General features: G+C 58.8%; 94 protein-coding genes, 1 tRNA gene, 1 other RNA gene and 2 pseudogenes (2 of these 98 cut by a window edge). 54 read left to right on the top strand and 44 right to left on the bottom strand.

Annotated features, from left to right (window positions below; genetic code table 11):
- From waaA to rfaQ, 5 genes are all read right to left on the bottom strand, one after another.
- Positions 1-337 carry the start of a lipid IV(A) 3-deoxy-D-manno-octulosonic acid transferase gene (waaA, locus tag ACQUTI_RS20245; RefSeq protein WP_004205065.1) on the bottom strand. Its footprint begins 938 nt before the window's first position, so 337 of the gene's 1,275 nt are visible here — the first part of the coding sequence; it begins with the start codon at positions 335-337; its stop codon lies beyond the left edge, outside the window.
- A gap of 91 nt (positions 338-428) precedes the next feature.
- Positions 429-1,418, bottom strand: a complete 990-nt coding sequence (locus tag ACQUTI_RS20240) for a glycosyltransferase (RefSeq protein ID WP_004205064.1) — start codon at positions 1,416-1,418, stop codon at positions 429-431.
- Positions 1,419-1,447: 29 nt separating this feature from the next.
- Positions 1,448-2,542 carry a glycosyltransferase gene (locus ACQUTI_RS20235; protein ID WP_004205063.1) on the bottom strand — a complete coding sequence of 365 codons (1,095 nt, stop codon included), beginning with the start codon at positions 2,540-2,542 and terminating at the stop codon, positions 1,448-1,450.
- Positions 2,543-2,544: 2 nt separating this feature from the next.
- Complete coding sequence (locus ACQUTI_RS20230; protein ID WP_060656571.1) at positions 2,545-3,672, bottom strand: glycosyltransferase family 4 protein; 1,128 nt, start codon at positions 3,670-3,672, stop codon at positions 2,545-2,547.
- The gene (gene rfaQ / locus ACQUTI_RS20225) at positions 3,669-4,745 is read right to left on the bottom strand and encodes a putative lipopolysaccharide heptosyltransferase III (protein ID WP_017900048.1); all 1,077 of its coding nucleotides are present in this window, start codon (positions 4,743-4,745) and stop codon (positions 3,669-3,671) included. Before rfaQ ends, ACQUTI_RS20230 begins: the two co-directional genes overlap by 4 nt.
- A 111-nt stretch (positions 4,746-4,856) precedes the next feature.
- On the opposite strand from rfaQ, the gene ACQUTI_RS20220 reads away from it, so the two are divergent.
- A complete protein-coding gene (locus ACQUTI_RS20220; protein ID WP_012540311.1) occupies positions 4,857-5,819 on the top strand; it encodes a polysaccharide deacetylase family protein in 963 nt (320 codons plus the stop codon).
- Between the two features lie 18 nt (positions 5,820-5,837).
- Positions 5,838-6,917: a glycosyltransferase family 9 protein gene (locus tag ACQUTI_RS20215; protein ID WP_049092429.1), complete on the top strand. Its 1,080-nt coding sequence runs from the start codon at positions 5,838-5,840 to the stop codon at positions 6,915-6,917.
- 44 nt (positions 6,918-6,961) lie between these two features.
- On the opposite strand, the gene ACQUTI_RS20210 is transcribed toward ACQUTI_RS20215, so the two are convergent.
- Genes ACQUTI_RS20210 through rfaD form a run of 5 tightly spaced genes read right to left on the bottom strand, consistent with a single transcriptional unit; the run spans position 6,962 to position 11,991 of the window.
- Positions 6,962-8,131, bottom strand: coding sequence for an O-antigen ligase family protein (locus ACQUTI_RS20210; RefSeq protein WP_017900046.1), 1,170 nt, complete (start codon positions 8,129-8,131; stop codon positions 6,962-6,964).
- A complete protein-coding gene (locus ACQUTI_RS20205; protein WP_049003215.1) occupies positions 8,109-9,017 on the bottom strand; it encodes a sugar glycosyltransferase in 909 nt (302 codons plus the stop codon). Before ACQUTI_RS20205 ends, ACQUTI_RS20210 begins: the two co-directional genes overlap by 23 nt.
- Positions 9,017-9,988 (bottom strand): lipopolysaccharide heptosyltransferase RfaC, encoded by a 972-nt coding sequence (rfaC, locus tag ACQUTI_RS20200; protein WP_004205056.1) that lies wholly within the window; start codon positions 9,986-9,988, stop codon positions 9,017-9,019. The genes ACQUTI_RS20205 and rfaC overlap by 1 nt, the downstream gene beginning before the upstream one ends.
- A 3-nt stretch (positions 9,989-9,991) precedes the next feature.
- Positions 9,992-11,050 carry an ADP-heptose--LPS heptosyltransferase RfaF gene (gene rfaF, locus ACQUTI_RS20195; RefSeq protein WP_004205055.1) on the bottom strand — a complete coding sequence of 353 codons (1,059 nt, stop codon included), beginning with the start codon at positions 11,048-11,050 and terminating at the stop codon, positions 9,992-9,994.
- 8 nt (positions 11,051-11,058) lie between these two features.
- Positions 11,059-11,991 (bottom strand): ADP-glyceromanno-heptose 6-epimerase, encoded by a 933-nt coding sequence (rfaD, locus tag ACQUTI_RS20190; RefSeq protein WP_004205054.1) that lies wholly within the window; start codon positions 11,989-11,991, stop codon positions 11,059-11,061.
- A 213-nt stretch (positions 11,992-12,204) separates the two neighbouring features.
- Between rfaD and kbl the strand changes: the two genes are divergently transcribed.
- The 3 genes from kbl (at position 12,205) to ACQUTI_RS20175 (ending at position 15,394) form a co-directional block, all read left to right on the top strand.
- Positions 12,205-13,398 (top strand): glycine C-acetyltransferase, encoded by a 1,194-nt coding sequence (kbl, locus tag ACQUTI_RS20185; protein ID WP_017900044.1) that lies wholly within the window; start codon positions 12,205-12,207, stop codon positions 13,396-13,398.
- 12 nt (positions 13,399-13,410) lie between these two features.
- Positions 13,411-14,436 (top strand): L-threonine 3-dehydrogenase, encoded by a 1,026-nt coding sequence (gene tdh, locus ACQUTI_RS20180; protein ID WP_004205051.1) that lies wholly within the window; start codon positions 13,411-13,413, stop codon positions 14,434-14,436.
- Between the two features lie 169 nt (positions 14,437-14,605).
- On the top strand, positions 14,606-15,394 hold the full coding sequence (locus ACQUTI_RS20175) for a glycosyltransferase family 2 protein (RefSeq protein WP_017900043.1): 789 nt from the start codon (positions 14,606-14,608) through the stop codon (positions 15,392-15,394).
- A 5-nt stretch (positions 15,395-15,399) separates the two neighbouring features.
- Here the strand turns inward: ACQUTI_RS20175 and ACQUTI_RS20170 are convergent, their stop codons facing one another.
- From ACQUTI_RS20170 to gpmM, 3 genes are read right to left on the bottom strand one after another with little or no spacing between them, the layout of a single operon-like run.
- Positions 15,400-16,356 (bottom strand): divergent polysaccharide deacetylase family protein, encoded by a 957-nt coding sequence (locus ACQUTI_RS20170; RefSeq protein ID WP_004205049.1) that lies wholly within the window; start codon positions 16,354-16,356, stop codon positions 15,400-15,402.
- A gap of 3 nt (positions 16,357-16,359) precedes the next feature.
- Positions 16,360-17,631, bottom strand: coding sequence for a murein hydrolase activator EnvC (gene envC / locus ACQUTI_RS20165; RefSeq protein ID WP_049115167.1), 1,272 nt, complete (start codon positions 17,629-17,631; stop codon positions 16,360-16,362).
- A 9-nt stretch (positions 17,632-17,640) separates the two neighbouring features.
- Positions 17,641-19,185 (bottom strand): 2,3-bisphosphoglycerate-independent phosphoglycerate mutase, encoded by a 1,545-nt coding sequence (gene gpmM, locus ACQUTI_RS20160; RefSeq protein WP_023319322.1) that lies wholly within the window; start codon positions 19,183-19,185, stop codon positions 17,641-17,643.
- Positions 19,186-19,430: 245 nt separating this feature from the next.
- Here gpmM and ACQUTI_RS20155 point away from each other — a divergent pair, with 245 nt between their 5' ends.
- From ACQUTI_RS20155 to cysE, 5 genes are all read left to right on the top strand, one after another.
- Positions 19,431-19,862 (top strand): rhodanese-like domain-containing protein, encoded by a 432-nt coding sequence (locus ACQUTI_RS20155; protein WP_004205046.1) that lies wholly within the window; start codon positions 19,431-19,433, stop codon positions 19,860-19,862.
- 104 nt (positions 19,863-19,966) lie between these two features.
- Positions 19,967-20,218 (top strand): glutaredoxin 3, encoded by a 252-nt coding sequence (gene grxC / locus ACQUTI_RS20150; protein WP_002922429.1) that lies wholly within the window; start codon positions 19,967-19,969, stop codon positions 20,216-20,218.
- Positions 20,219-20,278: 60 nt separating this feature from the next.
- Positions 20,279-20,746: a protein-export chaperone SecB gene (secB, locus tag ACQUTI_RS20145; protein WP_002922428.1), complete on the top strand. Its 468-nt coding sequence runs from the start codon at positions 20,279-20,281 to the stop codon at positions 20,744-20,746.
- Positions 20,746-21,765 (top strand): NAD(P)H-dependent glycerol-3-phosphate dehydrogenase, encoded by a 1,020-nt coding sequence (gene gpsA, locus ACQUTI_RS20140; RefSeq protein WP_004205045.1) that lies wholly within the window; start codon positions 20,746-20,748, stop codon positions 21,763-21,765. The genes secB and gpsA overlap by 1 nt, the downstream gene beginning before the upstream one ends.
- 73 nt (positions 21,766-21,838) lie before the next feature.
- A complete protein-coding gene (gene cysE, locus ACQUTI_RS20135; RefSeq protein ID WP_002922426.1) occupies positions 21,839-22,660 on the top strand; it encodes a serine O-acetyltransferase in 822 nt (273 codons plus the stop codon).
- 102 nt (positions 22,661-22,762) lie between these two features.
- Here the strand turns inward: cysE and trmL are convergent, their stop codons facing one another.
- The 5 genes from trmL to ACQUTI_RS20110 all read right to left on the bottom strand — a co-directional run bounded on the left by trmL (position 22,763) and on the right by ACQUTI_RS20110 (position 27,598).
- Positions 22,763-23,236, bottom strand: a complete 474-nt coding sequence (gene trmL, locus ACQUTI_RS20130; RefSeq protein WP_032456727.1) for a tRNA (uridine(34)/cytosine(34)/5-carboxymethylaminomethyluridine(34)-2'-O)-methyltransferase TrmL — start codon at positions 23,234-23,236, stop codon at positions 22,763-22,765.
- Positions 23,237-23,342: 106 nt separating this feature from the next.
- Positions 23,343-24,527 (bottom strand): FMN-dependent L-lactate dehydrogenase LldD, encoded by a 1,185-nt coding sequence (gene lldD / locus ACQUTI_RS20125; RefSeq protein WP_122542186.1) that lies wholly within the window; start codon positions 24,525-24,527, stop codon positions 23,343-23,345.
- Positions 24,527-25,300, bottom strand: a complete 774-nt coding sequence (lldR, locus tag ACQUTI_RS20120) for a transcriptional regulator LldR (protein WP_004205041.1) — start codon at positions 25,298-25,300, stop codon at positions 24,527-24,529. Before lldR ends, lldD begins: the two co-directional genes overlap by 1 nt.
- The gene (gene lldP / locus ACQUTI_RS20115) at positions 25,297-26,952 is read right to left on the bottom strand and encodes an L-lactate permease (protein WP_094334449.1); all 1,656 of its coding nucleotides are present in this window, start codon (positions 26,950-26,952) and stop codon (positions 25,297-25,299) included. The genes lldR and lldP overlap by 4 nt, the downstream gene beginning before the upstream one ends.
- Positions 26,953-27,235: 283 nt before the next feature.
- The gene (locus tag ACQUTI_RS20110) at positions 27,236-27,598 is read right to left on the bottom strand and encodes a YibL family ribosome-associated protein (RefSeq protein ID WP_002922410.1); all 363 of its coding nucleotides are present in this window, start codon (positions 27,596-27,598) and stop codon (positions 27,236-27,238) included.
- 272 nt (positions 27,599-27,870) lie between these two features.
- Here ACQUTI_RS20110 and ACQUTI_RS20105 point away from each other — a divergent pair, with 272 nt between their 5' ends.
- Positions 27,871-28,095 (top strand): hypothetical protein, encoded by a 225-nt coding sequence (locus ACQUTI_RS20105; protein WP_002922402.1) that lies wholly within the window; start codon positions 27,871-27,873, stop codon positions 28,093-28,095.
- Here the strand turns inward: ACQUTI_RS20105 and mtlR are convergent.
- The 3 genes from mtlR to mtlA all read right to left on the bottom strand — a co-directional run bounded on the left by mtlR (position 28,084) and on the right by mtlA (position 31,838).
- A complete protein-coding gene (mtlR, locus tag ACQUTI_RS20100) occupies positions 28,084-28,680 on the bottom strand; it encodes a mannitol operon repressor MtlR (RefSeq protein ID WP_025999221.1) in 597 nt (198 codons plus the stop codon). The two genes, ACQUTI_RS20105 and mtlR, sit on opposite strands and share 12 nt — an antisense overlap.
- Positions 28,680-29,828, bottom strand: a complete 1,149-nt coding sequence (gene mtlD / locus ACQUTI_RS20095; protein WP_428923351.1) for a mannitol-1-phosphate 5-dehydrogenase — start codon at positions 29,826-29,828, stop codon at positions 28,680-28,682. The genes mtlR and mtlD overlap by 1 nt, the downstream gene beginning before the upstream one ends.
- 102 nt (positions 29,829-29,930) lie before the next feature.
- Positions 29,931-31,838 (bottom strand): PTS mannitol transporter subunit IICBA, encoded by a 1,908-nt coding sequence (mtlA, locus tag ACQUTI_RS20090; protein ID WP_017900038.1) that lies wholly within the window; start codon positions 31,836-31,838, stop codon positions 29,931-29,933.
- A gap of 538 nt (positions 31,839-32,376) precedes the next feature.
- Between mtlA and ACQUTI_RS20085 the strand changes: the two genes are divergently transcribed.
- The 5 genes from ACQUTI_RS20085 to selB all read left to right on the top strand — a co-directional run bounded on the left by ACQUTI_RS20085 (position 32,377) and on the right by selB (position 37,918).
- Positions 32,377-32,745, top strand: a complete 369-nt coding sequence (locus tag ACQUTI_RS20085; protein ID WP_004205035.1) for a DUF3302 domain-containing protein — start codon at positions 32,377-32,379, stop codon at positions 32,743-32,745.
- 3 nt (positions 32,746-32,748) lie between these two features.
- Positions 32,749-33,885, top strand: a complete 1,137-nt coding sequence (locus ACQUTI_RS20080; protein WP_428923350.1) for an HlyD family secretion protein — start codon at positions 32,749-32,751, stop codon at positions 33,883-33,885.
- Positions 33,886-33,977: 92 nt separating this feature from the next.
- A complete protein-coding gene (locus ACQUTI_RS20075) occupies positions 33,978-34,586 on the top strand; it encodes a glutathione S-transferase (protein ID WP_043522705.1) in 609 nt (202 codons plus the stop codon).
- A gap of 105 nt (positions 34,587-34,691) precedes the next feature.
- Positions 34,692-36,080, top strand: coding sequence for an L-seryl-tRNA(Sec) selenium transferase (gene selA / locus ACQUTI_RS20070; RefSeq protein WP_043522703.1), 1,389 nt, complete (start codon positions 34,692-34,694; stop codon positions 36,078-36,080).
- Positions 36,077-37,918 (top strand): selenocysteine-specific translation elongation factor, encoded by a 1,842-nt coding sequence (gene selB / locus ACQUTI_RS20065; RefSeq protein WP_049115157.1) that lies wholly within the window; start codon positions 36,077-36,079, stop codon positions 37,916-37,918. The genes selA and selB overlap by 4 nt, the downstream gene beginning before the upstream one ends.
- Before the next feature lie 74 nt (positions 37,919-37,992).
- On the opposite strand, the gene ACQUTI_RS20060 is transcribed toward selB, so the two are convergent.
- Together ACQUTI_RS20060 and ACQUTI_RS20055 are read right to left on the bottom strand one after the other, a co-directional pair.
- The gene (locus ACQUTI_RS20060) at positions 37,993-39,942 is read right to left on the bottom strand and encodes a glycoside hydrolase family 127 protein (protein ID WP_049115155.1); all 1,950 of its coding nucleotides are present in this window, start codon (positions 39,940-39,942) and stop codon (positions 37,993-37,995) included.
- 9 nt (positions 39,943-39,951) lie between these two features.
- Positions 39,952-41,352: an MFS transporter gene (locus ACQUTI_RS20055; protein WP_048293888.1), complete on the bottom strand. Its 1,401-nt coding sequence runs from the start codon at positions 41,350-41,352 to the stop codon at positions 39,952-39,954.
- 251 nt (positions 41,353-41,603) lie between these two features.
- On the opposite strand from ACQUTI_RS20055, the gene ACQUTI_RS20050 reads away from it, so the two are divergent.
- On the top strand, positions 41,604-42,419 hold the full coding sequence (locus ACQUTI_RS20050; RefSeq protein WP_004205028.1) for an AraC family transcriptional regulator: 816 nt from the start codon (positions 41,604-41,606) through the stop codon (positions 42,417-42,419).
- Positions 42,420-42,529: 110 nt separating this feature from the next.
- Positions 42,530-43,015 (top strand): 4Fe-4S dicluster domain-containing protein, encoded by a 486-nt coding sequence (locus ACQUTI_RS20045; RefSeq protein ID WP_004205027.1) that lies wholly within the window; start codon positions 42,530-42,532, stop codon positions 43,013-43,015.
- A 42-nt stretch (positions 43,016-43,057) separates the two neighbouring features.
- Here ACQUTI_RS20045 and avtA read toward each other — a convergent pair whose 3' ends face one another.
- Positions 43,058-44,314 carry a valine--pyruvate transaminase gene (gene avtA, locus ACQUTI_RS20040; protein WP_004205026.1) on the bottom strand — a complete coding sequence of 419 codons (1,257 nt, stop codon included), beginning with the start codon at positions 44,312-44,314 and terminating at the stop codon, positions 43,058-43,060.
- 167 nt (positions 44,315-44,481) lie between these two features.
- Entirely contained in the window at positions 44,482-46,515 is a 2,034-nt protein-coding gene (locus ACQUTI_RS20035) for an alpha-amylase (protein ID WP_043522692.1), read from the bottom strand.
- Positions 46,516-46,828: 313 nt separating this feature from the next.
- Here ACQUTI_RS20035 and ACQUTI_RS20030 point away from each other — a divergent pair, with 313 nt between their 5' ends.
- A complete protein-coding gene (locus tag ACQUTI_RS20030; RefSeq protein ID WP_017900030.1) occupies positions 46,829-47,647 on the top strand; it encodes a protein bax in 819 nt (272 codons plus the stop codon).
- A gap of 61 nt (positions 47,648-47,708) precedes the next feature.
- Here ACQUTI_RS20030 and xylR read toward each other — a convergent pair whose 3' ends face one another.
- From xylR to xylF, 4 genes are all read right to left on the bottom strand, one after another.
- Positions 47,709-48,887: a D-xylose utilization transcriptional activator XylR gene (gene xylR / locus ACQUTI_RS20025; RefSeq protein ID WP_004205023.1), complete on the bottom strand. Its 1,179-nt coding sequence runs from the start codon at positions 48,885-48,887 to the stop codon at positions 47,709-47,711.
- A gap of 233 nt (positions 48,888-49,120) precedes the next feature.
- Entirely contained in the window at positions 49,121-50,302 is a 1,182-nt protein-coding gene (gene xylH, locus ACQUTI_RS20020) for a xylose ABC transporter permease XylH (RefSeq protein ID WP_428923349.1), read from the bottom strand.
- Positions 50,280-51,821 carry a xylose ABC transporter ATP-binding protein gene (locus ACQUTI_RS20015; protein ID WP_017900028.1) on the bottom strand — a complete coding sequence of 514 codons (1,542 nt, stop codon included), beginning with the start codon at positions 51,819-51,821 and terminating at the stop codon, positions 50,280-50,282. The genes xylH and ACQUTI_RS20015 overlap by 23 nt, the downstream gene beginning before the upstream one ends.
- 63 nt (positions 51,822-51,884) lie before the next feature.
- Entirely contained in the window at positions 51,885-52,880 is a 996-nt protein-coding gene (xylF, locus tag ACQUTI_RS20010) for a D-xylose ABC transporter substrate-binding protein (protein ID WP_122542182.1), read from the bottom strand.
- Between the two features lie 495 nt (positions 52,881-53,375).
- Between xylF and xylA the strand changes: the two genes are divergently transcribed.
- The 3 genes from xylA (at position 53,376) to yiaB (ending at position 56,783) form a co-directional block, all read left to right on the top strand.
- Positions 53,376-54,698 (top strand): xylose isomerase, encoded by a 1,323-nt coding sequence (gene xylA, locus ACQUTI_RS20005; RefSeq protein ID WP_428923348.1) that lies wholly within the window; start codon positions 53,376-53,378, stop codon positions 54,696-54,698.
- 92 nt (positions 54,699-54,790) lie between these two features.
- Entirely contained in the window at positions 54,791-56,245 is a 1,455-nt protein-coding gene (gene xylB / locus ACQUTI_RS20000) for a xylulokinase (protein ID WP_122542178.1), read from the top strand.
- Between the two features lie 166 nt (positions 56,246-56,411).
- Positions 56,412-56,783 (top strand): inner membrane protein YiaB, encoded by a 372-nt coding sequence (yiaB, locus tag ACQUTI_RS19995; protein ID WP_049115149.1) that lies wholly within the window; start codon positions 56,412-56,414, stop codon positions 56,781-56,783.
- 28 nt (positions 56,784-56,811) lie between these two features.
- On the opposite strand, the gene ACQUTI_RS19990 is transcribed toward yiaB, so the two are convergent.
- Positions 56,812-57,807: an acyltransferase gene (locus ACQUTI_RS19990; RefSeq protein WP_106938595.1), complete on the bottom strand. Its 996-nt coding sequence runs from the start codon at positions 57,805-57,807 to the stop codon at positions 56,812-56,814.
- Positions 57,808-57,986: 179 nt separating this feature from the next.
- On the opposite strand from ACQUTI_RS19990, the gene ACQUTI_RS19985 reads away from it, so the two are divergent.
- The 5 genes from ACQUTI_RS19985 to ACQUTI_RS19965 all read left to right on the top strand — a co-directional run bounded on the left by ACQUTI_RS19985 (position 57,987) and on the right by ACQUTI_RS19965 (position 63,803).
- Positions 57,987-58,286 (top strand): YsaB family lipoprotein, encoded by a 300-nt coding sequence (locus ACQUTI_RS19985; protein ID WP_025999219.1) that lies wholly within the window; start codon positions 57,987-57,989, stop codon positions 58,284-58,286.
- 127 nt (positions 58,287-58,413) lie between these two features.
- Positions 58,414-59,325 carry a glycine--tRNA ligase subunit alpha gene (glyQ, locus tag ACQUTI_RS19980; RefSeq protein ID WP_004205014.1) on the top strand — a complete coding sequence of 304 codons (912 nt, stop codon included), beginning with the start codon at positions 58,414-58,416 and terminating at the stop codon, positions 59,323-59,325.
- A gap of 9 nt (positions 59,326-59,334) precedes the next feature.
- Positions 59,335-61,404: a glycine--tRNA ligase subunit beta gene (gene glyS / locus ACQUTI_RS19975; protein WP_004205013.1), complete on the top strand. Its 2,070-nt coding sequence runs from the start codon at positions 59,335-59,337 to the stop codon at positions 61,402-61,404.
- Positions 61,405-61,729: 325 nt separating this feature from the next.
- Positions 61,730-61,882, top strand: coding sequence for a type I toxin-antitoxin system toxin HokA (hokA, locus tag ACQUTI_RS19970; RefSeq protein WP_428923354.1), 153 nt, complete (start codon positions 61,730-61,732; stop codon positions 61,880-61,882).
- Between the two features lie 301 nt (positions 61,883-62,183).
- On the top strand, positions 62,184-63,803 hold the full coding sequence (locus ACQUTI_RS19965; protein ID WP_428923347.1) for an ATP-binding cassette domain-containing protein: 1,620 nt from the start codon (positions 62,184-62,186) through the stop codon (positions 63,801-63,803).
- Positions 63,804-63,901: 98 nt separating this feature from the next.
- Here ACQUTI_RS19965 and cspE read toward each other — a convergent pair whose 3' ends face one another.
- The 3 genes from cspE to ACQUTI_RS19950 form a co-directional block, all read right to left on the bottom strand.
- The gene (gene cspE, locus ACQUTI_RS19960; protein WP_000014594.1) at positions 63,902-64,114 is read right to left on the bottom strand and encodes a transcription antiterminator/RNA stability regulator CspE; all 213 of its coding nucleotides are present in this window, start codon (positions 64,112-64,114) and stop codon (positions 63,902-63,904) included.
- 251 nt (positions 64,115-64,365) lie between these two features.
- Positions 64,366-64,656, bottom strand: a complete 291-nt coding sequence (locus ACQUTI_RS19955; protein WP_004205010.1) for an HTH-type transcriptional regulator — start codon at positions 64,654-64,656, stop codon at positions 64,366-64,368.
- A 244-nt stretch (positions 64,657-64,900) separates the two neighbouring features.
- The gene (locus ACQUTI_RS19950) at positions 64,901-66,256 is read right to left on the bottom strand and encodes an MFS transporter (protein WP_049093596.1); all 1,356 of its coding nucleotides are present in this window, start codon (positions 66,254-66,256) and stop codon (positions 64,901-64,903) included.
- A gap of 440 nt (positions 66,257-66,696) precedes the next feature.
- Between ACQUTI_RS19950 and ACQUTI_RS19945 the strand changes: the two genes are divergently transcribed.
- On the top strand, positions 66,697-67,407 hold the full coding sequence (locus ACQUTI_RS19945; RefSeq protein ID WP_002921929.1) for a DUF3053 domain-containing protein: 711 nt from the start codon (positions 66,697-66,699) through the stop codon (positions 67,405-67,407).
- A 109-nt stretch (positions 67,408-67,516) separates the two neighbouring features.
- On the opposite strand, the gene ghrB is transcribed toward ACQUTI_RS19945, so the two are convergent.
- From ghrB to ACQUTI_RS19915, 6 genes are all read right to left on the bottom strand, one after another.
- The gene (ghrB, locus tag ACQUTI_RS19940; protein WP_117130408.1) at positions 67,517-68,488 is read right to left on the bottom strand and encodes a glyoxylate/hydroxypyruvate reductase GhrB; all 972 of its coding nucleotides are present in this window, start codon (positions 68,486-68,488) and stop codon (positions 67,517-67,519) included.
- A gap of 24 nt (positions 68,489-68,512) precedes the next feature.
- On the bottom strand, positions 68,513-69,793 hold the full coding sequence (locus tag ACQUTI_RS19935) for an MFS transporter (protein WP_004205006.1): 1,281 nt from the start codon (positions 69,791-69,793) through the stop codon (positions 68,513-68,515).
- Positions 69,794-69,897: 104 nt separating this feature from the next.
- Positions 69,898-70,833: a sugar kinase gene (locus ACQUTI_RS19930; protein ID WP_004205005.1), complete on the bottom strand. Its 936-nt coding sequence runs from the start codon at positions 70,831-70,833 to the stop codon at positions 69,898-69,900.
- 3 nt (positions 70,834-70,836) lie between these two features.
- Positions 70,837-71,586, bottom strand: coding sequence for a sugar phosphate isomerase/epimerase family protein (locus ACQUTI_RS19925; protein ID WP_017900019.1), 750 nt, complete (start codon positions 71,584-71,586; stop codon positions 70,837-70,839).
- 111 nt (positions 71,587-71,697) lie between these two features.
- Entirely contained in the window at positions 71,698-72,714 is a 1,017-nt protein-coding gene (locus tag ACQUTI_RS19920; protein WP_004205002.1) for a LacI family DNA-binding transcriptional regulator, read from the bottom strand.
- A gap of 103 nt (positions 72,715-72,817) precedes the next feature.
- A complete protein-coding gene (locus tag ACQUTI_RS19915; protein WP_254465588.1) occupies positions 72,818-73,480 on the bottom strand; it encodes an OmpA family lipoprotein in 663 nt (220 codons plus the stop codon).
- A 166-nt stretch (positions 73,481-73,646) separates the two neighbouring features.
- On the opposite strand from ACQUTI_RS19915, the gene ACQUTI_RS19910 reads away from it, so the two are divergent.
- A complete protein-coding gene (locus ACQUTI_RS19910; RefSeq protein ID WP_080838364.1) occupies positions 73,647-75,977 on the top strand; it encodes a molybdopterin guanine dinucleotide-containing S/N-oxide reductase in 2,331 nt (776 codons plus the stop codon).
- Here ACQUTI_RS19910 and ACQUTI_RS19905 read toward each other — a convergent pair.
- Complete coding sequence (locus tag ACQUTI_RS19905) at positions 75,946-76,386, bottom strand: N-acetyltransferase (RefSeq protein ID WP_064178630.1); 441 nt, start codon at positions 76,384-76,386, stop codon at positions 75,946-75,948. The two genes, ACQUTI_RS19910 and ACQUTI_RS19905, sit on opposite strands and share 32 nt — an antisense overlap.
- Positions 76,364-76,945 carry a DNA-3-methyladenine glycosylase I gene (gene tag / locus ACQUTI_RS19900; RefSeq protein ID WP_004204998.1) on the bottom strand — a complete coding sequence of 194 codons (582 nt, stop codon included), beginning with the start codon at positions 76,943-76,945 and terminating at the stop codon, positions 76,364-76,366. The genes ACQUTI_RS19905 and tag overlap by 23 nt, the downstream gene beginning before the upstream one ends.
- Positions 76,946-77,151: 206 nt before the next feature.
- Here tag and ACQUTI_RS19895 point away from each other — a divergent pair, with 206 nt between their 5' ends.
- From ACQUTI_RS19895 to ACQUTI_RS19805, 19 genes and pseudogenes are all read left to right on the top strand, one after another.
- Entirely contained in the window at positions 77,152-77,733 is a 582-nt protein-coding gene (locus ACQUTI_RS19895) for an autotransporter outer membrane beta-barrel domain-containing protein (RefSeq protein WP_072140522.1), read from the top strand.
- A 241-nt stretch (positions 77,734-77,974) separates the two neighbouring features.
- Positions 77,975-79,180, top strand: coding sequence for an L-lactate MFS transporter (locus ACQUTI_RS19890; RefSeq protein ID WP_004204995.1), 1,206 nt, complete (start codon positions 77,975-77,977; stop codon positions 79,178-79,180).
- Between the two features lie 242 nt (positions 79,181-79,422).
- Positions 79,423-81,096: a kdo(2)-lipid A phosphoethanolamine 7''-transferase gene (gene eptB, locus ACQUTI_RS19885; protein WP_048295705.1), complete on the top strand. Its 1,674-nt coding sequence runs from the start codon at positions 79,423-79,425 to the stop codon at positions 81,094-81,096.
- A gap of 192 nt (positions 81,097-81,288) precedes the next feature.
- On the top strand, positions 81,289-82,683 hold the full coding sequence (locus tag ACQUTI_RS19880; RefSeq protein ID WP_064178631.1) for an ankyrin repeat domain-containing protein: 1,395 nt from the start codon (positions 81,289-81,291) through the stop codon (positions 82,681-82,683).
- A gap of 119 nt (positions 82,684-82,802) precedes the next feature.
- Positions 82,803-82,879 (top strand) — tRNA-Pro (locus ACQUTI_RS19875).
- Between the two features lie 34 nt (positions 82,880-82,913).
- Positions 82,914-83,046, top strand: a non-coding RNA gene (locus ACQUTI_RS19870) — RtT sRNA.
- Between the two features lie 828 nt (positions 83,047-83,874).
- Positions 83,875-85,482, top strand: a complete 1,608-nt coding sequence (gene dppA / locus ACQUTI_RS19865) for a dipeptide ABC transporter periplasmic-binding protein DppA (protein ID WP_023319303.1) — start codon at positions 83,875-83,877, stop codon at positions 85,480-85,482.
- A gap of 134 nt (positions 85,483-85,616) precedes the next feature.
- Positions 85,617-86,636, top strand: a complete 1,020-nt coding sequence (gene dppB, locus ACQUTI_RS19860) for a dipeptide ABC transporter permease DppB (RefSeq protein WP_002921786.1) — start codon at positions 85,617-85,619, stop codon at positions 86,634-86,636.
- 9 nt (positions 86,637-86,645) lie between these two features.
- Positions 86,646-87,548, top strand: a complete 903-nt coding sequence (gene dppC, locus ACQUTI_RS19855; protein WP_004204988.1) for a dipeptide ABC transporter permease DppC — start codon at positions 86,646-86,648, stop codon at positions 87,546-87,548.
- 10 nt (positions 87,549-87,558) lie between these two features.
- Positions 87,559-88,542, top strand: a complete 984-nt coding sequence (gene dppD, locus ACQUTI_RS19850) for a dipeptide ABC transporter ATP-binding protein (protein ID WP_043522501.1) — start codon at positions 87,559-87,561, stop codon at positions 88,540-88,542.
- Positions 88,539-89,552 (top strand): dipeptide ABC transporter ATP-binding subunit DppF, encoded by a 1,014-nt coding sequence (dppF, locus tag ACQUTI_RS19845; RefSeq protein WP_004204985.1) that lies wholly within the window; start codon positions 88,539-88,541, stop codon positions 89,550-89,552. Before dppD ends, dppF begins: the two co-directional genes overlap by 4 nt.
- An 18-nt stretch (positions 89,553-89,570) precedes the next feature.
- Positions 89,571-89,750 (top strand): annotated as a pseudogene (locus tag ACQUTI_RS19840) (hypothetical protein).
- 316 nt (positions 89,751-90,066) lie between these two features.
- Positions 90,067-90,591, top strand: coding sequence for a cellulose biosynthesis protein BcsO (locus tag ACQUTI_RS19835; RefSeq protein ID WP_043522504.1), 525 nt, complete (start codon positions 90,067-90,069; stop codon positions 90,589-90,591).
- A gap of 1 nt (position 90,592) precedes the next feature.
- A pseudogene (locus ACQUTI_RS19830) lies at positions 90,593-91,385 on the top strand (cellulose synthase operon protein YhjQ/BcsQ).
- A gap of 19 nt (positions 91,386-91,404) precedes the next feature.
- A complete protein-coding gene (gene bcsA / locus ACQUTI_RS19825; RefSeq protein WP_004204982.1) occupies positions 91,405-93,516 on the top strand; it encodes a UDP-forming cellulose synthase catalytic subunit in 2,112 nt (703 codons plus the stop codon).
- Positions 93,513-95,948: a cellulose biosynthesis cyclic di-GMP-binding regulatory protein BcsB gene (gene bcsB / locus ACQUTI_RS19820; RefSeq protein WP_138100124.1), complete on the top strand. Its 2,436-nt coding sequence runs from the start codon at positions 93,513-93,515 to the stop codon at positions 95,946-95,948. Before bcsA (ACQUTI_RS19825) ends, bcsB (ACQUTI_RS19820) begins: the two co-directional genes overlap by 4 nt.
- Complete coding sequence (locus ACQUTI_RS19815) at positions 95,945-99,997, top strand: cellulose biosynthesis protein BcsC (RefSeq protein WP_064183532.1); 4,053 nt, start codon at positions 95,945-95,947, stop codon at positions 99,995-99,997. Before bcsB (ACQUTI_RS19820) ends, ACQUTI_RS19815 begins: the two co-directional genes overlap by 4 nt.
- A complete protein-coding gene (bcsD, locus tag ACQUTI_RS19810; protein ID WP_004204979.1) occupies positions 99,997-100,473 on the top strand; it encodes a cellulose biosynthesis protein BcsD in 477 nt (158 codons plus the stop codon). The genes ACQUTI_RS19815 and bcsD overlap by 1 nt, the downstream gene beginning before the upstream one ends.
- 11 nt (positions 100,474-100,484) lie before the next feature.
- Positions 100,485-101,486 carry a glycosyl hydrolase family 8 gene (locus ACQUTI_RS19805; RefSeq protein ID WP_004204978.1) on the top strand — a complete coding sequence of 334 codons (1,002 nt, stop codon included), beginning with the start codon at positions 100,485-100,487 and terminating at the stop codon, positions 101,484-101,486.
- A 106-nt stretch (positions 101,487-101,592) separates the two neighbouring features.
- Here the strand turns inward: ACQUTI_RS19805 and bcsG are convergent, their stop codons facing one another.
- The 3 genes from bcsG to bcsE are packed head-to-tail and all read right to left on the bottom strand — an operon-like array spanning position 101,593 to position 105,016.
- The gene (gene bcsG / locus ACQUTI_RS19800; protein ID WP_004204977.1) at positions 101,593-103,269 is read right to left on the bottom strand and encodes a cellulose biosynthesis protein BcsG; all 1,677 of its coding nucleotides are present in this window, start codon (positions 103,267-103,269) and stop codon (positions 101,593-101,595) included.
- Positions 103,266-103,463, bottom strand: coding sequence for a cellulose biosynthesis protein BcsF (bcsF, locus tag ACQUTI_RS19795; protein WP_004204976.1), 198 nt, complete (start codon positions 103,461-103,463; stop codon positions 103,266-103,268). The genes bcsG and bcsF overlap by 4 nt, the downstream gene beginning before the upstream one ends.
- Positions 103,463-105,016: a cellulose biosynthesis protein BcsE gene (bcsE, locus tag ACQUTI_RS19790; protein ID WP_122542125.1), complete on the bottom strand. Its 1,554-nt coding sequence runs from the start codon at positions 105,014-105,016 to the stop codon at positions 103,463-103,465. The genes bcsF and bcsE overlap by 1 nt, the downstream gene beginning before the upstream one ends.
- A gap of 169 nt (positions 105,017-105,185) precedes the next feature.
- On the opposite strand from bcsE, the gene bcsR reads away from it, so the two are divergent.
- The 6 genes in view from bcsR to bcsC are tightly spaced (at most 11 nt apart) and all read left to right on the top strand, a layout consistent with a single transcriptional unit that may run on beyond the window.
- Entirely contained in the window at positions 105,186-105,374 is a 189-nt protein-coding gene (gene bcsR, locus ACQUTI_RS19785; protein WP_002921513.1) for a cellulose biosynthesis protein BcsR, read from the top strand.
- An 11-nt stretch (positions 105,375-105,385) separates the two neighbouring features.
- On the top strand, positions 105,386-106,117 hold the full coding sequence (gene bcsQ, locus ACQUTI_RS19780) for a cellulose biosynthesis protein BcsQ (protein WP_004204974.1): 732 nt from the start codon (positions 105,386-105,388) through the stop codon (positions 106,115-106,117).
- A complete protein-coding gene (bcsA, locus tag ACQUTI_RS19775; RefSeq protein ID WP_004204973.1) occupies positions 106,114-108,732 on the top strand; it encodes a UDP-forming cellulose synthase catalytic subunit in 2,619 nt (872 codons plus the stop codon). Before bcsQ ends, bcsA (ACQUTI_RS19775) begins: the two co-directional genes overlap by 4 nt.
- 10 nt (positions 108,733-108,742) lie before the next feature.
- A complete protein-coding gene (gene bcsB / locus ACQUTI_RS19770) occupies positions 108,743-111,088 on the top strand; it encodes a cellulose biosynthesis cyclic di-GMP-binding regulatory protein BcsB (protein WP_032426090.1) in 2,346 nt (781 codons plus the stop codon).
- 3 nt (positions 111,089-111,091) lie between these two features.
- Complete coding sequence (gene bcsZ / locus ACQUTI_RS19765) at positions 111,092-112,201, top strand: cellulose synthase complex periplasmic endoglucanase BcsZ (RefSeq protein ID WP_138100122.1); 1,110 nt, start codon at positions 111,092-111,094, stop codon at positions 112,199-112,201.
- Positions 112,183-115,343: the 5' portion of a cellulose synthase complex outer membrane protein BcsC gene (gene bcsC, locus ACQUTI_RS19760; protein ID WP_254465591.1), read on the top strand. The gene runs 319 nt beyond the window's last position; 3,161 of the gene's 3,480 nt are visible here — the first part of the coding sequence; the start codon lies at positions 112,183-112,185; its stop codon lies off the right edge, out of view. The genes bcsZ and bcsC overlap by 19 nt, the downstream gene beginning before the upstream one ends.

Below are 115,343 nucleotides of genomic sequence, written 5' to 3'. Positions count from 1 at the left end.
TAGCGCCGGGCAGATCGTAGGGCAGATAGACGTGATGGACATCTTTGCCGAAGGCCGACATGGCGCGCTCGGAGCCGGTCGGCGTCATGGTGGTGACGGTAATCGGCAGAGAAGGGTAGCGGTGGCGCAGGGCGCGAACCAGCGGAATGGCGGCTAAGGTCTCGCCGACGGAAACGGAGTGCAGCAGAATGCCATCCGGCTCTACCTTGTTCTGACAGAAGCCATAGCGTTCCGCCCAGCGTTTACGGTAGGCAGGAGCCTTACGACTGCGCAGCAGCAGCCGCAGCCACACCAGCGGCTGAATAAGGTAAAGTAGGGTGGTATAAAGCAATTCCAAACTATTTATCCGTTCTCTGTTTTGGCGGGCAAATTCTAAGCATTTAGCCAGCGTAAAGCTATCTCTTTGGCGGAAACAGCGGGTTTTTGGTCTATCCCGCGTGGCGATAACGCTTAATACGCAGATAACGGCGTCCCAGGCGCCAGCGTAAACGGAAAGTACAGGCGTTTTTCCAGATTAACCGCCAGATACCGCGGTCGAAGAATTCTTTAATAATAACATGCTTTTTCGACTCATCTTTCATGCTGTCGAAGGTGTGGATGATCCCCAGGCCTTCTTTGGCGATCTGCCAGCGACAGGCGGCGATATGGCGCACTTTATCCGGGTAACGCTGGTTGATCGCCTCCAGCATCTCCAGAATTTTCATGTAATGGCGCGCCGAACGCATCAGCGTGTCGTCGTTGTCCGGCTTATGCGATACCGACTCAGAATGGATGTAGTAATCATAGAATTGCTGACTGGTGTACTGCACGCGCTCCGCGGCCAGCAGCGCCTCGGTGGTCCACGGGATATCCTGATGGCGCAGGCCGGGCTCGAAATGGAAGTGATGCTGGCGGATAAAATCGTGGCGATAGATATTGAGCCAGGTGACGTGCAGAAATTTCCGCGAGTCCAGGGCCTGCTTGAGCCAGACATGGCCCGGCAACACGCCGGTCGAGGGCAAGCGATCCAGCGGGAAGATCGGGTGGCTCTCGCGGCGCTTTTCGTACACGTAGGTGCCGTTGCAGGTGGCGACATCGAGATGTGCTTTCTCGGCCATTTCCAGCAGCGTGCGATACATGCCCGGATAGAGTTTATCGTCGATGTCCGGAAACGCGAGGTACTTGCCGCTGGCGGCGGCGAGGCCGGTATTACGCGCGACCGAGACGCCCTGGTTTTCCTGCTCCAGCACCTGGACGTTCTGCAGCCGATCCCGCCATTCGGCGATCACCGCCAGGCTGTTGTCCGTCGACCCATCGTTCACCAGGATCAGTTCATAGCTGTCCAGCTGCTGCTGTTCAATGCACTCAAAGAATTGCGCAAGAAATTTCTCACCGTTGTAGACGGCAGCCACGATGCTCAGTAAAGGCGTTTGACTCATAAATCTTCGATCCTGGTTAACTAACGGCGTCAGGTGCGCTGCAGCTGACGGTACTGCTGACAAATGGACACGACGCTGAATTTTTCCAGCGCGGCATCGTCGATGGCCGGCGGGTTATGGTAAATGCTTTGCATCGTCTGAGCCAGCGCCGGACTGGTGAGATCCGCCAGACCGCGGGCAAGTTCGCCGGTGAGGATCTCGGTGACGCCGCCGGGGCAGCGGGTGCTGGCGACCGGGGTATGTAACAGCAGCGCCTCCACTACCACATTGCCGAATCCTTCGCTATCCGAGCTCAAAACCAGCATCCGCGCGCCTTTGATCCACGGTAAGGGGTTTTTCTGAAAACCCTTGAACCACACCCGGTCTTCAATCTCAAGCGTTTTGGCCAGCTGGCGCAGGCGTTGCTCTTGCTCCGGTTTCCCCTGTCCTAACAGCACCAGCGGCGCGTCAATGCCGCTTTGCGCGTAGGCTTCGAGCAGGCGGTCGTGACGTTTACCGGGATGGAAGCGGCCGACGTGAATCAGGTAGTCGCCGTCCGGGCGCTCGCTGTCGGCTTCCGCTTCTGCGCGCAGGGCGGCGATATCGAAGGGGTTATAGATGGTTTTCAGCTGCGCCGGGCGTAGGGCGAAGGCTTCCACCAGATCGCGCCCCACGGCGTCGGAAACCGCCACCACGTTGCGCCCCTGGTAAATCCGCTTAATTTTCTGCTGCTTCATCCAGCGGTCAAAGCCGGTACGGTGACCGAGATAAGAGGCCGAGAAGACGCCGTGCAGGCAGAACCAGACGTTGCGCTCGCGCAGCGCCCGGCTGCGGGCGACGATGCGGTCGGTTTTATGCAGGTTGGAGAGTACAAGGTCAAATTGTCCCTGCTGCTCGGCCCGGATGATCGCGGCGTCCAGCTGGCGGGCGCGGCGGGACAGCTCGGTTAGCTTGCGCCAGGGTTTGCGGCAGCGATCGGCCACCACCTGGTAGTCGAGCCCCTCGGGCAAGGGGTACTCGCAGACGTCGCGTAGCGAAATGAGTGATACCCGATCGCCGTCGCGCAGGAACTGTGCCGCCAGGGTCAGGACCACTTTTTCCGCGCCGCCGCCGGGCAATCCATCAATCACAAATAAGATGCGCATCGTTATTTCACCAGATCCTGATAAAGGGAAAGCAGCTGGGTGGAGAGGCGCCCGCTGGTGCAGGCCATGATGCGCTCGCGGGCGCGGTCGCCTTCCACGGAGCCCAGCGCGCGGGCGGGCAGGGCCATCACCGCCTGCTGCAGCGCCGGGATATCCAGGGCGTCGCAGACGTAACCGTTGTGGCCGTTGACGATAAACTCCGCCCCGCCGCAGCCGGTGGTGGTGATCACCGGCAGACCGCAGGCCATTGCCTCGAGGATGACGTTGGGGAACGGATCGTAGAGGGTGGGCAGCAGCAGGCCATCGGCCATCTGATAGAACGGCAGCGTTTCCGACTGCATGCCGAAGAAGCGCACCCGCGCTTCGCAGTTCAGGCTCTTCGCCAGCGCCTGGTAACGTGGCTGATCCTTATCTTTGCCAACCACCAGCAGATAGCGATCGGTCGGGGCGATGGCGCGGATCGCCGCCGCCAGCCCTTTACGCTCAAAGCCGGAGCCGACGTAAATCAGGCAGGTTGCCTGCAGCGGCAACTGCCATTTGGCGCGTAAGGCGGCAAATGTGTCTTCGCCCGGCGGCAGGAAGCGCTGGTTATCAATGGCGTTATAGATAACGTGGATCTTGTCCGCCGGCAGGCCAAAGTCTTCGATGATCTCGCGCTTGATCATCTCGGCGTTGCAGATCACCCCGCGCAGATGCGGGTCTTCGTACATCTCGCGCTCCGCCTGCATGACGTAGCGGTGGTAACGGTCGGCAAACAACAGGCGGCTTTTCCAGGCCGGTAAAATGCGCGAGCGCTGTTGCAGCCAGCGGCGATGAACGCCGTCGCCGGCGCGGTAGAGATCGCAGCCGGGAATACGCTCATGGCTCTGCACCAGGTCGAAGGACTCGCGCTGCCAGAGCGCCCGCGCGGCGTTGGCAAACCCACGCTCGCGGCTGATGCGCCCCCATTTGCGCGGATTACAGATATGGATCTGCCAGTCGGGCTTCACCGGTCCCTGCCATTCGCGGGTGATGACGTTCAGCTGCAGATGACTGCTGTCGAGGGCTTCCAGCGCGCGGGAGACAAACCGTTCTGCGCCGCCGTCCGGGCGGTACTTCTGCCGCACCAGAGCCAGCCTGAATTTACTCATGCCAGTACCTTTTTCGCCGCCGCGATCACGGCGTCGGTAGGAATTAAATCGAGATAACGTTCGTCGGTGTTGGTGTTGATGGCGTCCGGGTCGGGCAGCGGTCCGAAGTCGCCGGCCCAGATCACCTCGCCTTTCGCCTGCCACGGACGCCAGAAGGTCAGCTTCGAGGGGCCGAACAGGGCGACCAGCGGGGTGCCGAGAGCCGCTGCCATATGCATCGGCACCGAGTCGACGCCGATAAACAGCCGGGCGTGATCGATCACCGCCGCCAGCTGGCGCAGCGTTAACTGACCGGCTAAAGAGTGCAGCCGCGCCTGCGGGCAGCCGGCGATGATGGTCTCCACCATCTGCTTCTCTCTGTCGTCGGGGCCGGAGGTGAGCACCACCGCGTACCCTTCGGCGGACAGCGCGTTGATCAGGGCGCTCATCCGATCTTCGCGCCAGCATTTAAAGAACCAACGCGACGTTGGCTGGATGACGATGTAGTTATCCCGGAAGTCCTCCGGCAGCAGGGCGCGGCTGGTGGCCCAGTCTGCTTCGCTGTAGCCCATCCGCGCCGGCGCGTCGTTCAACTGGATACCGAGCGGAGCGAGGATAGAGAGATTCTGCTGTACCGTATGCAGCTGATTATGCTGTTGGGTGGCGGCCAGCGCGGTGTGGCAATAGCGCCAGAACGGGTGGCGACGCTTCGGAAAATCAAAGCCGATCCGCGTCGCGGCGCCGGTCAGTTTGCTGATAATCGCGCTCGGCCACTGGTCGGCAAGGTTAAGCACCATATCGTATCGCTGCTGGCGCAGCGTCTGAATGAGCTGCCATTGCATCTTCAACTGATGCTTTTTCCCCTGCTTTTTCCAGCGGCGGTCGAGACCATAAATTTGGTGAATATCGGGGTTGGCGGCGAGCATATCCCGGGTCTCTTCATACAGCAGGACATCCACGCAGGCGGCGGGGTACTGCTGTTTCAGCGCGTGAATAAGCGGGGTGATCAGCAGCATGTCGCCATGATGGCGCAGCTTAATGACCAGGATCCGCGCCGGGTTCAAGGGGCTGCGGGAGAGGGTTTCAGGCGTCATACTCTGTTCTTCATCCAGGATAAGGGTTCCGATTCTAGGGGATCAGACAGATTGAGAGAAGCGTTGTATTGCTCTACCATGACCCGATACGTATGGCCTGAGGACGTTTTCGTGCACAATCCCGCATTTCTCATCACGATTGATACAGAGGGCGATAACCTCTGGCAAAAACATGACAGCATCACCACCGAGAATGCGCGTTATCTCCCGCGTTTTCAGCAACTTTGCGAAAAGTATGGCTTTAAACCGGTCTATTTGACCAACTATGAAATGGCCATCGACCCCTTTTATATCGAATTCGCCAGAGACGTGATTGCCCGCGGCACCGCGGAAGTCGGTATGCATTTGCATGCCTGGAACAGCCCGCCGACCGAGCCGCTGACCGCCGACGACTGGCGGCATAAGCCTTATCTCATTGAATACAGCGATGCCATGATGCGTGAAAAGGTCGACTATATGACGCATTTGCTGGAGGACACCTTCCAGACCAAAATGGTTAGCCATCGCGCCGGGCGCTGGGCCTTTGACGAGCGCTACGCGCGTCTGCTGGTGGAGCACGGTTATCAGGTGGATTGCTCGGTGACCCCGCGGGTGAACTGGAAGACCGCCAAGGGGGCGCCGCAGGGCGATGGCGGGACCGATTATCGCCGCTTCCCGCAGCATGCCTATTTCCTCGATGAAAATGACATCAGCCGCGAAGGCCACTCGCCGCTGCTGGAAGTGCCGATGAGCATTCAGTACAAGCACTCCGCGTGGATGAACAGCGTGAAGCAGGGCTACGACCGCCTGCGCGGCAAAGTGCGTTCCCCCTCCGTACACTGGCTGCGACCGATGGGCGGCAATGTGGAGACGATGAAAAAAGTCGTCGAACAAACGTTGACGCAGGGCAATGACTACGTGGAATATATGCTCCACTCTTCAGAGTATATGCCCGGCGGCAGCCCTACGTTCCAGAATGAACGGGATATTGAGCGTTTATACGCTGACCTTGAAGCCTTTTTTAGCTGGCTGGCGCCGCAGGTGAAGGGCATGACGTTGGCAGAATATTACCAGCGGAAAATCACACAGCGCTAACACAGCTCAAGGTACCGTATGCGTATCCTTAAACAACTGACGCGGAAAAAGAACGCTTTTTTCCGCGGCATTAAATTTAATTTAATTAACTATCGATACAGAAATAAGCCGGCGCGCAAACCCTTCGACCCGGCCCCTGTGCGCCGCGTGCTGCTATTGCGCCTGGACGATAAAGTCGGCGATATGGTGGTGACCACCGGCTGCGCCAGAATACTGGCCGAACGGGGATATCAGGTTTCGGTGTTAACCGGACCAATATGCTGCGAAATATTAGCCGGCTCAGAATTCATCGAGCAAGTATATTTATATCGACCACGCATGTCCTTAAATACGTTACGGGCGGCGGGTTTTGATGCGGTTATCGATTTTGATGACGTGACCAGCTATGAACGTTTTAAATTACTCGCCGATTTACGGGCGACCAGCGTGATTGGGTTTAATAAAGAGCCCTATAAACTTTACGATCATTCGATCGCTTTTTTTGACAGCAACAGCCATATTTCCCAGCGCTATAAACAGGTGGTGAAGCTTTTTGGCGTCGTTGACGACCAGCCATACGACTATCATCTCCCTGGCTGTCGCCATGAGCGGGAGAAGGTGGCGCGCTTGCTTTCCCAGGCCGGAGAGGTCGCACTGCGCATCGCCATTAACCCTTTTACCGCCTCCGAAGATAAAGACTTCTGTCGTCATCAGGTGGCGACCCTGGTCGAGCGGCTACATGCTCTGCCTTACCGGGTCTGTATCGTGATGGTGGGGCGCAGTGAGAAGATTCAGCAGCTGGGGCTGGATATGGCGCTGTACATCGCCGACAGCACCATCAACTCCGCCGTGGAGGTGATCCGCAGCTGTGATTTAGTCATTACGCCGGACACCTCGATCGTGCATATCGCCCGCGCCTTCGATAAACCGATGGTGGCGGTCTATAACAAACGTAAACTCAAGGATACCGGGCTGCCCGGCTATCATATTTGGGCGCCGGGCTATGACAAAGCGAGGCAGATCGTCTGTGAAGAAGCGAATGTCGCCGATGTGGCGATTGAGTCGGTGTGGCCGGTGATTAAAGAGCAGGCCGACCGGCTGGTCGCCGCCCGCAGTTAATATAAAAGTGACTATAAAAAAGGGCCGTCAGCGGCCCTTTTTTGTTAACGCTTTTCCGCTAGCCCTTTGCTGAGCGCTATGCCCAGCGGCAGCCAGAACAGCACCCAGGTCTCCCGGGGGTTGCTGATGATAAACATCCCCTGCGAGGCCATAAACACCAGGGCGTAAAACAGGATCGCCAGACTGTAGCGGCTGTCGGAGCGGCGCTTGCGCCACGCCTGCCAGAGTCCGCAGGCAATGACCGCAAGCAGCAGTAGTAAACCTACGATGCCGCCTTTCAGCAGGGCGCCCATATACACGCTGTGGGTGGTGGTGATGTGTTCGCCGCTGTAGTTGATGAAATCCAGTTCATAGCTGAAACCGCGTCCCAGCCAGGGCTGGCTGGCCATCTCCGACAGCGTATGGTGCCAGATACTCAGACGCAGCCCGCTTTGGGTGCCCAGCTCTTCGAAACGGGCGAGCAGCATGTCGCCCACCGGCGTCATGACCAAAAGCAGAGCCACCAGCACGGCCAGCGCCGCGGCGATCAGCAGGTTGCGGCGGGTGAAGACGTGCAGGTGCAGCGTACAGCCGACCGCCAGCACCAGGGCGATGATCGGCCCGCGGCTTTGGGTCAGCAGCATCATCACCAGCATGATGGCCACCGGCAGATAGAGCCAGTGGCTGGCTTTTTCTTTCAGTAGCATGCCGCAGATTAAGATGCCGATGCCGCAGTATCCGGCAAGGTCGATAACGTTTGTTGGCCCGGGGTTCTCGGGGGAGACCGCTCGTTCGGTGAGGACCAGCGTGTGGTCGAACATCAGCGTCCACAGCGAGAGCACGGTGATCCCGCCAACCACCGCCAGCATGGCCAGGCGGCGGGTTCGTTCGTCGCTAAGCAGCATCGCCATCAGCAACAGATAGCCCGTCAGATACACACCGTGGGTGATCGGCGAATCAATATGCTGCGGCGTATGGCCCCACAGGTTACTGAGGGCGTAATAGGTAAAGAAGGCCGCCAGCAGCGTCCAGGTCTGCCACTGCTCGCGTAACACGTCGGCCAGCGCCTGGCGGTTTTCCTGGCGTACCAGCGACAGCAACAGCAGCAGGATCGATAAATGCAGCAGATTATTGGTCCGGGTGGACATACAAAAAATCGCGCTAAAAAATAAAAACAAAGGAAAGACAATCGAGTAACCCTGTCGGGCGAAGTTACTCACTTTTAAAGTACTCATTAAACGCAACCTTTTCGAAAATAGTATCCGGTACAGCGCTTTCTGGGGAAAAATTAATCACCCGGATCTGGCGTTGCTGCAGTACCTGCGCGGCATGCGCAAAGGAGGGCATGACGAGGGTATCCACTTTTGTTGCCAGGTAAGAAGGCAATTTTTCTTGTTGTGTTTCGTAGAATCGCGGCTGGTTAAAATTGGTCATATCCAGGCCGCTCACCAGGATAGTATTGAAGCCCAGCCAGGCGAGAACTTGCAGCGCCCAGTAGACCACCGTACCGGCATCAAAGACGCCCTGGCGAATATCGGTGCTAAAGCAGATATCCGGGCGCTGGGGATGAAAGCACATCGCCGGATTCTGCTGGTAAGTGCGCTTTATCGCTTCGCTGGCGACTTTCGGCTGGTAAATCTTATAGCAACCGTCCTCAATCAACGCCAAACGGCAGCGCAGCGCGTCCGCATAGCGATCGACGATTTTGGCGATCCCATGCATGGTGGTGAACAGCAGAATGTCCGGTTGGCTGACGATAGCGCGGATAATGTCCGGCTTCTTATCGAAAAACTCCATGTCGACGATGGTATAGAGCGAAAAGTGCAGGCGGTCGGCAAGATGCCAGGCGCCATTGACGCCCATCACTGGGATCGTTTTCGACAACAGGGAAAAATCGATATTGCGGGTCGAAGGACCGGTGGCGGTCAGCAGGACTTCACCCTGCATGCTGTTTTTCAGCGCGCTCAGGCTGACCAGCGGCACCGTTTTCCCTCTATAGCGCAACGCGCTGATTTCGCCGCTCGGCGCGCGAGTGATGCGGGTAAAAGGCCACAGATTTTCATTGTGACGATAAGCGCGAGGGCGGGTGTAGCGATAGATCTGCTTAAACAGAGATCCCATCAGAGCAGCCCCTGATTGTGCAGAAGAAGATGAACCCGGCTGGCGGTAATATCGCCGGTGCTGGCGCTGTTTTCCGGCCGCACGATGTGCTGGTTTTTACCGTATCCGCCAATCAGCCCCGGATCGGTCGGGCCGTAAAGCGTGAAGTTCGGTTTATCCAGCGCGGCGGTCAGATGACTGAGGCCGGTATCGACCGAGACGACGGCCCGGGCGCTGGCCAGAACCTGCGCTACCTGCTCAAGGCTCATGCGCGGCAGCACTTCAACATACTCCCGGCCTTCCGCCAGCCGCTTCGCCCGCGCCTCTTCGTGCGGGGCGCCCCACGGCAGCTTAATGCGGACGCCACTGTCGGCCAGCAGATCGAGCAGCTCCTGCCAGCGGTTTTCCGGCCAGTGCTTATCGTCGCGGGTGGTGGCATGCAGGAACACCAGATAGGGGGCGGCAGCGCTAGCCTCGTGCTGCAGGAAATGGCGCGCAATGGCGTAATCCCCCTGGGTTTGGGGTTTCGCGTAGCCGAGACTTTTGGCGAACAGCTCGCGGGTACGCTCCACGGCGTGCTGCTGTTTCGCAATGTGGTGGCGGCGGTTGTAAAACAGGCTGGCCAGCGGCTCGCGGGCCGTTTGCCAGTCCATACCATGCTTGACGCCGTGCGCCAGGCGGGTGACTAGCGCAGCGCTTTTCACTAGCCCCTGGGCGTCGATGATGGCGTCATACTTTACCGCCTGGACGGCCTCGCGAAAGGCTTTACGCTCCGCTTTGATCGGCGCGGAGAACCAGGCTTTACGCCAGCGGCGGATCGCCACCGGGATCACCCGCTCGACGCTTTCATGCCAGGAGGGGATCTGCGCGAAGCCTTCTTCCACTACCCAGTCGAAGCGGATGCCGGGGATAGCCTGCGCGGCGTCGGTCAGCGCGGGCAGCGTGTGCAGCACGTCGCCCATCGATGAGGTTTTTACAATCAATACCCGCATCCGCTACGCTTCCTCGTGCCCGGTTTTATCCGTCAACAATTCATTCAGCTCTTGCAGGACGCGCTCTGGCGTAATGTCGATCAGGCTCTGATGATAGCCTTCGGCGGCATCGCCTTTGCGCACTTTGTGGTAGCCGCTAATCAGGCGGATCACGCGCGCTTTATGCGACAGCGGCGGGGTAAAGTCCGGACTGCTCGGGCCATACAGCGCCACCAGCGGGCGGTCCAGCGCCGCGGCGACGTGCATCAGCCCCGAATCGTTAGTCACCACCGCTTTACAGGCGGCAATCAGGATCACCGCCTGCTCCAGCTGGGTTTCACCCGCCAGATTCCGGCACCAGGCCTGCTGCTCGCTGCTGAGGGCGGCGATGATCTCTTTGCCGGCCTCGTTATCTTTTGCCGAGCCAAATAGCGCAATCTGATAACCATCGTCGATGAGCTTTTTCGCCAGCGCAGCATAGTGATAGTGCGGCCAGCGTTTTGCCGGGCCGAACTCCGCGCCGGGGCAGAAGCCGATGATCGGCCGATCGTTGGACAGGTTAAAGGCGCTGCAGGCCTGCGACTTTTCCCCTTCGTTGACCTGCAGCTGCGGCCACAGCAGCGGCTGCGGCAGATCTTTGGCGCAGCGCATCACGCCGTTGTCGTAGGCCAGCGCCACGTAGCGTTCCACCATCAGCGGCCAGGCGTCTTTGTCCAGCACCCGGGCGTCGTTGAGCAGGCCGTAGCGCATCTCGCCGCGCCAGCCGGTGCGCAGCGGGATGTTGGCAAAGAAGGGGACTAATGCCGATTTAAACGAGTTCGGCAGCACGTAAGCGCGATCGTAGCGACGCTCGCGCAGGCTGTGCCCGAGCTTGCGGCGTTCGCCGATAGCCAGCGCGCCGTGGCCCAGCGGCATCGGGATCGCTTCGTTCACTTCCGGCATGCGCGATAACAACGGACGGCACCAGGCAGGCGCCATCACGTCGATAATCGCCTGGGGATAGCGCGCCCTGAGCGTACGATAAAGACTTTGCGACATCATCATGTCGCCCACCCAAGACGGGCCTACCACCAGAATTTTCATGTTATCTCTTACGCGCCCCGATTCAGCCAGGCCATATACTCCGTTACGCCTTCGGCAACGGTTTTGAACGGTTTGTCATAGCCCGCTTTACGCAGGTTAGTCAGATCCGCCTGGGTGAACGCCTGGTAGCGGCCTTTCAGTTTGTCCGGGAACGGGATGTACTCGATGCTGCCTTTTTTGTGGTACGCCAGGGTCGCATCGGCGACGGCCTGGAAGGATTCCGCGCGGCCGGTGCCGAGGTTGAAGATGCCGGAAACGCCGTTTTCCCAGAACCACAGGTTGACGTCAGCCACGTCGCCGACGTAGACGAAGTCGCGCTTGAAGCCGTCGCTGCCTTCGAACAGTTTCGGACTTTCGCCATTATTCAGCTGGGTGTTGAGGTGGAAAGCGACGCTCGCCATGCTGCCTTTGTGGCCTTCGCGCGGCCCGTAGACGTTGAAGTAGCGGAAGCCGACGATCTGCGAATTGGCTTCAGGCAGGATCTGACGGACGTATTCATCGAACAGGAATTTGGAGTAGCCGTAGACGTTCAGCGGCTGCTCATACTCGCGGGACTCGATGAAATCGCTGGTGCGTCCACCGTAGGTGGCTGCCGAAGAGGCGTACAGGAACGGAATTTCGCGCTCCAGGCAGTAGTGCAGAAGCTCTTTGGAGTACTGATAGTTGTTGTCCATCATGTACTTGCCGTCCCACTCCGTGGTGGAAGAGCACGCGCCTTCGTGGAAGATAGCGTCAATGTCGCCGAACTCTTCGCCTGCCATAATCTGGATCAGAAAGTCTTCTTTATCCATGTAGTCAGCGATGTTCAGGTCAACCAGGTTCACAAACTTGGTGCCGTCTTTCAGATTGTCGACAACCAGAATGTCGGTGATGCCTTTGTCATTCAGCGCTTTAACGATGTTGCTGCCGATAAAGCCTGCGCCGCCGGTTACGATGATCATAACTGTACCTTTGAAGTTGAGAGCCCGGAGACAATCCGGACATGAATGCTCATATCATATCACCACATGAGCAAGCCTACAGCCATTCGCAGAATAAGGTGCTGGGCTGACGTGATTTATGCTGCAAATAATTCATTCAGGCATGCATCATCTCGTATCAGCGTATAGCTTTGGGTAATATGTGCCAAATTTTGCCGAATCTGGAGAGTTGCAATGCGTGGTGATTTCTACAAACAGTTAACTAGCAATCTGGAGACCGCTCGGGCCGAAGGCTTGTTTAAAGAAGAGCGCATCATCACCTCGGCGCAGCAGGCGGACATTACCGTCGGCGACAGCCACGTGATTAACTTCTGCGCCAATAACTATCTGGGTCTGGCCAACCACCCGGCGCTGATCGACGCGGCGAAATCCGGTATGGACAGCCACGGCTTCGGGATGGCCTCGGTACGCTTCATCTGCGGCACCCAGGATACGCACAAGCAGCTGGAGAAGAAGCTGGCGGATTTCCTAGGTATGGAAGACGCGATCCTCTACTCCTCTTGCTTCGACGCCAACGGCGGCCTGTTTGAAACGCTGCTCGGCCCGGAAGACGCCATTATCTCCGACGCCCTGAACCATGCCTCTATCATCGACGGCGTACGCCTGTGTAAAGCGAAACGCTTCCGCTATGCCAACAACGACATGCAGGAGCTGGAAGCGCGCCTGAAAGAAGCCCGCGACGCCGGGGCGCGTCACGTGTTAATCGCCACCGACGGCGTCTTCTCGATGGACGGCGTGATCGCCAACCTGAAAGGCGTATGCGATCTGGCGGATAAATACGATGCGCTGGTGATGGTCGATGACTCCCACGCCGTCGGCTTCGTCGGCGAAAACGGCCGCGGCTCCCACGAATACTGCGACGTGATGGGTCGCGTCGACATTATCACCGGCACGCTGGGTAAAGCGCTGGGCGGCGCCTCCGGCGGCTACACCGCCGCACGCAAAGAGGTGGTCGAGTGGCTGCGCCAGCGTTCCCGTCCGTATCTGTTCTCCAACTCTCTGGCGCCAGCCATCGTGGCCGCCTCCATCAAAGTGCTGGAGATGGTCGAAGAGGGTGCAGACCTGCGCGATCGCCTGTGGGCCAACGCGCGTCTGTTCCGTGAAAAAATGACCGCGGCAGGCTTCACTCTGGCGGGCGCCGACCACGCCATCATTCCGGTGATGCTGGGCGAAGCGGTGGTGGCGCAGAACTTTGCCCGCGAGCTGCAGAAAGAAGGGATCTATGTCACCGGCTTCTTCTATCCGGTGGTACCGAAAGGCCAGGCGCGTATTCGCACCCAGATGTCGGCGGCGCATACCCCTGAACAAATTGAGCGTGCGGTGGAAGCCTTTACCCGCATCGGTAAACAACTGGGCGTCATCGCCTAATAAGGGTGTGAGATGAAAGCGTTATCCAAACTGAAAGCGGAAGAAGGCATCTGGATGACCGACGTACCGGAACCGGAAGTCGGCCATAACGATCTGCTGATTAAAATCCGCAAGACCGCCATTTGCGGGACCGACGTGCACATCTACAACTGGGATGAGTGGTCGCAGAAGACTATTCCGGTACCGATGGTGGTCGGGCACGAATATGTCGGCGAAGTGGTGGGGATTGGCCAGGAAGTGCGCGGCTTTAAGATTGGCGACCGCGTCTCCGGCGAAGGGCATATCACCTGCGGCCACTGCCGTAACTGCCGCGCGGGCCGTACCCACCTGTGCCGCAACACCATCGGCGTGGGCGTCAACCGCCCGGGCTGCTTTGCCGAGTATCTGGTGATCCCGGCCTTTAACGCCTTTAAAATCCCCGACAATATCTCTGATGACCTGGCGTCTATCTTCGACCCGTTCGGCAACGCTGTGCACACTGCGCTCTCCTTCGATCTGGTGGGGGAAGACGTGCTGGTCTCCGGCGCCGGCCCGATCGGCGTGATGGCGGCGGCGGTGGCGAAACACGTCGGCGCGCGTAATGTGGTGATCACTGACGTTAACGAGTACCGTCTTGAGCTGGCGCGCAAAATGGGCGTCACTCGCGCGGTGAACGTGGCGAAAGAGAACCTCAATGACGTGATGGCCGAGCTGGGGATGACCGAAGGTTTCGACGTGGGCCTGGAGATGTCCGGCGCGCCGCCGGCGTTCCGCAGCATGCTGGATACCATGAACCACGGCGGTCGTATCGCGATGCTGGGTATTCCACCGTCAGATATGTCCATCGACTGGACCAAGGTCATCTTTAAGGGGCTGTTTATCAAAGGGATCTACGGCCGCGAGATGTTCGAAACCTGGTATAAGATGGCGGCGCTGATCCAGTCTGGTCTGGATCTTTCACCGATCATCACCCACCGCTTCGGCATTGACGACTTCCAGAAGGGTTTTGACGCCATGCGCTCCGGCCAGTCCGGTAAAGTGGTTCTGAGCTGGGAATAACGCCTCCGGTCTGTTGTAAAAACCAGCAAAAAAGGCGCCTGCGGGCGCCTTAATTTAGATTTGGATAACATTTTTAGCCTGCTTAATATCAAGCGCACAATTTCTACATCGATTTTACGGTTATTCGCTTATACAGTGTGTTTAGTCGCGGTTTAACTTTGTAACTATCATGCTTAAACTCTCCGTATGCTTACTGACCTGTAACTCTGCACGTCTGCTCATGGAGGTGCTGCCCCCGCTGCTGAGGGTGGCCGATGAGTGTATTGTCGTCGACTCCGGTAGCACCGACGAAACGGTCTCTATTTGTCAGCAGTTTGGTCTCACCGTCCATCACCACGCCTATAAAGCCCACGGCGCGCAGATGAACTATGCCATTGGGCTGGCCAGCCATGACTGGGTGCTGTGCATGGACAGCGATGAAATTCTTGATAACGACGTCGTGTCGGCCATTCAGGCGTTAAAAGCGGGGGAGGAGCCTGACCCGGCATGCGCCTGGCGTTTGCCGCGCTACTGGTTTGTCCTCGGCAAGCAGGTGCGGACGATCTACCCCATTTCCTCGCCGGATTACCCGGTGCGCCTCTTTAACCGCCAGCAGGCGCGATTTAACGACCGGCCGGTGGATGACCAGGTGGTTGGACACGCGCGATCCGTCAGGCTGCCGGGCTTTGTACGCCATGACACCTTTTATTCGCTGCATGAAGTGTTTAATAAGCTGAACAGCTATACCACCCGGCTGGTGAAGCACCAGCAGATCAAACCTTCGCTGGCGCGGGGGATCGTCAGCGCGATTGGCGCTTTCTTTAAATGGTATCTGTTCAGCGGGGCGTGGCGCTATGGCAAAGTCGGCGTGGTCACCGGCCTGTACGCCACGTTTTATAGCTTTCTCAAATATTTTAAGGCGTGGTACGCCCACGAAGATAACCAGGCGCCCGTCGCGCAAAAGCGAACGGACCCCTGAGTGGTCTAGTTGCCGGGATTGTCCCAGCCCTGCCATTTGAGGCGATAGTACTGGACCAGCGCGCTCTGGCTGATGCTGTCGCTGAGGATAGTGAAGAAGCGGCTGGCGTTCACGGGCTCCAGCGGGCGCTTCGGCTTGCAATACTTCACGCCGTGGAACGGATTACGCGGCTTCTGCTGCTGCGGCGCCGTTTGTTGCGCGGGCGGCTGAGCGTAGTTTGGCGTCGAATTGTCGACCTGCGGCTCGTTGAGCAGGCTGCTCGGGCGCACCAGCGTGATATCCGGCGGCAGATTATAGACCATCTGCTGCAGCACCCGCACCGTCGTCGGATGCGGATGGCCAATGGCTATCGCCGAACCGTTACGCCGCGCCAGGGCGATGGCGCGGTTGAACTGGGTGCGGATATCGGCTTCATTCTGCGTATCGTCAAGAAACACCTTGCGCTTAATCACCTTCACCCCGGTGCCCTGCGCGGCGCGCATGGCCTGGGTATTGCCGATGGTCACGCTGTCGAGAAAATAGAGATTGTAGCGCTCCAGGGCCTGCATCACCTTCTGCATGCCAAACAGGTTGGAGGTCATCGCGCTGCCCATATGGTTATTCAGCCCGACGGCGTAGGGGACTTTGCCGTAAGCTTCGCGAATGATGCGCTCGATCTCCTCGCTGCTCATTTCGGGACGCAGGGTGTCTTTTTCCAGCGGCTGTTTGCTGAGCGGCGCCATCGGCAGGTGGATGAGCACTTCATGGCCCAGATTATGCGCTTTCGTGGCCATTTCCCGGGCGTGCGGCGCGTTCGGCAGCACGGCGACGGAGATAGTGGAAGGCAGCGCCAGCACCTGATTTTCGGTCTGCGGGCGGTAGCCAAAATCGTCAATAACGATGGAGAGTTTGCCAGCGAACGCTGGCGCCGCCAGAGCCAGCGAACCGGCTACGGCAAGAGCAATTGCGCGAAATTGAAGCAAAACTTATCTTCCCAACCACGGCTGTGGATTGACCGCCTGACCCTGGCGGCGAATTTCGAAATAGAGCGACGGACGGCCCTGACCGCCGCTGCTGCCTACGAGCGCGATAGGCTGACCGGCACGCACCTGCGTACCGACGCTGACCAGCGCGCTTTGGTTATAGCCATACAGGCTCATGTCGCCTTTGCCATGCTCGACCACCACCACCAGACCATAGCCCTGCAGCCAGTCGGCCAGAATGACCCGACCATCGGCAATGGCTCTGACTTCGGTGCCTTCAGACGCGGCGATAACCATCCCTTTCCAACGTAGTTCACCTTGCAGCTGTTCGCCATATCGATGAAGGAGCGGACCGCGAACCGGCCAGAACGCCTGACCGCGCGGCGAGCCCAGCCCGCCGGTGCGTGACATCAGCGAACGCTCGCTTTCCGTTGGTTTATAGGTGGTGCCTTTGCGCGATGCTTCCTGCTGGCGGTCGCGCACCGCCTGCGCATCGCGTGCTTCCCGATCGGCTCGGGCTTTGGCGGCAGCCTCCGCCTGGGCGATACGACCGCGTAGGCGCGATTCGTTAGCCCGCAATTCACTTAACTGTTGCTGACCTTGCTGAATGGAGGATTCCAGTCCGGAAAGGGTCTTTTTCCGTTCGTTACGCGCCTGCTCCAGCTTCGCCTGCTGAGCTTTTTGCTCGTAGACCAGCGTCTGCTGCTGGCTCTGCTTCTCTTCGAGCATCGACTTTTGCACCGCCATCTCTTCGCGCGTTTTCTTCAGTTCCGCGATGGTTTCCTGACGGGCCTGGTTGAAATAGCTGAAGTAGACCTGCATCCGCTGATTGCGCTGGCCCTCTTCACCGCTCAGCACCATCTGGATGCCGGTATGCGGCCCCTGGCGGAACGCGGCGTCAAGCTGCGCGGCGAGGTTACGCTCCTGAGACGCGCGCTGGCGCTCCAGCTTGGCGAGAGAGGCGTTCATTTCGTCAATCTGCTTATTGAGCTGGTTCAGGTTGTCCTGGGTTTCGCGCAGTTTGCGGGCCGCGGCGGCGATCGCTTCTTCCTGCGCTTTGAGCTGGGCGAGCAGGCTTGCGCGCTGCTGCTGCTGTTGCTTAATCGCCCGCTGCCTGGCGGCGATGTCGGCCTGGATGGACTTAAGCTGATCGCGATCGTCGGCGTGCGCAAATGACGCGCACAGTAATACGCCAGCGCTGAGCGCGCTGGCGTAAAGGACGGATCGAACTGCCGTTGCGATCCATGTAGTTGAATACGTCGCCTTTCCCCTCATGGGGAAGGATTATTCCACGATGAACAGCGGCTTGCCAGTCATCTCTTGCGGGATTTCCATTCCCATCAGCGACAGCATGGTTGGGGCGATGTCGGAAAGTTTGCCGCCATTGACCGCTTTAACCGCTTTGTTACCGACGTAGATCAGCGGAACCGGCAGGTTGGTGTGGGCGGTATGCGCCTGACCGGTGGCCGGGTCGCGCATCTGCTCGGCGTTACCGTGGTCGGCGGTGATCAGCAGCTGACCGCCAACGGATTCCACCGCCTGCGCCACCTGATCGATGCAGTGATCCAGCGCTTCAACGGCTTTTACGGCGGCTTCCATCACCCCGGTATGGCCAACCATATCGCCGTTCGGGTAGTTACAGATGATAGTGTCGTACTGGCCGCCTTTGATGGCCGCGACCAGTTTCTCGGTCAGCTCGGCGGAGCTCATTTCCGGCTGCAGATCGTAGGTCGCTACTTTCGGCGAATTAATCAGAATCCGCTCTTCGCCTTTGAACGGCTCTTCTACGCCGCCGTTGAAGAAGAAGGTGACGTGGGCGTATTTTTCAGTTTCGGAGATGCGCAGCTGGGTTTTATCGTGCTTGGCCATCCACTCGCCGAAGGTATTGGCCAGCGAGGCGGGCGGGTAGGCGCAGGCGACTTTGATGTCGGCGGCATATTCGGTGAGCATCACGAAGTCGAGGTTAACCACTTTCTTACGCGCAAAGCCGTCGAAGTCGGCGTTGACGAAGGCGCGGGTGATTTCGCGCGCGCGGTCAGCACGGAAGTTCATGAAGATCAGCGCATCGCCATCTTCCATCGCCGCATCGGCCTGGCCGGCGGCGCGGATCACGGTCGCTTTCACGAACTCGTCGTTTTCGTCACGGGCGTAGGCAGCCTGCAGACCGGCGACGGCGGTATCGGCCTGGAATTCGCCTTTCGCCAGGGTCATCAGGTCATAGGCCTGCTCAACGCGATCCCAGCGGTTGTCGCGGTCCATGGCGTAGTAGCGGCCGATGAGCGACGCGATGCGGCCTTTGCCCAGCGCGGCAAATTTGGCTTCGAATGTCGCCAGCGTTTTTTCCGCGCTGCGCGGCGGCGTATCACGGCCGTCGAGGAAGGCGTGCAGGTAGATCTTTTCAGCGCCGCGCTCTGCCGCCAGCTCCACCATCGCCATGATGTGATCTTCGTGGCTGTGGACGCCGCCTGGCGACATCAGACCCATGATATGTACCGCTTTGCCGGCGGCAACCGCTTTATCGACCGCGGCGGTCAGTACCGGGTTGGCGAAGAAGGTGCGTTCTTTAATTTCCACATCGAGACGGGTCAGGTCCTGATAGACGATACGACCGGCGCCCAGGTTGACGTGACCCACTTCGGAGTTCCCCATCTGACGGTCCGGCAGGCCAACTTCCAGGCCGGATGCATCGATCAGGGTATGCGGACGTTTGGCCCACAGGGCGTCCATTACCGGCGTTTTAGCGCTGTAAATGGCGTTATCCTGTTGGTCTTCGCGATAGCCGTAGCCATCCAGAATCACCAGTACCATAGGTTTTTTAGTAACCGACATTGCGACAACCTCATGCTCAAAGACAGAAATTTTGCGTAATTTTACTACAGCTGAATCGTTTAAATCCCCGTGAAAGATCAAAGAAAGGGAGCGGCCAGTCCGCGGCGCGTCAGCGAGAACGGCTTTTTTTCGCCGCCGCCCGCAGAAAATACATTACATCGCGCTCACTGGCTGTAATTGCCGCAAGGCACAGGTATACTCCTTTCCTGGTTTTTTTCTCACTTAGTCGGGAGTTGTAACCCCCCATGCAAGAAATTATGCAATTCATCGGCCGTCACCCTGTTCTGAGCATCGCGTGGATCGCGCTGCTGGGGGCGGTGCTGTTCACCACCTTCAAGGGCCTGATGTCGAAAGTTAAAGTCATCACCCGTGGTGAAGCGACGCGTCTTATCAATAAAGAAGACGCGGTAGTGGTCGACCTGCGTCAGCGTGACGATTTCCGTAAAGGCCATATTGCCGGCGCCATCAACCTGCTGCCCAGCGATATCAAAGCGAATAACGTCGGCGAGTTGGAAAAACACAAATCGCAACCCATTATTGTGGTAGACGGTTCCGGCATGCAGGCGCAAGAGCCAGCCAACGCGCTGAACAAAGCCGGGTTTGAAAAAGTCTTTGTACTGAAAGAGGGCATTGCTGGCTGGAGCGGCGAAAACCTCCCTCTGGTACGCGGCAAATAACTTACCCCGCGTGGTGATGCCGCCGCGTTTTCCCCGTCGCGCCTGACGTGAGGGGAACACAGGCTGCGGCGTAAAACCCTCAGGGTAATAACAGGAGTGAAGTCATGGCCAATATTGAGATCTACACCAAAGCGACCTGCCCGTTCTGCATCCGCGCGAAAGCGCTGCTGAACAGCAAAGGCGTAACGTTCCATGAGTTGCCGATCGATGGCGATGCCGCGAAGCGTGAGGAGATGATCCAGCGCAGCGGACGGACGACGGTTCCGCAGATTTTTATTGATGCGCAGCACATTGGCGGCTGTGACGACTTGTATGCGCTTGATTCACGTGGTGGACTTGATCCCCTCTTGCGCTAATTTTTGCGCGCTTTCCCTGCCGGAAGCGCGTATTTAAGGACAACACGAAAGGGTTTTACTATGTCAGAACAAAACAGCACCGAAATGACCTTCCAGATCCAGCGTATCTATACCAAAGATATCTCTTTTGAAGCGCCGAACGCGCCGCAAGTTTTCCAGAAAGACTGGCAGCCGGAAGTTAAACTTGATCTGGATACCGCCTCCACCCAGCTGGCTGAAGGCGTTTATGAAGTGGTGCTGCGTGTAACCGTGACCGCCGCTCTGGGCGAAGAGACCGCGTTCCTCTGCGAAGTACAGCAGGGCGGTATTTTCTCCATCGACGGCATCGAAGGCACCCAGATGGCGCACTGCCTTGGCGCATACTGCCCGAACATTCTGTTCCCGTACGCGCGCGAGTGCATCACCAGCCTGGTTTCCCGCGGTACCTTCCCGCAACTTAACCTTGCGCCAGTGAACTTCGACGCGCTGTTTATGAACTATCTGCAGCAGCAGGCTGGCGAAGGTGCTGAACAACATCAGGATGCCTGATGAACGCACTTAATGCTGCAATGACTGTGATCGGTGCCGGCTCTTACGGCACCGCTCTTGCCATCACCCTGGCAAGAAATGGCCACCACGTTGTGCTCTGGGGCCATGACCCGAAACATATCGCGACGCTGCAACACGATCGCTGCAACGCCGCGTTCCTTCCCGATGTGCCTTTCCCGGATACGCTGCATCTTGAAAGCGACCTGGCCACCGCGCTGGCCGCCAGCCGCGATATTCTGGTGGTGGTGCCAAGCCATGTGTTTGGTCAGGTGTTACGCCAGATTAAACCGCTGATGCGTCCTGACGCGCGTCTGGTGTGGGCGACCAAAGGCCTTGAGGCCGAAACCGGTCGTCTGCTGCAGGACGTGGCGCGTGAAGCGCTGGGCGATGATATCCCGCTGGCGGTGATCTCCGGGCCAACCTTCGCCAAAGAGCTGGCCGCCGGCCTGCCGACGGCGATTTCGCTGGCGGCGACGGATCCGCAGTTTGCCGAGGATCTGCAGCACCTGCTGCACTGCGGCAAGAGCTTCCGCGTCTACATCAACCCGGACTTTATCGGCGTACAACTCGGCGGCGCGGTGAAAAACGTCATCGCCATCGGGGCGGGGATGTCGGACGGCATCGGCTTCGGCGCCAATGCGCGGACGGCGCTGATTACCCGTGGCCTGGTGGAAATGTCTCGCCTTGGCGCGGCGCTGGGTGCCGACCCGGAAACCTTTATGGGGATGGCCGGCCTTGGTGACCTGGTGCTCACCTGCACCGACAACCAGTCCCGTAACCGTCGCTTCGGCATGATGCTCGGCCAGGGGATGGACGTGCAAAGCGCCCAGGAAAAGATTGGCCAGGTGGTTGAAGGCTACCGCAATACCAAGGAAGTTCGCGTTCTGGCACAGCGTTTAGGTGTCGAAATGCCAATAACCGAGGAAATTTATCAGGTATTGTATTGCGGAAAAATTGCGCGCGAGGCAGCATTGACCTTATTGGGTCGCGCCCGCAAGGACGAGCGCAGCAGCAATTAGCTTTCCTTTGTCACCTGAATGACCCTGCCAGCGCAGAACTGGCAGGTCATTACCATATCGCCTGGAGTATGCAATGCCGTGTGAAGAACTGGATATCGTCTGGAATAATATTAAAGCCGAAGCCCGGGCTCTGGCTGACTGTGAGCCAATGCTCGCCAGTTTTTACCACGCAACGTTACTCAAGCATGAAAATCTGGGCAGCGCACTGAGCTATATGTTGGCCAACAAGCTGGCTTCCCCGATTATGCCGGCGATCGCCATTCGCGAAGTGGTGGAAGAAGCCTACGCCGCCGACCCGGAAATGATCGCCTCCGCCGCCTGCGATATTCAAGCGGTGCGCACGCGTGACCCGGCGGTGGATAAATACTCCACGCCGCTGCTCTATCTGAAGGGTTTCCATGCTCTGCAGGCCTATCGTATCGGCCACTGGCTGTGGACGCAGGGCCGGCGCGCGCTGGCGATTTTCCTGCAAAACCAGGTCTCCGTCTCTTTCCAGGTGGATATCCACCCGGCGGCGAAAATCGGCCGCGGGATCATGCTCGACCACGCCACCGGCATTGTGGTTGGTGAAACGGCGGTGATTGAGGATGACGTCTCTATTCTGCAGTCGGTCACCCTCGGCGGTACCGGTAAAACCAGCGGCGACCGTCACCCGAAAATTCGCGAAGGCGTGATGATTGGCGCCGGAGCGAAGATCCTCGGCAATATCGAAGTCGGGCGTGGGGCAAAAATCGGCGCAGGCTCAGTGGTGCTGCAGCCGGTGCCGCCGCATACCACCGCCGCAGGTGTTCCTGCGCGCATCGTCGGCAAGCCGGAGAGCGATAAGCCGGCGATGGATATGGATCAGCATTTCAACGGTATTCACCACACTTTCGAGTACGGCGACGGGATTTAACGTCTTGCCCGGTGGCGCTGCGCTTACCGGGCCTACGATCTCATCCCGCCAGCCTGTCGCCCGGATAAGGCTCCTTGCGCTGCAATCCGGGAATCGCTCAGGCTAGCTGCGCAGCACCGCGCCGGGATACCCCAGCTGCCGCCAGGCCTCATACACCACCACCGACACCGCATTCGACAGGTTCATGCTGCGGCTGTCCGGCATCATCGGAATCCGAATTTTCTGCTCCGGCGGCAGGGCATCCAGAATGCTCGCCGGCAGACCGCGGGTTTCCGGACCAAACATCAAGAAATCGCCATCCTGATAGCTGACCGCGCTGTGCGCCGGGGTTCCTTTGGTGGTCAGGGCGAACAGGCGCTGCGGCTGCGCGCTGGCGAGAAATGCCGTGTAATCGGCGTGGCGCTGCACGGCGGTGAACTCGTGATAGTCCAGTCCGGCGCGTCTCAGGCGCTTATCGTCCCAGGTGAAGCCCATGGGCTCAATGATATGCAGACTGAAGCCCGTGTTGGCGCACAGGCGGATAATATTCCCGGTGTTCGGCGGGATCTCTGGTTCGAATAACACGATGTTCAGCATACTGCCCCCTTAATTGCGGGGGGCAGAATAGCAGATATTTGGTCAACCCTCACCCCGGCCCTCTCCCTGAGGGAGAGGGTGAGGAGAGAGAGCACAACGGCGCAGCTTATGCCGCGTTATGCTGCTTCAGCGCATCGAAGGTCTGCAGCGCCTCCGCGTTCTGCACCAGCGAATCACGGCTAATGTCCTCGATGGTTTTCGCGCCGGTCAGGGTCATCGCCACCTTCATCTCTTTCTCGATTAGATTCAGCAGATTCGCCACCCCCTGCTTGCCATGGGTCGCCAGGGCGTACAGGTAAGCGCGGCCCAGCAGTACGCTGTCGGCGCCCAGGGCGATCATCCGCACAACGTCGAGACCGTTGCGGATGCCGCTGTCGGCGAGAATGGTAATATCGCCTTTCACGGCGTCGGCAATTGCCGGCAGGGCGCGAGCGGAGGAGAGCACGCCGTCAAGCTGGCGGCCGCCGTGGTTGGAGACCACAATGCCGTCGGCGCCAAAGCGCACCGCGTCGCGGGCGTCCTCCGGGTCGAGGATCCCTTTGATCACCATCGGACCGTCCCAGAAATCACGGATCCACTCGAGGTCTTTCCATGAAATCGATGGATCGAAGTTATTCGCCAGCCAGCCGATGTAATCCTCCAGGCCGGTCGGCTGGCCGAGATAGGCGGAGATATTCCCCAGATCGTGCGGACGGCCGTTGAGGCCAACGTCCCATGCCCACTGCGGATGGGTGACCGCCTGCCAGTAGCGGCGCAGGGCGGCGTTCGGGCCGCTCATGCCGGAATGGGCGTCGCGGTAGCGGGCGCCGGGGGTCGGCATATCGACGGTAAAGACCAGCGTTGAACAACCCGCCGCCTTAGCGCGCTCCAGCGCATTGCGCATAAAGCCGCGGTCGCGCAGAACGTACAGCTGGAACCACATCGGCCGCTTGATGGTCGGGGCGACCTCTTCAATTGGGCAGACGGAAACGGTGGAGAGGGTAAACGGAATACCTTTGTCATCCGCTGCGCCGGCGGCCTGCACTTCGCCGCGGCGGGCGTACATCCCACACAGCCCCACCGGCGCCAGCGCCGTCGGCATCGCCAGCTTCTCGTTGAAGAGGGTGGTCTCGAGGCTCAGGTCCGACATATTGCGCAGAATACGCTGGCGTAACGCCACGTCGGAGAGATCTTCCACGTTGCGGCGCAGGGTATGTTCGGCGTAAGCCCCGCCGTCGATATAGTGGAACAGGAAAGGCGGCAGGATATGCTGGGCGGCGGCGCGATAGTCGCTGGCGGCGGAAATAATCATCACGAATTCTCCCTGGAATTATCAATAGCATCGCCGGGCAGGCGGGTAATTCGCGCCTGGCGGGCCTGGTCTTCATCAAAACGTTTAATGGTGGCGTGGACAAAGCCTAAGTGGGCCATCATCGCCTGGCGCGCCGCCTCGGCGTCGCCGGCGACAATCGCCTCCATGACGGCCTGGTGCTGTTCGGTCAGGCGGGCAAATACCGGCGGCACCAGATACATACGCTGACGGCTCTGCTTGACGGAGGAGTGCAGCAGGTCGAAAAAGCCGCGCATGGTTTGCAGGAGCACCACGTTATGCGAGGCTTCGGCGATGGCCAGATGGAAGCGGACGTCCGCCTGCGAGGCGATATCCGGGTCTTCGCTCTGGGTCGCTTCAAAGCACAGGCGAATTTTTTCTTTATCAGCGTCGGTGGCCCGCATCGCCGCGTGCCACGCGGTGCTGGCTTCGATGGCGTGGCGGGCCTCGAGGATGTCGAAGCTGTAGTCAGGGTCATCGGCTAGTAGCGTCTTCAGCGGCTGGACGATGTTTTGCTCCGACCACGGTTCATGCTGAAAGCGGACGAAAGTGCCGCCGCCTCGACGGCTCAGCAGTACCCCTTCATTGACCAGCATCGCCAGCGCTTCGCGCAGGGAATTGCGCGAGACGCCGAGCTGAGCGGCGAGCTGACGCTCGGCGGGCAGTCGCATGCCCGCCTCCAGCTGTTGTTCTTCAATCAGCGCCCGGACGCGACGGGCTACATCGTCGGCCAGGCGTTTAGGCATCACTATCACGGGATCATCCAGGTTAAAACGTAGGCCTGCAGCGTGGTGATCAGGCCCACCATACAGGTGAAGATCAGGCTGTGTTTGACGGTAAAGCGGAACAGATCCGACTCTTTACCCACCAGGCCAACCGCGGCGCAGGCGATGGCGATCGACTGTGGGGAAATCATCTTGCCGGTGACGCCGCCGGTGGTATTGGCCGCGACCAGCAGGATATCGGAGACGCCAATCTGCTGCGCCGCCGTTGCCTGCAGCGCGGCGAACAGGGCGTTAGACGAGGTGTCCGAACCGGTCAGGAATACCCCCAGCCAGCCCAGGAACGGCGAGAAGAAGGTAAACGCGTGGCCGGTATGGGCCAGCGCCAGGGCCAGGGTTGACGACAGCCCGGAGTAGTTGGAGATAAAGGCGAACGCCAGCACCATGCCGATAGAGTAGATCGGCAGCGCCAGGTCCTTCAGCGTCCCGGCGAAGGTGGTCAGCGCGTCTTTCGGCTTCATACGCAGCCAGACGATGGACAGCAGGGCGGCGAACAGAATGGCGGTGCCGGTTGCCGACAGCCAGTCAAACTTATAGATGGCGGCGTAAGGCGTCGCGGCGCTGACCACCGGCGGCATGCGGGCGACCATTTTGTCGAGGAACGGCACCGAAAAATTGATGACGAAGTCATACATCGCGCCGCCCGGCGCGAACAGCGCTTTGAACGGCGGCACGCTCCACAGGGTTACGGTGGCGGTCAGGAACAGGAACGGCGACCAGGCGCGGATCACTTGTCCTGCGGTGTAGCGCGTGCGGGCCAGCGTCATATCCACCTGCGAGGCGCCGATGTCGCCAAAGCGGAAGATGCGCACCGGTTGCCAGCGTTTGAGGAACAGGGTCAGGCAGACCAGGGAGACCAGCGATGAGATGATGTCCGGCAGCTCCGGGCCAAGGAAGTTAGAGCTGAGGTACTGGGCGATAGCGAACGAGCCGCCTGCGACCATCACCGCCGGCCAGGTCTCTTTGATGCCCCGCCAGCCATCCATGATGGCCATGATCCAGAACAGCACGATAATGGTCAGGAACGGCAGCTGACGGCCCACCATCTGTCCGATGGCGAAGCTGTCGATACCGGTTACCTGGCCGGCCACCAGGATTGGGATGCCCATCGCGCCGAAGGCCACCGGCGCGGTGTTGACGATCAGGCACAGACCAGCCGCATACAGCGGGTTAAACCCGAGTCCGACCAGCAGCGCCGCGGTAATCGCCACCGGCGCGCCAAACCCCGCTGCCCCTTCGAGAAAGGCGCCGAACGAGAATCCGACGATCAGCATCTGCAGGCGTTGGTCAGGCGTAATCGACAGGATCGACGAGCGGATAATGTCGAACTGTCCGGTCTTCACCGAGATTTTATAGACAAAGACCGCGGCGATAATAATCCACGCGATGGGCCACAGTCCGTAGAAGAAGCCATACACTACCGAGGCCAGGGCACGGTCCACCGGCATTTTATAGAACAGCAATGCGACGGCCAGGGCGATCGTAACGGTCCAGGTAGCGGCGAGATAGCCTTTCAGTTTGAGCTTAATCAGCGCAAAAAAGAAAAACAGAATCGGTAGCGATGCGATAAGACTGGATAACCAGATATTACCGGCGGGATCGTAGTTTTGTTGCCAGAGATTCATGCAGGGTCTCCATCGGGCCGCCAGGACGAGTGGGCTGAGTCTGCGCTCATTGCCGAATCCGTCTTAGGTAAAATTGGCCCGGCCAATTAGGGATAGCAGGGTTGATGACAACGAATGGTTAACCAGATGTTACTCTCAGGCAACGGGTTTGTGATGCATTTTGATGGATTTGTGAACTGCTGGGGGGTAGATGAATTTATTGGTTGGACCAATCTGCCAGCAGGGGACGAAAAAGGGTGGCGGTAGGACAGAATAACCCTCTCCGGACGGAGAGGGCTGGGGATTAGAATTCGCTGCGGGCGAAACCGGTCATCTCTTTCAGACCCATTTCCCGGCCCAGGGCGGTCATCGGATGGACGACCACCAGGCCGCGGACGCTTTTCTTCAGCTTGCCCATATCGGCCTGCTCTTTTTTGGTAATCGCGCGACGGAACGGCAGGCTCATCAGCTTTTGCGCCTCTTTGCTCAGCTTCTGGCTCTGGACGGAACGCAGACGTTCAATCTCCGTTTCCAGAGTGGCTTTTTCTTTTTCCAGCTCAGCGTATTTATCGGCGGCTTCCACCAGCGACAGCTCGGCCTGCTGGTGGCGGATGGCGTCGAGACGATCGCTCAGACGTTTGATTTCATTCTTTTCGACTTCTTTCATGGTGATTTGATCTGTTAATAAAGGGGCTTCATTCGCCTATAGTATGTGCCGTGACCGCTATTGTTGATAGCTATTTATCAAAAATTCGCCGTTAATCGCCGTCAGAATACGATACCTGAACCTGCTAATAATTTGAATTTTATTAATATTCTTTCTGATACCCGCTCTAATTTCATTTCTGTGAAGCCGGTCGGCAGATAAGCACGTTTTCCTTAACCCACGCCGGTGAATTGGCTAATGCTTAATCAGATTATTCCCAAAAGGAGGACGTGATGGCAAAGATCGGCGACGGCGTACCACGTTTAATCGACAAAGCGGTTGATTTTATGGCTTCCAGTCAGGCGTTTATGGAGTATTTGAAAAAGTCTCCGCGGCTGCAGCATGTACCGCGAGATATCCCGCAGGATAAGGAAGCGTTGTTTCTGCAGCGTCTGGAATATTATCGTCAGCTTTACCGGCCGACCTGCGACCAGACGGAGCCGGAATCAGAGCGTTGATTTCTGGAAGGCTTTTTTTAAGCTGATTCGTGAAATCAGCTCAGTCAGGGACAACACCATCGTTGAACGCACCATCTGCTGGTAACGCAGTTTCTGCATTGCCAGCAGTTCGGCGTCGCTGTCATCAAACTGCGGCGTTGGCGGCAGGGCGGCGACGCAGTGCAGTTCGCCGAACGGACCGATAATTTCGTCGTCGGTAAAGCTGTACTCATTGCCGTCGTGATTAAGCTCCTCGCGCAGGGCCATCAGCAGCTCGGCGTCTTCATATTCGGCACGACTTATCACCCCAAGGCCATAAATCAGCTTCAGGCGTACAGAGAGATCGCCGAGCGGCCCGCTGCCCTCCAGCAAGGGCTCAACGGCGTATTTCACCGCGTAGTCGTCTTTACGGAACACCTGAAGCACCAGAATATTGACCGCTTCCGTTAACAGCTCGACGGTGGCGATCAGGAAGCTTCGCACGGTTTTGCCAGCATTCAGACGCTCAAGCACACGGTTTTCAAATGCTTGTGTTTCTTCCATCATTGCCTGCATATCTGACAGGAGTCGTAATGGGCGCGACGTCTGTCGCGCCAGGTTGTGCATCATTTTACCGCGTTGTAGTCGTTAACGGCCTCCGCGACGACATCGCTTGCCGCGTCAAGGCCGGAAATCTGGGCCAGCGCGGCCTGCGGCCCCTTGTCGGCGATCAGCGCCGCCAGCTCCTGAGCCTGCGGATCGTCTTCGCTACGGAAATGCATCGCCGCCGCGATCCCTTTCACCAGGTTGCGGTGCGGCAGGCCGTATTCCAGTGTACCCAGCAGCGGCTTAATTAAACGGTCGCCGGCGCTCAGTTTGCGCAGCGGCTGACGGCCAACGCGCTCAACATCGTCTTTCAGGTACGGGTTCTCGAAACGGCCAAGAATTTTCTGGATATAAGCCGCGTGCTTCTGCGGGTCAAAGGCGTAGCGTTTGATCAGCACCGCGCCGCTCTCCTCCATCGCGCCCTGCACGACGGCCCGAATTTTCTCGTCGAGGATCGCATCGCGAATCGTCTGGTGGCCCGCCAGTTTTCCGAGGTAGGCGGTTATAGCATGCCCGGTGTTCAAGGTGAAGAGCTTGCGCTCGACAAATGCCATCAGGTTATCAGTTAATTCCATTCCCGGGATGGTCGGCAGTTCGCCCTTGAACTGGGTTTTATCGACGATCCATTCGCTGAAGGTTTCCACGGTGACTTCCAGCGGGTCATGGGTAGCGGACGCCGATGGCGGCACGATACGGTCAACGGCGGAGTCGACGAAGCCGATATGGGTTTCCACCCAGGCCTTATCTTCCTCCGCCAGGGCGTTAAATACGTGGCCTTTTAACTGCGTTGTGCCGCGCACCATATTTTCGCAGGCGATAATGTTCAGCGGGCGTTCGGTGCCCTGCGCTTTGCGCTTCGCCAGCCCTTTGGCGATGGCCGGGGCGATGCGCTCAAGGACCACGGGACCGACGGCAGTGGTCACCAGGTCGACGCTGGCGATCAGATCCACGACCTCGTCGCCAATGCTGCTGACGGCATTCACGCCGGAGACGGTATCCACCTGCTCATTTTCGCCAACGACTTGAACCTGGTAGCTATGACGGGCATTCAGGGCATCAAGTACGGTCTGATTAACATCGGCAAACGTCAGTTCGATGCCCGCGTCGGCCAGCAGTTTACCGATAAAGCCACGTCCGATATTACCTGCGCCAAAATGTAATGCTTTCATAGTAGTAACCTTCAATTAATGTTTTTACCTGAGAGGGCTGGGGTGAGGCTTTTCCCCTCACCCAAACCCTCTCCAAAAAGGAGAGGGAATGGACCGGTCTGTTTATTTATTCAGCAGCGCCAGTACGTCGTCGACGCTGGTGGTGTTCGCCAGTCGCTCAATCACCGTTTCGTCATCCAGCGCGTTGGTCAGGCTGGTAATCACCTGAATGTGCTCGTTGTTGCGGGCGGCGATGCCGATCACCAGGCGGGCAACATCGTCTTCATCTTCCCCAAAGCGCACCCCTTCCGGGTACTGGCAGAAGACGACGCCGGTTTTCAGCACGCGGTCTTTCGCTTCGATGGTGCCGTGCGGCACCGCGATGGACTCGCCAAGATAGGTCGAGGTCAGTTTTTCGCGGTCCAGCATCGCCTGCACATATTCCGGCTCAACGTAGCCGCCTTTCACCAGTTGCTCGCCGGCGAAGCGGATGGCTTCTTCTTTTGTGGCCGCTTTGCGACCGAGGAAGATGTTATCCGCACCCAGCTTGAACAGGTTTTTGTCAGTATCATCAAAGCTGTCTTTCAGGCTATCAGTGACTTTGACTTCGTTGTCGATGTGGCGCTGGGCCGCCACCAGACGCTCGGTCAGGCTGGTGTAGAGACCGCTGTCGAGGAAGTTGGTCAGCGAAATATGCTGCGCCTGCGGTACCTGGCGCATGGCGCGCTCGGTCAGGTCGCGGTGGGTGATCACCAGGTCAACATCCGGCGGCAGATTATTGATCGCGCTGTTGGTGACCGAGATGTTGCTCAGGCCGGCATCCTGCACTTTCTTGCGTAGTACCCCGGCGCCCATGGCGCTGGAACCCATCCCGGCGTCGCAAGCGACGATGATTTTCCGCACATGGCTCAGGTCGTTGGTGACATTGCCTGCCGCCAGCGGGTTGGCGCCTTTTGATTGCGCCTTCATGTCATGCATACGACGGGTTGCCGCTTCGATATCGTCTTCTTCTTTGACTTTGCTGGTCTTCAGCAGAACCGCAGAGACCACGAAGGAGACCGCCATCGCGGCGATAATGGCTGCGATGTTCGCGAAGTAGGCTCCTTTCGGCGTCATCGCCAGCACCGCCAGGATAGAGCCCGGGGAAGCCGGAGAGACCAGACCGCCGTTGAGGATGGTCAGGGTGAAGACACCGGTCATCCCGCCGAGGATAACGGCCAGGATCAGACGCGGGTTCATCAGCACGTACGGGAAATAGATTTCATGGATACCACCCAGGAAGTGGATGATAGCCGCCCCGCCTGCAGACTGTTTAGCGCTGCCGCGGCCAAAGAACATGTACGCCAGCAGAACGCCCATCCCCGGACCCGGGTTCGCTTCAATCAGGAAGAAGATGGATTTACCCAGCTCGTGGGACTGCTGAATACCCAGCGGCGAGAAGATACCGTGGTTGATGGCGTTGTTAAGGAACAGGATTTTCGCCGGTTCCACGAAGATAGACGCCAGCGGCAGCATGTCGTGCGCCACCATGAAGTTAACGCCAGCCGCCAGAATTTTCGACAGAACTTCTACCGCCGGGCCGATGCCGAGGAAGGCAAGAATAGCGAGGATCATCCCGATGATGCCGGCGGAGAAGTTATTCACCAGCATTTCAAAACCGGATTTGATCTTACCGTCGACCCAGTTATCGAACTTCTTGATGCAGTAGCCGCCCAGCGGGCCGGCAATCATGGAGCCGAGGAACATCGGCATATCCGCGCCGACGATAACGCCCATGGTGGTGATCGCCCCGACCACGCCGCCACGTTCGCCGCCGACTAATTTACCGCCGGTGTAACCGATCAGCAGCGGCAGCAGGTAGGTGATCATCGGACCGACCAGCTTCGCCAGCGTTTCGTTTGGCAACCACCCTGTCGGAATGAAAAGCGCGGTGATGATACCCCACGCGATAAACGCGCCGATATTCGGCATCACCATATTGCTGAGAAAACGACCAAAGCTTTGCACTTTGATCTTGATATCGGATGACATAAAACACCCCTTCTTCTGTTTTGCGTATCGCGCAGGCTAAAAGCCCGAGGTTTGTTGTTAATGTGGCGGCAGAGGTAGCCGGGCCCTGATTGATAGTGCGAAATCTGGCACTGAATCGTTTAGCTGTCCAGCCAACGCCTTTTTATGTGATGTAGATCACATGAATATAGGGTGCGCGGTGGGTTTTGTAGTGATTGTGATCACATAATTGCTGTGTAAAAAAACAACAGACCGTCGTTTTTGCCGCTAATCTGCGATTTTGTGTGATATTTGTCACAATTTTGTTTCGTGTTTTTGTTGTTTGTTTGTGATTTTGATCACAAAGAATTTCGCGGTGGATTTTCGCCGCTGTGATCTCGGCCCGGTTTTGCGGCCAGGGCGAGGTGGCTGTGTAACTAAGCAACCATGTTGGTTAAATAACTTTTTTCCACCGGATGGCAAAAATGAAAGGGGTGAATTATGCTCAAATCAGCGGCCCGGATGTCAGTGGGGCGTGAATAAAATTTATATAAATTATTAGCGTAAAGCCGAGGGAATTATGTTTCTCAATTATTTTGCGCTGGGTGTTCTGATCTTCGTTTTTCTGGTCATTTTTTATGGGATTATCGTTATTCACGATATTCCTTATTTGATTGCCAAAAAACGCAACCACCCCCATTCCGATGCTATTCATGTCGCCGGATGGGTCAGTCTTTTTACTCTCCATGTCATCTGGCCGTTTTTATGGATATGGGCCACGCTGTACCAACCTGAGCGCGGCTGGGGCATGCAGCATAAGGCGAATACGGACCCCGACGAACCTGAAAAAGAAAGCGATATACAACAGCTTCGCCAACGACTGAGCGACCTTGAACATCAGGTGGCGGCCATCCAGCGGCCACAGTCCACCTCTGCGGCGGAGAAATAAACTATGGATCTGTTGATAATTTTGACCTACGTGGCTATCGCCTGGTCGATATTTAAAATTTTCAAAATACCGGTAAATAAATGGACAGTTCCCACCGCGGCGCTGGGGGGCGTATTTATTGTTAGCGCGCTTATTTTATTAATGAACTATAACCACCCTTACACCTTTCTGGCGCAAAAGGCGGTGATATCTATTCCTATCACGCCGCAGGTTACCGGAGTAGTTGACAGCGTCACCGACAAAGCGAATCAGCGCGTCAAAAAGGGCGAGGTGCTTTTTACTATTGACCCGGCGCGCTATCAGGCGCGGGTCGACCGTCTGCAGGCCGACCTGGTGACAGCGCTGCACAGTATTAACACCCTCAAGGCGCAGCTCTCTGAAGCCCAGGCCAACACCACTCGCGTATCGGCGGAACGCGATCGCTTATATAAAGACTATCAACGTTACCTGAAAGGGAGCAAGGCCCGGGTGAATCCGTTCTCAGAAAGCGACATCGATAACGCCCGGCAGAATTACCTGGCTCAGGACGCGCTGGTCAAGGCGTCGGTAGCGGAACAGGCGCAGATCCAGAGCCAGCTGGACAGCATGATCAACGGCGAGCAGTCGCAGGTGGTTAGCCTGCGCGCCCAGCTGGCGGAGGCGAAGTACAATCTCGACCAGACTACCGTGCGGGCGCCCAGCGATGGGTATATCACTCAAGTGTTGATCCGTCCGGGGACCTACGCTGCCTCGCTGCCGCTGCGGCCGGTGATGGTGTTTATCCCTGAGCAAAAAAGGCTGATCGTCGCCCAGTTCAGGCAAAATTCGCTGTTAAGGCTGGAGAAGGGCGACGACGCGGAAGCGGTGTTTAATGCCCTGCCCGGACAGGTATTCCACGGCAAACTGGTGAGCATTTTACCGGTGGTGCCGGGGGGAACCTATCAGGCGCAGGGGGCGTTGCAGTCGCTGACCGTGACGCCGGGCAGCGATGGCGTGCTGGCGACCATTGAGCTCGATCCGAATGCCGAAATCGATGCACTACCCGATGGCATCTATGCGCAGGTGGCGGTCTACTCCGACCATTTCGCCCACGTTTCGGTGATGCGTAAAGTGCTGCTACGCATGACCAGCTGGATGCACTACCTCTATCTCGACCATTAATGCGATCGGCGGCAGGTTGAGCGGGATGCTCACCTGCCTTTTACCTCGCCCTGAGCCATACTCATATCTTTGTTGGCGATAAGGAGCAGGCTATGAAACTGATCGGCAGCTACACCAGTCCCTTTGTGCGCAAAATATCGGTGATCCTGCTGGAAAAGCGCATCCCTTTTGAATTTGTCAACGAATCCCCCTACAGCGAAAGCAACGGCGTGTCGCGCTATAACCCGCTGGGCAAAGTGCCGGCGCTGGTGACAGATGACGGCGAATGCTGGTTTGACTCTCCGGTTATCGCGCAGTATCTCGAGCTGCTGGGCGTGGCGCCGCCGATGATCCCCGCCGATCCCAGAGCCGCTCTCAGGATGCGCCAGCTTGAAGCGCTGGCAGATGGGGTGATGGAGGCCGCCCAGGCGCTGGTGCGCGAAAAAGCTCGCCCTGCGGTCCAACAGTCAGAGCAAGAGCTGCTCCGCCAGCGGGAGAAAGTGGCGCGCGGCCTCGACAGGCTGGAAGCCTGCGCGGCGGACGGAACGCTACGCGGCGACGAGGTCAATCTGGCGACCATCTCTACGGCCTGCGCCATTGCCTACCTGAACTTTCGCCGGGTGGCGCCGGGCTGGTGCGCCACCCGGCCGCAGTTGGTGAAGTTGGTGGATGCGCTGTTCCAGCGCGCCAGCTTTGCGCGCACCGAACCGCCGCGGACTTGACCCAGGCAGGTAACAGTTTGCGCAAGGAGGCGTTACAATCGCCGCTGATTGTTGACTCCCTCTCCCGTCGGGAGGGGGGAAAATAACTTACCGCCAGGCCCATTCATGACTACCGAAATTCATGCGCTTTATACCCGGCTTCCGGCCATTGACCGCTTACTCCGCGACCCCGCTTTTTCCTCCCTGCTGGTGCAGCACGGCCATTCGCAGGTGGTGACGCAGCTGCGCCAGATGCTGGACGAGGCGCGGGAACAGATCCGCCAGTGTCAGACACTGCCTGACTGGAGCCATGACTGGCTGAGTGCCTGCGCGCAACGGCTGACCGCCAGCCGGCAGAGTGCCCTGCGTCCGGTGTTTAATCTCACCGGTACGGTGCTGCACACCAATCTCGGGCGCGCCATCCAGGCTGAGGCGGCGGTGGAGGCGGTCGTCAGCGCGATGCGCGCGCCGGTGACGCTCGAATATGATCTCGACGACGCCGGGCGCGGCCATCGCGATCGCGCTATTGCCGATCTGCTGTGCCAGATCACCGGCGCGGAAGATGCCTGTATCGTGAACAACAACGCGGCGGCCGTGCTGCTGATGCTGGCGGCCACCGCCAGCGGCAGGGAGGTGGTGGTCTCCCGCGGCGAGCTGGTGGAGATCGGCGGGGCGTTCCGCATTCCCGACGTGATGCGTCAGGCAGGTTGTCAGCTGCACGAAGTGGGCACCACCAACCGCACCCACGCCAAAGACTATCGCCAGGCGGTGAATGACAATACCGCCTTGCTGATGAAGGTCCACACCAGCAACTACAGCATTGAAGGCTTTACCAAAGCCGTCGACGAAGCGGAGCTGGCGGTCATCGGCCGCGAGCTGGACGTCCCGGTAGTGGCCGACCTGGGCAGCGGGTCGCTGGTGGATCTCAGTCAGTATGGCCTGCCGAAGGAGCCGATGCCGCAAGAGATGATCGCCGCCGGGGTGAGCCTGGTCAGTTTCTCTGGCGACAAGCTGCTCGGCGGCCCGCAGGCCGGAATTATCGTCGGCAAACGCGCGCTGATTGCCCGCCTGCAGAGCCATCCGCTGAAGCGGGCCCTGCGCGCGGATAAAATGACTCTCGCGGCGCTGGAAGCCACGCTGCGCCTCTATCAGCATCCGGAAGCGCTGCGGGAAACCTTACCGACGCTGCGCCTGCTCACCCGCCCGGCGGACGAGATCCGCCGGCAGGCTGAACGCCTGCAGCCTGCCCTGGCGGCACACTATGCTGATTTTGCCGTCAACGTGGCAGCCTGCCAGTCGCAGATTGGCAGCGGCTCGTTACCCGTCGACCGTCTGCCTGGCGCGGCGTTGACCTTTACCCCCCATGACGGCCGCGGCAGCCGGCTGGAGGCTTTGGCGGCCCGCTGGCGCAGGCTGCCATGCCCGGTGATTGGCCGCATTTATGACGGCCGGCTCTGGCTGGATCTGCGCTGTCTGGAAGATGAAACCCGGTTTATGGAGATGTTGTTACGATGATTATTGCCACCGCTGGACATGTTGACCACGGCAAAACGACGCTGCTGCAGGCGATAACCGGCGTGAATGCCGATCGTCTGCCGGAAGAGAAAGCGCGGGGAATGACGATCGATCTCGGCTATGCCTACTGGCCGCAGCCGGACGGGCGGGTGCTGGGGTTTATTGACGTGCCCGGGCACGAAAAGTTTTTGTCCAACATGCTGGCGGGGGTGGGTGGGATCGACCATGCGCTGCTGGTGGTGGCCTGCGATGACGGGGTGATGGCGCAAACCCGCGAACACCTGGCGATCCTGCAGCTGACCGGAAAGCCGACGCTGACCGTGGCGCTCACCAAGACGGACCGCGTGACGGCCGCCCGGGTGGCGGAGGTTCAGGCGGAGGTCGAGCAGGCCCTGCGCGAACTTGGCTTTGACGCCGCCGCTTTCTTCCCCACCGCGGCGGTGGAAAACCTCGGTATTGCCGAACTGCGCAGCCATCTGCTGCAGCTTGCGGAGCGCCCCCATCCGCAGCAGCGGCGTTTTCGCCTGGCGCTGGATCGCGCTTTCACCGTCAAAGGGGCGGGGCTGGTGGTCACCGGGACGGCGCTCTCCGGCGAAGTACGGGTCGGGGATACCCTGTGGCTTACCGGCGTCAACACGCCGATGCGCGTCCGCGGTCTGCATGCCCAGAATCAAGCGGTTGAGCAGGCGCAAGCCGGGCAGCGTATTGCGCTGAACATTGTCGGCGATGCGCAGAAAGAGGCATTGCACCGCGGCGACTGGCTGCTCTCTACCCCGCCGCCGGAGCCTGCAGAGCGGGTGATTGTCGAACTGCAGTGCCATACGCCACTCAGCCAGTGGCAGCCGCTGCATATTCACCACGCTGCCAGCCACATCACCGGCCGGGTGTCGCTCCTTGAGGGCGACCTGGCGGAGCTGGTGCTGGATACCCCGCTGTGGCTGGCGGATAACGACCGGCTGGTACTACGCGATATCTCTGCTCGCTTGACGTTGGCCGGCGCACGAGTGGTGACGCTGGATCCCCCGCGCCGCGGCAAGCGTAAACCGGAGTATTTGCAGTGGTTGCACGCCCTGGCGGCGGTTGGCGCTGACGATGCGCAGGCCCTGGAGCTGCATCTGCAGCGGGACGCCGTCCGGCTTGAGCGCTTCGCCTGGGCTCGGCAGCTGAGTGAAACCGGAATGGCGGCCTTGATCCAGCGGCCTGACTATCTGCAGGCCGGACAGCGCTTGCTTAGCGCGCCGCTTGCCGCCCGCTGGCAGCGAAAATTGTTGGATGCCCTGGCGCGCTACCATGAACAGCATCGCGACGAGCCGGGCCCTGGCCGGGAGCGCCTGCGCCGCATCGCGCTGCCGATGGAAGATGAAGCGCTGGTGCTGCTGCTGATTGAGCAGATGCGCGAGAGCGGCTTAGTCCGCAGCCATCACGGCTGGCTGCATCTGCCCGAGCATAAAGCCGGGTTTACCGACGAGCAGCAGGCGGTCTGGCAGAAGGTGGAGGCCCTGTTCGGCGATGATCCCTGGTGGGTGCGCGATCTCGCGCGCGAAGTCCATGTTGAAGAGTCCCTGATGCGCGCGGTGCTGCGCCAGGCGGCGCAGCAGGGGATAATTACCGCGATCGTCAAGGATCGTTACTACCGCAACGATCGCATTGTGCAGTTCGCCCAGCGGGTGCGCGAGCTGGATCAACTGCGCGGGTCAACCTGCGCGGCGGATTTTCGCGATACCTTAAACGTAGGGCGGAAGCTGGCGATCCAGATCCTGGAATATTTCGATCGGATTGGCTTCACCCGCCGTCGCGGCAACGATCATATCCTGCGCGATAAGGCGTTGTTTCTGTAATCATTAACGCCTGCTCCCCGGCGGACAGCGAACGCTGTGTTGCCGGGGAAGAGGAGGTCGCGCTGTGCCGGGCCTTATTCGGCTTCCCGTACCCAGATACGCATTTCGCCTTCTCCGCGGTTTGCCCAGCTAAACCAGGGAATAAAGGTCAGCGTCTGTGAATGGGGGGTGGCCAGCGGGTGATCGTAGCTCCAGAGATTCTGCGCGTCGGCGTTTTCTGCATGTTTTCTGTAGCCTGGAGCCTGAATCAACATGTTGCGAGCAAACAGCCCCTTTCCTTCAAACACCGTGAACCTGGCATCGCGTGGCAGCAGCAGGTTATGCAGCGCTTCGCCGTTATCAGCTTGTTCGAGACAATAGACCAGTGGACCGCGCTGCAGCGCGACCTGGCCTGCCTGGTGACGAACAAGCGGATTGCCATATACCCGGCGAACCGGCATCGGCAAGGTAAGCATCAGGGTGTCACCTTCCTGCCAGAGATGATGGATATGCAGATAGCCCTGGCGAATATCCTGCGTGACCGGCGCGCCGTTCAGGGTGATGTGCGGACCCTCGCACCAGTCAGGTAGACGCAGCGCCAGCGTATGGTTCACTGTTGACGGTGATTCGATGACAATTTTGACCTGTTCCCGCCAGGGATAGTCACCGCTGATACGCAGGCGTAACGTCTTTTCCCCAACCGGGATCTCGACCTGATTGCCGACATAGAGATTGATATACAACGCCTCCTCGCGTGGCGTGTAGATATAATGCCCCAGTGAGGTCAGAAGACGAGCGATATTCGGTGGGCAGCAGGCACAGCCGAACCAACGCTGACGAACAGGCTTAACATGGTCATAAATATGATTGAATTTTAAAGACTTAGGCTGCACTTCCAAGGGGTTGACGTAAAAGAAATGTTTACCGTCCAGCGCCATACCGCCCAGAACGGTATTGTACAGCGCGCGCTCCATTACATCAGCATATTGGCTGTCGGCTTCCAGTTCCAGCATGCGGCGCGCGAACATCATCAGCCCGATAGAGGCGCAGCTTTCCGCATAAACGGTATCATTCGGCAGGTCGTAATCGCTGCTGAAGGCTTCCCCGCTGCTCTGTGAGCCAATGCCGCCCGTAATATACAGCTGACGCTGGACCATGTTTTTCCATAACCGCAGGCAATCCTGGCGTTTGCCTTCGTTCTTGCTCAGGCGCGCAAGGTGCGCTACGCCGGCCATTAAATAAACAAAGCGAACCGCGTGACCCACAGCGGTGGTCTGTTCGGCAAGCGGCAAATGCGCCTGGCTGTAGGGTTTATCCATCACCATCCACGCCGGCCCATAGGTATTCCAGAAGGAAGTTTTGCCGCGTTTTTCATACTCGATGTCATAGAAATGCGGCTGTGTCCCACGCTGTTCAACGAAGTAATTAGCCAGCGCCATATAGCGTGGTTCCTGAGTCACATCGTACAAACGCATTAACGCCAGCTCTATTTCAGGGTGTCCCGGGTAGCCGTGCAGTTGATTGTCGTCGGGACCAAACACGCTGTCGATATGATCGGCGAGGCGACATGCCACCTCCAGCAGGCGGCGTTTACTGGTCGCCTGGAAGAATGCCACCCCAGCCTCAATCAGGTGACCGGCACAGTACAATTCATGGCATTCGGCGAGATTGGTCCAGCGTTCCCCGGGCGCTTTCACCGTAAAATAGGTGTTCAGATAACCATCTTCACATTGCGCGGCGGCAATCAGCTCAATCACCTCGTCGGCGGTTTTTTCCAGTTCCGCATCTGGCTTCTGGCACAATGACCAGGCGACGGCCTCCAGCCATTTCGCCACATCGCTATCCTGGAACACCATTCCGTAGAATTCTCCTGCCTGCTGACCTGCGGCGATACGGAAGTTTTCTATCGCATGGCTGGGCTCAGCCTCGGCGATCCGGTCATTGAGGGCCTCCCACTGGTAGGGAATGACGACATCACGCACCAGTTGCTGATACTGACCCAGAAACGGATCGTTAACTTTCAGTTTGTGCAGATCGACTTCCATGATTTCTCCTTAAGACTGAACGTGACGTGCGCGCAGATCGGCTGCAATACGCGACATCATGGGATTGTTGAGCTTGCAGGCGCGGATAGCGAAGGCCAGCAACAGATGGAACAGCGCGGGCAGCAGGGTTTCCATCGCCGTGATCCCCGATAGTGAGGATGGAGTCTGGTTGCTGGCGCCGGGTTGATAAGCGACGTAGATAAATACCAGGCTGATAATGCCCGCACTGGAGGCCCATGCCAGCTTGATAAAGAACAGGTTGAAAGCAAAGTTCATCCCCGACGAACGGACACCCGTCTTCCATTCGCCATAATCATCAGAGAAGGCCATCAACGAAAAATGCAGCGGTAGGGTAAAGCCCAGGATGATGCCATTGCCGAGAATGACCGCCAGCCACAGCGTTTGCCAGGACGGACCGGTGGGCAGGAACCACATTCCGACCGCCAGTAAGGCCAGTACCACATTGGTGTAGTAATAGAGCTTGACGGTATCAACGTGGCGCGACAGCCAATTGACGATCGCGGCGCCCAGAATCGAGGAAAAGGTGACCATGGTGAAAAACAGCGATGTATAGCCAGTAGAGCCGCCGAGTACATAGGTAATGAAGTACATGTAGCCGCCACCGCGAATGTTAAACACGTTGATCAACAGGAATGACATCGCCAGCATGAGTAACAGCTGATCGTTTTTACGCAGACCGGCGATATGTTCGCGCAGGGTGAATTTGCCGAGCATCTCCAGGGAAACACGCTCACGTACCCAGAAAAAGCAGCACAGAAACATCACCGCCGCGATGGCGCACAGTACGCCGACACCATACTGATAACCCTGGGCGGTATTCCCCTGACCGAGCGCTTTTACCAACCACGGCAGGCCCACGGAGACCAGGAATCCTGCCACGCCGCATAGTACAAAGCGCCATGCCTGGCAGGAGATCACCTCGCTATGGCGAGTGGTCATCGTATTAATGAGCGCGCAGTAAGGGACGTTAATCGCGGTATAGCTGACTGAAAGCAGCAGGTAAGTGCCGAAGGCCCAGGCGATTTTTACCCCCATGCCGGCATCCGGCACGGTAAAGGTCAGCACGCCGATCGCTGCAATAGGAACCGCAATCCATAGCTGCCAGGGGCGAAAACGTCCCCATCGGCTTTGGGTCCGATCGGCGAGGACGCCCATGATCGGATCGGAAATAGCATCAAACACGCGCAGCGCAAGGAACAGAGTACCGACCAGCGCCGGGGTGAGCCCAAAGACGTCAGTATAGAAAAAAGTGAGAAAGTTCATGATCAGGCAGGTGATGACCGTGCCACCGGCGTCGCCCAGACCATAGCCTATTTTTTCACGGAGAGATAATTTGTCGTCCTGCATGTGCTTCGTGAGGTCGCTTGTCGTAATCGGAGCCGTAGTCATAAATAACTCCCGAAGATAATGTTCAGAATTATTCCGCTGTCTGGCCGGCGGACATTTTTTGTCTTTTGCAAATACATTAATTATTTTGCACCGAATAAACGAGGCAACAAGGGAAGGGAAAAGTATAAAAAGAGAACGATTCCGACTTTGTCATAAAAGTGTGATTCCGATCCGGAAAGGCGTTAATTTATGATTAATAATCAGTTGGAAAGAGATGTTTTATCGTTTCGTTAGCGGAAAATTAAATATATATGCTTGAATTATCCATGTCTCTTCCGATTCGCGTACAAAATGGCGGCTTATTTATTTCCCGTGGCGTCGGCAGCCATCCGGCGCGTAAACTGCAATCCTGGGAAATTATTTTTGTCGAAAAGGGAACGTTAACGATTTGCGAAGAGGATGAAATATTTAACGTTAATGCAGGGGAAAGTTTATTGCTGTGGCCAGAACGTTCTCATGTTGGGGTGGGGGAATTTCCCGCCGACCTGAAATTTTATTGGCTGCATTTTGAAGTACTGACGGAGAGTGTCCGGTCTCTGCCGCCAGCGCTGCTTAACGTTCCGCAACATACCCGCGTCAGCGATCCACAATACATTATTTCGCTGTTTCGCCAGTTTCTTCGTGAACAGGAGAACATTCACCGCAGCCTGGCGCTGGAGCTCCTGTTATTGCTGATACTGCAGCAGATTGCTGCGGCGGCAAGCGAAAAACCGGACGACAGTCCCGGCGCTGCGCTGGCCTGGAAAGCGCAGCAGATCATCCATACCCGTTACCACTTGCCTGTTTCAGCCTCGACGCTGGCGAAAGAGCTGCACTGTAATGCGGACTATTTAGGACGCGTGTATCGTCACGTTTTCCGCGTGACGTTGACCGAAGCGATCCATCGTCAGCGGGTCAGAGCGGCGGAAAAGCTGTTGATCAGCGATTCACTGTCGTTGACCGAAGTCGCGGGTCAGTGTGGCTTTAATGACGTCGGTTATTTTCGCAAGATCTTTCGTAAGCACACCAGCCTCACGCCTGCCGCCTGGAAGCGCCGCTACTGTAAGGAGCACATTAATTCAGCGTAATGAAAAATCAGTTGTGCTAGTGACTAAAAACAGCGCTGATTCCATTCAGGATCAAAGCGCGGGCAGGGACTATTCTGGCACCCTGCGGTTTTATCCCCAGGGAGCAGAGGATGAACCGGTTTCTTATTGCTAATGCCCAACAGTGTATTGGCTGTCGTACCTGTGAAGTGGCCTGCGCGGTGGCGCACCAGCAGGCGCAGGATGTGTCCATGCTGTCGACAAGCCATTTCGCGCCGCGGATCCGGGTGGTGAAAAGCGGCGAGATATCAACGGCGACGGCCTGTCGGCAGTGTGAGGATGCGCCCTGCGCCAGCGTCTGCCCGCAGGGGGCGATTCGTCTGGAGGAGGACGTCTGGTGGGTCGATCAGCGCCGCTGCATCGGCTGTAAAAGCTGCATGGTGGCCTGCCCGTACGGCGCGATGACCGTCACGGTGGTGAACCAGCAGGCGCAGGCGCTGAAATGCGATTTATGCCACCACCGCGCCGAGGGGCCGGCCTGCGTAGCCGCCTGCCCGACGCAGGCGCTGCGGGTGATGGCTCCCGCGGAGCTGGAGGCGCTATGCGCGCAAAAACGCCAGCGGCTGGCGCTGGCGTGAGCGGGTCCGCCGACGGACGTTACCCGTCAGCAGCGTCAGGAATTACGCTTCCTGTTCGCGCCAGGCGAATTCAACCTCTTCGGCGAGAATTTTCACCCCGGCCTCGATTTTTTGCGGGTCCGGCACATAGTTCATGCGCATGCACTGGTGGGTATGCGGCCACGGTTTATCGAGTCCTGGGAAGAAGTAATCCCCCGGCACCATCAGCACGCCGCGCTTTTTCAGCCGCTGATACAGCAGCTCGGTGGAGATCGGCAGATCCTTAAACCACAGCCAGAGGAAGATCGCCCCCTCCGGTTTGTGAATAAGGCAGCGCTCCTCCGGCAGATAGCGGCGAATAATGGCGATGGTCTCCTGCACCCGCTGGTAATAGAAGGGTTTGATCACTGTCTCTGACAGGCGCAGCAGATCCTGACGTTTAATCATTTCACACATCATTGCCGGCCCGATACCGCCGGGCGCGAGGCTGATAATGCCGTTCATGTTGCTGATGGCGGTAATGATTTTCTCGTTGGCGATGATAATCCCGCAGCGGCTGCCCGGCAGGCCGAGCTTGGACAGGCTCATACACAGCACGATGTTCGGATTCCACAGCGGTCGGGCGTTGCTGAAGATTATGCCCGGGAACGGCACGCCGTAGGCGTTATCAATCACCAGCGGGACCCCGTGCTGATTCGCCAGCGCATCCAGTTTGATCAGCTCTTCATCAGTGATGACGTTGCCGGTCGGGTTGGTGGGACGCGAGACGCAGATCATCCCGGTCTCCTCCGTCACCTGCAGATGCTCAAAATCAACGTGGTACTTGAACTGGCCTTCCGGCAGCAGTTCGATATTCGGCCGGGTGGCAACGAACAGATCCTCTTCCAGGCCGGCATCGGCATAGCCGATATATTCCGGCGTCAGCGGGAACAGCACCTTGCGGGTGGTACCATCTGCCCGACGCCCTGCGAACAGATTAAATAAGTAGAAAAATGCGCTCTGACTGCCATTTGTTAGCGCAATATTCTGTGGTTCGATCTCCCAGCCCAGTTCGTCGCGCAGCATCTTCGCCAGCAGGCTCAGCAGCTCGCTCTTGCCCTGCGGACCATCATAATTACAAAGCGCATCAAGGGCTTTGCCATTATCCAGCATGTCGGAGAGCAACTGCTGGAAGTAGTCATTCATCTCCGGGATCTGAGCGGGGTTGCCGCCGCCCAGCATAATAGCGCCCGGCGTGCGCAGACCGTCATTAAGGTCTTCCATCAGGCGGGTAATGCCTGAATGACGGGTGAATTTGTCGCCGAAAAGGGAAAATGTCATCGCGAATCGTCTGTCGGTGGTTCTGGAAAGTGGCTAACCATAACGCCAGCGCCAGCGTGGTGCAAATCGAAGGGAAGAGGGGTATTTTTGTTTTTATCCTGTGAATCGATATTTTATCAGCGTATTGTTCTGAATGGCTCCCGGCCGGGCAGGGAGCCACTCCTGTATTACTGCTGTTGTCCGGCCCAGATGACCATCACTTTGTCTTCACCGCTCTCGCGCACGAATCCGTAACCCCGCGGCATCGACAGCGTTGTCTGTTTGCCCATGCCGATCGCCGGATGGCGCGCGCGGAACTGGCCGATCTTCTGCCAGTGGGTAACGCTGCGGGCCGCTTTACCGTTGACATCCTGCCAGTTCATCTCTGAACGGGTGCCCTGCAGCGGGTCCGAGCCGGTGGGGCCGAACGGGCGCGACGACTCGTCACCATAGAAGATCTGCACGGCGCCAGGGGCCAGCAGCAACAGCTCCGCCGCGGTGGTACCGCCTTCGCGGAACAGCCTCGTATCATGTGAGGAGAGGTAGCTCAGCACGTTAAAGCTCTGCAGCTTGTCCGCCATTTGCTGCCAGGTGAGGTCAATGTTGGCCATGCAGGTCGCCGCTTTCGCCGCCTGATCCTGATAGTCGAAATTGATCATCGCATCAAAACCGTGGCGATAATAATCGCTCTGCATCACTCCATGTCCCCAGGCTTCGCCGGTCATCCAGAACGGCGCCGCATCCAGCGCTTTATCCGGATTGGCTTTCTTCCACTCCGCCAGCGCGGCGGTGGCCTGGGTTTTTAACTGCTGCCAGGCGTCCATCTCCACATGTTTGGCGGTATCGACGCGGAAGCCATCGATGCCGTAGTCGCGTACCCACTGGCTCAGCCAGTGCGTCAGGTAGTCGCGCGGCGTATAGCCCGGGATCGCTTTCGCTGCGGTGTCTGGTTTATGGCTATAGAAGTTCGGCAGGCCTGAGGCTTCCTTCGATTCGGTTTTCAGGTCCGGCAGGAAGGCCAGCGACATGGTGAGATCGTCATAGCCTGGGTTGTCATAATCGCCGATATCGGTGCGGATCCACTTCTTGCCCCACCATTTCTCCCAGCCGGCTTTGTCGCTGAAGTTGATATAGTCGTTAAAGCTGTGCCAGGTCTGGCCCGCGCCCGGTTTCCAGTCCGTCCAGCGCTCGCCAAGGGTTTTTTTCAGCTCATCGCCTTGCAGATACAGGGCACCGAACTGGAACTCCTGCATGTCGGCCAGGGTAGCGTAACCGGTATGGTTCATCACCACGTCAAACAGGATGCGTATGCCGCGCTTATGCGCTTCATCCACCAGTCGGCGGAGATCCGCTTCGGTCCCCATGTTGGCGTCCAGTTTCGACCAGTCCTGAGTGTAATAGCCGTGGTAGGCGTAGTGCGGGAAATCGCCTTTCGTCCCGCCGCCGACCCAGCCGTGGATCTGCTCGAGCGGGGAGCTGATCCACAGGGCATTGACCCCCATCTGCTGCAGATAATCCAGCTTGCTGGTTAATCCCTGCAGGTCGCCGCCGTGGAAGGTGCCTATCTCCTGCATGCCGTCTTTATGTCGGCCATAGCTATTGTCGTTGGCCGGGTTACCGTTCACGAAGCGGTCGGTCAGGACGAAGTAGACGGTGGCGTTGTGCCAGTCGAACGGCGCCGGCGCGGCCGTCTCGGCGCGCTCAAGCAGCAGCAGGCCATTGCTGCCGAAGGCGGGCTGCAGAGTGATTTTGCCGCCGCTGACGGTCGCGACATTGCCGCTGTAAAAATCGCGGACCTTGCTGCCCTCGGCGAAGGTTTTGCTAACGTCGATGGTCAGAGGTTTTCCATCCCACTTCGGACACTGGCGGATCTGCGGCGCCGCGGCGCTGGCCTCTTTTTCCTCCAGCGAAATCATCATCGTCGGCGTGCCGGAGCGGGTATCCACCTCCAGGGTATACAGACCCTGGCGGAAGATGCGCCATTGCGGCGGCGTGCCGCGACAGGGTTCCATGGAGAGCATCTGGTTGAGCTTAATGCCGCCGGAAGGCTGCCAGCACTGTTGGTCAAAATTTAGCTGCAGGGGACGTGTACCCTTCTCAACCACTTTCTGGCTGATGAAGCGGCCCGTCCCTTCTTCGGTGAAAGCAGGGAAGTCGGCAGTGGTCCAGGCGGCAAAGGCCATCCCAGGCACGAATAACGTGGCAAGCGCAGCGAGTTTCATTGCGGGATCCTTGAGCGGTTTTTATCTAGTGTGCCTTGTTGCCGCAAGGGTGAACTCCTCCCGGCGGACGTTTTACCAGGAGGATGAAAAGGGGTGAGTGACACCGCTCAAAAAATAGGCTAAAAATGAGACGAAGCTAGCATTTTCGCGCTGGCGATGCGGCGCAGAAACCGATTTCAGATGACAGCAATTCGGAATTGGACTATTTCTGTTGATGCCCTCAGTGCGTATTTTTGATACTATTAGCGATTCAGCTATCGTTTTTTTGTGAAAAACAAGGTGTTGGAATGCATATATCCGACCAGGAGACCTGATGATATCGAATCCCATACGACGATATGGGGCCGCCATACTTATGTTACTAACCTGCGTCTTTTCAGGTAGTGTGTTGGCAACAACGCACACAGCAACAAAGAGTCATAAAGCCCCAACGGTTAAGAAGATCAGTAGTACTAAGGTAAGCAGTAAACAAGAGTATTCTCGCAATAGTGTAAAGAGCAGTTCACTTCCTGACTTGCGAAAATACCCTTCCGGAACACCAAGGAAAAAAGCGTTTCTCCGGACGGTCATGCCTTATATTACCAAGCAGAATCAGGCGATTACTGCGGATCGTAACTGGCTTGTTTCCAAGCAGTACGATGCTCGCTGGTCGCCGAGCGAAAAGGCGCGCCTGAAAGATATCGCGACGCGTTACAAGGTGAAGTGGTCAGGCAATACGCGTCATGTGCCATGGAACGCGCTGCTTGAGCGTGTCGACATTATTCCGAACAGCATGGTTGCGACCATGGCGGCGGCGGAAAGTGGCTGGGGTACCTCTAAGCTGGCGCGTGAGAACAACAATCTGTTCGGCATGAAGTGCGGCGCTGGTCGCTGCCGCGGCGCGATGAAAGGCTACTCGCAGTTTGAGTCGGTGGAGCAGTCGGTGCAGGCTTACGTCACCAACCTGAACACCCACCCGGCCTATTCCTCTTTCCGCAAATCGCGCCTGCAGCTGCGTAAGGCGGATCAGGAAGTAACGGCCAGCACCATGATTCATAAGCTGAAGGGGTATTCGACCAAAGGGTCGAGCTACAACAACTATCTCTTCGCGATGTATCAGGATAACCAGCGGTTAATTGCCGCGCACATGTAATGTGCTTATCTACGTCATTATTAATGCCCGGCGCGCAAGCCCGGGCATTTTTCTTTGCTCTCTACATCATGACTTCACTGTGCCGGTCACGGTACTCTTTCGGCGTCACGTCGTACTCCTTCTTAAACACCGAATAGAAATATTGCAGCGACGGGTAGCCGCACATCTGCGAAATCTCATTGATCGACAGGCTGGTGGACACCAGCAGGCTGCGCGCCTTTTCCAGTTTCTCGCTGTGGATCACCGTGTGGATGGTCTCCCCCACTTCCTCTTTAAAGCGTTTCTCCAGGTTGGAGCGTGAAATGCCGACGGCGTCGAGCACCTGCTCCACCTTGATGCCTTTGCAGGCGTTGTTGCGAATGTAATGCATCGCCTGAATCACGGAGGGGTCGTTTAACGACCGGTAGTCGGTGGAGCGTCGCTCAACGACGCGCATCGGCGGGATCAGCTGGCGCTGCAGCGGGAGCGCCTCGTTATTCAGCAGCCGGTGGAGTAATTTTGCCGCCTGATAACCCATCTGGCGGGTGCCCTGGGCGACGGAGGAGAGGGCGACGCGAGAGAGATAGCGGGTCAGCTCTTCGTTATCGATGCCAATAACGCACAGTTTCTCTGGCACCGGGATATGCAGCAGCTCGCAGGCCTGCAGGACGTGGCGGGCGCGGGCGTCGGTGACGGCGATGATGCCGGTTTGCGGCGGCAGCGTTTGCAACCAGTCGGCGAGCCGGTTTTGCGCGTGCTGCCAGTTTTCCGGCGCCGTCTCCAGCCCCTGGTAGACCACGCCGCGATACTTCTCCTTCGCTACCAACTGGCAGAAGGCGTACTCGCGCTCTACTGCCCAGCGTTTACCGCTGGAGGTGGGGAGTCCGTAAAACGCGAAGCGGTGTACTCCTTTTTCCTTCAGATGAAGAAAGGCGCTTTCCACCAGCGCGGCGTTGTCCGTGGCGATATAGTGGACCGGCGGGTACTGCTCTGGCTGATGATAAGAGCCGCCGACGCCGACGATGGGGACGTTGACATCGGCCAGTAGCTTTTCGATTTCGGGATCGTCATAGTCGGCGATAACGCCATCGCCTAACCACTCTTTGATGTTTTCGATTCGCGCCCGAAAATCCTCTTCAATAAAGATATCCCACTCCAGCTGGGAGGCCTGCAGATACTCGCCGACACCCTCAACCACCTGACGGTCATAAGCTTTGTTGGCGTTGAATAACAGCGTAATACGGTGACGCTTTTCAAACATAGATGATGTTCCTGCTCTAACCCCGGTCATACCCCTTCATTCATGATGTTGCCGATGGCCTGGCTTTCTCATTCACCCCGGCCACGTACGCGATACGCGGCCGGGATGCGCCGTCTGCAACCCGAATGCTGTTGGGTATACACTACCGGCTAATGCCCGAGATATTTCAAGCGCCTTATGGCGAAGTTTGGCGGTAGCGCAAAGAATTCAGACATTCTTCAGAGAGCGCTTCCTTACGCGCGCCGCTTGGTGGCGGAGTCCATCCACACCGCCAGCAGCAAAATGGCGCCTTTGACGATATATTGCCAGAAGGTGGCGACGTCCATCATGCTCATGCCGTTATCCAGGGCCGACATAATAAACGCCCCCATTACCGCCCCGGCGACGCTGCCGATCCCGCCCGCCAGGCTGGTGCCGCCGATAACGCAGGCGGCGATGGCGTCCAGTTCGGCGATGTTGCCCGCCGAGGGCGACCCCGCGCCGAGGCGCGAGCTGAGGATCAGACCGGCAATGGCGACCATCAGGCCGTTAATGGCAAACACCGCCAGCTTGGTACCCTCGACGTTAATCCCGGACAGGCGTGCCGCCTCCAGGTTGCCGCCGATGGCGTAGATGCGGCGGCCAAAGGCGGTACGAGTGGCCATGAACAGCCCTGCCAGCAGCAGGGCGGCGAGGATCAGTACCGGCGTCGGCACACCGCGATAGTCATTGAGCAGCCAGATTGCGCCCAGCACAATCACCGCGGTAATGGCCTGGCGGCCAACGGCGGCGGTGGAGGACGCGGTCGCCAGACCTAACGCCTGCCGGCGCATCCGTCCGCGCCACTGCCAGATAATGAACGCCGCCATGCCGACAACGCCGATGCCAAAGCCAATGCCATCTGGCAGGTAGCTTTGGCCGATCTGCGCCATCGCCGGGCTGGTGGGCGAGACGGTGGTCCCGTTGGTGATGCCGATCAGAATGCCGCGAAACGCCAGCATCCCGGCGAGGGTGACGATAAACGAGGGAACCTTACGATAGGCCACCCACCATCCGTTCCACGCGCCGAGCAGCAGGCCCATCACCAGCGTCACCAGAATGGTGAGCGGCAGCGGCCAGCCGAGCCAGACGTCAAAGATCGCCGCCGCGCCGCCGAGAAGCCCCATCATCGAGCCGACGGACAGGTCGATTTCTGCCGAAATAATCACAAACACCATGCCGACGGCGAGGATGCCGGTGATGGCCGTCTGGCGCAGCAGGTTGGAGATATTGCGTGCGCTCAGGTAGGCGCCATCGGTAACCCAGGTGAAAAACAGCATAATGACGACGATCGCGGCGATCATCACGAAGACCTGGAGGTTAAGCCCCTTCAGCGCCGGCAGGGCGGTAGGGGCGGTTGGAGTAAGTTTGATTTCAGACGACGTGTTCTTCGACATGGCGTTCGCTCCTCAGCGCGGCTTCCATCACCTGTTCCTGGGTCAGATGTTGATTAACCAAATTGGCTTTTAGCCTGCCTTCGTGCATGACCAGCACCCGATCGCTAAGACCAAGCACCTCGGGCAGTTCGGATGAAATGACAATGACCGCGATGCCCTGCTGCACCAGCTGGTTAATCAGTTTATAAATTTCATACTTCGCCCCGATATCGATGCCGCGGGTGGGTTCGTCGAGGATCAGAATGCGCGGATTAAGCAGCAGACAGCGGGCCAGAATCGCCTTTTGCTGGTTGCCACCGCTCAGGCGGCCAATCGCCAGCTCCGGCGAGGAGGTTTTAATTTTCAATCGCTGAATGGACTGCTCAATACAGTGCTGCTCGGCGGCGTCGTCCAGGCTGCTCATCGCGCCGGTGAACTGGCTGAGCGCTGCCAGGGTAATGTTCTTACCTACCGCCATTACCGGCACGATACCGTCTTTTTTGCGGTCTTCCGGCACCATGGCGATGCCGTGGCCAATGGCCTGCTGACAGTTAGTGATGCTGACCGGCTGGCCATCAATAAAAATCTCCCCCTGCCAGCGCCCCGGCCAGACGCCGAACAGGCACTGCACCGCCTCGGTCCGTCCGGCGCCGACCAGCCCGGCGATGCCGAGGATTTCCCCGCGACGCAGGGAAAACGAGACGTCGTTGACCCGTTTAATATGACGGTTTACCGGGTGCCAGGCGGTCAAGTGTTCGACCCGCAGGATCTCCTCGCCGTGGGCGTGCGGTTCGCTGGGATAGAGCGCGGTGAGCTCCCGGCCAACCATCATGGTGATGATGTCGTCTTCGCTCATGCCGCTGGCGTCGCGAGTGCCGATGTGCTGGCCGTCGCGGATCACGCAGATTGTATCGGAGATCGCTTTGACCTCATTGAGCTTGTGCGAAATATAGATGCAGGCGATATCGTGGTTTTGCAGATCGCGAACGATCGCCAGCAGCGTCGCGGTCTCTTGTTCGGTTAAGGAGGCGGTCGGTTCGTCGAGGATCAGCAGGCGAACCTGTTTATTCAGCGCCTTGGCGATCTCCACCAGCTGCTGCTGACCGAGGCCGAGGTCGCCGACGCGGGTGTCGGGCGAAATGGGCAGATTGACCTGCGCCAGCAGCTTCTGGCAGCGCAGCGTCATGGTTTCATAATCCAGCAGACCGTGGCGGGAGATCTCGGCGCCGAGGAAAATGTTCTCCAGCACGGTGAGATGTTTCACCAGCGCCAGCTCCTGATGAATAATGGCGATGCCTTTGCGTTCGGTATCGCGAATATGGTTTGCCTGCAGCGTTTCGCCGGCAAAAATAATCTCCCCCTCATAGCTTCCGTGCGGATAGATACCGCACAGCACTTTCATCAGCGTCGATTTTCCCGAACCATTTTCACCGCATAACGAGACCACCTCGCCAGCGTTCAGGCGCAGGCTGACATTATCCACGGCCTTAACGGCGCCGAAGGTTTTGGTGATGTTCTTCATTTCGAGTAGCCAGGCCATAAAGACTCCGAAAAGTGATATCCGGCGGGATGAAAATGACGCCCCGCAGCGGGGCGTCAGCCATTACAGTTCACTCTTTTTATGGAAACCGTCTTTAATCACCGTGGCGTCGATATTCTCTTTATTCACTTCAATTGGCGTTAACAGGCGCGAAGGGACATCTTTTAAACCGTTATTCAGCGTAGTGTCAGACTTCGGCTGCTTATCGTTGCCCAGCTCAACGGCGATTTCGGCGGCGTTGGTGGCCAGGGTGGTAATCGGTTTATAGACGGTCATCGTCTGGGTACCGGAAATAATGCGCTTCACGCCCGCCAGGTCAGCATCCTGACCGGAGATCGCCACTTTGCCGGCCAGCCCCTGGGCGGTTAAGGCCTGGATGGCGCCGCCGGCGGTGGCGTCATTGGAGGCAACCACGGCGTCGATTTTGTTATTATTCGCCGTCAACGCGTTTTCCATTATTTTCAGCGCGTTTTCCGGCAGCCAGCCGTCAACCCACTGATCGCCGACAATCTTAATTTTGCCCTCATCGACATACTGCTTGAGGACCTTCATCTGCCCGGCGCGGAACAGTTTGGCATTATTATCCACCGGCGAACCGCCCATCAGGAAATAATTACCCTGCGGCACTTTGTCGACCAGGCTTTGCGCCTGCATTTCGCCGACTTTTTCATTGTCGAAAGAAATATAAAAATCAATATCAGCATTATTAATCATGCGATCATAGGCCAGGACTTTAATACCTTCCTGTTTGGCCTCTTTAATAACGTTGCTGAGCACCTGACCGTTATAAGGAATAATGACTAAGACATCGACGCCGCGGTTGATCATGTTTTCAATTTGCGACATTTGCGTTTCTTCATTGCCATTGGCGGACTGAACAAAAACTTTGGCGCCTAAGGATTCCGCTTTATTGACGAAAATATCGCGGTCTTTCTGCCAGCGCTCCAGACGCAGATCATCGATGGCCATGCCAATCTTCACTTCTTTCGCCATCCCCGCCATGCTGGCGAGCAGGAGGGAGCTGGCGCAAAGCGTAAGGCAAAGGTTCTTTATCTTCATAATAACGATACCTTTTTTGTAAGGGTAGGTAAGACGAACGGAAAATAATGTTTGATACATGAGGTTGCGGATACGTTACAGATTCTTAACGCGGAAAGCAGGGCTGGCAATTACCGGTTTTTATTTTGCGGTTATGAAATTTCGTTTAATGCGTAAATTATGACGGCGATCGTATTTTATTCATGCACACTCTTATTATTGCACTGGACTTCTCTGACAGGACGGCAGAAGAACGAGCAGATATTATTTTTTGCGAGCTAGCGCACGTTTGTGGATTCTCTCAATGGCGGTGTGAAATAACGTAATTGAGGAAAATGAAAGCGAAATTCTATATTGGCTTAAACCCGTCATACTTCAAGTTGTAGGTGTGTTGGTGACATTCGTTGCTTCGCCCCCTGGTTATCGGGGACTCGCGCTCCTGCCGCCTTCCTGCAACTCGAATTATTTAGGGTACCTGATTGGTTATTCGCCGCATCTCTGAATATGGAGTTCTCTATGCAGACCTATTTCGATCAACTCGATCGCGTTCGTTACGAAGGCCCGAAATCCACTAACCCGCTGGCTTTCCGTCATTACAACCCGGATGAACTGGTGCTGGGCAAACGGATGGAAGATCATCTGCGTTTTGCGGCCTGTTACTGGCACACTTTCTGCTGGAATGGCGCCGATATGTTTGGCGTGGGCTCCTTCGATCGCCCATGGCAGCAGCCTGGCGACGCCCTGGAGATGGCCAAACGCAAAGCCGATGTGGCGTTCGAATTTTTCCATAAACTCAACGTGCCTTACTACTGCTTCCACGACGTTGACGTCTCGCCGGAAGGGAGTTCGCTCAAGGAGTACAGCAATAACTTCGCCCGGATGGTCGAGGTACTGGCGGAGAAGCAGCAGCAGAGCGGCGTCAAGCTTCTGTGGGGGACCGCAAACTGCTTCACCAACCCGCGCTACGGCGCTGGCGCGACCACCAACCCGGACCCGGAAGTGTTCAGCTGGGCGGCCACCCAGGTGGTCACCGCCATGAATGCCACCCATCAGCTGGGCGGCGAAAACTATGTTCTGTGGGGCGGTCGCGAGGGCTATGAAACCCTGCTGAATACCGACCTGCGCCAGGAGCGTGAACAGATTGGCCGCTTTATGCAGCTGGTGGTGGAGCATAAGCACAAAATCGGCTTTAAAGGCACGCTGCTGATCGAGCCCAAACCGCAGGAGCCTACCAAGCATCAGTATGATTATGATGCCTCTACCGTTTACGGCTTCCTCAAGCAGTTTGGCCTGGAAAAAGAGATTAAACTGAACATTGAAGCCAACCATGCGACCCTCGCCGGCCACTCGTTCCATCATGAGATCGCGACGGCCATCGCGCTGGGGCTGTTCGGTTCCGTCGACGCCAACCGCGGCGATCCGCAGCTGGGCTGGGATACCGACCAGTTCCCGAACAGCGTCGAAGAGAACGCGCTGGTGATGTATGAAATTCTCAAAGCGGGCGGCTTCACCACCGGCGGCCTCAATTTTGATGCGAAAGTGCGCCGTCAGAGCACCGACAAATACGATCTGTTCTTTGGCCATATCGGCGCGATGGATACCATGGCGCTGTCGCTGAAGGTCGCGGCGCGGATGATCGAGGACGGTGAACTGGATAAACGCGTGGCCAAACGCTACGCCGGCTGGAACGGCGAGCTGGGGCAGCAGATCCTGAACGGGCAGATGACCCTCAGCGACATTGCCCAGTATGCCGTTCAGCATCAGCTGGCGCCGCAGCATCGCAGCGGCCAGCAGGAACAACTGGAAAACCTGGTCAACCATTATCTGTTTGACAAGTAATCATGCGGCGGCGCCCGGCGTGACCGGGGTCGCCACCAGGATGCTCTGTTCGCGCCACGCTCAGCCGTGGCGCGCGTTTAAGGAGAGGGAGTATGTATATCGGCATCGATCTGGGGACATCGGGCGTCAAAGCCATTCTGCTCAATGAGCAGGGTGATGTGGTGGCATCGCATACCGAAAAGCTTACCGTCTCGCGTCCGCATCCGCTGTGGTCGGAACAAGATCCCGAGCAGTGGTGGCAGGCGACGGACACGGCGATGAAAGCCCTGGGTGCGCAGCATAGTCTGCGCGACGTGAAGGCGCTGGGGATCGCCGGGCAGATGCACGGCGCCACCCTGCTGGATAAATCGTTACAGGTGCTGCGTCCTGCCATTTTATGGAATGACGGCCGCTGCGGCGAAGAGTGCCAGCTGCTGGAGGAAAAAGTCAGCGCTTCCCGGCAGATCACCGGCAACCTGATGATGCCGGGCTTTACGGCGCCGAAGCTCTTGTGGGTGCAGCGCCACGAGGCGGCGGTGTTCAGCCAGGTCGATAAAGTGCTGCTGCCGAAGGATTATCTGCGTCTGCGGATGACCGGCGAGCTTGCCAGCGATATGTCTGACGCCGCCGGTACCCTGTGGATGGACGTCGCCCGACGCGACTGGAGCGATGAGATGCTCGCCGCCTGCGATCTCAGCCGGGACGCGATGCCGGCCCTGTTTGAAGGCAGCGACGTCACCGGGCAGCTGCGCCCGGAGGTGGCGCAGGCGTGGAATATGCCAAAGGCGCTGGTGGTGGGGGGCGGCGGCGACAACGCCGCCGGCGCAGTCGGGGTTGGCATGGCCGATGCCGGTCAGGCGATGCTGTCGCTGGGCACTTCAGGTGTGTATTTCGCGGTCAGCGAAGGATTCCTCAGCAAGCCTGAAAGCGCGGTGCATAGCTTTTGCCATGCGCTGCCGGGCCGCTGGCATTTGATGTCGGTGATGCTCAGCGCGGCCTCCTGTCTGGACTGGGCGGCGAAATTAACCGGTCTCGCCAGCGTGCCGGCGCTGATTGCGGCGGCGCAGTCAGCCGACGAGAGCGCCGGTCCGGTGTGGTTCCTGCCCTATCTGTCGGGCGAACGCACGCCGCACAACAACCCGCAGGCCAAGGGCGTCTTCTTCGGCCTGACGCATCAGCATGGGCCGGCAGAGCTGGCGCGGGCGGTGCTGGAGGGGGTGGGCTATGCGCTGGCGGACGGTATGGACGTGGTACACGCCTGCGGCATCAAGCCGCAGAGCATCACCCTTATCGGCGGCGGGGCGCGTAGCGCTTACTGGCGACAAATGCTGGCGGATATCAGCGGCCAGCAGCTCGATTACCGTACCGGGGGCGACGTCGGCCCGGCGCTGGGGGCGGCCAGGCTGGCGCAGCTGGCGGTGCACGGCGAAACCGACCGCGCCGGGCTGTTGACGCCGCTGCCGCTTGAGCAAGCGCATCGCCCGGACGATCGCCGAGTGGCCCACTATGCGCCGCAGCGGGAAACCTTCCGCCAGATTTATCAGCAGCTGAAACCGCTGATGTCATAGCCTCAGTCCGTCCGGCAGCGCCGGGCGGATTACTCCCCTGAATGTCTAGGCTGCATTCATCCAAAACACGTATTTATTAATTCCGAAATGTCAGCTTTGCTGCACCTGGCCTGCGCCATCGCCGGGCGGTTCGGTCATAATCAGCGCGTGTCGACAGGGAGGAGCGATGAATATAAAACGCAGTATTGCCAGAGGGATGATGGCAGCAGGGTCGCTGGTTTATCTGCTGGGTATCTGGCGGACCTGCCCGCTGTTTAGCGGTAAAGGTTATTTTCTTGGCGTACTGGTGATGGGGATGTTCGCCGTCCTCGCCCATCAGCGCGCCAGACGGTGGCAGGGGCAGGACGACGGATTTATCGCGTTATGCCGGCTGGTGTTGCTGCTGTCGGCGGGCCTGCTGCTGGTGGGCGCCTGGCATGTGCCGACAGACTGGTATGAAAAAGCCGTCTATATCGCGGCGTGGTTTGTTTGCTTATACGGCGCATCTGCGACCCCCGAACGGGCCCGCGTCGCCCGCGCGGTGCAAAAAACGGAATAAGCGCCCGGTTGTCCGGTGCGCCGGGCCGTTAGCTGACCAGCCGGCGGCGATCAATCCGCTGCACCAGGCCGGACAGCAGCAGACTGCCGAGCAGGGCGGCGCTGAAAATCCACACAATATCCAGCAGCGGCCAGCGGCTCAGTTCCAGATGGCTGGCGCGCAGCGCATGCACAATCAGGGCATGGAAGCCGTAAATCCCCAGAGAATGACGCGCAATACATTCGATACCGGGCAGGGGACGCGCGTTAAGCCAGTTTTTGGCGAGCGTCAGCAGGGTGACCGCGCAAACGAACACCGCCGGTCCGCAGTAGAGATACCAGGTGTCGCCGAAGTCCCCGCGCCAGCGCAGCTCATGCAGCGTGCCGCGGGAGATGACCCACACGGCGGCGAGGAACAGCGCGGCGCAGAGCGGGGTCAGCCATTTTTTATCCGTGTTCAGGGTGCCAATGGCCCTGCCCAGCACGCCGTAGAGCACGTAATAAAAGGTGTCGCCATTGATATAGAGGTTGACCGGCAACCACTCAATCCCGGCGGCTTTGACGCCGACCATATTGGGGTTGGCCAGAATGCCGAGGATCGCCATCAGCGTCAGCAGCATTTTGCCGCTGACGGACTTAACCTGAATAAGCGGCGAGAGCAGATAGATAACGGTGATAGCAAAGAAAAACCACAGGTGGTAGAAGACAGGCTTCTGCAGCACATTCTTTAACGACAGCTCGACGTTGATATGGGTAAACAGCGCGATATACAGCAGAGAAAGCGCGCTATAGAACGCAATGCACAGGCCAATCCGCCAGAAGTGGCGCGGCTGGGCGCTGCGTTCCCCAAAAAAGAGGTAGCCCGAGATCATAAAAAACAGCGGCACGCTGACGCGGGAGGCGGAATTGAGCAGATTGGCGATATCCCATTGCAGCAGCGTAATCGCATGCGGATGAGTGATATACCAGCTGGTACTGTGGATCATCACCACCATCATGCAGGCAATGCCGCGCAGGTTGGTGATCCAGTGAATCTTTTCTTGCATCCGTCCCTCAAAGTCTACTGGCGAAATAAGGTCTGACCCGCCTTATGCCCCGGTGTCGCACGAGATTAGTCTGAGTTTTTGGTCACAGGCTTGTCGATGTTTCATGATATTCGCAAAATACCTGTAATACTGAATATTTACGATAACAACTTGCTAACAAGGCGGTGGAGGAGAACGTGGTGAAAGGTGTCGTTTCCATAATGCTGGTGCTGCTCCTTGCGGGCTGCAGCGAGACTGTTTCCCCGCCGGCGCAAAAAGCGCAGCGCGCGCGTATTACCCCGCAAACCACGCTCAATATGGCGCAGCTTTGCAAGGACCAGGCCGCTATCCGCTATAACACGCAAACGCAGTTAGTTGACGTGAACCATTTTGAACAATTCCAGGCAAGCTATGAGCTGTCGGGCCGTACCGGCAAGAATGAACGTTTCATCTGTTCCTTTGACCCGGACGGCCAGTTTATGCATCTTTCGATGCGCTGAATCGACCCCACCTGGCGTAAATTTCGTCCGTTTTCCTGAAACTACGCCGTTTCGTACTGTATATCTCGCAGCCAGCGGGTATACTGACTCCTTCCTTTAAATCCACACGTATCCAGCACGAAATCATATGCAAAAGTTTGATACCAGGACCTTCCAGGGCCTGATCCTGACCTTACAGGATTACTGGGCTCGTCAGGGCTGCACCATTGTTCAACCACTGGACATGGAAGTCGGCGCCGGCACCTCTCACCCGATGACCTGCCTGCGCGCGTTAGGGCCGGAGCCGATGGCGACCGCCTACGTACAGCCTTCCCGTCGTCCAACCGATGGCCGCTATGGCGAAAACCCGAACCGTTTACAGCATTACTATCAGTTCCAGGTGGTGATTAAGCCTTCTCCGGACAACATCCAGGAGCTGTACCTCGGGTCGCTGAAAGAGCTGGGTATGGACCCGACCATTCACGACATTCGCTTCGTCGAAGACAACTGGGAAAACCCGACGCTGGGAGCCTGGGGTCTTGGTTGGGAAGTGTGGCTCAACGGCATGGAAGTGACGCAGTTCACCTACTTCCAGCAGGTGGGCGGCCTGGAGTGTAAGCCGGTGACCGGCGAGATCACCTACGGTCTGGAGCGTCTGGCGATGTACATCCAGGGCGTCGACAGCGTCTACGACCTGGTCTGGAGCGACGGCCCGCTGGGGAAAACCACTTACGGCGACGTGTTCCACCAGAACGAAGTGGAGCAGTCCACCTATAACTTCGAATACGCCGACGTCGATTTCCTCTTCTCCTGCTTCGAGCAGTATGAGAAAGAGGCCCAGCAGCTGCTGGCGCTGGAGACCCCGCTGCCGCTGCCGGCCTACGAGCGTATTCTGAAAGCGGCTCACAGCTTCAACCTGCTGGATGCGCGTAAAGCCATCTCCGTCACCGAGCGTCAGCGCTATATCCTGCGCATTCGCACCCTGACGAAAGCAGTGGCGGAAGCGTACTACGCTTCCCGTGAAGCGCTCGGCTTCCCGATGTGCAACAAGAATAAATAAGAGGCGGCCATGTCTGAGAATACTTTTCTGGTGGAAATCGGCACTGAAGAGCTGCCACCAAAAGCGCTGCGCAGCCTGGCGGAATCTTTTGCTGCGAACGTGACCGCAGAGCTGGATAACGCCGGCCTCGCGCACGGTAAAGTGGAATGGTTTGCCGCTCCGCGACGTCTGGCGCTGAAGGTAGCCAACCTGGCGGCGGCGCAGGCCGATCGCGAAGTGGAAAAACGCGGCCCGGCCGTTGCCCAGGCGTTCGATGCCGAAGGCAAGCCAAGCAAAGCGGCCGAAGGCTGGGCGCGCGGCTGCGGTATCACCGTCGATCAGGCCGAACGTCTGACCACGGACAAAGGCGAGTGGCTGCTGTATCGCGCCCATGTGAAGGGCGAAAGCACTGAAGCCCTGCTGCCGAACATGATTGCCAGCTCGCTGGCGAAGCTGCCGATCCCGAAACTGATGCGCTGGGGCGCGTCTGACGTCCACTTCGTGCGCCCGGTTCACACCGTCACGCTGCTGCTGGGTGACAAAGTGATCCCGGCTACTATCCTCGGTATTCCGTCCGATCGCGTGATCCGCGGCCATCGCTTTATGGGCGAGCCGGAATTTACCATCGACCATGCCGACCAGTATCCGCAGATCCTGCTGGAGCGCGGTAAAGTCATCGCCGATTACGAACAGCGTAAAGCCAAAATCAAAGCCGATGCGGAAGAGGCGGCGCGTAAGATTGGCGGTAAAGCCGATCTGAGCGAAAGCCTGTTGGAAGAAGTCACCTCGCTGGTGGAATGGCCGGTGGTACTGACGGCGAAGTTCGAAGAAAAATTCCTCGCGGTGCCGTCTGAAGCGCTGGTTTACACCATGAAGGGCGACCAGAAGTACTTCCCTGTCTACGACAACGCCGGTAAGCTGCTGCCGAACTTTATCTTCGTCGCTAACATCGAGTCGAAAGATCCGCAGCAGATCATCTCCGGTAACGAGAAGGTAGTCCGTCCGCGTCTGGCCGATGCCGAGTTCTTCTTCAACACCGACCGTAAAAAACGTCTGGAAGACAACCTGCCGCGTCTGGAAACCGTGCTGTTCCAGCAGCAGCTGGGGACGTTGCGCGACAAGACCGATCGCATTCAGGCGCTGGCGGGCTGGATTGCCGAGCAGATTGGCGCTGACGTGAACCACGCGACCCGCGCGGGCCTGCTGTCCAAGTGCGACCTGATGACCAACATGGTCTTCGAGTTCACCGACACCCAGGGCGTGATGGGGATGCACTATGCGCGCCATGATGGCGAAGCGGAAGATGTGGCCGTGGCGCTGAACGAACAGTATCAGCCGCGCTTTGCCGGCGACGCGCTGCCGTCTAACCCGGTGGCCTGCGCGGTGGCGATTGCCGATAAGATGGACACCCTGGCGGGTATCTTCGGTATCGGCCAGCACCCGAAAGGCGATAAAGACCCGTTTGCGCTGCGCCGCGCCGCGCTGGGCGTCCTGCGTATTATCGTCGAGAAGAACCTGAACCTCGATCTGCAAACGCTGACCGAAGAAGCGGTGCGTCTGTACGGTGAGAAGCTGACCAACGCCAACGTGGTCGATGACGTGATCGACTTTATGCTGGGCCGTTTCCGCGCCTGGTATCAGGACGAAGGCTACGGTGTCGACACTATCCAGGCGGTACTGGCGCGTCGTCCAACCCGCCCGGCGGATTTCGATGCGCGTATGAAGGCGGTATCGCACTTCCGTACTCTGGAAGAGTCCTCCGCGCTGGCGGCGGCGAACAAGCGTGTCTCCAACATCCTGGCGAAATCCGACGAAACGCTGAACGACATCGTTCACGCTTCGGTGCTGAAAGAAGCGGCGGAAATTAAGCTGGCGGGCAATCTGGTGGTGCTGCGCGATAAGCTGCAGCCGTACTTCGCCGCAGGCCGCTATCAGGATGCGCTGATTGAGCTGGCCGCCCTGCGCGAGCCGGTGGATGAGTTCTTCGAGAACGTGATGGTTAACGCTGAAGACAAAGATGTTCGCATCAACCGTCTGACGCTGCTGTCCAAACTGCGCGAGCTGTTCCTGCAGGTAGCGGATATTTCTCTGCTGCAGTAAGCGTATCGGAAATAATAAAAGACCTGCCTCAGGGCAGGTTTTTTTATACGTGAAATATAAATAGGTGAACCGCTAATAATTCTGTCATTGATATCTTCATTATTTTCATTCATCGATAAGAAATGTTTAGGAATATATAAACATAATTCCGCGAGGTATTTACGCTAGAATGGCGGCGGGTGCTTGAGACTGTGTGTCTCAGGTATTCAGCGGGAGACAGACAGTGAAAAGCCCCACCTGATAGTAATCAAAGTGAGGCTCCCCTATGCATGAACACCATAAGAGTAGCCTCTTACTTGTTGAAAATCAACACGGGAGGCGAGGAATGCCGCAAAAGTATCTGTTGTTTGGCTTAGTAGTGATTTGCTTCACTATTTTATTATTGACCTGGATGGTTCGTGATTCGCTATGTGAATTACAGATCAGGCAGGAGGATATTGAGCTGGTGGCATTCTTAGCCTGTGATATTAAACAGTAAGAGCATCTGGTGGGGATCTATCCCCACCATGCTTGCGGTGTCAGGCATTCTCAATGCACCCTTTCATTGTTCACCAAATAAATCCTTTGCCTCCTGATATCAGGAGGCCTTTTTATTTTTACACGGTCGTTGAATTAAACGGGCTTGAAATTCATAGCGGAGTGTGACTATCCTATGCCCCGACGAATCCCTCGTCTCACTGGAGCGCGCCCCACAAATGAACAAACACGACTGATGAATTTCACGCCTTACCTCGCAGATATTGCGGGTAGGGGAGTATTGATTTCATTCAGGAGTGCTTATGGCTCATTGCGCCCACATCCCCGCTTTTGTTTTACATCAGGTCACCTGTCAGTTTGCGACGGGACAGACCCTGTTTGGTCCGCTAAATTTATCGCTGGAACCGTCTCTTTGCGGTCTGGTCGGCCGGAACGGCGTCGGTAAGACGCGCCTGCTGCGCCTGCTGGCGGGCCTTGATTCTCCTGCCGGCGGCCATATTGAGCGCGCCGCCGCCGTGGCCTGGGTAGCGCAGCAGCCGACGCTTACGCCGGAGACCACCCTCGCCGCGCTGCTCGGCTATGCGCCGGTATTTGACGCCTTGTTCCGCCTTGAACAGGGTAATGGACTGGCCGACGATTTCGAGCTATTGGATGGCCACTGGGATCTCACCGATCGCCTGAGTTTAGCTTTCCGTGAAGCCGATCTCCCGCCGTTCTCTGCCGATCGCCCCGCGTTTTCACTCAGCGGCGGCGAGCGGATGAAGGCTCTGCTGTGCGGCGCCTTTGTCTCCGGCGCCGATTATCTGCTGCTGGATGAGCCTACCAACCATCTGGACCGCCAGGGGCGGGAGTGGCTCTATCACCAGCTGGAAAGCTGGCAGGGCGGGGCGCTGATCGCCAGCCACGACCGCGAGCTGCTGACGCAGATGCCGAGGATTATTGAGCTGACGCCGACGGCGCTGCGCAGCTACGGCGGCAACTATGCTGAATATCAGCGGCAGCGTGAGGCGGAGCAGCAGGCCGCACGCGCGGCGCTGGAGCATGCCGTGACCGAACGACGGCGCACCCGCGCGCGAATGCAAAAGGAGCATGACGCCGCCCAGCGGCGCTCGGCGCAGACGCTGCGTACCGTTGATACCCTGAATATCGCCTCTTTTGAACGTGTGAAGTACAAAGGCGCGGCAAAAGAGCGTCCGGGAACGCTGCGCCGTCAGCATCGTGAACAGAACAGCAGTCTGAATGACGCCGTGCAGCAGGCGCGAGAGCGGGTGGAAGAGGATACGCCGGTGATGTTCACCCTGCCGGGCAGCGAAGTGGCCGCCGGCAAGCAGGTGCTGGTGGTGGAGTCATTACAGCTCGACCATGCACCGGCTGCGCCGCTGGACTGGCGCGTGGATGGTCCGATGCGCATCGCGCTAAAGGGGCCGAACGGCTGTGGCAAAACCACTTTGCTGAAAACGCTGCTGGGGCTGGAGCAGGCCGCCTCAGGCGATGTCCGGTTGTCGGTGAGCGCCGCTTACCTGGATCAGCATCTGACGCAGCTGGATCTGTCGTTATCGGTCATGGCGCATCTGAGCCTGGACGATACCCCGCTGGATGAGGGGCTGTTGCGGACCCGTCTGGCGCAGCTGCAGCTGGGCGCGGATAAGGTCACTCTGCCGCTGTCGGCACTTAGCGGCGGCGAACGCCTGAAAGCGGCCCTGGCGTGCGTGCTCTGGCGACGCGAGCCTGCCCAGCTGCTTTTGCTGGATGAACCGACCAACCATCTCGATTTAGCATCGACGCAGGCTATTGAAAGCGCGCTGGCGGCGTTTCCTGGCGCGATGCTGGTGGTGTCGCATGATGAGGCGTTTTTACAAGGTCTGAGGCTGACCCATAGTCTGGCATGGGAGGAAACGGGCTGGCGCTATACCCGGCTCTGAATGCCCAACAGCCGCCATCGTATGCTGGCGGCTGTTGGCGACAGATAAAAAAAATCCCCGCCATCAGGCAGGGATTCTTGATTCTTAGCGGCTTGAACTTACAGAGAAGTTACGTTGCCAGCTGCCGGGCCTTTAGCGCCGCTTTCGATGGTGAAGGAGACTTTCTGACCTTCATCCAGGGATTTGTAGCCATCGTTCTGGATAGCAGAGAAGTGTACGAACACGTCTTTAGAGCCATCGTCAGGAGTGATGAAGCCGAAGCCTTTGTCAGCGTTGAACCATTTTACGATACCAGTCATTTTACCGGACATAGTGAATTACCTTTAAAAAAATAAGTGAGCCTTGCGGCGTAGCGGTCTGGACTACAGATTTAAAGCGATAAAGGGAAAGTTCACTACGGGGGTATCTTTGGATAACCTTAGAAGGACTGCTCTATTCGACTGCTCTGTGGTCTGTACATCAAACCTGCGAGCATTAACGCACGTTCAGCACCTGATAGCAAACTTTTTTTACGGTGCAGCGGTAAAAGCTCCCTTGCTGGCCCTTACCGCTGCGCTCGGGATTAATCGAGTAACTGCCTTGAAAGCTGCGGGTTGGCCTGAATCAGGCGCATTAATTTTAGCTCAGTGGGGGACGGTCTTACCCGTCTCGATTCCCACTCTCTTACCATAGCGACGCTCACGCCCATGGCGTTGGCGAAGTCGTCAATCTTAAGTCCAGTGCCTTTACGCAGCTGTTCAAATTCACTAAACACAGTGGACTTACGGTTTGAGGTAAGTGTCTGATTATCGTCCTTAAAAACGATGTGTTCCAGGCTGCTCAGCAGTTCAAACACGGGATCTTTATATTCCATTGAGAACTCCTTTTATCACACAGCGGAAGAGATTTTTCTAAAGCTCTTTAAGAATAGTCAGAAAAAAGCATCAAGGATGGTAACGCCCGTGATTATTTGCCAGCAGGTTATCGAATCAGCCCCAATAGCCGAACGGCAGCGGCGCCTAAGAGCATGATTACTAATACGATGGCGTGGCTTCGAAAATTTTTGTAAACGGATAAGAAAAAAGCGGCAAAGCCGGCGCGGGACGCCGGCTTGTCGATCAGGCTTTCTGCAGACCTCTCGCGTCCTCTGTCGCCGCCGGCGCTGATTTACTGACCCGATATTTAATCAGCAGCGCGATGGCTGACAGGAATGCCGGGATAGCCAGCAGGGTGAAAATGGTCTCAAACGAGAGCTGGGCTTGCATCAGGAAGGCGCCGCTGAACGCGCCAAGGATCCCGCCGAAGCGACCAATGCCCAGCATCCAGGCCACGCCGGTGGCGCGCCCTTGCGTTGGATAGAAGCCTGCCGCCAGCGCCGGCATCGACGACTGCGCGCCGTTCATAATACTGCCGGCGATAAACACCATCACCCCCATCAGCGCCAGGCTGCTGGTAGAGAAGCCCACCAGACAGACGAAAACGCCGGTCAGCAGCCAGCCGACGGCCACCACCTTATTGGGATTGATCTTGTCCATCAGAGCGCCGAGGATCAGCACGCCAATTCCGCCGCCGAGCGGGAACAGGGCGGTGATAATTGAGGCCTGACTCATCGATGCGCCGGTTTCACGGATCAGCAGCGGCAGCCAGCTGGTCAGGAGATAGAAGATCAGCAGACCCATAAAGTAGGTCAGGCACAGCATCACGGTACCCACTGCGTAGCGTGGGGAGAAAATGACGCCGATAGCCGACTTCTCTTTCACCTGGCCTGCTTCGCGCAGCTCAAACTCCACCACCTCCGGCAGCGGCGCAATACGCCGCAGGATAGTGGCAATGCGCTGCGCCGGCTGACGCTTCACCACCAGATAGCGGGCGGACTCCGGCAGCAGGAAAATTAATGCTACCGCCAGCAGGAGAGGCATCACGCCGCCCAGTACCAGCACGCTCTGCCAGCCATAGTGCGGGATCATCCAGGCGGATAAAAAGCCGCCCAGCGACGAGCCCATCGGAAAGCCGACAAACATCAGGTTCACCAGCAGCGCCCGACGGCGCTCCGGCGCATATTCGCTCATTAGCGTCGCGGCATTGGGCATCGCCGCGCCGAGGCCCAGGCCGGTCAGGAAGCGCAGCAGCGTCAGCTGGTTAAGGCTGGTGGCAAAGGCGGTGAGCAGGCTGAATCCTCCGAACACCACGATCGACATAATCAGCACTTTCTTGCGGCCGATACGGTCAGCCAGTGGTCCCGCGGTTAACGCGCCGACCGCCAGGCCAACCAGCGCGGCGCTCATCACCGGGCCGAGGGCTGATTTTTCCACGCCCCATTCCTGGACCAGGTCGGAGGCGATGAATCCGATGATCGCGGTGTCGAACCCGTCCATCGCGACGGTGATGAAGCAGAGCGCGAGGATCATCCACTGGTAGCGGGTGAAGGGGTGCTCGTTGATAAAGGCCTGAATGTCGATGGTTGTCTTAGTCATACGGCTTTCCTGGCAGACTGAGCGAGGGACAGAGGTTTGTTATTATCGTCGCCTTCGCGTCGTTGAGATTGATTTGTGCGATAATCGAACGCATCGCCGTTAATCGCTCATTCATCAAATCATTGAAGCGCTGACCAGGCAATCCGGGTGGGCGCCAAAGCGTGCGATTATCGTCCGCTTCAGGGCGCGGCGTTGGGCAGTGGATTATAAATTTCAAAAATATCAATCAGTTAATTGATATTCATCGGTCTAATTTGAAGCGCATATTTGTGATGCGCATAACAGACGCGCCGGGCGACGGCAGCGGCGTGCGAAATGGCGTTTTTCCTGCGTAAGATTAGCAGTAAAGGGTATCCTGCGAGGCCGAGCTGGACTATCCTTGTCAGCGTCTGGCACGTGTGTGTCTTTGTGCGCTTTTTTTGGCTGAAAGGAGTAAAAAAATGGCGACAGGAAAGTCCTGCTCTCGCTGGTTTGCGGCTATGGCGGCCTTATTAATGGTGGTTAGCCTGAGTGGGTGTTTTGATAAAGAAGGCGATCAGCGCAAAGCGTTTATCGACTTCCTGCAGAATACGGCGATGCGTAGCGGTGAACGACTGCCGACGCTGACCGCCGATCAGAAAAAACAGTTTGGGCCGTTTGTCTCTGACTACGCGGTGATCTACGGCTACTCGCAGCAGGTGAGCCAGGCGATGGACGCTGGTCTGCGCCCGGTAGTGGACAGCGTCAATGCGATCCGCGTTCCGCAGGATTATATGACCCAGCGCGAGCCGCTGCGTCAGGCGAACGGCGCGCTGGGCGTGCTCAGCCAGCAGCTGCAGAATGCCAAAATGCAGGCCGATGCCGCGCATGGCGCGCTGAAGCAGGCGGACGATCTCAAGCCGGTCTTCGATCAGGTTTACGCCAAGGTGGTGACGGCGCCAGCCGACGCGCTGCAGCCGCTGATCCCGGCCGCGCAGATCTTTACCCAGCAGCTGGTTCAGGTGGGGGATTTTGTCGCCCAGCAGGGAACCCAGGTGAGCTTTGTGGCCAACGGCATTCAATTCCCGACTTCCCAGCAGGCTAGTCAGTACAATGCGCTGATTGGGCCGCTGGCGGCGCAGCATCAGGCGTTTAATCAGGCATGGACGGCGGCGGTGAACGCGACCCGCTAATGCCCTGTCTGGCTGACGTGAGCTGCGGCGAACGGGCTGGATAACGGACAGAATGCAAAAAAGAACCCGGGGAGGGCGATTGCCGCCGCTACCCGGGTTTTTTTATGGCTTATTTTACCTGCGGATTGACGCAGTTTTTTTCGACCTTGCCGTTCAGGGCGTCGATCAGGTTATCCACCGCGCAGGCCGCCATGTTGTAGCGCGTCTCATGGGTGGCGGAGCCGATATGCGGCAGCGCGACGACGTTCGGCAGGCTCAGCAGCGGCGAATCTTTAGCCAGCGGCTCGTGCTCGAAGACATCAAGGCCGGCAGCGTGAATGTCACCCGCCTGCAGGGCGGCGATCAGCGCCTGCTCGTCGACCACCGGGCCGCGCCCGGCGTTAATAAAGATGGCGGAAGATTTCATTTTGGCGAACTGCGCCTGGCCGAACAGATGATGGGTCTCTTCGCTCAGGGGCAGGATCAGGCAGACAAAATCGGCTTCCTGCAGCAGGGTATCAAGATCGCAATAGCGTGCGTTGAAACGTTCCTCCGCCTGCGGATGCTGGCGGCGCGCGTTATACAGGATCGGCATGCCGAACCCGAAGTGGGCGCGCTGCGCCAGCGCCATGCCGATGCGGCCCATGCCGACGATACCTAAGGTTTTATGGTGTACGTCGGTACCGAACCAGTCTGGCCCAATGCTCTTCGTCCATTCGCCCGCTTTAACGCGCTCCGCCACTTCCACCACCCGGCGGGCGGTGCTCAGCACCAGCGCCATGATCGTGTCGGCGACGGTTTCGGTCAGCACGGTCGGGGTATGCATCAGCAGCACCCGGCGGGCGTTCAGCGCCTCGACGTCGAAGTTGTCATAACCAACGGACACGGTGGAGGTCGCACGCAGCTTCGGCATCTTCTCCAGCAGCGCGGCGTCAACCTTTTCGCTGGAGCCCAGCAGGCCTTCAGCCTGGGCAAAGGCCTCAGCGTGCTGCGAAACGGTCTCCGGCCGCAGGTTTTTCACCTGAGTGACGGAAAAGTGCTCCTCCAGACGCTTTAGCAGGTCGTCGGGAAGCGTTTTATAGAGAATGACAGACGGCTTCATGCGAATCTCCGTAGTGTGAGTCGTTCAGGCGTGATGAGCGCCAAGTGGAAGGTTTTGATTATTAGCAGGCTTAACAATCAAAGTCAGCCATACTGAGGCGAAAAGCGCCACCCCCATAAAAATATAGGAAGCTGCTGGGCTGCCGGTGGCACCGTTCAGGTAGCCGACAAACCACGAGCCGCAGAAGGAGCCCAGGGCGCCCATGCTGTTGATCAGCGCCATGGCGCCACCGGCGACGTTGCGTGGCAGCATTTCCGGAATAATGGCGAAGAAGGGGCCGTAAGGCGCATACATTGCCGCACCAGCCACCACCAGCAAGGTGTAAGAGACCCAGAAGTGGTTGGCGCCGACCGCCCAGGAGCCGATGAAGGCCAGTCCGCCAATCAGCAGCAGCGGCCAGACGAACAGCTTACGGTTCTGCATTTTATCGGAGGCCCAGGAGACCACGATCATGGCGATAGTCGCCGCCAGGTATGGGACCGAGGAGAGCCAGCCCACTTCCACCATCCCCATATTTTCGCCGCCGCTGCGGATAATCGACGGCAGCCACAGTACAAAGCCGTACACGCCGATGCTCCAGGCAAAGTACTGGGCGCAGAGCAGGATCACGTTGCGGGAGCGGAAGGCCTCGCCATAGTTACGCACCGCTTTGATGCCCTGCTGCTCACGATCCAATTGTTCCTGCAGCGCGGCTTTTTCACTCTCCGCCAGCCAGGATACCTGCGATGGTTTATCTTTCACCAGCACCCACCAGCAGAAGGCCCAGATCACCGCCGGCACCCCTTCGATGATAAACATTTCCCGCCAGCCGAAGGCCTGAATCAGGTAGCCGGAGACCACCGACATCCACAGGACCGTCACCGGGTTGCCGAGGATCAGGAAGGTATTGGCCCGCGAGCGCTCGGATTTGGTGAACCAGTTGCTGATATAGATCAGCATCGCCGGCATCACCGCCGCTTCGACGACGCCGAGAATAAAGCGAATGGCCGCCAGCGCCGGGATATTATGCACAATCCCGGTCAGGGAGGCGCAGCCGCCCCACAGGATCAGGCAGATAAAGATCAGTTTGCGAACGCTGCGGCGCTCTGCATAAATAGCGCCGGGGATCTGAAAGAAGAAGTAGCCAAGGAAGAACAGCGCCCCCAGCAGGGAAGAGATCCCTTTGGTGATGCCCAGGTCTTCGGTAATGCCTGCCGCGGAGGCGAAGCTGAAGTTGGCGCGGTCGAGGTACGCCAGGCTATACGTGATAAACACGATAGGCATGATGTACCACCAGCGTTTCGTTGCATTTGTTGAGCTATTCATAGGCTTGCCTCTGTCAATGAGGTGACATACGTCCGTCGAAACGGGCGCTGCTGTGCCGCGCTGCAGGTAGGGTACAGGGCGGCTGTTATTGTTGCGTATAAATGTTATTCGCCCAGCGCGTCGCGGGTGGGCAGCCCCTCGCTGTCGCCCTGGACCTGAATCGCCAGCGAACCGATTTTATTGCCGCGGTTCACCGCCTGAAGCAGGGTTTTGCCTTCCAGCAGGGCGCTAATCACCCCAACGGCAAAGCCGTCGCCGGCGCCGACGGTATCGACGACGTTTTCGACTTTAATGGCATCAACCGTGCCCTGTTCGCCGTTGGCGCTCTTGAACCAGGCGCCGTCGCAGCCGGTTTTAATGACCACCGCCTTGACGCCGCGCGAGAGATAGAAATCGGCGATCCCCTCCGGAGTCTGCTGGCCGGTGAGAATCACGCCCTCTTTTAAGCCTGGCAAAACCCAGTCAGCCTGGAAGGCGAGACGGTTGAGTTTCTCCACCATCTCGGCTTCGCTTTTCCACAGCACCGGACGCAGATTGGGATCGAAAGAGAGGGTTTTGCCCTCGGCTTTCATGACCTTCGCCGCATGCTCCAGCAGCGCATATGAGCTTTCAGAGAGCGCGGCGGCCACGCCGCTCAGGTGCAAATGACGGGCGCTGGTGAAGTAGTCGGCGCGAAAATCGTCCGGCGACAGATGGCTGGCGGCAGAACCTTTGCGGAAATACTCCACAATGGGATCGGTTCCATTTTCGACTTTCGATTTCATCTGGAAACCGGTAGCGAAGCGGTTGTCAATGGCGACAGCATGGCTATCGATCCCCTCTTTCGCCAGCGATTGCAGTACGAAGCGGCCAAAGCTATCGTTACCGACGCGGCTGACCCAGCCGACCTTCAGACCCAGGCGCGCCAGGCCGGTGGCGACGTTCAGCTCGGCGCCGGCGACACGTTTCATAAAATGCTCCACCTCGGCCAGATCGCCGGTTTCGGTGGCGACAAACATGGCCATAGCTTCGCCGATGGTGATGACATCTAAATTTTCCACGGCTTATTCCTCGCGTAACAAATTGACGTAGCGGCGGGTCACGGCCGTCAGGTCATGGCCAGTCAGCGGAAACTCGATTCCACGCGGCGCGTCGGCGGGAAGATTATCGAGCAGGGCCAGCCAGCGGTCGGCGGCCTGATCCGGCGGCACAGCGCGGAATTTCTCCTGATGTGGCTCCGCCGCTTTCACATGAATATAGCTGACCGCCGGCGCAAGATGGCGGGCTGCCTCTTCCGGCGAATCGCCGACCCACAGCCAGTTGCCCATATCAAACGTTAAGGTGATCGGCAACTGATGGACCCGGCAGGCAGCTTTGAAGCGCTGCATCGGCGCCAGCTGGCCGCAGTCGGTCTGGTCATTCTCCACCACCAGCGCCATGCCGCTGTCGCTGAGGATATGGCGCAGCTCGTCGAGCTGCTGGTTGTGGCGGAAATGGCCAAGGGAGAGCTTCAGCCACAGGGCGTTAAGGGTCTGCGCTTCCGCGAGCAGCGTCGGGAGATGCGGGTTAAGCTCGCCGTTGTCGGCGAACAGCGCCTGGGGCGCGGAGTAGCAAGCCAGCAGGCCGTGGCGCTCGATGGCGGCTGCCAGCGCCGGCAGGGCGTTGAGCTCTTCGGCGCTGAACAGCTCGCGGCGGATTTCGACGCCGTCCGCGCCGGCGTCGGCGATAAACGGCAGGACGGCGGCCTGGCCGCCTAAGGATTTAACATGGTCATTACCATAGGCAGCGGTAACGACAATAATTTTTCTGGCCATCGCGCTCTTACTCCCGGCGTTTGTTGCTTAATCTCCTTATTACGCTAGATGGTATCGGTTCCATAAGAAAGGGCGAGATGTTTAATTTATGATCGGCATCACGAAGGATCGTTAACGGGAGGTTGATCCGCGGACGATAAGCTCGCCGGAAAAGACCCGCTCGCAGATGGGGTCGTTAGTGCCGGCAATGCGCCGAATTACCTGTTCCACCGCCGCGTAGCCGATCTGCCACGTCGGTTGTTTGAGGGTGGTGATGCCGACGCCGGCCAGCTCCGCCCACTCCAGTTCGTCGAAGCCCAGCAGGCCGATATCGCTGCCCCAGATCAGGCCGACGCGCTTCAGGGCGCGGGCCACCTGCAGCGTCAGCGCGCCGTTGGCGGAGATCACCGCTTTGCGCATCCCGCGGTGGCGGGCGTGGAACTGGCGCAGGACGTTGTCCATCATCGCGCCGTCGTTGAGCTGTACTTCGGCGTTTTCGGCCACCACGCCGTGGTGGCGGGCGAGCGTGGCGCGAAAGGCGCTCAGGCGCTCGCGGCGGGTATTGACCGAGCCCAGCGGTTCGCTGAGAAACAGGATGGCCTCAAAGCCTTTCTCCACCAGGTGTTCGGTGGCGGTGGTGGCGGCCTGAGCGTTATCAAGCCCGACCACATCGCAGGCGAAATCGGGGATTTTACGGTCAATCAGCACCATCGGCAGGGCCGACTGCTGCAGGCGGTTCAGGCCATCCTCCCGCATGCCGACCGCGTTGACGACGATGCCTTCCACCTGATAGCTGCGCAGCAGGTCGAGATAGTGCAGCTCCTGGTCAAGCTCGTTATTGGTGTTGCACACCAGCAGGGTAAAGCCCTTTTCCCGGCAGGCCGCTTCAATGCCGCTCATGACATTGACCGAATAGGGGTTGGTGATATCGGCGATGATCAGGCCGATGAGGCGGGTGCGGCCGTGCTTGAGGCCGCGGGCCATCAGGCTGGGGCGGTAGTCGAGTTCGGCAATGGCTTTTTCAATACGTGATAACAGATCGTCGGAAAGCAGGTGCTTCTCGCCGTTAAGGTACCGTGAAATGCTGGTTTTGCCGGTCTTTGCGGCTTTCGCCACATCGCTAATGGTTGCACGCGCCGCTTTCGCCATGATGGCTTCCTTTGCTGAAAATCTGCCAACACCTTAGCGCGAAAAATAGCGATATCAAGCATTTTGCCCGGCAGAGGCGCGGCCGGGCAACATGAGGATGCGCTTATTGCAGCGGGCTGAGGGTGATTTCCACGCGACGGTTCTGCGCCTTACCTTCCGCCGTGCTGTTGCTGGCGATCGGGTTCGCCGGCCCCATGCCGGTGGTGCGAATGCGGTTGGCCGCCACGCCCTGGGTGATCAGCGCGCTGGCGACGCTGTCAGCACGCTGCTGCGACAGACGCATATTCAGATCCTTACTGCCGGTGCTGTCGGTGTAGCCGACGACGTTAACGGCGGTTTTCTCATACTCTTTCAGCACCATGGCCACGCCGGTCAGGGTGTTGGCGCCGGCCGGTTTCAGGTTGGCGCTGTTGCTGTCGAAAGTGACGTTATTCGGCATGTTCAGCACGATATTGTCACCATTTCGCGTCACGCTGACCCCGGTTCCCTGCATTTTGTCGCGCAGCTTCTCTTCCTGCACGTCCATATAGTAGCCTATGCCGCCGCCCAGCGCCGCGCCTGCCGCTGCGCCAAGCAGCGCGCCTTTGCCGCGGTCATGTTTGGAAGAGGAGAGCGCGCCGACGCCAGCGCCCACTAAGGAGCCAATACCTGCGCCAATACCGGATTTACCTGCTTCACGCTCACCGGTATAGGGGTTGGTGGTGCAGCCAGAAATCGCCAGGGTGCCGCTGACCAGCGCCGCAATCATAAGTACGCGTTTTTTCATTTAATGTCCTTAATCCTTTTTATTCTTTGTCACAGCGAACGTGACGGTTGATTATGACGCGCGAATACGTAGAAAATTCCCCAAACACCATCTCATTTTGTAAATAACATTGAACGGCGCCGATCGCACCGTCACCACACCTGCTTTCGCTGACCAGGAGCTGCCCTTGCCAACCTCATCTGCAACCAAAACCATTTTAACCGCCGCCCATTGGGGACCGATGCTGGTGGAAACGGACGGGGAAAACGTCCTCTCCTCCCGCGGCGCGCTGGCGACACCGTTTGCCAACTCGCTGCAAACGGCGGTGCGCGACCAGGTGCACAGTAAAACCCGCGTGCGCTACCCGATGGTGCGCAAAGGTTTCCTTGCCTCTCCGGACAAGCCCCAGGGGGTCCGCGGTCAGGATGAATTTGTGCGGGTGAGCTGGGAGCAGGCGCTGGATCTGATCGATGCCCAGCATCGTCGGATCCGCGAAAGCTACGGACCGGCCTCTATTTTTGCCGGCTCCTACGGCTGGCGTTCTAACGGCGTCTTGCATAAGGCGGCCACCCTGCTGCAGCGCTATATGAGCCTGGCGGGCGGCTACACCGGCCATCTCGGGGATTACTCCACCGGCGCGGCGCAGGCGATCATGCCTTACGTCGTGGGCGGCAATGAGGTGTATCAGCAGCAGACCAGCTGGCCGCTGGTGCTGGAATACAGCGAGGTAGTGGTGCTGTGGAGCGCCAACCCGCTGAATACGCTGAAAATTGCCTGGAACGCCTCCGACGAGCAGGGTATCCCGTGGTTCGACCGGCTGCGCCAGAGCGGAAAACGCCTGATCTGCATCGATCCGATGCGATCGGAAACTGTCGATTTCTTTGGCGATTCGATGGAGTGGATCGCGCCGCATATGGGCACCGATGTCGCGCTGATGCTGGGTATCGCCCATACGCTGGTGGAGAATGGCTGGCAGGACGACGAGTTTCTTGCCCGCTGCGCCAGCGGCTACGAGATTTTTGCCCGCTATCTGACCGGCGAAAGCGACGGCGTGGCGAAAACCGCCGACTGGGCGGCGGCTATCTGCGGCGTCGCAGCGGATAAGATCCGCGAACTGGCGAAACTTTTCCACGAAAACACCACTATGCTGATGGCCGGCTGGGGCATGCAGCGCCAGCAGTATGGCGAGCAGAAACACTGGATGCTGGTCACCCTGGCTGCGATGCTGGGGCAGATTGGCACCCCGGGGGGCGGGTTTGGTCTTTCCTACCATTTCGCCAACGGCGGCAATCCGACCCGCCGCGCGGCGGTGCTGGGCTCGATGCAGGGGAGCGTGGCCGGAGGCGTGGACGCCGTGGAGAAGATCCCGGTCGCGCGGATTGTCGAGGCGCTGGAGAACCCGGGGGCGGAGTATCAGCACAACGGCATGGCGCGGCGCTTCCCCGATATTCGCTTTATCTGGTGGGCCGGCGGCGCCAACTTTACCCATCATCAGGATACCAACCGCCTGATTCAGGCCTGGCAGAAACCAGAGCTTATCGTCATCTCCGAATGCTTCTGGACCGCCGCCGCGCGTCATGCCGATATCGTCCTGCCGGCGACCACCTCGTTTGAGCGCAACGATCTGACGATGACCGGGGACTACAGCAATCAGCATCTGGTGCCGATGAAGCAGGTGGTCGCCCCGCAGGGTGAAGCGCGCGATGATTTCGCGGTCTTTGCCGACCTCAGCGAACGCTGGGAGGCGGGCGGCCGCGAGCGCTTTACCGAAGGGAAGAGCGATCTGCAGTGGCTGGAGACCTTCTATCAGATGGCCGCCCGGCGCGGCGCCCAGCAGCAGGTGACGCTGCCGCCGTTTGCCGAATTCTGGCAGGCTAACCAGCTGATTGAGATGCCGGAGGAGCCGGAGAATGCCCGTTTCATCCGCTTTGCCGCCTTCCGCGACGATCCCCTGGCCAACCCGCTGAAAACGGCGAGCGGTAAAATTGAGATCCACTCGCCGACCATCGCCGCCTTTGGCTACACCGACTGCCCGCCGCACCCAATGTGGCTGGAGCCCGACGAGTGGCATGGCAACGCCGAGGCGGGGCAGCTGCAGCTGCTGTCGGCCCATCCGGCCCACCGGCTGCACAGTCAACTGAACTACTCCGCGCTGCGCGAACGCTATGCCGTTGCCGGACGCGAACCGTTGACTATTCATCCGCAGGATGCCCGGGCGCGGGGGATTGCCGATGGCGATCTGGTGCGGGTGTGGAACGCCCGCGGTCAGGTGCTGGCCGGCGCGGTGGTGACGGAGGGGATCCGCCCGGGGGTGATATGCCTGCATGAAGGAGCGTGGCCCGACCTGGATCCGGTGGCGGGCATCTGCAAAAACGGGGCGGTGAACGTCTTAACTAAAGATATCCCAACATCCCGCCTGGGCAACGGCTGCGCCGGTAACACCGCCCTGGCGTGGCTGGAGAAATATACCGGCCCGGCGCTGCCGCTTACGGCATTTGATCCGCCGGCCAACGCATAATCCAGGTGGGGTGCTGAGTATCGTCCTGCCATGCGCAATCTTCAATGCGGAAGCCTTGCGCATGGTAGAAACTGACCGCTGATTCGTTTTTCTGATAAACCTCAAGGCTAAGCCAGGCGTAGTGCTGCTTGACTTCATCCAGCAGCGCCCGGCCAATGCCCTGGCGAATAGCGTCCGGCGCGACGAACAGCGCGCCGACGAAACGGGACTCCAGAACGCTGACAAAGCCTTTTAGCTCCCCGTCGTGCTCCCAGACCCAGGTGCTGGCGGCGGGAAGATAGACATCCCGTACCACCGCGACGCTGTCGCGCCAGTAGCTTTCGCTGATAAAGGGATGGGCATGAATCGTACTTTCCAGCCACAGGTCCAGCAGCGGCAGGTTATCTTTAGCGTCCCACTTGCGGATCATCCTGACCTCCAGGGTGACAGAAGCAGCCGGTGACATGGTCGTTGACCAGCCCGCAGGCCTGCATAAAAGAGTAACAGATTGTCGAACCGACAAACTTAAAACCGCGTTTTTTCAAGGCCTTAGACAGCGCATCTGAGGCCGGCGTCGTGGTCGGGATCTCCGCCAGCGTCGCCGCGCGGGTGACCTGGGGCGCATTGTCGACGAAGGACCAGACAAAATCAGTGAACGACTCGCCATTTTCCTCCATCGCCAGATACGCCCGGGCGTTGCCGATGATGGCCTGGATTTTTCCCCGATGGCGGATAATCCCGGCATCCTGCAGCAGTCGCTCGACATCTTCATCCCCCATCGCCGCCACCCGCACCGGATCGAACTGGTGAAAAGCCTGGCGATAGTTTTGCCGTTTTTTTAACACCGTGATCCATGATAACCCGGCCTGCTGACCCTCAAGGCAGATCATTTCAAACAGCCGCTGGGATGCTTTTTGCGCGACACCCCATTCGGTATCGTGATACTCGATATATAACGGATCCTGACTCACCCATCCGCAACGCTGCATAGCTATTTCTCCCTCTGCGCTAAAAAAGTGGACGCCCCGGCTTGACGACTGAAAGATAAAGATAATAGTTAATACAGGGAAATCGTATCCCCCAAAAAAACACAGCAATAATGCCGATTCGGCTCTTTTCTGGAGTCGCATTAATGATAATAAAGAAATGCAATGGCCTCCGGGGGTTCTTGTTCCCGGTGTGCGTATCCGTCTGGGTGTCGTGTGTCTCTGGAGCGAATGCCTGGCAACAGGAATATATCGCTATCGATACAAAAAGTAATACGTCGGAACGCTATACATGGGATAGCGATCACCAACCACGCTATGAAGATATCCTCGCCGAGCGGATGAAGTCGTCTGAAACGCCGGGCGGACTGGCGTTAAACCAGGGGTTGGCGCCGCCGGACAGCAGCCGTGGGATGAGCGTCGGCTGGAATTATCTGCTGGCAAACGGCATGACCTCCGGGCCGGTGGCCAGCCTGCGCAGCGACTACACCGCGCCGGCGACGAAAAGCGTGGGCGAGACGGGATATGTCAACACGCTCGGCTGGCGTATGGATTATCAGTCGCTGTGGGGCGTGCACCCTTGGGCGCAGGTGAGCTATAACCAGTCGCTCGCCAGCGATGCCTGGTCGCCGACCACCCGCGCCAGAGAGGGCGGCTGGAGTGATGTCACCCTGGGCGCCGATATGCCGCTGGGATCGCATGTGGCGGCATGGGCCACGCTGTCACAGGCGGACAACGTCCCATCGGGGGAAAATACGCTCTATCTGATGGGGGTCAGCGCCAACTTTTGACCCGCGATTGTTACGCATTTGAAACGATGTGGTTATTGTTAAATCTCAGTAATGGCGCATTTCTGTGAGATAGCGCACACTAACTTTTTCCCTGAAATTCGCGGAATGAATGTCATGCAATGTCATTCATTCCGCCATTAATGCATTTCATTCCCTGCTGATGGCAGTTCATGCCTTTTTCCCCCACTGGATGAGGGGCCTTCGCTATTGTGGCGGCAGTTAATTTATCAGGACAACTGCTATGAACGCTGCAAACCGTCAATCGACCCGCTGGCTTACGCTTATCGGCACCATCATCACCCAATTCGCTCTCGGTTCGGTTTATACCTGGAGCCTGTTTAACAGTTCACTGTCTGACAAACTGGGCGAACCGGTCAGCCAGGTCGCCTTCTCCTTTGGCCTGCTGAGCCTCGGGCTGGCGCTCTCTTCGTCGGTCGCCGGCAAGCTGCAGGAGCGTTTTGGCGTGAAGCGCGTCACCATGGCCTCCGGGATCCTGCTTGGTCTGGGCTTCTTTCTGACCGCCCACTCCAGCAGCCTGATGATGCTGTGGCTGAGCGCTGGCGTGCTGGTGGGGCTGGCGGACGGCGCCGGTTATCTGCTGACCCTGTCGAACTGCGTCAAGTGGTTCCCGGAACGCAAAGGGCTGATCTCCGCCTTCTCCATCGGTTCCTATGGCCTCGGCAGCCTGGGGTTCAAATTCATTGATACTCATCTGCTGGCCACCGTTGGTCTGGAAAAAACCTTCGTTATCTGGGGCGCTATCGTGCTGGTGATGATCGTCTTTGGCGCGACCTTGATGAAAGATGCGCCAAATCATACGGCGACCACCACGGCCAACGGCGTCGTGGAAAACGACTTCACTCTCGCCGAATCGATGCGTAAACCGCAGTACTGGATGCTGGCGGTGATGTTCCTGACGGCCTGCATGAGCGGTCTGTATGTGATTGGCGTGGCGAAAGATATCGCGCAGGGAATGGTCCACCTGGATGTCGCCACGGCGGCCAATGCGGTAACGGTTATCTCAATCGCTAACCTTAGCGGTCGCCTGGTGTTAGGTATCCTGTCCGATAAAATTTCCCGCATTCGCGTGATCACCATCGGTCAGGTGGTGTCGCTGGTGGGGATGGCCGCGCTGCTGTTCGCTCCGCTGAATGCCATGACCTTTTTCGCCGCCATCGCCTGCGTTGCTTTTAACTTCGGCGGAACCATCACCGTCTTCCCATCGCTGGTCAGTGAATTCTTCGGTCTGAACAACCTGGCGAAAAACTATGGTGTGATTTATCTGGGTTTTGGTATCGGCAGCATCTGCGGTTCCCTCATCGCTTCGCTGTTCGGGGGCTTCTACGTCACCTTCTGCGTGATATTCGCCCTGCTGATTATTTCGCTGGCGCTTTCCACCACCATTCGTCAGCCGAAAGGCAGTGTCTATAGCGAGGCGCATGCCTGAAACCTGCAGCGTGAAACGTGCCCCTGATTAATACCCTAAGCAAATAGTGCCAATCCAGCCAAATATTTTGTAAATGTTTGGCTGGATCACATTCCCTCCTGATACTTTTCCCGTTCCCTGTGGTCTACTTATCGCGCTTTGTAGAGGTTTCTGATAACCAACCCTAACGCACCCTATTAGCCTACTGACTCATGCCACAGCGTCAGGCGGTGTTTTATTCTTCTTTTTCCAGGTTTGCTTGCATGAAATATATTAGAACGATGACGCAGCAGAAGCTTAGTTTTTGGCTGGCGCTGTACATCGGCTGGTTTATGAACGTCGCCGTTTTTTTTCGGCGTTTCGATGGTTATGCTCAAGAGTTCACTGTCTGGAAAGGGCTTTCCGGTGTCGTTGAACTGGTGGCCACGGTCTTTGTCACCTTCTTCCTGTTACGTCTTCTGTCGCTGTTCGGTCGCCGTATCTGGCGCATTCTGGCGACACTGATTGTTCTGTTTTCCGCCGCCGCCAGTTACTACATGACGTTCCTTAACGTGGTGATTGGCTACGGGATTATCGCCTCGGTGTTGACCACCGATATCGACCTGTCGAAAGAGGTCATCGGCTGGCATCTGATCCTCTGGCTGGCGGCAGTGAGCGCGCCGCCACTGCTGTTTATCTGGAGCAACCGCTGCCGCCATACGCTGCTGCGCCAACTACGTACCCCGGGCCAGCGGGTTAAAAACGTGCTGATCGTGGTGTTGGCCGGCCTCATCGTCTGGGGACCTATCCGCCTGCTTGAGCTGCGCCAACACGATGTCGAGCGCCATTCGGAAGTGGATATGCCGAGCTACGGCGGGGTGATCGCCAACTCCTACCTGCCGTCGAACTGGCTGTCGGCGCTGGGGCTGTACGCCTGGGCGCAGGTGGATGAATCCTCAGATAACAAATCGCTGATTAACCCGGCGAAGAAATTTACCTACGTCGCCCCGGAAGGGCTCGATGACACCTACGTGGTGTTTATCATTGGCGAAACCACCCGCTGGGATCATATGGGCATCCTTGGCTATAGCCGTAACACCACGCCAGAGCTGGCGAAAGAGAAGAATCTGGTCGCTTTCCGCGGCTACTCGTGCGATACCGCCACCAAGCTGTCGTTACGCTGCATGTTTGTGCGTCAGGGCGGGGCAGAGGATAACCCGCAGCGGACCCTCAAAGAGCAGAACGTCTTTGCGGTGCTTCATCAGCTGGGCTTCAGCGGCAATCTGTACGCCATGCAGAGTGAGATGTGGTTCTACAGCAACACGATGGCCAACAATATCGCCTATCGCGAGCAGATTGGCGCCGAGCCGCGCAACCGCGGCAAGAGCGTTGACGATATGCTGCTGGTGGATGAGATGAAGCGCGGTATGGAGCAGGGCAACGCCTCTGGTAAGCACCTGATCATCCTCCACACGAAAGGCTCGCACTTTAACTACACCCAACGCTATCCGCGCAGCTTCGCCCAGTGGAAGCCGGAGTGCGTCGGTGTTGATAACAAGTGCTCGAAAGCGGAGCTGATCAACTCCTACGACAACAGCGTGACCTATGTCGATCACTTTATCGTCAGCGTCCTCGACCAGCTGCGGGATAAGAAAGCGATTGTCTTCTATGCCGCCGACCATGGCGAGTCGATTAACGAGCGAGAACATCTGCACGGTACGCCGCGCAAGATGGCGCCGCCGGAACAGTTCCGTGTGCCGATGATGGTCTGGATGTCGGATAAATACCTGGAGAATCCGGATCATGCCGCTGCGTTTGCCCATCTGCAGCAGCAGGCCGCGATGAAGGTGCCGCGCCGCCACGTCGAGCTGTACGACACCATTATGGGCTGCCTCGGCTATACCTCGCCGGATGGCGGGATCAACGAGAACAATAACTGGTGTCGGTGGAAAAAGTAAGACAGCGGATTTTTCAGATTCTCGGGTCTGTTTTCCTTTCCTGAGCCCAGGATAAGCTAATCCCTCGCCGGCGTCCGCCGGGCGAGGGATTTTTTTGCACAGCGGATGTGTCTGGCAGGTTGCCTCTTCTTCTTTGAATACCCTCCAGTGTTCCCGCTCCTCCTGTGCAGCCACTTTTCACGGAGAGAAAGGATGAAGGTAATAAAGGGGTTGGCCCTGCTGTGCCTGCTGATGCTAACGGGCTGTCAGTCCGAAGAGGAAACCCGCCAGTTCCTGCTGGCCTGTAAATACGATGCGCCGGCGACGATCGAAGCCATGCTGAATAACGGCATCGATGTGGATGGTCAGGATAAAACCGGCTTAAGCGGCCTGATGGTCGCTGCCGCGGAAAATCGTCGCGAGGTGGTAGCTCTCCTGCTTAAGCGTCAGGCGCAGCCGAATCTCCAGACGCGCCAGGGCGTCACGGCGCTGATGCTGGCGGCGGCGCGAGGCAGCGATGCGGCGCTTATCGGCGATCTTCTCCAGGCGGGCGCGTCGGTGAATCAGACCACCGTCGATAAGAGCACGGCATTGATGTCCGCCATTGCCGACGGCGGGGACGTCAGAAGCGACTACCAGCATATTCTGGCGATGAAAAAGCCCGATGCGCCTGTGGAGGAGCAGAGTGCGCTGGACAAGATTGTCGGCGCAACGGCGGCGAAATCGCTGGCGACGGGCAGCCGCGCGCTGATGACGGAAGACATGGCGTTACAACTGGCCCCCGGCGCGTTTAAGAAGAACGTTGACGAGATCGTGGCGTTGCTGATCGGGCATGGGGCGGACGTGAAGGCCGTCAATGCTTCAGGGGAATCGGTCTTTTTCCTCGCTGTCGATCACGCGCGATCGGCGGAAACCATCACGACCCTGGCCAACGCCGGGGCGGATACCAGCCTGGCGGATAAATCCGGCACCACGCCGCTGATGCTGGCGGCGGCGGGGGACGATCCCAATCTGGTGCTGGCGCTGTCAGCCTCCGGCGTGAAGGTGGATAAGCCGAACCGGGAGGGGCTCACGGCGCTACAGGTGGCGGCGGGTCAGGGGGCGCCTGCGGTGATCGCGGCGCTGGTGCAGCGCGGCGCAAAGGTGGACCAGCTCTCCGCCAACGACCTCAGCCCGCTGATGCTGGCGGTCAAAATGAATAATAAAGCCAATGTCGAGGCACTCCTCGAGGCCGGCGCCAGCGTCAATCTCAGCAATAAGGCAGGGTATACGGCGATTGGCTACAGCCGGGCCGGTGAGGTTCGCCAGCTGCTGCTGGCGCAGCATGCCGAGCTGAAAGGGCAGGCCGCGCATATGGCGCAAAGCGAACTGCAGTTCTGCGCCAATGCGTTTGCCGACAAGCTGGCGTACAGCGACATCGCCCGCGCGGTAAACAACGATACCCGCCCGGACATTATGCGTCATCAGCATACCTGCCCGGGGTTGGGGGAACTGACGATGCTGCTGGGAGAGTTTACATTCAAACCGGCGGGCCCAACTTATCTCGGTGAGCCGGTGACCTGTAAGGTAGCGGAGCATCGCAAAGCGTTTGAGGTCAGCTGCCGCTAAAAAAGCGGACCAACCGGCGATTCGCTGCGCAGGGTGCTGAGTTTCTCGCCGGTTGAACGATTTTTTGAAAATAAGGCATTGACGGGTAGGCATCCCAGCAGTAAGATGCGCCCCGCATTCGGTGATTGGCGCAGCCTGGTAGCGCACTTCGTTCGGGACGAAGGGGTCGGAGGTTCGAATCCTCTATCACCGACCAAATTCGAAAAGCCTGCTCAATGAGCAGGCTTTTTTGCATCTGCGGCCAGTGAGGATGAGAACCTCCGGGGGCAGGAGGTTCGACTCGAGCGAAGCGAGAGAACGTTGCGTCAGCAACGGCCCGCAGGGCGAGCCACAAAGTGGCGAGTCATCCTCTATCACCGACCAAATTCGAAAAGCCTGCTCAATGAGCAGGCTTTTTTGCTTCTGCGGCCAGTGAGGATGAGAACCCCGAAGGTTCGCTCCAGATCTCGTAGGCCCGCGCAAGCGCAGCGCCGCCGGGCACCGTCTGCAGTCTCCCGGCCCAAAACCGCATCAAAATCACAAAAAACATCTTTACCCCCGTTTCCAGCCAGCTGTTCGCTATTTTGTGACATCTTCCATTGCATTTTTTTATCGATGAACAGATCTTTTTTCGCGAAGCTTATGGCTGAATACAGCATTTTCCGCTGTGCGTTTTAACGTTCACGCTATTAACCGCTCACATATTGGTCACATAGCAAGAAATTTTTCTCATTTACTGGCATTGTTTCCCACTGGGTGTCGCAAATTAATAAGGTCTTTATTCTGCATATTAGCCAGTAGCATAAATTTCTCTGCTGAAAATAGCGTCTTGAAGTTTTTTTAATCTTTGCCTGTCGTTTCTCACGCTCGATGTAAAACCCGGCTGGCTGTATTGACGTTTCCCCATTCTGTTGACAGATTGTAGGGCATGAGGGGCATTTCATGGAGAATCCGTACTGCAACTCAGTCGTTTTTGCGAAAGGAATCCCCATCTCTCTCAACGCCTTCGGGCACCACCGACTGGACCGGGTATATTCTAAATAGTTCGAATTGCGGGAAGGCGGCAAGCTTGAGCATCCCCAGGAGCATAGATGGCTATGTGACTGGCTTATTGAGCACAGCCAACGCATCCATCATTCGAATATGACGAATAAAAATAAATAAAGGTCCGGCGGATATATGCAAACAACATCACAGTTTTGGAGCAGAATAATGAGTATTTCCTTGAAGAAATCAGGGATGCTGAAGCTTGGTCTGAGCCTTGTCGCCATGACCGTCGCTGCCAGCGTGCAAGCGAAAACCCTGGTTTATTGTTCAGAAGGCTCGCCGGAAGGCTTTAACCCACAGCTCTTCACCTCTGGCACCACCTATGACGCCAGTTCCGTACCGATCTACAATCGCCTGGTCGAATTCAAAACCGGTACGACGGAAGTTATTCCTGGACTGGCTGAAAAATGGGAAGTCAGCCCGGATGGTAAAACCTATACTTTCCACCTGCGTCAGGGCGTGAAATGGCAGGATAATAAAGACTTTAAACCAACCCGTGACCTGAACGCCGATGACGTGGTGTTCTCCTTCGATCGTCAGAAGAATACCAATAACCCGTACCATAAAGTTTCTGGCGGCAGCTATGAATACTTTGAAGGGATGGGGTTACCCGACCTGATTAGCGAAGTGAAGAAAGTGGACGATAAAACCGTCCAGTTCGTCCTGACCCGCCCGGAAGCGCCGTTCCTCGCTGACCTGGCCATGGACTTCGCCTCTATTCTCTCTAAAGAGTATGCCGACAACATGCTGAAAGCCGGCACGCCGGAAAAAGTAGACCTCAATCCTATCGGTACCGGTCCATTCCAGCTGCTGCAGTATCAGAAAGATTCCCGCATTCTGTATAAAGCCTTCCCGGGCTACTGGGGCACCAAGCCGAAGATCGATCGTCTGGTCTTCTCCATCACCCCGGATGCCTCCGTGCGCTATGCCAAGCTGCAGAAAAATGAGTGCCAGGTGATGCCGTATCCGAACCCGGCGGACATCGCGCGCATGAAGGAAGATAAGAACATTACCCTGCTGGAACAGCCGGGCCTGAACGTCGGTTATCTCTCCTTCAACACCGAGAAGAAACCGCTGGACGACGTGAAAGTTCGTCAGGCGCTGACCTACGCGGTTAACAAAGAAGCGATCATCAAAGCCGTTTACCAGGGCGCAGGCCAGGCGGCGAAGAACCTGATCCCGCCGACCATGTGGGGCTATAACGACGACGTTAAAGACTACACCTACGATCCGGAGAAGGCGAAGCAGCTGCTGAAAGAAGCGGGCCTGGAAAAAGGCTTCACTATCGATCTGTGGGCGATGCCGGTACAGCGTCCGTATAACCCGAACGCCCGCCGTATGGCGGAGATGATCCAGGCCGACTGGGCCAAGATTGGCGTCCAGGCCAAAATCGTCACCTACGAGTGGGGCGAGTATCTGAAACGCGCGAAAGCGGGCGAGCACCAGAGCGTCATGATGGGCTGGACCGGCGACAACGGGGATCCGGATAACTTCTTCGCCACCCTGTTCAGCTGCGCCGCGGCGAAAGACGGCTCCAACTACTCGCGCTGGTGCTATAAGCCGTTTGAAGATCTGATTCAGCCGGCCCGCGCCACCGACGACCACAACAAGCGTATTGAACTGTACAAACAGGCTCAGGTAGTGATGCATGACCAGGCTCCGGCGCTGATCATCGCTCACTCCACCGTTTACGAGCCAGTGCGTAAAGAAGTCAAAGGCTATGTGGTGGATCCGCTGGGTAAACACCACTTCGATAACGTCTCTGTCGAATAATAAGCACGATGCCTGACCCCCTCTCCCCGCGTGGGAGAGGTGGGGGGCGTATTCCCGCTATTCCGGGGAATGCTTTTGTGAGCAATACAGACGCCCTGTCGCCAGGCGGGGCGTCACTAGAGAGAATCCGGGTTATGTTGCAGTTTATTCTCCGACGTCTGGGACTTGTCATCCCGACATTTATCGGTATCACCCTTCTCACCTTTGCCTTCGTCCATATGATCCCCGGCGATCCGGTGATGATTATGGCGGGCGAACGTGGTATTTCCCCCGAACGTCACGCGCAGCTGCTGGCCGAAATGGGCCTTGATAAGCCGCTGTGGCAGCAATATGCCCACTATATCTGGGGCGTGCTGCACGGCGATTTAGGCATCTCGCTGAAAAGCCGCATTCCCGTGTGGCAGGAGTTTGTCCCACGCTTTAAAGCCACCCTTGAGCTGGGCGTCTGCGCGATGATCTTCGCCGTCGCCGTCGGCATTCCGGTGGGCGTGCTGGCTGCGGTAAAACGCGGCTCCATCTTTGACCACACCGCGGTGGGCCTGGCGCTGACCGGCTACTCGATGCCTATCTTCTGGTGGGGCATGATGTTGATTATGCTGGTTTCGGTGCAGCTGAACCTGACGCCGGTCTCCGGGCGTATCAGCGATACGGTCTTCCTTGACGATACCTTGCCGCTGACCGGCTTTATGCTGATCGACACCGCCATCTGGGGCGAGCAGGGCGACTTTATTGACGCCTTAATGCATATGATCCTGCCCGCCATCGTGCTGGGCACCATTCCGCTGGCAGTGATCGTGCGTATGACCCGATCGTCGATGCTGGAAGTGCTCGGCGAAGACTACATCCGCACCGCGCGCGCCAAAGGCCTGACCCGGATGCGGGTGATTGTGATCCACGCGCTGCGTAACGCGATGCTGCCGGTGGTCACGGTGATTGGCCTGCAGGTGGGCACGCTGCTGGCGGGCGCCATCCTGACGGAAACCATTTTCTCATGGCCTGGTTTAGGCCGCTGGCTGATCGACGCGCTGCAGCGTCGCGATTATCCGGTGGTGCAGGGCGGGGTGCTGCTGGTGGCGACGATGATTATCCTCGTCAACCTGCTGGTCGACCTGCTGTACGGCGTGGTGAACCCGCGTATCCGGCATAAGAAGTAAGGGGTCATCATGTCACAAGTTACTGAAAATAAAGTTATCACTGCGCCGGTGCCCATGACCCCGCTGCAGGAGTTCTGGCACTATTTCAAACGCAATAAAGGGGCGGTGGTCGGTCTGGTGTACGTGGCGGTGATGATCGTAATCGCCGTGTTCGCCAACTTTCTCGCCCCGTATAACCCGGCGGATCAGTTCCGTGATTCGCTGCTGGCGCCGCCGTTCTGGCAGGAGGGCGGCAGCCTGGCGCATCTGCTCGGCACCGACGACGTGGGCCGCGATATTCTGTCTCGCCTGATGTATGGCGCGCGCCTGTCGCTGCTGGTGGGCTGCCTGGTGGTGGTCCTGTCGCTGATCCTCGGCGTGGTGCTCGGCCTGGTGGCGGGCTATTTCGGCGGAGTGGTGGACTCAATCATCATGCGCGTCGTCGATATTATGCTGGCGCTGCCGAGTCTGCTTCTGGCGCTGGTGCTGGTGGCTATCTTCGGACCCTCCATCGTCAACGCCTCGCTGGCGCTGACCTTCGTGGCGCTCCCGCACTATGTGCGTCTGACGCGCGCGGCGGTGCTGGTGGAGGTCAACCGCGACTACGTGACCGCTTCCCGCGTGGCGGGCGCCGGGGCGATGCGCCAGATGTTCGTCAATATTCTGCCTAACTGTCTCGCGCCGCTGATCGTTCAGGCGTCGCTGGGCTTTTCTAACGCCATTCTCGACATGGCCGCGCTGGGGTTCCTCGGCATGGGCGCGCAGCCGCCGACGCCGGAGTGGGGTACCATGCTCTCCGACGTATTGCAGTTCGCGCAGAGCGCCTGGTGGGTGGTGACCTTCCCGGGCGTGGCGATCCTGCTGACGGTGCTGGCATTTAACCTGATGGGTGACGGTCTGCGTGACGCGCTCGATCCCAAACTGAAGCAGTAAGAGGTTCGAGATGGCGTTATTGAATGTAGATAAATTATCGGTGCATTTCGGCGATGAAAACGCGCCGTTCCGCGCCGTGGACCGCATCAGCTATAGCGTGAAGCAGGGCGAAGTGGTCGGCATCGTCGGGGAGTCTGGATCCGGTAAATCCGTCAGCTCGTTGGCGATTATGGGTCTGATTGATTACCCCGGCCGGGTCATGGCGGACAAACTGGAGTTTAACGGCCGCGACCTGCAGCGCATCTCTGAAAAAGAGCGGCGCCAGCTGGTGGGGGCGGAGGTGGCGATGATCTTCCAGGATCCGATGACCAGCCTCAATCCCTGCTTTACCGTCGGCTTCCAGATTATGGAAGCGATAAAAGTCCATCAGGGCGGCAACAAGCAAACCCGCCGCCAGCGGGCCATCGACCTGCTGAACCAGGTCGGCATTCCCGATCCGGCGTCGCGGCTGGACGTCTACCCGCATCAGCTTTCCGGCGGGATGAGCCAGCGCGTCATGATCGCGATGGCGATTGCCTGTCGGCCAAAATTGCTGATTGCCGATGAACCGACCACCGCGCTGGACGTGACCATTCAGGCGCAGATCATCGAGCTGCTGCTGGAACTGCAGCAGCAGGAGAATATGGCGCTAGTGTTGATCACCCACGACCTGGCGCTGGTGGCCGAGGCCGCGCATAAAATTATCGTTATGTATGCCGGTCAGGTGGTGGAGACTGGTGATGCGAAGGATATTTTCCGCGCGCCGCGCCATCCATACACCCAGGCGCTGCTGCGCGCGCTGCCGGAGTTCGCCCAGGATAAAGCGCGTCTGGCGTCGCTGCCGGGCGTAGTGCCGGGGAAATATGACCGTCCCAACGGCTGCCTGCTGAACCCGCGCTGCCCCTATGCTACGGATAAATGCCGTAGCGAAGAGCCAGCGCTCGCGGATCTCAATGGCGGTCGCCAGTCTAAATGTCACTACCCACTCGATGATGCCGGGAGGCCTGGATTATGAGTACGCAAAAGGCCGCCACGCCACAACCGCTGTTGCAGGCCATTGATCTGAAAAAACACTACCCGGTGAAGAAGGGGTTATTCGCCCCGGAACGGCTGGTGAAGGCGCTGGACGGCGTCTCCTTTACTCTTGAGCGCGGTAAAACGCTGGCGGTGGTGGGAGAGTCGGGCTGCGGTAAATCGACCCTCGGTCGTCTGCTGACGATGATTGAAATTCCCACCGGCGGCGAGCTCTATTATCAGGGGCAGGATCTACTTAAGCACGACCCACAGGCGCAGAAGCTGCGCCGGCAAAAAATCCAGATTGTGTTCCAGAACCCCTACGGTTCTCTGAACCCGCGTAAAAAAGTGGGGCAGATTCTGGAAGAGCCGCTGCTGATTAACAGTAGCCTGAGCAAAGAGCAGCGCCGCGAAAAAGCGCTGGCGATGATGGCGAAAGTGGGCCTGAAAACAGAGCATTACGATCGCTACCCGCATATGTTCTCCGGCGGTCAGCGCCAGCGTATCGCCATTGCCCGCGGGCTGATGCTGGATCCGGACGTGGTGATCGCCGATGAGCCGGTCTCCGCGCTGGACGTTTCAGTACGCGCTCAGGTGCTGAACCTGATGATGGATCTGCAGCAGGATTTAGGTCTGTCCTACGTGTTTATTTCCCACGATCTGTCGGTCGTCGAGCATATCGCTGATGAAGTGATGGTGATGTATCTCGGCCGCTGCGTGGAGAAGGGCACCAAGGACCAGATCTTTAACAATCCGCGTCATCCGTACACCCAGGCGCTGTTGTCGGCGACGCCGCGTCTGAACCCGGACGACCGTCGCGAGCGGATTAAGCTGACCGGCGAGCTGCCGAGCCCGCTGAATCCGCCGCCGGGCTGCGCCTTCAACGCGCGCTGCCGCCGGCGCTTCGGCCCCTGCACCCAGCTTCAGCCGCAGCTGAAGGATTACGGCGGCCAGCTGGTGGCCTGCTTTGCCGTCGACCAGGATGAGAATCCGCAAAAGCCCCACGCCTGACGGCACGCTCCCGGTCCGATAACCGGGGGCTTCTCTCCCGCCGGGGATAAAACCCGGCGATATCGCCTTTTATCGCAGTGAATGCCACGTCCTCGGCGCATTCTTCGTCGATTATCCGAAAAAATAAGACTTTCAGTCCATTTTTATAGAATTAAAGAGAAATTAAAATGGTTCAGGTTTATTCTTTCGCTGATCTGACGCTATGATTCTATCATTACCTAATACATTTATATAAAAACGGACGGGAAGCGCGGTGGAAGCGTGGTTTAAGGATGGACGCATACCTAAAAAATGGGGCTATCCTTCTGAAAAGAAAATGTTAGTGTAGCGATACTTCTGCCGTGGAATCACACCGGAAATCAAATTCTAAACTATTATAACCCTGTCAACCGTATGTATTGGTACGTCTCCAACGGCGCGTTTTCTGCCATACCAGAGACGCAACGATATTTTAAATATACTTAGAAAATAACAACAAACTTAATATGAAATTTTTAAAATCATTAGGTTATCAATGAACCATTATGATGATCTGCAGCGCTTTCAGGAAAAAACGCGGACGCAAAACCTCAAATTTCAGGATCTTTCATCGCAAGCCGCCACGCGCGAGCATGGCGACTGGGCGATCCTCAATCAGCTAAATCCCGGCGCAGAGAAACCCTCTTCCCTGGCGCTGGGAGGCTCGGTTTCCGCGCCCCTGCCGCAGTCAGTGCCCGCGGATCTGTTCCACCAGATAGAAGCGGCCGTAGCGGCGGCGCCAGCCTCCGCTTCCGTTGTGCCTGCCGCTCCGGCCCCGCAGCCGGCCGTGGAGACCGCCACCGCCGCGCCGGAGCCAGTCAGGCAGGAGCCTGCGGTGACCCCTGCGCCTTCAATCCCGGCGCCTGAACCGGCAATGGCGCCGCCGAGAATGGCTCCTCGACCCGCGCCCACCGCCGAGAACTATGCCCACCTGTTCGCGGCGAAAAGCGCAGAGCCGGTGGCGAAAAATAAAGACCAGCCTTTGAAATCACTTCTGGAAAGGATCGCAACATGCCGTTGATTTGCGTCTGTTCACCGAAAGGTGGCGTAGGGAAAACGACCCTGGCGGCCAATTTAGCCTATTCGCTGGCGCGGACCGGCAGCAAAGTGCTGGCGCTGGATTTTGATGTCCAGAACGCGCTGCGTTTGCATTTTGGCGTGCCGCTGAACGATGAGCGCGGCTATGTGGCGAAGGCGCTGGAGCTGCACGACTGGAGCCAGTGCGTGCTGAGCGCCGGCAGCAACATTTTCGTCCTGCCGTATGGCGAAGTGAGCGAAGCGCAGCGTCAGGCGTTTGATGAGCAGCTGACCCACAATGACCATTTTCTCCAGCGCGGACTGTCCGCACTGCTGAATTATCCCGGACTTATCACCATCGCCGATATGCCGCCAGGGCCTTCGCCGGCGCTAAAGGCGCTGACGGGGCTGGCAGACCTGCATCTGATCCCGCTGCTGGCTGATACTGCCTCGATGTCGACCCTGGCGCACGTGGAAAAACAGCGCCTGACCGGCGCGGCGCTGAATCACAAGCATGGGCACTATTTCGTTATTAACCAAAGCGATAGCCGTCGCCAGGTCAGCCGGGACGTCACCAGCCTGATGGAAGAGAAGCTGGGCGAGCGACTGCTTGGCATCGTCCATCGTGATGAAAGCGTGGTGGAGGCCAATGCATCGCAGAAGTCGATTCTGGACTTTAACGCTTCCTCGGCAGCGGCCTTCGATATTGAAATTATTGCTAAAAAAATATCTTCGCTGTTGGGTATCCATATTGGCGATGGCACGGTGCACAGCCAGCCACGCATGTCAGGGCTTTAACTTATTGCAGGGCTGCTGAATGAAAAAATCTCTTTTTTGGTTGCTGGCGCTGGTGCTGTCACCCGTCGCCGTGCTGGTGGTGATCACGCCGATGGACAGCCAGAAGCAGTATATTTTTGGTCTGCTGAGCATCGGTATTCTGTTTCTGATGGGGTTCAGCAAGCGCCGCAGCGTATCGGTCATTATGGTCGTCACGTCGCTGCTGATGTCTACCCGTTACATGTATTTTCGTCTCACGCAGACCCTGCACTTCAACTCAGCTATTGAAACTATCCTCGGCATGGGGCTCTTTCTGGCGGAAGTCTATATCTGGGTGATGCTGCTGCTTAACTATCTGCAGACCGTGTGGCCGCTGAAGCGCGGTATTGTTCCGCTGCCGGATGATATGAGCAAGTGGCCGACGGTGGATATCTATATTCCGAGCTATAACGAACCGCTTGAGGTGGTGCGTGACACCGTCCTCGCGGCGCAATGTATTGATTATCCAAAAGATAAAATGAAAATCTATCTTCTGGATGATGGTAAACGCAGCGAGTTTGCCGTCTTCGCCGCCGACGTCGGGGTGGGCTATATCACCCGCAACGATAACAAACACGCTAAAGCGGGGAACCTCAACCACGCCCTAACCCTGACCCAGGGGGAGCTTATCTGTGTTTTCGACTGCGACCACGTCGCCACGCGCGTGTTTCTGCAGGCCACCGTCGGCGGCTTCCTGAAAGATCCGATGCTGGCTCTGGTGCAGACGCCGCACTACTTCTATTCCCCGGATCCGTTCGAGCGCAACCTCTCCGTCGGGCGCAACATCCCGAACGAAGGGATGCTGTTCTATGGCCCGATTCAGCAGGGCAACGATAACTGGAACGCCACCTTTTTCTGTGGCTCCTGCGCGGTGATCCGCCGCGAGGCGCTGGCGCAGATCGGCGGTTTCGCCGTTGAAACGGTGACTGAAGATGCCCATACGGCGCTCAAGTTCCAGCGCCTTGGTTGGAAGTCGGCCTTTCTTGATATCCCGCTGGCGGCTGGTCTCGCCACCGAGCGCCTGGTGGTGCACGTTATCCAGCGTACCCGCTGGGCGCGTGGCATGACGCAGATTTTTCGCGTCGATAACCCGCTGTTTGGCCGCGGGCTGACCTTCCAGCAGCGCTTGTGCTATCTCAGCGCCATGCTCTACTACCAGTTTGCGCTCCCGAGGGTGGTGTTTGTCACCGCCCCGCTGGCTTATCTGCTGTTTAACCTCAATATCATTTACTCGTCAGCGAGCCTGATCGTCTCCTATGCGCTGCCGCACCTGTTTCTCGCCATCTACGTCGGTTCGCGAATGAACGGCCGCTATCGCTACAGCTTCTGGGGGGAAATCTACGACATTGTGCTGGCTTTTCACCTGGTGCTGCCGACCCTGGTGACGATGATTTTCCCCAAACGCGGCAAATTCAACGTCACCGATAAGGGCGGCCTGCTGGACGTCGGCTACTTCGATTTCACCGTGGTGCGTCCGCACCTGGTGGTGGCCTGTCTGCTGGCGCTGGGGGTGATCGTCGGCATCGTCCGGGCGATTGGCCATGACTACTTTGGCTCGGACCCCAACGTTATCGCTCTGAACGTCGGGTGGGGTATCTACAGCCTGATCTTCCTGCTGGCGGCGATTGCCGTCGCGCGTGAAACGCGGCAGGTGCGGAAAACCATTCGTATCGATGTCGATATCCCGGTAGTGATCCATTACGCCAGCGGCATCGTGTCCCGCAGCCACACCGAGGATCTGTCGATGGGCGGTTGCCGCGTAGTAGCGCCGGATAAGCGCCATCTGGAGGATGATATCGAAGAGGTTGAGCTGATCCTGCAGTCCGGGGCTATCTCCATCCCGGCCCAGTTGGTCACCTCTGACGAGCGCTTCCTGCGCCTCAAGTTTGATGAAGATATTCCGCTTTCGCGCCGCCGTGAGCTGGTGCGCGTGGTGCTGGCCCGCGCGGATGCGTGGATTAATCCGCCGCGCCCGCAGGATAACCCGTTCCGCTCCTTCTTCACCATTTTACGCTGCGTGTTCGAACTGTTCTGGCTGACGTGGAAAACCCGTCGCAGCCAGCGCAATCGGGCAACAGTGGCGAAAACGGCGCAGGAGGATGGCACGTTATGAAGCGATTAACGACGCTGGCGCTGCTGGCAGGGATGCTCTCTGCGCCTGCGCTGCACAGTGAAGAACCGGGCTCCGGCGCCGCCGCGCCGCTGAGCTTTCCGCAGCTCAATGGCGCGGCGGACAGCGAGCCAGGCGACGAACCCCCGGCCGCCTCGCCGGAGGAGAGCGCCTCCCCGACAGCCCCCGCCACCGCCGGCGATGCGGCGGCGACGGCCCCTGCGCCGGATATGCCGGACTTGCCCCCGCCGGTGAGCGGGTCGGCCGCGCCGGAGGTCATTCCTGTCGCTCCGGTCTGGGGAGGCGATCTGAATCTGGCGCAGATGGGGATGCCGGACGGCATTATTCTCAGCGGCGGTCAGCGGCAGGGGGGCGTCAGCTTTACCCTGCCTTCCGATCAGGTGGTGATCCATTCGCAGCTTAGCCTTGCCGTTCGCGTATCGCCGGAAATGGCGAGTCGCAATGCCACCCTGCAGCTGATGCTCAACGGTCAACCGCTCGGCACCCTGCCGCTGGGGGCCGATGGCGAGGATGTCTCACATTATCAACTGGATATCCCGCCCGCGCTGATGGTTTCCAGTAATAACCTGAGCGTGAAGATCAACGATGGCGATACCCTGCAGTGCCAGCGTGACATTCATGATTCGTCGCGGGTGACGGTGCTGCCCACGTCGCATTTCAGCTGGGAAAGCCAGCAGTTGAACATCAGCGACGATCTGAGCCACTTCCCGCGTCCATTCTTCGACAGCATGCAGATGACGCCGGCGGACATCGCCGTTTCCTATGGAGCGAAGCCGTCGGCCGACGTCTTCAGCGCCGCGGCGCTGGTCTCTTCCTGGCTGGGTATCCAGGCGGACTATCGCGGCATCGCCTTCAGCGCGCTGCGCGACCGCCTGCCGGAACGCCACGGTATCGTGATTGGCCACCCGGGCGAGCAGGTGGGCGGCATGACGCTGCCGGAAACTGATAAGCCACAGCTGCGCATCATCGCCAACCCCGCCAATCCAGCCTACAAGCTGCTGTTGATTGTCGGCAAAAACGATACCGCGCTGCGCATGGCCGCCTGGCGCCTGACCCGCGGCAACTTCGCGCCGCAAACCGCGACGCTGGATGTTGAACCACAGACCATCCCGGTTGGCAAAGCGTACGATGCGCCGCGCTGGATCCCCACCGATCGTCCAGTCAGACTCAGCGAACTGCTGCGTAAGGATCAAAGCCCGACCGTCAGCGGCGTCTGGCACGAACCTTTACGTATCGCCTTCCGCGCCGCGCCGGACCTCTATCTGTGGGATGGCGAGACGATCCCGCTGCAGGTTGGCTACCGCTTCCCGTCGGAGAGTTGGATCAATGAAGACAAGTCCCTGCTGAGCGTCACGCTCAACGGCACCTTCCTCAACAACCTGCCGATGAACAAGCAGGGGCCGCTGGAGAAAGTCTGGCGCTACCTCGGGGGCGATGCGCGCCAGGAGCGCTTTACCATCCCGCTGGCACCCTACCTGATCTATGGCGATAACCAGCTGTCGATGTACTTCAATGTGGTGCCGAAGGACGATGTTCCGTGCTCGGTTCTGCTGAATAACAATATCAAGAGCCGCATCACTGACGACTCATGGATTGATTTGAGCAAAACGCGACACTTCTCGCTGCTGCCAAACCTCTCCTATTTCGTCGGCGCCTCTTTCCCTTTCTCGCGGCTGGCGGACTATTCGCAAACGACGCTCCTGCTGCCGGCGGAACCGTCTGAGACCCAGGTGGCAACCCTGCTGAATCTGGCGGCGCGCTCCGGGAATGCGACCGGCACCGCGCTGGCGAATAACCGCGTCGTGCTTGGGATGCCCACCGGCGGCGGGGATTTGCAGTCGCTGCGCGAACGTGATGTGCTGGCGGTCACCGCTCTCGATCAGCAGGCCTTCAACCAGAGCCTGCTGGCCGACTCACCCTACCGCCCGGTGGATAATGTGCTGAGCGTCCGCGAGCCCGACCTGTGGCAAAAAGCGCAGCGCCGACTCACCGGCGACTGGACCTCCGCCAGCCTCGATGCCGATCGCTACTTCTCATCCAGCAGCGCCTGGCGCGGGTTTATCAGCTATCGTTCGCCGTGGAATCCCGCCCGCCTGGTGGTGGTGGCGATGGCCAGCAATGATGACCAGCTGGCGCGACTGAAAAACGATCTGGACTCACCGCGCATCAATGCCGGGATCCGTGGCGATACCGCGGTGATCACCAGCGATAACGGGGTGCGTAGTTTCCAGGTAAGTACGCCGTTCCCCAGCGGTCAGATGCCGTGGTACATGATGGCGGTCTGGTATGCCAGCCAGCACTCCGGTTTCCTCGCTCTGCTGGGGCTGATTGCCACCTCGATAATGGGACTGGCGCTGACCGCGATGTTTAAACGTCACGCCCGTAAGCGTCTGGGTTCGGGGGATAACCAATGAAAAGAAAGATAACGATAACGATGAAAAGCTCCCGGCGGCTCACCACATTCTGCCTCACCGGCGCCCTGGCTCTCGGCGCTTCTGGCGGCGCGCTGGCGGCGGGTAACGACGCGGCGCTGCAGGCGCTGTTCGCCCAGGCCAACTACTGGCATGAGAAATCCCATGACGAGCTGGCGATGGAGTCCCTGCAGAAGGTGCTCTCGGTGGATGCCAACAACACCCAGGCGCTGTATCTGATGGCGCTCTGGTCGCAGCAGGGCGGCGATATGCAGGCGGCGGCGCAGTGGCGCGCGCGGCTGGCGAAAGCGGCGCCGGACAGCCCGGGACTGCAGGATCTGGACAACGCCAAAAAAATGTCGCAGGTGCCGCAGGGCCAGCTCAGTCTGGCTCGCCAGCAGGCGCGCGGCGGCAATATCCCCGGCGCGCTGGCGACCTGGCGCAGCATGTTCAATGGCAATACGCCGCCTGCCGGGCTGGCGGCGGAATATTACCTGACCATGGCCAGCGACAAATCGCTCTATCCGCAGGCCATTAGCGAACTGCGGCAGTACGTGGCGCAGCATCCCCAGGAGAACGCCCCGCGGGTAGCGTTGGGCAAAGCGTTAACCTGGCGGGAAGATACCCGTCGGGAAGGGATCGCCCTGCTCGAGCCGATGGCCAGCGGCAATAAAGAGGCGGACAGCGGCTTGCGTCAGGCCTTGCTCTGGCTGGGTCCGCAGGCCGGGGATGAGCAGTATTACGATACCTGGATGCAGCGTCATCCGCAGGATAGCGAAGTTCAGAACTACTTTCGTGAACGGCGCAGCGGCCAGGCGCGCGGCCAGGGCTACGCCAATCTCAACAGCGGCAATACCGCTGCCGCGAAGCAGCAGTTTGAAGAGGTATTGCAGACCAACCCGCAGGATGCCGATGCGTTGGCGGGCATGGGCTATATCGCGCAGCGCAGCGGCGACTACCAGGCCGCATCGCAATATCTGAGCCGGGCGGCGGACCTCGGCGGCGACGCCTCGGCGACCCGCCGTCAGCAGGCGGCTGATGCCCTGTTCTACGGCCAGCTGGCGCAGGCTCAGCAGGCCTATAAGCAGGGCAATATCAGCCAGGCGCTGGCGCTCTCCGCGCCGCTTGCGCAGCAGAGCGGGGCGCGGGGCGCCTCGGCGAAGCTGTTTCGCGCCGATGTGCTGCGACATAACAAAGATTTACCCCAGGCCGAGCAAACGCTGCGCTCACTGTTAAACGACGACCCGCAGAATGCGGCGGCGCGGGAAAACCTCTACTACGTGCTGCGCGAGCAGAATAAATCCGCCGAGGCGCAGGCGATGCTGCAGACGCTGCCGCAGAGCCTACAGCAAAAACTGCAGCCGCGAGTGGTGGCCGGCATGCCAGGCGACGCCCTGCGTCGTCAGGCCCAGGCGCAGGTCAGCAGCGGTAACCCAGCCGGCGCAATAGCCACCCTGCGCGAAGGCGTTGCCCGCTATCCGGACGATCCCTGGCTGCGTCTCGATCTGGCCCGACTGCTGCAAAAATCGGGTAACGCCAGCGAGGCCTCTTCGCTGATGTCGGCGGCCTATCGCCCCGGCGCCAGCAACAGCGCGTTGTATGCCGCCGCGCTGTTCGCCAGCGAAAACGGCGCCTGGCAACAGGCGCAGACGCTGCTGGCGCGCATTCCCGGCGGCAGCCAGACCAGCGACATGCGCGATTTACGTCAGCGGGTGAACTACAACCTGCAGCTGGTGACCGCCGAAAACTACCTGGCGCAGGGCAATACCATCGCCGCCAGCAATACCCTGCGGGCGATGGCCTCTACGCCGCCGAAAGCCCCGGCGGACGCCGGCAAGCTGGCGCGGCTGCTGGCCGAGAGCGGCGACCTGACCACCGCGGTATCGCTGGTGCGCAACAATATCAGCGGCGGGGTGTCCGGCAACGCCGGGGATTACGCCGATCAGATCGCCGTCCTGAACCAGGCCGGGCTGACCGGCGAGGCGCAGAACCTGATCAGCAATCCGCAGCTGCAGGCCAGCAGTACGCCGACGCAGCTGGCGAGCATTCGCAATGGCTATGTGATCAACGAGGCCGACCGCCTGCGCGAGCAGGGCAATTATGCCGCGGCGTATGACAAGCTGATCCGTGCCATGCAGAGCGATCCGCAGAATACCGATCTGATGTTCGCCATGGCGCGGCTGTACCAGAGCGGCAAAATGAACAAAGAGGCCGGTGTGGTCTATGACTACCTGATGACGCGCGATACGCCGAACCAGGATGCGCGCGCCGGGGCTATCGACGTCGCGCTGTCGGCGGGGAACAACGATCGCGCGGAACAGCTGGCCGTCGGCTTGCGTCAGGATAACTCCCCGGATCGCCTGCTGCTGCTGGCGAGAGTGGCGGAGGCCCAGGGTCATCATCAGCAGGCGATGACCTACCTGCGCAGCGCCCGCGGCAAACTGCTGGGCATGCAAAGCACCAACAGCAGCGAAACGCCGACCGTCGGCGGGGTGCTGGCGGCGGATAACCCCTTCATCGGCGTGTCGCAAACGTCGGCGCCGACGCGGACGGCCTCCGCCTACGGGCAGTATATGCCGTGGCAGGTTGCCCAGTCGGCCGCCGCGCCCGGCTCCTCACTGCCGGGGATCCAGCGCACCGATCTGCCGGTGGACACCGCCCAGACGCGGATGCTGCGTCAGGTGGACACCATGATGGAGTCGCTGCAGGAGAAAACCGGCAGCTGGCTGCAGGGGGGAATGGACGTGCGCGGACGCGACGGCGAATCGGGCACCAGCAAGCTGACGGAGCTCAGAACGCCGCTGACCTGGTCCTCCTCGCCGTTTGGCGACTCGCGCTTTGACTTTACCGTCACCCCGGTGTCGTTAAACGCCGGGACCGCCAGCGGCGACGCCTGGCGTCGCTACGGCGCCAACCCGCTGGCCAACGCGGTCTCCAATATGGTGAGTACCGCCACCAGCGAGCAGGCGGCGATCGCCTCGATGACCGAGGCGGAGCGGACGGCCTATTTTGCCAGCAATCCGGGGGCAGAGGCGTTAAGCGGCCTGGGCACCCTGAACGCGGCGGACTTCAATCCGACCACCAGCAGCGGGATGGAAAACCTGGCGAAGCTCGGGAGCTATGATTCGGGGCAGGTGGCCAGCTATCTTTCCTCGTCCAGCCGTAAGCCGAACGTTGACCAGACCAGCGGCTCGACCGATTCGCAGAAGGCCAACGGCGTCGAACTGGCGCTGGCGCTAAGCGGTGACGATTACCGGGTCGATATCGGCAGCACGCCGCTGGGCCAGGATCTGAATACCGTTGTCGGCGGGGTGAAATGGTCGCCCAAGCTGACCAACTATCTGTCGCTGATCCTCACCGGCGAACGCCGCTCGCTCACCGACAGCCTGCTTTCGTATGTCGGTCTGAAGGATGCCTATTCCGGTAAAACCTGGGGGCAGGTGACGAAAAACGGCGGCACCCTGCAGCTGAGTTATGACGACGGTGACGCGGGCTTCTACGTTGGCGGCGGCGGTTACAGCTACCTGGGGCAGAACGTCGCCAGCAACACCAGCATCAACGCCAATGCCGGGGTCTATCTGCGGCCCTATCATGACGAATACCGCCAGCTGCAGGCCGGGTTGAGCATGAGCTATATGGATTACTCCAAAAACCTCAGCTACTTCACCTATGGCCAGGGGGGCTACTTTAGTCCGCAAAACTACGTCAGCGTGTCGCTGCCGGTCAGTCTGACGGAAAAATATGATAACTGGACCATGAAGCTCGGCGGCTCGGTGGGCTACCAGTCTTACAGCCAGGATAAGAGCGCCTATTTCCCGACCAATTCGGAGTGGCAGCAGACCCTGGAGACGGCGGTGAGCAATGGGTTTGCCAAGGAAGCCTACTATTCTGCGACCTCGAAGAGCGGCATCGGCTATACCCTGCGCGCCGGGGCGGATTACAAGGTCAACAAACAGATGACGCTGGGGGGCCAGATTGGCTATGACACCTTCGGGGATTATAACGAAAGCACCGCCGGGCTCTATATTCGCTATATGTTAGGAGATCATTGATGATGACGGAGAACAATAACCCGGTGGTGATGACCTGGTTTCAGCAGCAGCAAACGCCTGCCGGATGGTTCGATCTGTTGATTATTATGGTCGAAGGTATGTTAAATAATGCCGGCGAGCTGGAAAGTCAGCCCTTCCTGCGTCAGATGGGCGCCTCGTTGGCGGAGACCCATCCGTTGCCGGCGTCGGAGACCGTAGGGGAGCTGGAGGCGAATATCAACCGGCTGCTGACCCATTTCCACTGGGGGGTGGTGACCATCGACGTCGGTGAGGATGGCCTGCGCTTGCGCCATCAGGCGTTGCCGGTCAGCCGCGACGATGCGGGGCGCGTGCGCTGGTGCAACGCGTTCTGTGCCATACTCGAGGGGTTATATTCTCGCTGGCTGCAGAGTCAGGGAGGCAGCGCTCACGTAATATTGCAGCGTGAGCGGGTGTTCTCTGTCTCTGACGTTCAGTTTCTTTACTACCATCCATAATGAGTGAATTTATGCCCCTGCGTGCTTTAGTGGCGGTGATAGTGACAACGGCAGTAATGCTGGTGCCCCGGGCGTGGGCGGATACGGCCTGGGAGCGTTATAAGGCCCGTTTTATGATGCCGGACGGCCGTATCATTGATACCGCCAATGGCAATGTGTCGCATACGGAAGGCCAGGGCTTCGCCATGCTCCTGGCGGTGGCGAATAACGATCGCCCGGCGTTCGACAAGCTGTGGCAGTGGACGGACAGCACCCTGCGCGACAAGTCTAACGGGCTGTTTTACTGGCGCTATAACCCGGTGGCGCCGGACCCGATCGCCGATAAAAACAACGCCACCGATGGCGATACCCTGATCGCCTGGGCGCTGCTGCGCGCGCAAAAGCAGTGGCAGGACAAGCGCTACGCCACGGCCTCCGATGCCATCACCGCCTCCCTGCTGAAATATACGGTGGTGACTTTCGCCGGTCGCCAGGTGATGCTCCCGGGCGTGAAGGGGTTTAACCGCAACGACCACCTGAACCTTAACCCCTCCTATTTCATCTTCCCGGCCTGGCGGGCCTTTGCGGAGCGGACGCACCTGACCGCCTGGCGGACATTGCAGAGTGACGGGCAGGCGCTGCTGGGGCAAATGGGCTGGGGGAAATCGCATCTGCCCAGCGACTGGGTGGCGCTGCGGGCGGATGGCAAGATGCTGCCGGCCAAAGAGTGGCCGCCGCGGATGAGTTTCGATGCGATCCGTATCCCGCTGTATATCTCGTGGGTCGATCCGCACAGCGCCTTGCTCGCACCGTGGAAAGCCTGGATGCAGAGTTACCCGCGCCTGCAAACTCCGGCGTGGATCAACGTTAGCACCAACGAGGTCGCCCCGTGGAATATGGCCGGCGGCCTGCTGGCGGTGCGTGATTTAACGCTTGGCGAACCGCTGGAAGCGCCGCAGATTGACGACAAGGATGATTATTACTCCGCCAGCCTCAAGCTGCTGGTCTGGCTGGCGAAACAGGATCAGCGCTAGCGCTGTGATGGCTTTGCAGGTTTCTCAGCCCGTATGCCTGCGGGCTGAGAGAAAAGAGCAGGAACGTCTCACGATGTAAGGCCGCCAGAATAGGCGGCCTTGTCGCTTATTGCGGATAAGGCACCCAACTGCCGCCATTCAGCTGGACATAAGGCTTGCCCTGATACTGGATAACGATGGCGTTGGCGTTTTCGGACACCGCCGCGCTCTGCGGCAGGTTGGCGACATACTGCTGCCAGTTGACGCTGTCTTCGCTGAACATTTTGCCGTCGAGGGCGCGCACCACCAGCTCCGACACCGCCAGGTAGCTGCTGGGCTGATCGATGATAATTGGCGCGCCTTCATGCGGCGCCTTCATGCCGAAGAATTTCACCGCCGTCGGGACGTTAGTGATCGACGGGCTCGGGATATCCCGCAGGCCAGACACCTGCATCTTATCGCCCTTCAGCGCGCCGCCGTGTTCCGGCACCACCACCACCATCACCTTACGCCCCGATTTTTCCAGTTCGGTGAAGAAGTTATCCAGGTCGTCAAACAGCTTCTGCGCCCGCACTTTGTAGTCCGCGGTTTTGCTTTGCCCCGGGAAGTGATTGCCGTCATGCAGCGGCAGGGTGTTATAGAACGTGGCGCTCCGCGGATTGCTGCTGGCCTCTTCGGTCTTCAGCCAGCGGTTGAGAACCGCGAGATCCTCATACACTGGCGAGCCATCAAATGCCTGCAGGCTGACCGGCAGACCGCTCTGGTCCATCAGCGGGCTCTGCATGCCGCCCAGCGAACGCAGCTCTTTTAGGAAGTCGCCGAACAGGCCGTTGTGGCCGAGCATCAACTGCTGGTTGAAGCCGAGTTTCGCCAGGTTTTCAAACAGGTAGCAATCGGCGCCGGATGGCTGATACAGGTTGGTATGCGACAGCTGGCCGCAGCTGGCGCGCAGCAGACGCACCGCCGCAGGTCCGCTGTAGGAGGTCGCTGAGTTAAAGTTTTTGAAGACGATATCGAAATGCTTCCACAGCGGGTGGTCCATCAGCCCGGCGGCTTCAATATCCGACCAGGAGAGCGAGCAGATATTGATCACCAGCAGGTCAAACGGCTGCGCATCCGCCGGCAGCTGGTCCGGGAACGGTGTCTTGCGCTTCTGCTCGGCGGCATAGAAACCGTTCAGCCAGTTGGTGAGGTTGGCCGAGGTCGGCGGTTCGGTCTGCGGCGGAATATCGCTGCTGGCCGGGCTGGACGCGGCGCCAGCGGCGGCGTTGGTCCCGACGTTGGCCGGCGCGGTGGCGGCGGCAGTGGTGGGCTGACCGGCAGGCCAAATGGTAAAGGCCGGCAGCAGCGGACTGACCGCCTGCCAGACGACCATCGCGGAGACAAACACGGTAACGCGCAGCCACTGGCTGATAAACAGCCACAGCACCAGTAAAACAAAGAAGGCGCCGACCATGCTCCAGTTGATAAAGCGGACAATCAGATCCCAGATATAGCTGGCGCTGAAGCCGGCGATTTGCGATCCCTGGCTAAAAATCGACTCTGGCCCGGGCAGCCAGGTATCGTGCCAGAACAGCGCGAATCCCAGCGGAATGGCGATCCAGTGGCGGATGCGGTGCAGCTTTTCGCGCGGGATCGGCACCAGCAGAAAGGCGAGAAACACCAGGTTAAGCATCGGGTGAAAATTGAGATACCCGGCCCACAGCAGGGCAAACTTGACCAGAAAGTAGAAGTTCCAGCCGCCAAGGCCGCGCCAGTACTGCCAGAGCGGAAGCGGTGCCGCGGTCGTTTTTTTATTTGTCATTTGTTCGCTTTGCCTTGCTTAACCGTTGTTCCCCGGCGTAATACCCCTGCCGGTTTCACGTAACGGGGTTTAAAGAACATCAGTCTTAACGTCGTGCGGATCCGGCGCTGATAGTGGCGCGTCAGGTAGCCCAGCGGAAAAAACAGCAGGGCGCAGAGCACCACCAGTTGCAGAATATCGGCGATAGACATCATCAGGCTTGCTCCTCACGGGTGGTTAACCGGTGTGGTTCGGGATAGCGTCGCCAGTGGCGTCCATCATGGGTGGCGTTGATGGTCTCGTTTTTACCGACCGTGAGAGGCAGCGGCGTATTCCAGCGCGCCGGCTCGATGCCGCGCATGATCACAATTTCCGAGAGAATCTGTTTGTCTTCAAACCACACCATGCGGTTAGAAAAAATATCGCCAGTCGGTAGCGGGAAGATATGATTTAGCGCGGTGTCGAGGTCATTGATCCGGCAAAACGACAAGAACAGCACCAGCCGGTTATTGCCGATGGTCATGATGTCGCCCATCCGGTTGGGTTTGCATAACGTCAGCGCCTGCTCAACGCGCAGCCCCGGCGCCGGGCGCAGGGCCACCATCACGCCTTTGCTGTCGGCCGGCAGCAGGGTATTGGTCATCACGTTGTGCACCGCTTCGCAAAAGGCGTCCCATTTCTGATAGCCGCGCAGTTTTAACGGCTGGCTCCAGGTGAGCAGGGTGGCAAAATCTTCCGGGATATGGCGGGAGAACTTTTGGTTCTGAACGCTTTCGATTAGCGTCAGGCAGCGGGAAAGCGACGCGCTGCTGGGGATCACCAGGCTGGCGCCGCTGCTCAGCAGCAGCCGCTCATCAGTCGCGCGCAGGCTGGGGGTTTGTTCGCGGACAATAATTTTCAGCGCCGTGCCGCGCTGACGGCGCAGGGTATGAATATAGCGTCCCAGCTGTTCAATTTGCGTGTTCTGGGTAATGGAGAAGAGGATCGTCGCCGCTTGCGCGGTGCGCCCGGCGTTGAAGACCTCGTCGTTGGTGTCAAACAGCGTCCAGTATTCCGACAGCGGCGGGGCACCTTCCAGCACGCGCACATTGCTGAGGATCGCTTTTTCATCGCTGCGCGGCTGCACGCTGGTTTCAGCGTCCTGCGCTAATCGCCAGCCGGCGTCATCATGTTGCACCATCAGCTGCTGCTGGGCGCTGATACCCTTATCGCTTCCCCACCAGGCAATATCAAAGATATGCCGGTCGCCCTGGTAACGAATACTTGCCAGTCCGGAAAGGGAGCGGTACTCACGTAATAAGGGAGTCAGCTGCCGATCAATATCCTGCGCGGAATTGATCGCTAAGAATGCGCAGCGATGATATTGCGCCCAGCGGCTGGTCTTTTCCACCCAGGCGCATAACTTTTCGTTATTTATATTTTGCCAGGCATTTTCAGCACATAGCAGAATAAATAAATAATTGCCAGGTTCGAGGGAGCAGACCAAGTCGCGATGTATTTCTTCCAGCGCCTCCGGACGATTCGGCAGGGTAAACAGTGCAATATTATCCGGGCCGTGAATGTGTTCTAATGAAATGATATCATTTGGTTTATTCCCCATCACCAGCGCGGCAACCTTGCTGTTTTTCGCCTGCGTGGCCAGCGTCTGATTAAATAGACTGACGGCATCGGCATAACGGTCAACGTTGAGCCACCATACCCCGCCGACCGGCATATGGCACACTTCATCCCATAATGATGAAATACCCAAAGTAAATACACTATCCACGGCATCCCTCGTGCGCCCTGATTCACACTGGATAAGTTTACTAGCGAAACTGACAGAGTAAACCTAACATTGAAATTAAAGGTCATCAGTTTTAGCATGTACACCTGCTTTTTAAGGATGCGCTGTATACGTCCTCTGGTTTAATAATAAATTTCGAACGGACAGAGATATGCCAGCAAAAGATCCTGCGGTACCCACGGACGCCACGCTGGGGTACACCTTTCAAAATGATTTTCTGGCGCTTAGCCGGGCATTTTCCCTGCCGGATATTGATTATCATGATATTTCCAGGCGCGAACAGCTGAACGCGGCGCTGAAGCGCTGGCCGCTGCTGGCAGAGTTTGCAGAGAAAAAATAAGGAAGCCGGAGATGGCTATTCTGGGATTACAGGGCGTGCGAGGGGGGACTGGCGTCACGTCCATTACGGCTGCACTCGCCTGGGCGCTGCAATTGCTCGGTGAAACGGTGCTGGCGATCGACGCCAGCCCGGATAATATGCTGCGTTTTTTCTTCAATACCGACATCCATCATCAGGACGGCTGGGCGCGGGCGCTGCTCGATGGCCGGGACTGGCGCGACGCGGGTCTGCGCTATACGCAGCATATCGATCTGCTGCCGTTTGGCCAGCTCAGCGCGGGCGAAAGAGAAAACGTCGACCAGCTGCAGCCCACCCTGGGGGCGATGACGGAGGCCGTACTGCAGCTGCAGGGGCAGTACCGCTGGCTACTGCTGGATCTGCCGGCGGGCTATTCGCCGTTGACCCGCGAGCTGCTGACGCTCTGCGACCGCTCGCTGGTGGTGGTGCATCCTGACGCCAACAGCCATATCCGTTTGCACCAGCAGCCCTTTCCGGCCAACAGCGATATTCTGATTAACGATCTGCGGGTCGGCAGCCAGCTGCAGGAAGATCTCTACCAGCTGTGGCTTGAGAGCCAGCCGCGCATCCTGCCGGTGACCATCCATCGCGACGAAGCGATGGCCGAGTGCCTGGCGGCGAAGCAGCCCCTTGGGGAGTATCGCCAGGACTCTCTGGCGGCGGAAGAGGTACTGACCCTGGCGAACTGGTGTCTGATCCACTATGCCGGCGGGAGGCCGGCATGATCCGCCTCAGCACGCTGCTGCTGGCCCCGCCGGTGGGGGAACGGCTGCGCGCGCGCTATGACGACTACCGGCAGCATGGCGCCTCATGGCTGTCGGCGTCGCTTGGCTGCCTGTGGGCATCGCTGGTCTGGGCGCTAATGCCGCTGGAGACGCCGCGATGGCAGGCGATTCTGGCGCACCATGACACCTATTTCCCCCATATTAATCCGCATCGGCCACGTCCGCTGGATCCGCTGCGCTACCTGCTGCAATCCCTGTGGTTACTGACAACGCGCGTGCCGGAGCCGGAGAAAAAGGTCAACTGGCGTTCGCTGGCGGCGCTGGAAGGGGTGCACGGTCGCTATACGCAGTGGCTGGAAAAATTGCCTGAGCAGGTCAACGCCCGCACCGGTCATCTGGATAAACAGAAAGAGCTGGCGCACCTCAATCCCAAACTGCGCCGGGCCATCCTTGGGGGGGTGACCTGCTGCTCGCTGGTGCTGGCGCTGATGTGTATTACGCAGCCTTTTAACCCGCTGTCGCAGTTTATCTTCCTGATGCTGCTGTGGGGCGTGGCGCTGCTGGTGCGGCGCATCCCCGGCCGCTTCTCGGCGCTGATGCTGATCGTGCTGTCGCTGACGGTCTCGTGCCGCTATATCTGGTGGCGCTATACCTCGACGCTGAACTGGAACGACCCGGTAAGCCTGGTGTGCGGGATTATTTTGCTGTTCGCTGAGACCTACGCCTGGGTGGTGCTGGTGCTGGGCTACTTCCAGGTGGTCTGGCCGTTGAACCGCCAACCGGTGCCGCTGCCGGAGGACATGGATCTGTGGCCGACGGTGGACATCTTCGTCCCCACCTACAACGAAGATCTCAACGTGGTGAAAAACACCATCTACGCCTCGCAGGGCATCGACTGGCCGAAGGACAAGCTGAACATCTGGATCCTCGACGACGGCGGACGGGAAGCGTTTCGCCAGTTTGCCAAAGATGTCGGGGTGCACTATATCGCCCGTACCAGCCATGAGCACGCCAAAGCCGGCAACATCAACAATGCGCTGAAATACGCTAAAGGGGAGTTCGTCTCGATCTTTGACTGCGACCATGTGCCGACGCGCTCGTTTCTGCAGATGACCATGGGCTGGTTCCTGAAAGAGAAAGAGCTGGCGATGATGCAGACCCCGCACCACTTCTTCTCGCCCGATCCCTTCGAGCGCAACCTTGGTCGTTTTCGCAAAACGCCGAACGAAGGGACGCTATTCTACGGCCTGGTGCAGGACGGGAACGACATGTGGGACGCCACCTTCTTCTGCGGCTCCTGCGCCGTGATTCGCCGTGGCCCGCTGGATGAGATCGGCGGAATCGCCGTCGAAACGGTGACCGAAGATGCCCACACCTCGCTGCGCCTGCACCGGCGGGGTTACACCTCCGCCTATATGCGTATTCCGCAGGCTGCGGGGTTGGCGACGGAGAGTTTATCCGCGCATATCGGCCAGCGCATCCGCTGGGCGCGCGGGATGGTGCAGATATTCCGCCTCGATAATCCGCTGTTTGGCAAAGGCCTGAAGCTGGTACAGCGCGTCTGCTACGCCAACGCCATGCTTCACTTTCTCTCCGGTATTCCGCGCCTCATCTTCCTCACGGCGCCGCTGGCCTTTTTGCTGCTCCATGCCTATATCATTTATGCGCCAGCGCTGATGATCGCGCTATTCGTGTTGCCGCATATGATCCACGCCAGCCTGACCAACTCGAAGATTCAGGGCAAATATCGCCATTCGTTCTGGAGTGAAATCTACGAGACGGTGCTCGCCTGGTATATCGCGCCGCCCACCTTTGTGGCGCTGATTAATCCGCATAAAGGCAAATTCAACGTCACCGCGAAGGGCGGACTGGTGGAAGAGGAGTATGTCGACTGGGTGATTTCCCGGCCCTATATCTACCTCGTGCTGCTCAACCTGGTCGGCGTCGCGGTGGGGATCTGGCGCTTTATGTACGGCCCGGAAAACGAAATTCTCACCGTCTGGGTGAGTATTGTCTGGGTGTTCTACAACCTGATTATTCTTGGCGGCGCGGTGGCGGTCTCGGTCGAAAGCAAGCAGGTCCGCCGGTCGCATCGTGTCGAAATGAGCATGCCGGCGGCAATTGCCCGCGAAGATGGCCATCTGTTCTCCTGCACCGTTCACGACTATTCCGACGGTGGGCTGGGGATCAAAATTCACGGCGACGCTCAGGTGTTGGAGGGGCAGAACGCCAGGCTGCTGCTCAAACGGGGACAGCAGGAGTATGCCTTCCCGGTGCGGGTCGCGCGGGTCAACGGCAGCGAAGTGGGATTGCAGCTGCTGCCGTTGACCAACCAGCAGCATATCGATTTTGTGCAGTGTACGTTTGCCCGCGCCGATACGTGGGCGCTTTGGCAGGATAGCTTCCCGGAAGACAAGCCGATGGAAAGCCTGCTGGATATCCTCAAGCTGGGGTTCCGTGGCTATCGTCACCTGGCGGAGTTTTCGCCGCCGTCGGTGAAGGTGGTTTTCCGCGCGCTCACCTCGCTGGTGGCATGGATAGTGTCGTTTGTACCCCGACGCCCTGAACGCGCCGCGCCGACGCTCTCCGCAGACCCGGCAATGGCTCAACAATGATGATAATGCGATGAAAAGAAAACTTTCCTGGATGTGTGCAGTAGCGGTGGGCATGTGCAGCTGGTATCCGCTGGCCTCTTACGCGGCGCCGGCCACCGTGGTGAATCCGGCCCCTGGCGTTCAGCCGCAGGCGGCCTCCCCGCTCGCGCCGGTGACGACAGGCGAGCCGACGGCAACCCTCGCCGAACCGACCGCTCCGGCGGTGGTCGCCGAGAACGTCCCGCAGCGGGAGGTGAAGCTGACCTTTGCCACCATCGCGCCGCCTCCGGGCAGCATTGTGCTGCGCGGCTCACGGCCTGACGCCTCGGTTGAATTCGGCATGCGTAGCGATGAGCTGGTCGCTAACGCGCTGCTCAATCTGGAATACACCCCGTCGCCCTCGCTGCTGCCCGTGCAGTCGCAGCTGAAAGTCTATCTCAACGATGAGCTGATGGGCGTCCTGCCCGTCACCAAAGAGCAGCTGGGGAAAAAGATCCGCGCGCAGCTGCCGATTGACCCGCTGTATATCACCGACTTCAACCGTATACGGCTGGAGTTTGTCGGCCACTACCGCGATGTCTGCGAAAACCCGGCCAGCAGCACGCTATGGCTGGACGTCGGGCGCGAAAGCTATCTGGATCTCACCTACCAGTCGCTGAAGGTGCATAACGATCTGTCGCACTTCCCGGTACCGTTCTACGATCCGCGCGACAACCGCCCGCTGACGCTGCCGATGATTTTCCCGGGCTCGCCGGCGGTGGCCCAGCAGCAGGCGGCGGCGATTATCGCTTCATGGTTCGGCAGCAAGGCCGGCTGGCGCGGCCAGCAGTTCCCGGTCTATTTCAACGAACTGCCGGATCGTAACGCCATTGTCTTCGCCACCAACGACAAGCGTCCGGATTTCCTGCGCGATCATCCGCCGGTCAACGCGCCGACCATCGAAATGATCGACAACCCGAACGATCCTTACGTCAAGCTGCTGGTTATTTTCGGCCGCGATGATAAAGACCTGCTGCTGGCGGCGAAGGGGATTGCCCAGGGCAATATTCTGTTCCGCGGCAGCAGCGTCACCGTGGACGGCATCAAAACCCTGCAGCCGCGGCAGCCATACGATGCGCCAAACTGGGTGCGCACCGACCGCTCGGTCACCTTTGCTGAGCTGAAAACCTATGAGCAACAGCTGCAGTCCAGCGGGCTGGTGCCGGATGCCATCACCGTGGCGCTTAACCTGCCGCCGGATCTCTATCTGCTGCGGGCCAACGGCATCGATATGGATCTGAAATATCGCTATACCATGCCGCCGGTGAAGGATAGCTCGCGGATGGATATCAGCCTTAACGACCAGTTCCTGCAGTCGTTCAGCCTTAACAGCTCGCAGGACGTGAACAAACTGATCCTGCGCCTGCCGGTGCTGCAGGGGCTGCTGGACGGCAAATCGGAGGTTACCATACCCGCGCTGCGTCTTGGGGCGGTGAACCAGCTGCGCTTTGACTTCCAGTACATGAACCCGATGCCCGGCGGCTCTATCGACAACTGTATTACCTTCCAGCCGGTGCAGAACCATGTGGTGATCGGCGACGATTCGACCATCGACTTCTCGAAGTATTATCACTTTATTGCTCTACCGGACCTGCGCGTCTTCGCCAATGCTGGCTTCCCTTACAGCCGTATGGCGGACCTCGCCGACACCCTGGTGGTGGTGCCGAAGGCGCCGACCCAGGGCCAGGTGGCGACGCTGCTGCAGGCGCTGGGCGGCATCGGTTCGCAGACCGGCCTGGCGGCGATTAATCTGCAAATGACTGACGATGGCAACCAGATCAAGAATAAAGATGCGGATCTGCTGCTGATCGGCGCGATCCCCTCGTCCCTCAAGGACGATACCAAAATCAACCTGCTGGTCGAGGCGACCAAAAGCTGGGTGAAAATGCCGATGCGTCATTACGACCTTGCGAGCATTTATCCCGATGACGAGGCCCGCACGCCCAACACCCGCACCGACATCACTTCTTCCGGACCGATGGCGGCGGTGATTGGCTTCCAGTCGCCCTACAACGATCAGCGCAGCGTGGTGGCCCTGCTGGCCGACAGCCCGCGCGGTAATGAACTGCTAACCAACGCCCTCAACGACAGTGGTAAGCGGGCGGCGATGTTTGGCTCGGTGGCGGTGATCCGCGAATCCGGCGTCAACAGCCTGCGGGTGGGCGATGTTTACTATGTCGGCCATCTGCCCTGGTTCGAGCGCATCTGGTTCGCGCTCTCTAACCACCCGATACTGCTGGCGATCTTCGCCGCGGTCAGTATCGTGCTGCTGGCGTGGGTGCTGTGGCGCATGCTGCGCATTATCAGCCGCCGCCGCCTTAGCCTGGATGATGAGTAAACCATGATGAAAGTACTTTGCGGCGCGGTGCTCTCCGCGCTGGTGCTGGCGGCGGGCCAGGCGAGCGCCGCCTGCCAGTGGCCCGCCTGGGAGCAGTTTAAGCAAGCCTACGTCAGCCCCGAGGGGCGGGTGATCGACCCCAGCGATGCGCGCAAAATTTCCACTTCCGAAGGACAGAGCTATGGCCTGTTCTTTGCCCTGGCGGCCAACGATCGCGCGGAGTTCGACAAGCTGCTGACCTGGACACAGAACAACCTGGCGGAGGGCGACCTGCGGCAGCATCTGCCGGGCTGGCTGTGGGGGAAAAAGGACGACGAGCAGTGGACGCTGCTGGACAGCAATTCGGCATCCGACTCAGATCTGTGGATAGCCTGGGCGCTGCTGGAGGCGGGGCGCCTGTGGCAGCAGCCGCAGTACACCGAGACCGGGAAAGCGCTGCTGGCGCGGATTGTCGATGAAGAGACGGTGGCGGTGCCGGGCCTTGGCACGATGCTGCTGCCGGGAAAAGTCGGTTTTGCCGATGACAGCGGCTGGCGGTTTAACCCCAGCTATCTTCCACCGCAGCTGGCCACCTATTTTGTGCGTTTTGGCGCGCCGTGGCCTGCCCTGCGCGATACTAACCTGCGTCTGCTGCTGGAGACCGCACCGAAAGGCTTTACCCCGGACTGGGTGCGCTATGAGAAAGGGAAAGGCTGGCAGCTGAAAACGGAGAAGCCGCCGATCGGCAGCTATGACGCGATTCGCGTCTACCTGTGGGTGGGCATGCTTCATGACGGCGATAAGCAGAAAGCGCGTCTGCTGGCCCGCTTTGCGCCGATGGCGGCGCAGACCGCGGAGCAGGGGGTACCGCCGGAGAAAGTGAATATCGCCACCGGCAAAACCAGCGGCCAGGGGCCGGTGGGCTTTTCCGCGGTGATGCTGCCGTTTTTACAGAACGACGAGGCCCGGTCGGTGCAACGGCAGCGCGTCGCCGATAACTATCCCGGCGCGGATGCCTACTACAGCGCGGTCCTGACGCTGTTTGGCCAGGGTTGGGATCAACACCGTTTTCGTTTCACTGCGGGTGGCGAATTACAACCTGACTGGAACCAGGAATGCGCAAGCTCTCACTAAGTTTACTCACGCTGTCCCTCGGCGTTGCGCTGCTGCCGTTAGCGCAGGCGACGACGACGCCCGCCCAGGAACATCTGCTGGAGCAGGTGCGCCTCGGCGAGGCCAGCAATCGTGAAGACCTGGTGCGCCAGTCGCTGTACCGTCTGGAGCTGATTGACCCCAACAACCCGGACCTGATTGCCGCGCGGATGCGCTATCTGCTGCGCCAGGGGGATGCCGCCGGGGCGCAAAAAGAGCTGGAGCGACTGACGAAGCTGGCGCCGGACTCCCCGGAGCTGAAGGCGTCGCGCAATGAGATGAAAAGCAACACCGGCGAGGGTCGTCAGGCGCTGCAGCAGGCGCGACTGCTGGGCGTGGCCGGGAAGGTCGATGAAGCCATCGCCGCCTACGAAAAGCTGTTCGGCGGCGTGCCGGATGATGTTGATGCCGCGATTGAATACTGGACGCTGGTGGCGCGCCTGCCGGCCCGTCATAGCGAAGGCGTCAGCCAGCTGAAAAAACTGAACGCCAGCGCGCCGGGCAACGTCAGCCTGCTCACGGCGCTGGCGAAGCAGATGTTTGCCGATAACAAACCGCAGGAAGGGTTCGCCTATCTGGCGGAAATGGCCCGCTCGGCCTCAGGACGCGGTATCGCCGCCGATATGTGGTACAGCGAGGTGAAAAGCATGCCGGTGAGCAAGGCCAGCGTGCAGGCGTTGCAGCAATTCCTGCTGCAGTTTCCTACCGGCTCGGTGGCGGCGAACGCCCGCGTCCTGCTCGACCAACAGCAGGCGCAGCTGCAGGATCCGACGTTCCGCGCCCGCTCGGAAGGGCTGGCGGCGATCAAATCCGGAAATACCTCGCAGGCGGTGGCGGATCTGCAGAAAGCCGTTCAGGCCGACAGCCGCGACAGCGATGCGGTGGGCGCCCTCGGCCAGGCCTATTCCCAGCGCGGCGACCGCGCGCGGGCGGTGGCCCAGCTCAATAAAGCGATTGCCATGGATCCCGACAGCCCGAATCGCGGCAAATGGGACAGCCTGCTGCAAACCAACCGCTACTGGCTGCTGATCAAGCAGGGGGATAACGCCCTGAAGGCCGGTAAGCTTGCGCAGGCGCAGAATTATTATGCCCAGGCGCAGCGGGTCGATCGGACCGACAGCTATGCCGTGCTGGGGCTGGGCGACGTCGCGGCGGCGCGCAAAGAGTCGGCGGCGGCGGAGCGCTATTATCAGCAGGCGTTGCGCCTGGATCGCGGCAATAACCTGGCGGTGCGCGGCCTGGCCAACCTCTATCGCGCCGAATCGCCCGAGAAAGCCAGCGCCTGGATCGCCGGCCTTCCTGCTGCCCAGCGGCGCAGTATTGATGATATCGAGCGCAGCCTGACCAACGACCGGCTGGAGAAACAGGCGCAGGCCCTGGAGAGCCAGGGCAACTGGGCGCAGGCGGCGGAAGTCCAGCGTCGGCGCCTGGCGCTCGATCCGGACAGCGTGTGGATCACCTATCGTCTGGCGCGGGATCTGGTCAGCGCCGGCGAACGCCAGCAAGCCGATGCGCTGATGCGGGCGATGGTCAACCGCCAGCCGCAGGATGCTGAACGGATATACGCCTCGGGGCTGTACCTGTCGGGGAACGACCAGGACGATCTGGCGCTGGCGCAAATCGCCACCCTGCCGCGCAACGCGTGGACGGATAACATCCGTGAACTGGAGGCGCGTCTGCAAAGCGACCGGGTGCTGCGCCAGGCGAACCAATTGCGCGACAGCGGCGAGGAAGCGCAGGCGATCGCCCTCATCAAACAGCAGCCGGCCTCGGTACGCTATGACCTGACGCTGGCCGACTGGGCGCAGCAGCGCGGCGACAACCAGACGGCGATTGCCGACTATCAGCGGGTGCTGCGTCAGGAAGCCGACAACGGCGATGCGCGCCTCGGCCTTGCGGAAGTCTACCTGGCCGAGGGGGATAAACCGGCCGCCCGGGCGCAGGTCATGCAGCTGAAAGGCGCAGAGGCCGAATCCATGAATATGCAGCGGCGGGTCGCCCTGGCGCGAGCTGGCCTTGGCGATACCGCTGACGCCCAACGGATTTTTAACCAGATTGTGCCGCAGGCGAAGGCGCAGCCGCCCTCGATGGAGAGCGCGCTGGTGCTGCGCGATGCCGCGCGCTTTGCCACCCGGAACGGGGAGCCGCAGCAGGCGCTGACTCACTACCGGGAGGCGATGGTGGCCTCCGGCATCACCCCCGCGCAGCCGCAGGATAACGATACCTTTACCCGGCTGACGCGCAACGACAGCCGGGATGACTGGCTGAAGCGCGGGATCCGCAGCGATGCCGCCGACCTTTATCGCCAGCAGGATCTGAACGTCACCCTGGAACATGACTTCTGGGGATCCAGCGGCACCGGCGGCTATTCCGATCTGAAGGCGCATACCACCATGCTGCAGGTGGATGCCCCGCTAGCGGATGGCCGGATGTTCTTCCGCACCGACCTGGTCAATATGGATGCCGGCAGCTTTTCCACCCACAGCGACGGGAGCTACTCGCCCAGCTGGGGCACCTGCGGGGAGATCGCCTGCACCAGCGGTAGTAAAAATCAGACCGACAGCGGGGCCAGCGTGGCGGTCGGCTGGCAGAACGACACCTGGAGCGGGGATATCGGCACCACGCCGATGGGCTTCAATGTCGTCGATGTGGTCGGCGGCCTGAGCTACAGCAGCGACGTCGGGCCAGTGGGGTACACGGTCAACGTCCACCGGCGGCCCATCTCCAGCTCGCTGCTCTCCTTCGGCGGGCAGAAAGACAGCAACAGCCATACCGGCACCACCTGGGGCGGTGTTCGCGCCGACGGCGGCGGTGTGAGCCTCAGCTATGACCGGGGCGAAGCGCACGGGATCTGGTCCTCGCTGGGGGCCGACTCGCTGACCGGTAAAAACGTGGCGGATAACTGGCGCGTGCGCTGGATGACCGGCTACTACTACAAGGTGATTAACGAGAATAATCGTCGCGTCACCGTCGGCCTCAACAATATGATCTGGCACTACGACAAAGATCTCAGCGGCTACACCCTCGGCCAGGGCGGCTATTACAGCCCGCAGGAGTACCTCTCTTTCGCCGTGCCGGTGACCTGGCGTCAGCGCACGGAGAACTGGTCCTGGGAACTCGGCGG

The sequence above is a fragment of the Klebsiella sp. 7-CIP_Kleb. genome, assembly GCF_050378655.1.
Classification (GTDB): Bacteria; Pseudomonadota; Gammaproteobacteria; order Enterobacterales; family Enterobacteriaceae; genus Klebsiella; species Klebsiella quasipneumoniae.
The sequence above is the reverse complement of the archived record's forward strand: the minus strand, read 5'-3'. Positions and strand labels throughout refer to the sequence as shown.

Excerpts from the sequence above, each read along its gene's own strand:
- ACQUTI_RS20240 (WP_004205064.1), bottom strand. The coding sequence starts at position 1,418 with ATGAGTCAAACGCCTTTACTGAGCATCGTGGCTGCCGTCTACAACGGT.
- ACQUTI_RS20235 (WP_004205063.1), bottom strand. The coding sequence starts at position 2,542 with ATGCGCATCTTATTTGTGATTGATGGATTGCCCGGCGGCGGCGCGGAA.
- ACQUTI_RS20230 (WP_060656571.1), bottom strand. The coding sequence starts at position 3,672 with ATGAGTAAATTCAGGCTGGCTCTGGTGCGGCAGAAGTACCGCCCGGAC.
- rfaQ (WP_017900048.1), bottom strand. The coding sequence starts at position 4,745 with ATGACGCCTGAAACCCTCTCCCGCAGCCCCTTGAACCCGGCGCGGATC.
- ACQUTI_RS20215 (WP_049092429.1), top strand. The coding sequence starts at position 5,838 with ATGCGTATCCTTAAACAACTGACGCGGAAAAAGAACGCTTTTTTCCGC.
- ACQUTI_RS20210 (WP_017900046.1), bottom strand. The coding sequence starts at position 8,131 with ATGAGTACTTTAAAAGTGAGTAACTTCGCCCGACAGGGTTACTCGATT.
- ACQUTI_RS20205 (WP_049003215.1), bottom strand. The coding sequence starts at position 9,017 with ATGGGATCTCTGTTTAAGCAGATCTATCGCTACACCCGCCCTCGCGCT.
- rfaC (WP_004205056.1), bottom strand. The coding sequence starts at position 9,988 with ATGCGGGTATTGATTGTAAAAACCTCATCGATGGGCGACGTGCTGCAC.
- rfaF (WP_004205055.1), bottom strand. The coding sequence starts at position 11,050 with ATGAAAATTCTGGTGGTAGGCCCGTCTTGGGTGGGCGACATGATGATG.
- rfaD (WP_004205054.1), bottom strand. The coding sequence starts at position 11,991 with ATGATCATCGTAACCGGCGGCGCAGGCTTTATCGGCAGCAACATCGTT.
- kbl (WP_017900044.1), top strand. The coding sequence starts at position 12,205 with ATGCGTGGTGATTTCTACAAACAGTTAACTAGCAATCTGGAGACCGCT.
- tdh (WP_004205051.1), top strand. The coding sequence starts at position 13,411 with ATGAAAGCGTTATCCAAACTGAAAGCGGAAGAAGGCATCTGGATGACC.
- ACQUTI_RS20175 (WP_017900043.1), top strand. The coding sequence starts at position 14,606 with ATGCTTAAACTCTCCGTATGCTTACTGACCTGTAACTCTGCACGTCTG.
- envC (WP_049115167.1), bottom strand. The coding sequence starts at position 17,631 with ATGAGGGGAAAGGCGACGTATTCAACTACATGGATCGCAACGGCAGTT.
- gpmM (WP_023319322.1), bottom strand. The coding sequence starts at position 19,185 with ATGTCGGTTACTAAAAAACCTATGGTACTGGTGATTCTGGATGGCTAC.
- ACQUTI_RS20155 (WP_004205046.1), top strand. The coding sequence starts at position 19,431 with ATGCAAGAAATTATGCAATTCATCGGCCGTCACCCTGTTCTGAGCATC.
- grxC (WP_002922429.1), top strand. The coding sequence starts at position 19,967 with ATGGCCAATATTGAGATCTACACCAAAGCGACCTGCCCGTTCTGCATC.
- secB (WP_002922428.1), top strand. The coding sequence starts at position 20,279 with ATGTCAGAACAAAACAGCACCGAAATGACCTTCCAGATCCAGCGTATC.
- gpsA (WP_004205045.1), top strand. The coding sequence starts at position 20,746 with ATGAACGCACTTAATGCTGCAATGACTGTGATCGGTGCCGGCTCTTAC.
- cysE (WP_002922426.1), top strand. The coding sequence starts at position 21,839 with ATGCCGTGTGAAGAACTGGATATCGTCTGGAATAATATTAAAGCCGAA.
- trmL (WP_032456727.1), bottom strand. The coding sequence starts at position 23,236 with ATGCTGAACATCGTGTTATTCGAACCAGAGATCCCGCCGAACACCGGG.
- lldD (WP_122542186.1), bottom strand. The coding sequence starts at position 24,527 with ATGATTATTTCCGCCGCCAGCGACTATCGCGCCGCCGCCCAGCATATC.
- lldP (WP_094334449.1), bottom strand. The coding sequence starts at position 26,952 with ATGAATCTCTGGCAACAAAACTACGATCCCGCCGGTAATATCTGGTTA.
- ACQUTI_RS20110 (WP_002922410.1), bottom strand. The coding sequence starts at position 27,598 with ATGAAAGAAGTCGAAAAGAATGAAATCAAACGTCTGAGCGATCGTCTC.
- ACQUTI_RS20105 (WP_002922402.1), top strand. The coding sequence starts at position 27,871 with ATGGCAAAGATCGGCGACGGCGTACCACGTTTAATCGACAAAGCGGTT.
- mtlR (WP_025999221.1), bottom strand. The coding sequence starts at position 28,680 with ATGCACAACCTGGCGCGACAGACGTCGCGCCCATTACGACTCCTGTCA.
- mtlD (WP_428923351.1), bottom strand. The coding sequence starts at position 29,828 with ATGAAAGCATTACATTTTGGCGCAGGTAATATCGGACGTGGCTTTATC.
- mtlA (WP_017900038.1), bottom strand. The coding sequence starts at position 31,838 with ATGTCATCCGATATCAAGATCAAAGTGCAAAGCTTTGGTCGTTTTCTC.
- ACQUTI_RS20085 (WP_004205035.1), top strand. The coding sequence starts at position 32,377 with ATGTTTCTCAATTATTTTGCGCTGGGTGTTCTGATCTTCGTTTTTCTG.
- ACQUTI_RS20080 (WP_428923350.1), top strand. The coding sequence starts at position 32,749 with ATGGATCTGTTGATAATTTTGACCTACGTGGCTATCGCCTGGTCGATA.
- ACQUTI_RS20075 (WP_043522705.1), top strand. The coding sequence starts at position 33,978 with ATGAAACTGATCGGCAGCTACACCAGTCCCTTTGTGCGCAAAATATCG.
- selA (WP_043522703.1), top strand. The coding sequence starts at position 34,692 with ATGACTACCGAAATTCATGCGCTTTATACCCGGCTTCCGGCCATTGAC.
- selB (WP_049115157.1), top strand. The coding sequence starts at position 36,077 with ATGATTATTGCCACCGCTGGACATGTTGACCACGGCAAAACGACGCTG.
- ACQUTI_RS20060 (WP_049115155.1), bottom strand. The coding sequence starts at position 39,942 with ATGGAAGTCGATCTGCACAAACTGAAAGTTAACGATCCGTTTCTGGGT.
- ACQUTI_RS20055 (WP_048293888.1), bottom strand. The coding sequence starts at position 41,352 with ATGACTACGGCTCCGATTACGACAAGCGACCTCACGAAGCACATGCAG.
- ACQUTI_RS20050 (WP_004205028.1), top strand. The coding sequence starts at position 41,604 with ATGCTTGAATTATCCATGTCTCTTCCGATTCGCGTACAAAATGGCGGC.
- ACQUTI_RS20045 (WP_004205027.1), top strand. The coding sequence starts at position 42,530 with ATGAACCGGTTTCTTATTGCTAATGCCCAACAGTGTATTGGCTGTCGT.
- avtA (WP_004205026.1), bottom strand. The coding sequence starts at position 44,314 with ATGACATTTTCCCTTTTCGGCGACAAATTCACCCGTCATTCAGGCATT.
- ACQUTI_RS20035 (WP_043522692.1), bottom strand. The coding sequence starts at position 46,515 with ATGAAACTCGCTGCGCTTGCCACGTTATTCGTGCCTGGGATGGCCTTT.
- ACQUTI_RS20030 (WP_017900030.1), top strand. The coding sequence starts at position 46,829 with ATGATATCGAATCCCATACGACGATATGGGGCCGCCATACTTATGTTA.
- xylR (WP_004205023.1), bottom strand. The coding sequence starts at position 48,887 with ATGTTTGAAAAGCGTCACCGTATTACGCTGTTATTCAACGCCAACAAA.
- xylH (WP_428923349.1), bottom strand. The coding sequence starts at position 50,302 with ATGTCGAAGAACACGTCGTCTGAAATCAAACTTACTCCAACCGCCCCT.
- ACQUTI_RS20015 (WP_017900028.1), bottom strand. The coding sequence starts at position 51,821 with ATGGCCTGGCTACTCGAAATGAAGAACATCACCAAAACCTTCGGCGCC.
- xylF (WP_122542182.1), bottom strand. The coding sequence starts at position 52,880 with ATGAAGATAAAGAACCTTTGCCTTACGCTTTGCGCCAGCTCCCTCCTG.
- xylA (WP_428923348.1), top strand. The coding sequence starts at position 53,376 with ATGCAGACCTATTTCGATCAACTCGATCGCGTTCGTTACGAAGGCCCG.
- xylB (WP_122542178.1), top strand. The coding sequence starts at position 54,791 with ATGTATATCGGCATCGATCTGGGGACATCGGGCGTCAAAGCCATTCTG.
- yiaB (WP_049115149.1), top strand. The coding sequence starts at position 56,412 with ATGAATATAAAACGCAGTATTGCCAGAGGGATGATGGCAGCAGGGTCG.
- ACQUTI_RS19990 (WP_106938595.1), bottom strand. The coding sequence starts at position 57,807 with ATGCAAGAAAAGATTCACTGGATCACCAACCTGCGCGGCATTGCCTGC.
- glyQ (WP_004205014.1), top strand. The coding sequence starts at position 58,414 with ATGCAAAAGTTTGATACCAGGACCTTCCAGGGCCTGATCCTGACCTTA.
- glyS (WP_004205013.1), top strand. The coding sequence starts at position 59,335 with ATGTCTGAGAATACTTTTCTGGTGGAAATCGGCACTGAAGAGCTGCCA.
- hokA (WP_428923354.1), top strand. The coding sequence starts at position 61,730 with ATGCCGCAAAAGTATCTGTTGTTTGGCTTAGTAGTGATTTGCTTCACT.
- ACQUTI_RS19965 (WP_428923347.1), top strand. The coding sequence starts at position 62,184 with ATGGCTCATTGCGCCCACATCCCCGCTTTTGTTTTACATCAGGTCACC.
- cspE (WP_000014594.1), bottom strand. The coding sequence starts at position 64,114 with ATGTCCGGTAAAATGACTGGTATCGTAAAATGGTTCAACGCTGACAAA.
- ACQUTI_RS19955 (WP_004205010.1), bottom strand. The coding sequence starts at position 64,656 with ATGGAATATAAAGATCCCGTGTTTGAACTGCTGAGCAGCCTGGAACAC.
- ACQUTI_RS19950 (WP_049093596.1), bottom strand. The coding sequence starts at position 66,256 with ATGACTAAGACAACCATCGACATTCAGGCCTTTATCAACGAGCACCCC.
- ACQUTI_RS19945 (WP_002921929.1), top strand. The coding sequence starts at position 66,697 with ATGGCGACAGGAAAGTCCTGCTCTCGCTGGTTTGCGGCTATGGCGGCC.
- ghrB (WP_117130408.1), bottom strand. The coding sequence starts at position 68,488 with ATGAAGCCGTCTGTCATTCTCTATAAAACGCTTCCCGACGACCTGCTA.
- ACQUTI_RS19935 (WP_004205006.1), bottom strand. The coding sequence starts at position 69,793 with ATGAATAGCTCAACAAATGCAACGAAACGCTGGTGGTACATCATGCCT.
- ACQUTI_RS19925 (WP_017900019.1), bottom strand. The coding sequence starts at position 71,586 with ATGGCCAGAAAAATTATTGTCGTTACCGCTGCCTATGGTAATGACCAT.
- ACQUTI_RS19920 (WP_004205002.1), bottom strand. The coding sequence starts at position 72,714 with ATGGCGAAAGCGGCGCGTGCAACCATTAGCGATGTGGCGAAAGCCGCA.
- ACQUTI_RS19915 (WP_254465588.1), bottom strand. The coding sequence starts at position 73,480 with ATGAAAAAACGCGTACTTATGATTGCGGCGCTGGTCAGCGGCACCCTG.
- ACQUTI_RS19905 (WP_064178630.1), bottom strand. The coding sequence starts at position 76,386 with ATGATCCGCAAGTGGGACGCTAAAGATAACCTGCCGCTGCTGGACCTG.
- tag (WP_004204998.1), bottom strand. The coding sequence starts at position 76,945 with ATGCAGCGTTGCGGATGGGTGAGTCAGGATCCGTTATATATCGAGTAT.
- ACQUTI_RS19890 (WP_004204995.1), top strand. The coding sequence starts at position 77,975 with ATGAACGCTGCAAACCGTCAATCGACCCGCTGGCTTACGCTTATCGGC.
- eptB (WP_048295705.1), top strand. The coding sequence starts at position 79,423 with ATGAAATATATTAGAACGATGACGCAGCAGAAGCTTAGTTTTTGGCTG.
- ACQUTI_RS19880 (WP_064178631.1), top strand. The coding sequence starts at position 81,289 with ATGAAGGTAATAAAGGGGTTGGCCCTGCTGTGCCTGCTGATGCTAACG.
- dppA (WP_023319303.1), top strand. The coding sequence starts at position 83,875 with ATGAGTATTTCCTTGAAGAAATCAGGGATGCTGAAGCTTGGTCTGAGC.
- dppB (WP_002921786.1), top strand. The coding sequence starts at position 85,617 with ATGTTGCAGTTTATTCTCCGACGTCTGGGACTTGTCATCCCGACATTT.
- dppC (WP_004204988.1), top strand. The coding sequence starts at position 86,646 with ATGTCACAAGTTACTGAAAATAAAGTTATCACTGCGCCGGTGCCCATG.
- dppD (WP_043522501.1), top strand. The coding sequence starts at position 87,559 with ATGGCGTTATTGAATGTAGATAAATTATCGGTGCATTTCGGCGATGAA.
- dppF (WP_004204985.1), top strand. The coding sequence starts at position 88,539 with ATGAGTACGCAAAAGGCCGCCACGCCACAACCGCTGTTGCAGGCCATT.
- ACQUTI_RS19835 (WP_043522504.1), top strand. The coding sequence starts at position 90,067 with ATGAACCATTATGATGATCTGCAGCGCTTTCAGGAAAAAACGCGGACG.
- bcsA (WP_004204982.1), top strand. The coding sequence starts at position 91,405 with ATGAAAAAATCTCTTTTTTGGTTGCTGGCGCTGGTGCTGTCACCCGTC.
- bcsB (WP_138100124.1), top strand. The coding sequence starts at position 93,513 with ATGAAGCGATTAACGACGCTGGCGCTGCTGGCAGGGATGCTCTCTGCG.
- ACQUTI_RS19815 (WP_064183532.1), top strand. The coding sequence starts at position 95,945 with ATGAAAAGAAAGATAACGATAACGATGAAAAGCTCCCGGCGGCTCACC.
- bcsD (WP_004204979.1), top strand. The coding sequence starts at position 99,997 with ATGATGACGGAGAACAATAACCCGGTGGTGATGACCTGGTTTCAGCAG.
- ACQUTI_RS19805 (WP_004204978.1), top strand. The coding sequence starts at position 100,485 with ATGCCCCTGCGTGCTTTAGTGGCGGTGATAGTGACAACGGCAGTAATG.
- bcsG (WP_004204977.1), bottom strand. The coding sequence starts at position 103,269 with ATGACAAATAAAAAAACGACCGCGGCACCGCTTCCGCTCTGGCAGTAC.
- bcsF (WP_004204976.1), bottom strand. The coding sequence starts at position 103,463 with ATGATGTCTATCGCCGATATTCTGCAACTGGTGGTGCTCTGCGCCCTG.
- bcsR (WP_002921513.1), top strand. The coding sequence starts at position 105,186 with ATGCCAGCAAAAGATCCTGCGGTACCCACGGACGCCACGCTGGGGTAC.
- bcsQ (WP_004204974.1), top strand. The coding sequence starts at position 105,386 with ATGGCTATTCTGGGATTACAGGGCGTGCGAGGGGGGACTGGCGTCACG.
- bcsA (WP_004204973.1), top strand. The coding sequence starts at position 106,114 with ATGATCCGCCTCAGCACGCTGCTGCTGGCCCCGCCGGTGGGGGAACGG.
- bcsB (WP_032426090.1), top strand. The coding sequence starts at position 108,743 with ATGAAAAGAAAACTTTCCTGGATGTGTGCAGTAGCGGTGGGCATGTGC.
- bcsZ (WP_138100122.1), top strand. The coding sequence starts at position 111,092 with ATGATGAAAGTACTTTGCGGCGCGGTGCTCTCCGCGCTGGTGCTGGCG.